Below are 111,588 nucleotides of genomic sequence, written 5' to 3'. Positions count from 1 at the left end.
TCGCGCCAGTTTTTGATATCCAGCTTCTGTTGCGCCACGTACAGCGAGCCACAATAAATGTACTCGCGACGCTTGCGTCGCTGTTTATCCAGATAACGGGCGAAGTCGTCCATTAGCTTGAACTTCTGGTTCAAGTCTTCATCGCCGTTCTGCCCCGAAGGGAGCAGTAAGGTCGCGATGCTGACCTTGTCGAAATCGGCTTGCAGGTAGCGCCCGTAGCGGTCGGCCGTCTCGAAACCGAGACCGCTGATGACAGCCTTCGGTTGCAGCCGCGAATACAAAGCCACGCCACCTTGGGCGGGGACTTCGGCATCGCAGGCATAAAGGAAGTATCCATCCAGTTGGAAGGCTGGATCGTCCAGTTCAAAGGCGGAGGCGCGGGTGTCCTGCAGGCAGATGACGTCGGCATTCTGTGCTTGCAGCCAACTGAGCAAACCACGCTCGACTGCAGCCTGAATACCATTGACGTTCACACTGATGATCCGCATAAATGGCCCCAAAAATCGCGTGCGTGTATGATACACGGCGTCAAGCTAATTAGCTAAATCCGTGGTATTTGGGGTTTTTTCATGCAAGCGTATCAGCGCGATTTCATCCGTTTTGCCATCGATCGCGGCGTTTTGCGCTTCGGTGAGTTCACCCTGAAGTCCGGGCGCACCAGTCCTTACTTCTTCAATGCCGGCCTGTTCAACTCGGGTTCGGCCCTGGCGCAGCTGGGTCGTTTCTACGCCGCCGCCATTGCCGAGAGCGGCATTCCCTTCGACGTGCTGTTTGGCCCGGCCTACAAGGGCATTCCGTTGGCGGCGACCACCGCCGTGGCCCTGGCCGAGCATCACAACCGTGACCTGCCATGGTGCTTCAACCGCAAGGAAGCCAAGGCTCATGGCGAAGGCGGCAGCCTGGTTGGCGCACCGCTGACCGGCAACGTACTGATCATCGACGACGTGATCACCGCCGGTACCGCGATCCGTGAGGTGATGCAAATCATCGCTTCTCAGGACGGCGCAAAGGCCGCCGGCGTGCTGATCGCCCTGAACCGTCAAGAGCGCGGCAACGGCGAGCTGTCGGCGATCCAGGAAGTCGAGCGTGACTTCGGCATCCCGGTGATCAGCATCGTTTCGCTGAACCAGGTGCTGGAGTTCCTGGCGGATGATCCACAGCTCAAGCAGCATCTGCCAGCCGTGGAAGCTTACCGCGCCCAATTCGGTGTTTGATCTGACACTGGCGTTACCTGTTTAATCGCCATCGCTGGCAAGCCAGCTCCTACAGAATCGGTGATATCTCTGTAGGAGCTGGCTTGCCAGCGATTGAAGCACCGCGGTTAATCAGGTGAACATCTGTGCAAAAAAAGACCCCGCTCAGCCAGGCTGAGCGGGGTCTTTTTGTTTGTGCGATCGCTTAGTGACGCTTGCGATTGCTGATCAGGGTCCCCACGCCGGTATCGGTGAAGATTTCCAGCAGGATCGCGTTCGGCACGCGACCGTCGATGATCAGCGAGCTACCCACTCCGCCCTGGACCGCTTCCAGTGCACAACGGATCTTCGGCAGCATGCCGCCGTAGATGGTGCCGTCGGCGATCAGTTCGTCGACCTGCGCGGTGCTCAGGCCGGTCAGGACCTTGCCAGACTTGTCCATCAGGCCGGCGATGTTGGTCAGTAGCATCAGCTTCTCGGCTTTCAGCGCTTCGGCGACTTTACCGGCCACCAGGTCAGCGTTGATGTTGTACGACTCGCCGTTGGCGCCGACACCGATGGGCGCGATCACCGGAATGAAATCACCCTTGACCAGCAAGTTCAGCAGGTCGGTGTTGATCCCGACTACTTCGCCCACATGGCCGATGTCGATGATTTCCGGGGTGGTCATCTCCGGGGTCTGGCGAGTAACGGTGAGTTTCTTCGCACGAATCAGCTCGGCGTCTTTACCGGTCAGGCCGATGGCGCTACCGCCATGACGGTTGATCAGGTTGACGATGTCCTTGTTGACCTGGCCACCCAGGACCATTTCCACTACGTCCATGGTCGCGGCGTCGGTGACGCGCATGCCGTCGACGAAATGGCTTTCGATCGACAGGCGCTTGAGCAGGTCACCGATTTGCGGGCCGCCACCGTGAACCACCACCGGGTTGATGCCTACGGCCTTCATCAGCACGATGTCGCGGGCGAAGCCGGTTTTCAGCTCCTCGCTTTCCATCGCGTTGCCGCCGTATTTGATCACCAGGGTCTTGCCGACATATCGGCGGATGTAAGGCAGCGCTTCGGACAGGACCTTGGCGGTGTTGGCGGCGGCTTCGCGTTCGAGGGTCATTCAGGGCTCCGGGTGAATCAGAACGGTAGTTGGAGATCAGGTGCAACACGCTTCAACTGGACTTTGAATACGTCCTTGATGCGCTGCAATTCAGCCTCGTCATCGGCCTCGAAACGCAGCACCAGCACCGGTGTGGTGTTGGACGCGCGTACCAGGCCCCAGCCTTTGGCGTAGTCGACTCGCACGCCGTCAATGGTGGTCAGGTCGGCGCCTGCGCCCCACTGCGCGTCGTGCAGTGCATCAATGATGCTGAATTTGCTCTCTTCGGTCACATGGATATTGATTTCCGGCGTAGAAATATCATTCGGGAAGGTCGCAAACAGCTCTTCGGCCGAGGATTTTTCCTTGCTGAGAATTTCCAGCAACCGCGCGGCGCTGTAGATGCCGTCGTCGAAACCGAACCAGCGCTCCTTGAAGAAGATGTGCCCGCTCATTTCGCCGGCCAACAGGGCGCCGGATTGTTTCATTTTCTTTTTGATCAACGAGTGACCGGTCTTCCACATTAGCGACCGGCCGCCGTACTCCTTGATCAGCGGAATCAGGCGGCGGGTGCATTTGACGTCGAAGATGATCTCGGCGCCGGGGTTGCGCGCCACCACGTCACGCGCGAACAGCATCAGCAGGCGGTCCGGGTAGACGATGCTGCCGGTGTTGGTCACCACGCCCACTCTGTCGCCATCGCCGTCGAAGGCCAGGCCGATGTCAGCGTTGGTTTCCTTGACCTTGGCGATCAGGTCCACGAGGTTTTCAGGCTTGCCCGGGTCCGGATGGTGGTTCGGGAAGTTGCCATCCACTTCGCAGAATAGCGGGATGACTTCGCAGTTCAGCGCTTCGATCAGTTGCGGGGCGATCACGCCGGCCGCGCCGTTGCCGCAGTCGACAACCACTTTCAGGCGACGGGCCAGCTTGATGTCCTGGACGATTTCAGTGGTGTAGCGGTCGAGGATCTCGACCTGGGTGATGCTGCCTTGGCCACTGCTCAGGTCGTTGGTCTTGAGGCGGTCGTGCAGGGCCTGGATCTGTTCATTGGCCAGGGTGTCACCGGCAATGACGATCTTGAAGCCGTTGTAGTTAGACGGGTTGTGGCTGCCGGTGAGCATCACGCCGGATTTGCCGGCGAGTACGTTGGCGGCGTAGTAGAGCGCTGGCGTCGGGACCAGGCCGACATCACTGACGTGGCAGCCGCTGTCGGCGATGCCTTTGATCAACTGCGCGACCAGTTCCGGGCCGGACAAGCGGCCATCACGACCAACGGACACGTTCGGTTCGCCCTGGGCCAGGCTTTGGGAGCCGACGGCGCGGCCGATCCAGTAAGCGGTTTCAGCGTTCAGGAATTCCGGGACTGTGCCGCGGATGTCATAGGCGCGGAAAATGCTGTCAGGGAACTTGGGTGCGATTTTGGCCGGGGTGTTCATCTGTGGGAATGCTCCATCTCGAAAGTGGCTGGACAGGCCGCCGATTCATTCGGCGACAGGCTCAAACTGAAGGGTATGACGGCGTTTTCCACAGAGAGTTCGTGGTGTGAAAGGGCCATGACGCCCCCGATGGCAAGGGTTTGACCGGGCAATGCCTTGATTTCCGGAGCTAAACCTTGCAGATGACAATTTGAATTTTGTGGTGAGGGAACAGACCCTTCACCACAATGTATCCCTATTGAATCAACGAGTACCGGTATGACCGAAACCGCCAGTGCCACGCTCGGTTTCAACAAACGCTTCAACCATCTCGAAGTGAGCCTGCACCACCGGCACCAGCACCAGTTGCGCCAGGCGCTCGCCGACCGGCATGGTGAATTCGGTCTGGCCACGGTTCCAGCAGGAGACCATCAGTGGGCCCTGGTAGTCGGAGTCGATCAACCCCACCAGATTGCCCAGCACGATGCCGTGCTTATGGCCCATCCCGGAGCGCGGCAGAATCAGCGCCGCCAGGTTCGGATCACCGATATAGACCGACAGGCCGGTGGGAATCAGCACGGTTTCACCCGGCTTGATCACGGTGTCCTGTTCCAGCATGGCGCGCAGGTCGAGGCCGGCGGAGCCCGGTGTGGCGTATTGAGGCAGCGGGAATTCGGTACCGATGCGGGGGTCGAGGATCTTGGCTTGCAAAGCGTGCATGTAAATTAAACCTGGTTCAGACGTTCGGCGATAAAAGTGATCAGCTGGCGAGCAATCTTGCTCTTGCTGGTCTGGGCGAAGAGCGTGGCGTGAAGCTCACGGTCGATGACGCTGCAGGCGTTTTCTTCGCTGTTGAAGCCAATGCTCGGGTTGGCGACGTCGTTGGCGACGATCAAATCGAGGTTCTTGTCTTTCAACTTGCGCGCAGCGTAGTCGAGCAAGTGTTCGGTCTCGGCGGCGAAACCGACACTGAACGGACGGTCGGGACGGGTGGCGATGGTGGCCAGGATGTCCGGGTTTCGCACCATCTGCAGCAACAAGCCGTCACCATTCGTAGGATCTTTCTTGAGTTTCTGTGCGGCAACGACCTCCGGGCGGTAGTCCGCGACGGCTGCCGAGGCGATGAACAGGTCACAAGGAATCGCCGCTTCGCAGGCGGCCAGCATGTCTCGGGCGCTGACCACGTCGATGCGGGTGACGCGATCCGGGGTCGGCAGGTGCACGGGGCCGGTGATCAAGGTCACGCGGGCACCGGCTTCCACGGCGGCTTCGGCCAGGGCAAAGCCCATTTTCCCGGAGCTATGGTTAGTGATGTAGCGCACCGGGTCGATGTTTTCCTGGGTCGGACCGGCGGTGATCAACACGTGTTTGCCGGTCAGAGCCTGACGCTGGAAGCAGTCGGCGGCGCATTGGGCGAGGTCAGTGGCTTCGAGCATGCGGCCCATGCCGACGTCGCCACAGGCCTGGCTGCCGGAGGCCGGGCCGAAGGTCTTCAGGCCGCGACTTTCAAGGAGTTGCAGGTTGGCTTGGGTTGCCGGGTCGCGCCACATGGCCTGGTTCATGGCCGGGGCAACGGCGACTACGGCGTCAGTGGCCAGCACCAGGGTCGTCAGCAGGTCGTTGGCGATACCTTGGGCCAGGCGAGCGATCAGGTCGGCGGTGGCCGGGGCGATCAGCACCAGGTCGGCCCATTTGGCCAGTTCGATGTGGCCCATGGCCGCTTCGGCCGCCGGGTCCAGCAGGTCCAGGTGGACCGGGTGCCCGGACAGGGCCTGCATGGTCAGTGGGGTGATGAACTCCGCGCCGCCTCGGGTCATGACCACGCGCACTTCGGCGCCCTGATCGATCAGGCGGCGAACCAGGTCGGCGCTCTTGTAGGCAGCGATACCGCCGCCGACGCCCAGAACAATGCGTTTCCGATACAGCCGCTGCATAGGCCTGCCTTTCAATTCGTTGGTGACATACGTGGCGAAACCCCCTCCCCAGGGTGAATTCGCCCGCAAAAAAGATGGGCTACGATATCACAGCGACCGCTACGGAACAGCGGTGCCCACAGACAGGGAGGTGCTATGAGTATTCGCGATTGGCCGGCGGCGGAGCGGCCACGGGAGAGGTTGCTTGAACAGGGCTCGGGAAGCCTGTCGGATGCCGAATTGCTGGCGATTTTCCTACGAACAGGGGTGGTGGGCAAAAGCGCCGTCGATCTGGCGAGGCATCTGCTGAACCAGTTTGGCAGCTTGCGATTGTTGCTCGAGGCTGATCAGGAAACGTTCAGCAAGCAGTTGGGGCTCGGGCCGGCGAAATTTGCACAGTTGCAGGCTGCTCAAGAAATGAGCAGGCGGCATTTGGCTGAGCGGGCGCGCCAAAAGTCGGCACTGGAAAATCCTCAGGCTGTTCGTGAGTACCTGAAGTCGATGCTGCGCCATGAGCCACATGAGGTGTTTGGTTGTCTGTTTCTCGACTCCAAGCATCAGGTGCTGGCGTTTGAGGCGCTGTTTCGCGGTTCCATCGACAACACCAGTGTTCATCCACGAGAGGTGGTCAAGCGTGCCTTGGCAAACAACGCTGCGGCTTTGATCCTCTGTCACAACCACCCGTCGGGAAACACCGACCCCAGTCAAGCCGACCGGGTGCTGACCAAGCGCCTGCAGAAGGCGTTGGAGTTGATCGATGTGAGGATACTCGACCATTTCATCATCGGGGACGGCGATCCGTTGTCGATGGCTGAGTATGGGTGGATGTAGGCAGGATGCGAGAAGCACGCTTTCCATGCGGGAGCGAGTTTGCTCGCGATGGAGTCGGCACATTCAGCATTGATGTTGCCTGAAAGTCCGCTATCGCGAGCAAGCTCGCTCCCACAGGTTTTGTGTAGCGGTTGGTTTATTTGATATTGACCTTGGAATAGTCCTGCCGCCCGAACGGGCTGACCGAGTAGCCTTCGACATCCTTGCGCGTCAACGCGAAGGCGGTCGGGTGGGCCAGCGGCAGCCACAATGCCTGCTGCTGGATCTGAGACTGTGCCTGTTCGTAGAGCTTGGTACGCACGCCTTGCTCGCCGGTGGTTTTGCCGGCGCTGATCAGCTTGTCCAGATCCTGGTTGCAGTAACGGGCGAAGTTGGTCCCGGACTTGACCGCGGCGCAGGAAAACTGCGGCGTGAGGAAGTTGTCCGGGTCACCGTTGTCGCCAGCCCAGCCCATGAACAGTAAGTCGTGCTCACCAGCCTTGGCGCGGCGGATCAGCTCGCCCCATTCGATCACGCGGATTTCGGCCTGAATGCCGATTTCCGCAAGGTCAGACTGCAGCAGTTGAGCGCCGAGGCTCGGGTTGGGGTTGAGCAGGCTGCCGGAAGGGCGGGTCCAGATGGTGGTCTGGAAGCCTTCCTTGAGCCCGGCCTTGGCCATCAGCGCCTTGGCCTTCGCGATGTCATGCGGATAACCCGGAAGGTTTTTCGCGTAGCTCCAGGTGTTCGGCGGATACGGACCGTTGGCTGCTTCGGCGGTGTCTTCGAACACGGCTTTGATGTAATTGGCCTTGTCGAAGGCGAGGTTGATGGCTTGGCGCACTTCTGGCTTGTCCAGCGGCGGATGCTGGCTGTTGATGCCGACGAATGCGGTCATGAATGCGTCAGTCTTTTCGACTTTCAGGGTTGGCTCTTTCAGTGCTTCCTGTACGTCCAGGGGCTTGGGCGACAGGGCGATCTGGCATTCATTGCGACGCAATTTCTGCAAGCGTACGTTGGCGTCTGGCGTGATGGCGAAGATCAGCGGATCTACGGAGGGTTTGCCGCCGAAGTAGTCGGGGTTTGCCTTGTAGCGAACCGAGGCATCCTTCTGGAAGCGGGTGAACACGAACGGCCCCGTACCGATCGGCTGGCTGTTGAGCTTCTCGGGTGTACCGGCCTTCATCAGCTTATCGGCGTATTCGGCCGAATAGATCGAGGCGAAGCCCATGCTAAGGGTCGCCAGGAAGGTCGAATCCGGGTGGTCGAGTGTGAAGCGCACGGTCTGCGGATCGAGAGCGTCGATTTTCTTGATCAATGCCGGTAACTGCATCGATTGCGCATGCGGGAAGCCGCTTTGGGCGACCTTGTGCCACGCATTGGCCGGGTCGAGCATGCGGTCGAAGCTGAAAATCACGTCTTCGGCGCTCAAGTCTCGCGTTGGGGTGAAGTACTCGGTGCGATGGAATTTCACCTGCGGGTGCAACTTGAAGACGTAGGTCAGGCCGTCGGGGCTGACTTCCCAACTGTCGGCGAGGCTGGCGACCACTTTGCCACTGGCCGTGTCGAAGTCCACCAGGCGATTCATCAGCACATCGGCCGAAGCGTTGGTGGTGGTCAGCGAGTTGTACTGCACCACATCGAACCCTTCAGGGCTGGCCTCGGTGCAGACGCTCAGGGCGGCAGCAAAGGCCTGTGGACTCAGCAGAAGCGGGGCGAGCAACAGCGGTAGGGCAGCGAGGCGCATGGTCGGTTCCTTTACAGATCGAAGGCCCATCTGCAAGTGCAGTCTGGAAAAGGCTTACCCTAGTGGGCTCTTTTGCAAATGACTATCCCCTTTTTCATTTTGAGGGGACTATAGGCGACTGATTTTGCTGTGCAGCGGTTGATCAAAACCCCGGATTGGCCCGACGGTCGATTCTCTGCGACGAGCGGTCGGCATCGGCGATAGCCTTTGTCCAAGGCGCTCGGAGCCAGAAAAACGGGCTTTTTGTGAATTCAACGCACACCGAATGTTGTTGCTCTCCAGTCTTTCTGGTATAAAGCAGCGCTCTTTTCTAGGGGCCCGGTTCCTTCACTGTAGGTGTAGCCGGTAAGACCCTTAAAGAAACGCGGCGCCTGGCGCCAAATGACTGAGAGATTAAGCGGCCAACCCATGCCGGGTTGGGCATGTGGTTTTAGAGGGCTGAGGCATGTCTAGAGTCTGTCAAGTTACCGGTAAGGGTCCGGTGACTGGGAATAACATTTCCCACGCAAACAACAAAACCCGTCGTCGTTTCCTGCCGAACCTGCAGCATCACCGCTTCTGGGTTGAAGAAGAGAAACGTTTTGTGCGTCTGCGCGTATCTGCCAAAGGCATGCGCATCATCGACAAGCGTGGCATCAGTGTCGTGCTGGCCGAACTTCGTCGCGATGGCAAGGTTTAAGGGAGCTAATCATGCGTGAATTGATTCGTTTGATTTCGAGCGCCGGTACTGGTCACTTCTACACTACCGACAAGAACAAGCGTACTACTCCGGACAAAATCGAGATCAAGAAATATGATCCGGTTGTTCGCAAGCACGTGATCTACAAAGAAGGCAAAATCAAGTAATTGATTTTTCTCTCTTACGAAAAAGGCCCGTATCGCGAGATACGGGCCTTTTTTTTGCCTGTCGCTTAGGCTTTGTCTGTCAGGGCCCCTTCGCGAGCAACTCTTCAAGCCTTCTGTTCAAACGCCACATAAATCTTGCGGCATGGCTCCAGCACCTCCCAGGTGCCTTTGAATCCGGCGGGGATCACGAAGCGGTCGCCTGCGCGCAGGGTCTTGGCATTGCCGTCGCTGTCACGCAGCACCGAAACCCCTTGCTGGATCTCGCAGTATTCGTGCTCGGTGAAGTTCACTGTCCACTGCCCGACTGCACCTTCCCACACGCCAGCGTTCAACTGGCCACAAGGGCTGTTGTAGTGGTTGTAAACCGCTTGCTCCGGGTCGCCCTTGAGTACTTTGGCTGCATCTGGACGGTAGCGTTCGGCGGCGGTAGTGGCCTGGCTGAAGTCGACGACGTTCTGGATGTTCATTGTTGTTATCTCCCTTGATTGCGGCGCGAGTGGTAGAAAAGGTCAAAGTCTATGTTTATTAAAATGAACATCGCAAGGCCGTTTGCCGGCGTTATGTCAAATATATTGAAACATTAGGGGTGGCTGGTTTAGGGTGACGGTTGCCTTGGGCCGAAAAGCAGGCTGGCCGGGCAGAATTCCTGACAGCGCCCGCGAAGAACGCGGGTGTCGTATTCAATAAGAGGAGGACACTCGCATGACCACCCTGACCCGTGCCGACTGGGAACAACGTGCCCGCGACCTGAAAATCGAAGGCCGCGCCTACATCAATGGCGAATACACCGACGCCGTTTCCGGCGAGACCTTCGAGTGCATCAGCCCGGTCGATGGCCGTCTGCTGGGCAAGATTGCCAGCTGTGACGCCGCCGATGCCCAGCGCGCAGTGGAAAACGCCCGCGCCACCTTCAATTCCGGTGTCTGGTCGCGCTTGGCGCCGACCAAGCGCAAAGCCACCATGATTCGTTTCGCCGGCCTGCTCAAGCAGCATGCCGAAGAGCTGGCCCTGCTTGAAACCCTGGACATGGGCAAGCCGATCAGCGATTCCCTGTACATCGACGTTCCCGGCGCGGCGCAAGCCCTGAGCTGGAGCGGCGAGGCCATCGACAAGATCTACGACGAAGTCGCTGCAACCCCGCACGATCAATTGGGTCTGGTGACCCGTGAGCCGGTTGGCGTGGTCGGCGCCATCGTGCCGTGGAACTTCCCGCTGATGATGGCGTGCTGGAAACTCGGTCCTGCGCTGTCCACCGGTAACTCGGTGATCCTCAAGCCGTCCGAAAAATCGCCGCTGACGGCGATTCGCATCGCTGAACTGGCTGTCGAAGCCGGCATCCCGAAAGGTGTGCTGAACGTGCTGCCAGGTTACGGTCACACCGTCGGCAAGGCCTTGGCCCTGCACAATGACGTCGACACCCTGGTGTTCACCGGTTCGACCAAGATCGCCAAGCAGCTGTTGATCTACTCCGGCGAGTCGAACATGAAGCGCGTCTGGCTCGAAGCCGGCGGCAAGAGCCCGAACATCGTGTTCGCCGATGCGCCGAACCTGCAGGACGCTGCCGAAGCGGCTGCCGGCGCCATTGCGTTCAACCAGGGCGAAGTCTGCACCGCCGGTTCGCGCCTGCTGGTGGAACGTTCGATCAAGGACAAATTCCTGCCACTGGTGATCGAGGCACTGAAAACCTGGAAGCCGGGCAACCCGCTGGACCCGGCGACCAACGTCGGCGCGCTGGTCGATACCCAGCAGATGAACACCGTGCTGTCCTACATCGAGTCCGGTCATGCCGACGGCGCCAAGCTGGTGGCCGGTGGCAAGCGTACGCTCCAGGAAACTGGCGGCACTTACGTTGAGCCGACGATTTTCGACGGTGTGAGCAACGCGATGAAAATCGCCCAGGAAGAAATCTTCGGTCCGGTACTGTCGGTCATCGCATTCGACAGCGCCGAAGAAGCCATCGCGATCGCCAACGACACGCCGTACGGCCTGGCCGCGGCTGTGTGGACTGCCGACATCTCCAAGGCTCACCTCACCGCTCGCGCACTGCGTGCCGGTAGCGTGTGGGTCAACCAGTACGATGGGGGCGACATGACCGCTCCGTTCGGTGGCTTTAAGCAGTCCGGCAACGGTCGCGACAAGTCGCTGCATGCGTTCGACAAATACACCGAGCTGAAGGCGACCTGGATCAAGTTGTAAATCAGTGAGGGAGGCCTGTTGAGTAACAGGTCTCCCGGACGATGCAGATCCCTTGTGGGAGCGAGCCTGCTCGCGATAGCGGTGTAACAGTCGACATCAGTGTTGAATGTTGCTCCGTCATCGCGAGCAGGCTCGCTCCCACAATGTTTTGTGTTGCACATAAAAATATCCACAGGAGCGTGGAACATGCGTTGGGCGACTTACTTCGCCGTTTTGGCATCTGTCTTGAGTGTCGGCCTGGCTCTGGGTGTCAGTATGCCGCTGGTGTCATTTCGCTTGGAGAGTTGGGGCTACGGCTCGTTTGCCATTGGCGTGATGGCCGCGATGCCGGCCATCGGCGTCCTGTTGGGGGCGAAAATTTCCAGCCATCTGGCGGCGCGACTCGGCACGGCCAATCTGATGCGCCTGTGCCTGTGGGCCGGGGCGGTTTCGATCGGTTTGCTGGCGCTGTTGCCGAGCTATCCGATCTGGTTGGTCTTGCGGCTGATGATTGGGGTGATCCTGACCCTTGTATTCATTATCGGTGAAAGCTGGATCAATCAACTGGTGATCGAGGAGTGGCGCGGGCGGTTGGTGGCGCTGTATGGCAGCAGCTACGCATTGAGTCAGCTGGCCGGGCCTGTATTGCTGGGCTTCCTTGGCACCGAGCACGACTATGGCTTTTGGGTCGGTGTCGGTTTGCTGATGGCTGCTCCGTTTTTGTTGCTGGGCCGCAGTGGGGCGCCGAGCAGCGAGGCCAGCAGTGTGACCCTGCGTGATTTGCTTGAGTTCTGTCGTGGCCTGCCCGCGATTGCCTGGGCGGTGTCGCTGTTCGCCGCGTTCGAGGCCATGATTCTGACGCTGTTGCCGGTCTATTGCCTGCGCCAGGGCTTCACCACGGAAATCGCCCTGGCGATGGTCAGTACGGTGGTGGTCGGTGATGCGGTGCTGCAATTGCCGATTGGTGCGTTGGCCGATCGCTTGTCCCGCCGAGCGTTGTTTACCGGCTGCGCAGCAGTCTTGCTGCTGTCGAGCCTGGCGATTCCAATGCTGATCGACACGCTTCTGATCTGGCCGCTGTGGGTGTTGTTCGGCGCCAGCGCTGGCGGGTTGTTTACCTTGTCACTGATCCTGATTGGTGAGCGTTATCGCGACGACGCACTGGTACGCGCCAATGCGCATATTGCACAGCTGTGGGGGATTGGTTGTCTGGTCGGGCCGCTGCTGGCGGGCGCCGGCAGCCAGTGGATCAGCGGCCATGCGTTGCCGTTGCTGATGGCGGTGGGGGCTTTGGGCGTGTTGATCGTGGTGTCGCGGCAAGGGGCGTTTGGTGCGCCACAGCCGGCTTAGCGACGAGCGCGGAGTCTGTGGCGAGGGGGCTTGCCCCCGTTCGGCTGCGAAGCAGTCGTAAAAGCAAACAACCCTGTAAGTCAGACAAAATGCGATTGCAGGGTTTGGCACTGCTGCGCAGCGCAACGGGGGCAAGCCCCCTCGCCACAAAAGCCCTGTTGGCCCGAGATTACAACATCTTCTCCAGCCCAACCGTATTGCTCAGCCAGGCATTGAAGCGCCGCCACCAACTCCCTGGCTCCTTGGTCAGGGTGTGCATTTTTCCGTCGTCTTCAGTGGTCCAGACGATCTGGTCGTTTTCCAACTCCACCTGGTAGCTCAGGGCTGGCGCCATACCCTGCAGCGCCAATTCGCGGACCCGTGCGGCCAATTCCGGGCTGTCCACCAGCACGCCGACTTCGGTGTTCCACAGTACCGAGCGCGGATCGAAATTGAATGAGCCGATAAAGGATTTCTGCTGGTCGAAGATCATCGCCTTGCTGTGCAAGCTGGAGTCGGAGCCGCGATAGGAGCTGCTGGAAAACAGATGCGGCCCGCTACCGCTGCCGCCTCCTTCACCCGGCTGGCGGCGCAGTTCGTAAAGCTTCACACCATGCTCCAGCAGCGCTCTGCGATAGGGCGCGTAACCACCGTGTACCGCGGGAACGTCCGTGGCTTCCAGTGCATTGGTCAGCAGTTTCACCGATACGCCGGCATCGGCGCGCCCGGTCAGGTACACCAGCCCCGGTTGGCCGGGCACGAAGTAGGCCGAGATCATGATCAGCTCTTTGCTGACGTTATTGAGTTCAGGTGCGAGTTGGGTGGTCAGCAGCAACTGCGGATCGGGTTCGCCCTTGGACAATACCTTGCTCGGCGCATCCCACAATGCCTGGTTCCAGGCCCAGATCAGCTCGCGGCGCCAGATGTCCAGGCGCGGGTGCGTGGTGAAGGTCATCAGGTGCTTGTAGAGCGCGTGATTCTGTTTACGCGTTTGCGCCAGGGACTCTTCCAGTCGGGCCCGAGTATTTTCCAGGTCCTGGGGTGTGGGTTTGCTCGACAGGAACTCGTCGATCGGCTTGCTCAGGGCGCTGTTCCAGTACTGGTCAAAACTGTGCCCGAGTTGCTCGGCAACCGGGCCGACACCGAGCAGGTCGATGTCAGTGAAGTTCATGTTGGGTTCGGCATCGTAATACTCGTCCCCCAGATTACGCCCGCCGACGATGGCCATGCTGTTGTCCGCCAGCCACAGCTTGTTGTGCATGCGCCGATGTTGCTGCGACAGATTGAACAGCCGGCCCATGGTGCGTGTCACGCCGGTGCTGCGGCCAAGATTCAGTGGGTTGAACACGCGAATCTGGATCTGCGGGTGCGCGGCGAGGGTGGCAATGACCCGATCCAGGCCATCGCTGGCGGTATCGTCGAGCAGAACCCGCACCCGCACGCCCCGATCGGCGGCCTTGAGCAATTCCTCGATCAACATGCGTGTGCTGATGCCGTCGTGCACGATGTAGTACTGCAAATCGAGGCTGCTTTGGGCATTGCGGATCAGTTCGGCACGGGCGGTGAAGGCCTCGGTGCTGTCCGATAGCAGGCGAAAGCCCGATTGTCCTTTGTAAGGTGCGGCTTGCGCCTGGACCGAACGGCCGAATGCGGAGTCTGAGGCCGGCAGCGCCTGGCTCGGTTCGCGCTGAACGTCGAAGCTGGAGCATCCATCCAGGAACGCGGTGAGTAGCAGAATAATAAACAGGGGCTGTCTCACTCTCACGTGGGATCGTTCCGTTTGGCGGCGCAGATAGGCATATGGACGCTGATTCCCGAATAAAAGTCAGTCGCTGAACTGATCGGTTTCCGCCAGCAGTTTGATCGCTGCCGCGCCGACCTTGCGCACCGCTTCTTCGATCTGCGGTGTTGGTTTGGCAGCGTAGTTCATGCGCAGGCAATTGCGGTATTTGCCCGAGGCGGAAAAGATGCTGCCCACGGCAATCTGTACGCCCTGTTCGTGCAATGCACGATTCAGTTTCAGGGTGTCGAAGCCGTCCGGCAGTTCGACCCACAGCATGAAGCTGCCTTGCGGGCGACTGGCGCGGGTGCCGGCCGGGAAGTAGCGGGTTACCCAGTCGATCATCATGTCGCGATTGCGCTGGTATTGCGTGCGCATCCGCCGCAAATGCGGTTCGAAGTGCCCGCCCTTGAGGAACTCGGCGATGGCGATCTGCGGTTGTGGCGCGGTGGAGCCGGTGCTGATGTATTTCATGTGCAGCACCCGTTCCAGATAACGGCCGGGCGCGACCCAGCCAATACGCAGGCCTGGCGCCAGGGTCTTGGAAAACGAACTGCACAACAGGACGCGACCGTCCTCGTCGAAGGACTTGATCGTGCGTGGGCGCGGATAGGTATAGGCCAGTTCGCCATACACATCGTCCTCGATGATCGCCACGTCAAACCGCTGTGCCAGCGTCAACAACGCGCGTTTGCGCGACTCCGGCATGATGTAGCCCAGCGGGTTGTTGCAGTTGGGGGTCAACTGTATGACCTTGATCGGCCATTGCTCCAGGGCCAGCTCCAACGCTTCGAGGCTGATACCGGTCAGCGGATCGGTGGGGATTTCCAGGGCTTTCATGCCCAGGCCCTTGAGGGTCTGCATGGCGCCGTGGAAGCTCGGCGAGTCCACCGCCACAATGTCCCCCGGCTCGCAAATAGCGCGAACGCTGGTGGACAGCGCTTCATGGCATCCAGTGGTGACAACCAGATCGCTGGCACTCAGCTGGCAGCCGGAATCGAGCATCAGGCGAGCGATTTGTTCGCGCAGCTCGAGGTTGCCGTGGATGTTGTCGTAATACAGACCGGGCATGTCCTGCCGCCGGCTGATTCGCGCCAGATCGCGCAGCAGCGGCTTCATGGTCGGGCTGGTGATGTCCGGCATGCCGCGGCCCAGTTGCACCACATCTTTGCGCGGCACGGCGCGAATCAGTTCCAGCACTTGATCCCATTGAGAGATGTCCACCGGGCGTTGGGCCGGGCGACCGACCGCCGGCAAGTCCGGCAATTCACGACTGGCGGGAACAAAGTACCCGGATTTTGGCCGTGGCGTGGCCAGCCCACTGTCTTCCAGCACTCGATAGGCCTGTTGCACCGTGCTCAGGCTGACACCGTGCTCGACGCTCAGCGCCCGTACCGAGGGCAGCCGGTCACCGGGGCGATAGAAGCCCTGTTCGATACGTGTGCCGAGCAACTCGGCGAGGTTGACGTAAAGGGTCATTGTGCAGCCTCGATAGGGATGATTCGGTTAACCAGTACAGATCGGGCGAAAAATCGGGATTCAGTGGCGGAATCGGTAAATCTGTATGGATTTAATACAGATGCTTTGAATCTGTAATGCTTTTGCGCGCCCACGCATCATGGAACCTCTGGCTACCCAAGTAAACAGGAGCATCCAAGATGAACGGTTTGAGCGATGTGCGGCTGACATTACACAGTCAGGAACTGACGGCAGGGCAAACGGACAGTGCACGCAATGTGCCAATGGGCAACGCGTCGTCCGGTCTGAGTCGCTGGGATCTGTTCTGGCGTCGGCTGCATACGCGCAAGGCGTTGCTGGCGCTGACGACTGATCAGCTCAAGGATATCGGGCTGACGCGGGAGCTGGCGCTGGAGGAGGGGTTGAAGCCTTTCTGGCGGACCTGAGTTTTGCAGTGTTCTTTAGCGACATTCGCTGGCAAGCCAGCTCCTACGGTGATTGGTGGCGTTCACAAAATGTGTGTTCACCGCTGAACCCTGTAGGAGCTGGCTTGCCAGCGAAGGCGTCAGTTCTGGTGCCGCCAATCCTTCAGACCAACTCTTTTAGCCGATGCCACAACATCCCCAACGCCAGCAACGGCGAGCGCAAATGCTTGCCGCCGGGGAAGGTGATGTGCGGCACCCTGGCAAACAGATCGAAGCCGCCACTGTGCTGGCCGCTGATGGCTTCGGCCAGTAGCTTGCCCGCCAGGTGCGTGGCATTCACGCCATGACCGGAATAGGCCTGGGCGTAATACACGTTCGGCTGGTCCTTGAGTCGTCCGATCTGCGGCAGGCGATTAGCGCCGATGCCGATCATGCCGCCCCATTGGTAATCGATCTTCACTGCGCTTAGCTGCGGGAAAACCTCGAGCATTTTCGGACGCATGTACGCGGCGATGTCTTTCGGGTCGCGGCCCGAGTAATGGCAGGCGCCGCCAAACAGCAGGCGCCGGTCCGCCGAGAGCCGGTAGTAGTCCAGCGCCACTCGCTGGTCACAGACCGCCATGTTCTGCGGCAGCAAGGCGTGGGCCTGTTCTTCGCTCAGTGGTTCGGTGGCGATGATGTAGCTGCCGGCGGGCAGGACTTTGCCGCTGAGTTCCGGGTTGAGGTTATTGAGGTAGGCATTGCAACCCAGTACCAGGGTTTTGGCGCGCACCGAACCCCCGGCGGTATGGACCTTGACCTCGCGACCATAGTCGATGCGGGTCACGGCCGAGTGCTCGAACAACTGGATCCCCAGTCGTTGTGCTGCGGCTGCTTCGCCCAAGGCCAGGTTCAGTGGATGCAGGTGCCCCGAGCCCATGTCGATCAGGCCGCCGACGTAACGCGTGGAGCCGACCACGGTGTGCATCTCGTTGGCTTGCAGCAAGCGAGTCTCGTAGCGGTAACCGAGGCTGCGCAGCTCATCGGCGTCTTCGGCGAAACCTTCAAGGTCACGGGGTTTGTTGGCGAGGTCGCAATAACCCCAGGTCAGGTCGCAGCGGATCTGGAAGCGCTCGACCCGTTGCCGGACGATTTCCACGGCTTCCAGGCCCATGAGCTTCATCTGTCGTACACCTTCGACGCCGATGATGTTGGCAAATTGATCGAGGCCGTGGCCAACGCCGCGAATCAGCTGCCCGCCATTGCGTCCACTGGCGCCCCAGCCGATTTTATGGGCTTCAAGCAACACCACGCGCAGGCCGCGTTCGGCCAGCTCAAGCGCCGTGTTCAACCCCGAAAAACCGCCACCCACCACACAGACATCGGCCAGTACTTCGCCCTTGAGCGCGGGGTGCTCGGGCTGCGGCAGGCTGCTGGCGGCGTAGTAGGAAGCGGTGTGGTCCGCAGCAGGCTGTTGAGCACGGGCAATCATGTGCGTGATCCTGGTTCTGATGTTTAGAAAATTTGACGGAGCATAAGCCGGACCTTCCCGGACGGGCAACATTGGTCGGCTGGTGCTGTCTGGATCAGGGCTTTTGCGTCAGAATCCCGTTCTATTTCGCTATCGGTTACCGCTGCAATGAGCTGCAACAGCCAGACAATCCGCACATTGCGACAGCAGATTCCCTCGTTCGAGTGCGTCCCCGGCTGCCATGACTGCTGCGGGCCGGTGACCACCTCGCCCGAAGAAATGTCGCGCCTGCCGCGCAAGACCCGCGCCGAGCAGGATGCCGCCATGGAAGAGCTCAACTGTGTGCATCTGGGGCCGAACGGTTGCACGGTGTATGACGAGCGGCCGCTGATCTGCCGGTTGTTCGGCACCACCAAGACCTTGCCGTGCCCCAACGGGCGCGGGCCGGTGGAACTGATTCATCCGCGGGTGGAGAAGCAGGTGTTCGAGTATATGGCTTCGAACCGGCAGGTGTTGGTTTAAGCGCCACGAATCTCAGGAGTACCGAGTTGCCTCAATCGCGAGCAAGCTCGCACACAGGTTTCGGTGGTGGCCACACATCTTGAGAACAACCTCGATCATTGTGGGAGCGAGCTTGCTCGCGATGGGGCCTGAACAGGCACCGCAAAATCTCAATCCGGAATCGGCAACGTCAGGCTCTCTTTCACCTCTTCCATCACGATGTAGCTCTTGGACTCGCGCACATGCGGCAGCTTGAGCAGGATGTCGCCCAGCAATTTGCGGTACGAGGCCATCTCGGAAATCCGCGCCTTCACCAGGTAGTCGAAGTCCCCTGACACCAGGTGACACTCCAGCACATGAGGCAATTTCAGCACCGCACGTCGGAACTCTTCGAAAGTATCGCCGGATTTGTAGTCCAGGCTGATCTCCACGAACACCAGCAGACTACCCTTCAGGTGCTGCGGATTGAGCCTGGCGTTGTAGCCCATGATGATCCCCTCGCGCTCCAGACGCCGGACCCGCTCAGTACAGGGCGTGGTCGAGAGCCCGACCTTTTCTCCAAGCTCCGTAAAGGAAATCCGCCCGTCCGCTTGCAGGATCCGCAGGATGTTGCGGTCGATCTTGTCCAGCTCACGTTTGGTCTGAGTGTTGGTACGCATAGGGGATGCGCCTCCGTGAAAAGGGTTTTTGCCGAGAATTGTCGCCAAATATAGGCGCTTATATAGTGAAAAGCACTGGCAAATCTTTTTTACACTGCGCGCATCTAAAGCTCTGAATAACAAACGTCAGCGGTTAGCCGCGATGAGGGATATGAAAATGCGCGTCATGGTCTTGGGTAGCGGCGTCATCGGTACCACCAGTGCTTATTATCTGGCCCGTGCCGGGTTTGAAGTGGTGGTTGTGGACCGGCAGCCGGCTGCTGCCATGGAGACCAGTTTCGCCAACGCAGGCCAGGTCTCGCCGGGTTATGCCTCGCCGTGGGCCGCGCCGGGTGTGCCGCTCAAGGCCATCAAGTGGCTGCTGCAGCGCCATGCGCCACTGGCAATCAAGGCCACTGCCGACATCGACCAGTACCTGTGGATGACACAGATGCTGCGCAACTGCACCGCCAGCCGTTACGCGGTGAACAAGGAGCGCATGGTCCGTCTGTCCGAGTACAGCCGCGACTGCCTCGATGAACTGCGCGCCGAAACCGGCATCGCCTACGAAGGCCGCAGCCTCGGTACCACCCAACTGTTCCGCACCCAGGCTCAACTGGACGGTGCCGCGAAAGACATCGCCGTGCTGAAAGAGTCCGGCGTACCGTTCGAACTGCTCGACCGCGACGGCATTGCCCGCGTTGAACCGGCGCTGGCCAGCGTCACGGACATCCTCGCCGGTGCCCTGCGCCTGCCGAACGACCAGACTGGCGACTGCCAGATGTTCACCACCAAGCTCGCCGAAATGGCCGCAAACCTGGGTGTGCAATTCCGTTTCGGCCAGGACATTCAGCGCCTCGACTTCGCCGGTGACCGCATCAACGGCGTATGGATCGACGGCAAGCTGGAAACCGCCGACCGCTACGTGCTGGCGCTGGGCAGCTACTCGCCGCAACTGCTCAAGCCGCTGGGCATCAAGGCGCCGGTGTATCCGCTCAAGGGTTACTCCCTGACCGTGCCGATCACCAACCCGGCGATGGCCCCGACCTCGACCATTCTCGACGAGACCTACAAGGTCGCGATCACCCGTTTCGACAACCGCATCCGCGTTGGCGGCATGGCTGAAATCGCCGGTTTTGACCTGTCGCTGAACCCGCGCCGTCGCGAAACCCTGGAGATGATCGTCAACGATCTTTATCCTCAGGGCGGCGACCTGGCCCAAGCCAGCTTCTGGACCGGCCTGCGCCCGACCACGCCGGATGGCACGCCGATTGTCGGTGCCACTCCGTTCAAGAATCTGTTCCTGAACACCGGTCACGGCACGCTCGGCTGGACCATGGCGTGCGGCTCCGGTCGCTTGCTGGCTGACCTGATGGCGAAGAAAAAGCCGCAGATCAGTGCCGAAGGCCTCGATATTTCCCGTTACGGCAACAAAACCCAGGAGTCTGCAAAGCATGTCAGTCCAGCGCCAGCTCACCAATGAGCGCATGAGTCAGATCGTCACCCATAACGGCACGGTTTACCTGGCCGGACAGGTAGGCGATGACATGAACGCCGGGATTGAACAGCAGACCCGTGAAACCCTAGCCAACATCGAGCGTTTGCTCGATCTGGCGGGCACCGACAAGCACCATCTGCTGTCGGTGACGATTTACCTGAAAGACATCGACGCGCATTTCGAAGATATGAACGCGGTGTGGGACAAGTGGCTGCCGAAAGGCGTCGCTCCGGCCCGCGCCACGGTTGAATCGAAATTGTGCGAACCGGAAATCCTGGTTGAGCTGTCGGTTGTAGCCGCTCTGCCATAAGCCTGTCAGAAAAATCCCTCTCCCGGTGCTGTTGGTGGTTCACGCCGTCAGCCAGCGCCGGTTTTTCTTCCCGATAACCCGACCAGAAGTCTGCCGCCATGCGCCCAGCCCGTGCCCTTATCGACCTTCAAGCCCTGCGCAACAACTACCGAGTCGCCCGTGAGCTCACGGGGGCCAAAGCCCTCGCGGTGATCAAGGCCGATGCCTATGGCCATGGCGCGGTGCATTGTGCCCAGGCGCTGGAAGCCGAGGCGGACGGGTTTGCCGTGGCCTGTATCGAAGAGGCGCTTGAGCTGCGAGCGTCGGGCATCCGTGCGCCGATCCTGCTGCTGGAAGGCTTTTTTGAAGCCGACGAGTTGGCGCTGATCGTCGAGCATGATTTCTGGTGCGTGGTGCACTCGCTGTGGCAACTCGAAGCCATCGAGAAAGCCTCGCTGAGCAAACCAATCACCGTGTGGCTGAAACTCGATTCGGGCATGCACCGCGTGGGGCTGCATCCGGCGGATTATCAGGCGGCCTATAAACGGCTGCTGGCCTGCGGCAAGGTCGCGAAAGTGGTGCTGATGAGCCACTTTGCGCGTGCCGATGAACTGCACGAACAGGCAAGCAGCGAACAGGTGGCGGTATTTGAAGCGGCGCGCAAGGGTTTGTCTGCCGAGGTCAGCCTGCGTAACTCGCCGGCGGTGCTGGGCTGGCCGCAGATTCCGAGCGACTGGGTGCGTCCGGGCATCATGCTCTATGGCGCGACGCCCTTCGAAGAAGCCAATGAAGTGGCCTCGCGCCTGCAACCGGTCATGACCCTGGAATCGAAAGTGATCAGTGTGCGCGAGTTGCCGGCTGGCGAACCCGTCGGTTACGGCGCCAAATTCATCACCCCTAAACCGATGCGCATTGGCGTGGTGGCCATGGGTTACGCCGACGGCTACCCGCGTTTGGCACCGACCGGCACGCCAGTACTGGTTGCCGGGCAGCGCAGCCAGCTGATCGGCCGTGTGTCGATGGACATGCTCTGCATCGACCTGACCGATGTGCCGCAGGCCGGTCTCGGTTCGACCGTCGAGTTGTGGGGCAAAAACATCCTCGCCAGTGATGTGGCCATGGCCGCGGGCACGATTCCTTATCAGATTTTCTGCAACCTTCGTCGGGTACCACTGCTCTATTCCGGGGCTTAGTGCGCAAGGCTCCAGACCGGAAGTCGCCTCGCTGAGCAGGATTCAGGGCAAGGTGTTGTAAATACTGAACGCTGTCGCCATGATAACGCTCACTATTCCAACAATCCTGAATCCTGGAGGCGCAAGCTTTGGACGTCGGTGAACGACTGCAATCCATCCGTAGACTAAAAGGCCTTTCCCAGCGTGAGCTCGCCAAACGGGCGGGTGTCACCAACAGCACCATTTCGATGATCGAAAAGAACAGCGTGAGCCCTTCGATCAGTTCGCTGCGCAAGGTGTTGGGCGGGATTCCCATGTCCATGGTCGAGTTCTTTTCCGAAGAAATCCTGCAGGAAAAACCGACCCAGATCGTCTACAAGGCCAACGAGCTGATCGATATTTCCGATGGCGCCGTGACCATGAAACTGGTCGGTCGGGCGCACCCGAGCCGGGCTATCGCATTCCTCAATGAAATCTATCCACCTGGCGCCGACACCGGTGACGAGATGCTCACCCATGAGGGCGAGGAAACCGGCATCTTGGTCGAAGGAAAACTGGAACTGGTGGTCGGTCTCGAAACTTTTGTCCTCGAAGCTGGCGATAGCTACTACTTTGAAAGTACCAAGCCACACCGTTTCCGGAATCCGTTCGATGCGCCTGCGCGACTAATCAGCGCAGCCACGCCGGCGAATTTCTAAGAAAAGAGGCGTCCTGCCAGCATCGCAGAGGCGCCCGGGCTGTTTTTCTGTCGCGGCCTAAGACCCCTCCGACTTTGGGGTTGTTTCAGTGCGACGGGCTTACCGCTATACTTGCGCCCGCCTGCGAACCGTGGCCGTAGGCGTGACTAGCCACCATTGAGGGTGAACGCGTGAACCTAATTATGAAAATGCTGGCTGCACCAGCAACCGTATTGGCCCTATGGGCTGTCAGTGTCAGCGCTCAGGCTGCGACCAACGACGATATCGCCAAACGCCTTGAGCCAGTCGGCCAGGTTTGTGTTCAGGGTAAAGAGTGCAAGGGCATGGAAGTGGCCGCTTCCGCCGGCGGCGGTGGTGGTGCGAAAACTCCGGATGAAGTGATTGCAAAACATTGCAACGCTTGCCACGGTTCAGGCCTTTTGGGCGCACCGAAAATCGGTGATGCCGCTGCCTGGAAAGAACGTGCCGATCACCAGGGCGGCCTCGACGGCATCCTGGCCAAAGCCATTACCGGTATCAATTCGATGCCACCTAAAGGCACCTGCGCCGATTGCTCTGATGCCGAGCTCAAAGGCGCCATCCAGAAGATGTCCGGCCTGAAATAAGCCTGAGTCTTCCTGCTGAAAAGCCGCTTCCGAGCGGCTTTTTTGTGCCCGCCGTCTCAATGAACACCGCCGCCCACCTGTAGGAGCGAGCTTGCGCCTCGGGGTGTCAGGTTCTATGCGTTATTGTTGACGACCATCGTCGGAACGCCGCCCGGAGCCAGCTCGCTCCTACAGGACTGTTCATTGCAGCAAAGACCCGGCAAGCTCGGTCCAGGCCCAAGTCATGGAACGTGAGGGAGGAAGCGATGGTGCAGTTGTGTTCTATCGAGCAGGCGGTCGATGACGTCCTGGCACGGTTGCCGGACCACATTCACATGGGGCTGCCCTTGGGGCTGGGTAAACCCAACCCCTTCGTCAATGCGCTCTACCGGCGTATTGCGCAGATGCCCGAGCGGCGCCTGACAATCTACACCGCGCTGTGCCTGGGCCGTCCGCCCTTGGGCGACGGTTTGCAAAAGTGCTTTCTCGAACCCTTTATCGAACGGGTTTTCGGTGATTATCCAGAGCTGGAGTTTCTCGCCGACCTGCGTTGCGATACGCTGCCGGGCAACATCCATATCCAGCAGTTCTTCATGCAGCCTGGCAGCCTGCTCAACAGTGCCACGGCGCAGCAAGATTACGTCAGCAGCAACTACAGCCATGCGGCCCGGGACATCAACGCCGCCGGGTTGAACCTGGTGGCGCAAATGGTCGCCAGCCATGCCGAACATCCCGACCGCTTGAGCCTCAGCTGCAACCCGGACATCACCCTCGACCTGCTGCCGATGATCGCCAGGCGCCGCGCTGCCGGAGAAACCATTCTGATGGTCGGCCAGGTGCACAACGATCTGCCGTACATGCCCGGCGATGCGGAGTTGGGCATCGACACCTTCGACCTGCTGATCGACCAGAAGGACAACACCACGCTGTTCTCCACTCCGAACATGCCGGTGGGTTGTCAGGACCATTTCATCGGCCTGCATGCCAGCACTCTGGTGCGTGACGGCGGCACGTTGCAGATCGGCATCGGTTCCATGGGCGATGCGCTCACGGCGGCGCTGCTGGCGCGACAAGCCGATAGCGACGCTTACAAGGCGTTGCTGGCAGACGTAAACCTCAGCCACTGGGCACAACTGATCGAGCGCGAAGGCGGCATCGAGCCCTTCGCCAAAGGCCTGTATGGCTGCAGCGAAATGTTCGTCAACGGCTTGTTGGTACTGGCGGATGCCGGGATCGTGCGGCGCAAGGTTTACCCGGACGTGACGACCCAACAGCAGGCCAATGCCGGAACCCTCGATGAAGCCGCGCAAACCGACGGCATCTCGGTGCATGGCGGCTTCTTTCTCGGGCCGCGCAGCTACTATGAGCGCCTGCGCGAGCTGCCGCAAAGCAGGCGGCGCGAATTCAACATGACCCGCATCAGCTACATCAACGAGCTTTATGGCCAGGAAGAACTCAAGCGCTTGCAGCGTCTTGATGCGCGGTTCATCAACACCGCGTTCACCGTAACCTTGCTCGGTGCCGCTGTGGCTGATCAATTGGAAGATGGGCGTGTGCTCAGCGGTGTCGGCGGACAGTACAACTTCGTGGCTCAGGGGCATGCGCTGCAAGGCGCGCGCTCGGTGTTGCTGCTGCGCAGCTGGCGCGAGTCCGGAGGTGATGTCAGCTCGAACATCGTCTGGAATTACGGACACTGCACAATCCCCCGACACCTGCGAGACATCGTAGTCACCGAATACGGCATTGCCGATCTTCGCGGTAAAACCGATGCGGCGGTGATCGAAGCATTGCTCAATATCAGCGACTCGCGTTTTCAACAGGGACTGATCGAGCAGGCGCAGAAAGTCGGAAAATTGCCGAAGGATTTCCGTCTCGATCCGCGCTTTGCCGAGAACAGCCCGCAGCGGTTGCAGGGGATTGAGTCGCGACATCCGCAGCTGTTTCCAGAGTATCCACTGGGTTGTGATTTCACCGAGGTCGAACGAGATGTGCTGCGGGCGCTGAACTGGCTCAAGAGCAAGTTCAAACTGAGCGAGGTGCTGGAGCTGGGCAAGGCTGCGCTGGATGCGCCGGAGCCTGCGGCGTTTCCTGAGCATCTGGAACGCATGCAGTTGAGCAAGCCGGAAGGGCTGAAGGAAGACTTGTATCAACGTCTGCTGCTCACCGGCCTAAAGGCGACTGCGCAGTAACTACCCCCCAAAAACAACTGAGGGAGCGAGCTTGCTCGCGATAGCGGCGTATCAGCCAATGAAGATGTCGGCTGACACTCTGCAATCGCGAGCAAGCTCGCTCCCTCAGGGGGATGTGCGTTGTGGCGGCTTTATTCGACGAAGGTCACGACACCATCGGCCAGCGACTTCACGCGAGCCAGGGATTCAACGCGATAACCCTGCGCATCCAGTTCCGCACGGCCACCCTGGAACGACTTCTCGATCACGATGCCCAGGCCAGCCACGGTGGCGCCGGCCTGTTTGATGATCGAGATCAGCGCCTGGGACGCCTTACCGTTGGCCAGGAAATCATCGATGATCAGCACGCGGTCGCTGCTGGTCAGATGGCGCGGGGAGATCGCCACGGTGCTTTCGGTCTGCTTGGTGAACGAGTAAACGGTCGCCGACAGCAGGTTTTCGGTGAGGGTCAGGGACTGGTGCTTGCGGGCGAAAATCACCGGCACGCCGAGGTTCAGGCCAGTCATGATCGCAGGTGCAATGCCCGAGGCTTCGATGGTGACGATCTTGGTGATGCCCGAGTCCTTGAACAGCGTGGCGAACTCGTCGCCGATCAGCTTCATCAGGGCCGGGTCGATCTGGTGGTTCAGGAAGGCGTCGACCTTCAGGACCTGGTCGGAAAGCACGATGCCTTGTTCGCGGATTTTCTGGTGCAGGGCTTCCATGAAGCTGTCCTCTATTGGCGCCTTGTGCGCCCTAAGGTTTTAAAAAAGTGGTCAATTCTAGCGCTTTAACATCGCGCGTATATCTGCCAATGCGTTGTTTCCGCGCACGGCTTTGACTTCGGTCGGGGTGTCGTCGTTGCCTTCCCAGGCCAGATCGTCCGGTGGCAGCTCATCGAGGAAGCGGCTCGGTGCGCAATCGATAATCTCGCCGTACTGCTTGCGCTTGGCGGCGAAGGTGAAGGCCAGGGTCTGGCGTGCGCGGGTAATGCCCACGTAGGCCAGGCGACGCTCTTCTTCGATGGTGTCGGCTTCGATGCTGGAGCGGTGCGGGAGGATTTCCTCTTCCATGCCCATGATGAACACGTAGGGGAATTCCAGTCCCTTGGACGCATGCAAGGTCATCATCTGCACGCCTTCGGCGCCATCTTCCTCTTCCTGCTGACGCTCAAGCATGTCGCGCAGGACGAGTTTGCCGATGGCGTCCTCGACGGTCATCTCGCCTTCTTCGTCTTTCTCCAGGGTGTTCTTCAGCGCCTCGATCAGGAACCAGACGTTACCCATGCGGTAGTCGGCGGCCTTGTCGCTGGAGCTGTTGGTGCGCAGCCAGTTCTCGTAGTCGATGTCCATGACCATGCTGCGCAGGGCCGAGATCGGGTCTTCGCCGGCGCACTGCTCGCGCACCCTGTCCATGAAACGCTTGAAGCGCGACAGACGATCGGTGAAGCGGTTGTCCAGATGCTCGCCCAGGCCGATTTCGTCGGTGGCGGCGTACATCGAGATCTTGCGCTCGGTCGCATAGTTGCCGAGCTTCTCCAGCGTGGTCGAGCCGATCTCGCGGCGCGGTACGTTGATCACCCGCAGGAAGGCGTTGTCGTCGTCCGGGTTCACGATCAGGCGGAAGTAGGCCATCAGGTCTTTCACTTCCTGACGGCCGAAAAAGCTGTTGCCGCCGGACAGGCGATACGGCACCTGGTGATGCTGCAACTTCAGCTCGATCAGCTTGGCCTGGTAGTTACCGCGATAGAGGATCGCGAAATCGCTGTATGGGCGGTCGGTACGCAGGTGCAGGCTGAGGATTTCCATGGCCACGCGCTCGGCTTCGGCGTCTTCGTTGCGGCAGCGGATCACGCGGATCTCGTCGCCGTGGCCCATTTCACTCCACAGCTGCTTTTCGAATTCGTGGGGGTTGTTCGAGATCAGCACGTTGGCGCAGCGCAGGATGCGGCTGGTGGAGCGGTAGTTCTGCTCCAGCATCACCACTTTCAAGGACGGGTAGTCCTCCTTGAGCAGCATCAGGTTTTCCGGACGCGCGCCACGCCAGGCGTAGATCGATTGGTCATCGTCGCCCACCACGGTGAACTGGTTGCGTTTACCGATGAGCATTTTCACCAGCAGGTATTGGCTGGCGTTGGTGTCCTGGTATTCGTCGACCAGCAGGTAACGCACCTTGTTCTGCCACTTTTCCAGGATGTCGGCGTGCTCTTCGAACAGCTTTACCGGCAGGAGGATCAGGTCGTCGAAGTCCACCGCGTTGAACGCCTTGAGCGTGCGCTGGTAGTGGGTGTAGACGATGGCGGCGGTTTGTTCCTTGGGGTTGCGCGCGTTTTCCAGCGCCTGGGCCGGCAGGATCAGGTCGTTTTTCCAGGCGCCGATCATGTTCTTGATCTCGTCGACACCGTCGTCGCCCGAGTATTCCTTCTGCATGATGTCGGTCATCAGGGCTTTGACGTCGGTCTCGTCGAAGATCGAGAAGCCCGGTTTGTAGCCCAGCCGCACGTGTTCCTTGCGGATGATGTTAAGGCCCAGGTTGTGGAAGGTGCAGACCGTCAGCCCGCGACCTTCACCGGCACGCAGCAGGGTGCCGACCCGTTCCTTCATTTCGCGGGCGGCCTTGTTGGTAAAGGTCATGGCGACGATGTACTGGGCGCGAATGCCACAGTTCTGGATCAGGTGCGCGATTTTGCGCGTGATCACGCTGGTCTTGCCGGAGCCTGCACCGGCGAGCACCAATAGAGGGCCGCCGACGTAGTTCACGGCTTCTTGCTGCCGGGGATTGAGTCGGGACATACGTAAATTCAGGAGTCAGTCACGAAATGGGCCGGCATTTTAACAGGCTCAGCGAATTGTGCTGCTCTGTCCGACTTGTGACGTACCACGCTATCTGTAATTGCCGGTTTTGTTACTTTCACGCAGGATGCGCAACGAATTTGCGGCTAATGTTCGTAATTCCAGATACAAAGGGCCCGTTTTGATAACTGATGTCATTGTCATTAGTTATCGGGGCGGCATAATGCCCGTCGCCTACATCTTTGCAGAGTCTAGGGAGCTAGCTTGTCTACGCCTGTCGAACCCTTGCGTTTGCTGCTACTGGCCGAAGAGCCAGCGTGGGCAGCGTTGTTGCGCGAGTGTCTGGCTCCTATGGGGAGCTCGGCTGTGCTCATCAGCGCGCCGAGTTGGGAGTCGGTCAGCAGCCTGTTCGATGACAACCGCAACGCGGTGTTATTGACCATCGCGCAACTTCAACCGGCGCCGGGCCGTTGTAGCCTGCCGACGGTGTTGCTGCTCGACCATGAGCCACTGACCCCGCCCGACGGTGTGAGCGACTGGCTGGTGCGCGACCATCTCGACCCCGGCATGTTGCGCCGTTGCCTGCGGCATGTGCGCGAACGTGGCGTTTTGGAAAACACTCTGCAACGCCTGGCTGAACAAGACCCTCTGACCGGCATCGCCAATCGCCAGGGCTTCCAGACGCTTTTGACAGCTCGGTTGGCGGAAAACGACGGTCGTGGCCTGGCCCTCGGTCATCTCGACCTCGACAATTTCCGTTACGCCAACGACGCCCTCGGCCATCAGGCCGGTGACCGCCTGATCCTGCAAGTGGTGGCGCGGCTCAAGAGCCAGCTCGAGGCCGGCGATCAACTGGCACGCCTGGGCAGCGATGAATTCGCCCTGTTGATCGACACCCGCCGCGCTCCCCAGCGTGCCGAGTGGATGGCCGAGCGCATCAGCGAAGCGCTGGCCGAGCCTTATTGGGTCGATGGCGAAAGCCTGCTGATCGGCTCTAGCCTGGGCATTGCCCACGCCCGGGCCCAGGCCGGTGCGGACCCGCTGATGTGGCACGCGCATATCGCCATGCAGCAGGCCAAAAGCACCCAGGGCTGCACCTTTCACATTTTCAACGAACGCATCAACCGCAATGCCCGCAGCATCGCCGACCTCGAAACCGAGCTGCGCCGGGCGTTGCGTCGCGATGAGCTGGAGTTGCACTACCAGCCACGGCTGAACCTCGAAGACGGTCAGATCGTCGGCCTCGAAGCTTTGGTGCGGTGGCGGCATGCCGAGCGTGGCTTGTTGCCACCGAGCGAATTCGTGCCGCTGGCTGAGCAGAGCGGTCTGATCGTGCCGCTGGGCTACTGGGTGATTTCCAGGGCCTTGCGCGACATGCAGGCCCTGCTTGAGCTGGGTTTGCCGTCGTTGCACATGGCGATCAACCTGTCATTCCGGCAATTCCAGGACAGCCAGTTGCTGTCGACCCTGAGCCGACTGATTGCCGAGCGCGGCGTCGAGGCGCAGTGGCTGGAGTTCGAGCTGACCGAAACAGCGGTCATGCGCCGCAGCGATCTGGTCAAGCAGACCATGGACGCCCTCGGTCGTCTCGGTGTGCGCTTCTCCCTCGACGACTTCGGTACCGGCTTCTCGTCTTTCGTGCACCTCAACAGCCTGCCGATCACCTTGCTGAAGATCGACAAGAGCTTTGTCGGCGGCATGGAGCTACGGGAGGAAAACCGCAAACTGGTCCACGCGATGATCAACCTGGCGCACAACCTCAACCTTGAGGTGGTCGCCGAAGGTGTGGAAACGCCGGAGCAACTGGATCTGTTGCGCGGGTTTGGATGCGATCAGGTGCAGGGATATTTGATCAGCAAGCCATTGCCGCTGGCCGAGCTGGTGGAGTATCTGACGTTTGGCTCCGGCGAGCAGCCGGCACTGGAAATCGTCAGCTAAGGCGCCACAAATCCCCTGTAGGAGCCGGCTTTTGTGGCGAGGGGGCTGCCCCCGTTGGGTCGCAAAGCGGCCCCTTATCCTGCAACCGAGCTCTGTCAGGTACATCGCATTTTCTGGTTTTGCGGTTGCTGCGCAACCGAACGGGGGCAAGCCCCCTCGCCACAGGGCAAGCTCCTACAGGGATTTCATTGGGGTTGAATGGCTTCGAATCGTTCCGCTTGCGGCTCGCGCCGAATCATCCGCTTCATCTTCCACTCAAACCCCAGCGTCAGGCTCACCGCCGCGCATGCCAGCCCCAGTGCCAGACCCCACCAGACGCCCGTCGCTCCCCAGTTCAGGTGGAACGCCATCCACCAGGCGGCCGGTGCGCCAATCAGCCAATAGCAACCCAGGCCGACGAGGAACGTGGTCTTTGCATCCTTGAGTCCGCGAATGCAGCCCATGGCGATGGTTTGCACGCCATCGAACAGCTCGAACCATGCCGCCACCGCCAGCAGGCTCACGGCAAGATTGATGACATCGCGAAACGCCGGGTCGTTGTGGTCGAGAAACAGGCCGACCAACTGGTTTGGCAACAGCCAGAAGACCATGGCGAAACAGAGCATCGCCGCCGCCCCGAACGCAATGCCAACCCGCCCGGCAAGCCGCGCATCCAGCAGTTGCCCGGCGCCGTAATGCTGACCGATGCGCATAGTGATCGCATAGGAAATCCCCGCCGGGACCATGAACGCCACGGAAACGATTTGCAGGGCAATCTGATGCGCCCCCAACTGTGTGCTGCCCATGGTGCCCATGCACAGCGCGGCGAAGGCAAACAGCCCGACTTCCACCGCATAGGTACCGCCAATTGGCAGGCCAAGGCGCCACAACTCCTTCAGGTACTGCCGGTTCAGCCGCGACAGGCCCTGACGCAGCGGATAGGCCTCATAAGCCGGATGCCGCCGAATGTGCCACGCCAGTGCAAGTGCCATGAGGTTGGCGACAATCGCCGTGACCAGCCCGATGCCCATCAACCCCAGTTTCGGCAGGCCGAACATTCCGGTAATCAGTGCATAGTTGAGCAGGAAGTTGGCCACGGTGCCGCCCAGGCTGATGATCATCACCGGCGTCGCCCGGCCAATGGCGCTGGTGAACCCGCGCAGGGCCATGAAGCTCAGGTAGCCGGGCAGGGCGAACGGCAGGAAGATCAAAAACTGCCCGGCCATCTGGACGTTGCTTTCGGTCTGGCCGAACAGCAAAAGCACCGGTTTGAGGTTCCACAGCAGCAACCCCGCGACCAGCGCCATCAGCCACGCCAGCCACAACCCTGCCTGGGTCAGCCGGGTAGCCCCGACGATATCGCCGGCACCCTGACGGATCGCCACCAGGGTGCCGACCGCCGCGATCACGCCGATGCAGAAAATCGACACGAACGAATAAGTCGCCGCGCCGAGCCCGCCACCGGCCAGCGCCTCGGGACTCAGGCGCGCCATCATCAGAGTGTCGGTGAGGACCATCAGCATGTGCGCCAACTGCGAGGCAATCAACGGCCCCGCCAGCCGCAGGATGGCCCAGAGTTCAGTACGTGCTGGATGCTGCATGGTCATCACGCTCGATTATCAATGGGAACAGCAAAACACCGATTCTCGGCGCTCTGCGCGGTTTGCACAAAGGGATAAAAAGGATGGATGGCATGATTCAAACTCATGCTGGAGAGTTTCTGCTAGGGTGGGCGAACCCCGCAGTAGGAGCTTTCCCAATGTCCCGTCGTCTTCCTCCCTTGTATGCCCTGCGCGCATTCGAAGCGGCGGCGCGGCACAGCTCGTTTACCCGCGCTGCCGAAGAGCTGTCGATTACCCAAAGTGCGGTGAGCCGGCATATTCGTACGCTCGAAGAGCATTTTGCCTGCCGCTTGTTTCATCGCAGTGGCCGCAACCTGCAACTGACCGAGTCGGCGCGCTTGCTGCTGCCGGGTATTCGCGAAGGTTTTACCGCCCTGGAGCGTGCCTGCAATACCTTGCGCGCCGAAGACGACATTCTGCGCATGAAAGCCCCGTCGACCCTGACCATGCGCTGGTTGCTGGCGCGCCTCAGCCGCTTCCGCCACTTGCAGCCGGGCAACGAAGTGCAATTGACCAGTGCGTGGATGGACGTCGACTCGGTGGATTTCAACGACGAACCGTTCGACTGCGCCGTGCTGTTGGGCAATGGACATTTCCCACCGGACTGGGAGGCGAGTTACCTCTTCCCCGAGGAATTGATCCCGGTCGGCGCGCCCACCCTGCGGGGCGACCAGCCCTGGGATGTCGAACGCCTGAGCAACACCGAGTTGCTGCACCCGACGCCGGACAGGCGTGACTGGCGTAACTGGCTGGAGCGCATGGGCCTGGCCGAACAGGTCTCGCTCAAGGGCGGACAGGTATTCGATACCCTGGAGCTGGGCATGATCGCCGCCGCCCGGGGCTATGGCGTGTCCATGGGCGATCTGCTGATGGTGGCCGAGGACGTGGCCCAGGGCCGCTTGAGTTTGCCCTGGCCGACCGCCGTTGCCAGTGGCGAGTGTTATTACCTGGTATGGCCGAAAACCCGGCCTGGCGGCGAGCGTATGCGCCGGCTCAGCGACTTTCTGCAAAACGAAGTCCGGTCCATGGAATTGCCGGATGTCGTGCATCTGAGCTGAAACGATTTCCTCGGTTTCTAGCCGGGCAAGCCCGCTCCCACAGGATTGGCGTCGATATGCCATTGCGTGAACGACACAGGGTCAGTGGGAGCGGGCTTGCCCGCGAGGGATGCGACTCGGTTTCAGCACTTATTGAGTCGCCGGCCGATACTGCAACGCCTCCGCCAGATGCACGCGGCTGATCGCATCAACTTGCTCCAGATCCGCTAGGGTCCGTGCCACCTTGAGCAAACGGTGCGCCGAGCGTAGTGAAAGGGTCAGTCGTTCACAGGCGGATTCCAGCCAGTGTTCATCGGCTGTGGATAACTTGCAGTGCCGACGAAGTCCCGGCAAATCCAGAAAGGCATTGGCACAACCCTGACGCTTCTGCTGGCGCTCTCGCGCCTCGGCGACAAGCGCCGCAGCACTGGCACTGTCCTCTCCTGGCTTGACCATGGGATTCAACGCCGTGGCTTCCCGAGCGACGGTCAGATGCAGGTCGATGCGGTCGAGCAGCGGCCCCGAGAGTTTGTTGCGGTAACGCTGCACCATGTCCGGCGTGCAAGAGCAGCGGCCAGTGGGTTCGCCAAGATATCCACAGGGACACGGATTCATTGCCGCCACCAGTTGAAAACGCGCCGGAAAGCGCACGCGATCTTTCGCCCGCGAGATGACGATATGTCCGGATTCCATCGGTTCCCTCAGGACTTCCAATACTCTGCGTTCAAACTCGGGAAGCTCATCAAGAAACAAGACGCCGTGGTGGGCGAGGGTAATTTCACCCGGTTGCGGTTTCGAGCCGCCACCCACTAAAGCGGGGCCCGAGGCGGAGTGATGGGGCTGGCGAAACGGGCGCTGTGGCCAGTGACGTAAGGGCACACAACTGGCAACCGATTGAATCGCCGCCACTTCCAGCGCTTCGCTTTCGGTCAGCGGCGGCAGCAGCCCTGGCAAGCGACTCGCCAGCAACGTTTTTCCGGTCCCCGGGGGGCCACTGAGCAGCAGGTTGTGAGCGCCTGCAGCCGCAATCAGCAGCGCACGCTTGGCCGCCAGCTGCCCTTGCACTTCATTCAGATCGGGATACGGTTTGCTGGCGCAGAGCAGTCCATCGGAAGCATAAGGCTCGATCGGTGTATGCCCGTTGAAGTGCGCGACGGCCTCCAGCAAATGGTCAACAGCAATCACTTTCAGTCCCGACGCCAGGCACGCTTCCTCAGCGTTCGCCCGTGGCACCATCAGCCAGCGCCCGGCCTTGCGCGCCGCCAACGCCGCCGGCAATACCCCTCGAACTGCCCGTACCGCACCTGACAGGGCCAACTCCCCCAAACACTCCACGTCATCCAGTGTCAGCGTCGGCACCTGCACGCTGGCCGAGAGAATCCCCAAGGCAATCGCCAGATCGAACCGCCCGCCATCCTTGGGCAAATCCGCCGGCGCCAGATTCAGCGTGATCCGTCGCGCCGGAAATTGCAGCCCCGAATTGATGATCGCGCTGCGCACCCGATCCTTGCTTTCCTTCACCGCCGCCTCGGGCAGGCCGACCATGGTCAAGGATGGCAAACCATTGGCCAGGTGGACTTCAACGGTGACGGCGGGTGCCTCGACGCCCACCTGGGCGCGGCTGTGGACGATGGAGAGGGACATGGGCGTTCCTTGAGCTGACGTTGGACCGCTTCCTACGGTTGTGTGAAGGGTAGTCGGGCAGCGAAGTATTGGTGGTGCAGAGTGAGTAAGGAATGTTCGCAGGATGTTGCGAGAGTGCGACGGGCAAAGTATTAGCCTCTGTGGCGAGGGAGCAAGCTCTCTCGTCACAGCTATTGCAATGCTCGAATGGATTAAAAATTGTCGACTAGTTGTAATGACTTATTTGGAAGATGTCGCGTTGTCAAATAAACTGCTGTTGCCCGTCAGCACCTTACTTACGAAATTTTCGATATCCAGCTTGTTTTTGCCTTCTGCAATATGCGTGAAATAGTTGAAGTCCAAATCAATCCACTCCTGCAGTTTTGTTTCATAGTTGTCGGGATACTGTGCTTGCTCCACTAAGGGAAGTCCCTTGTAATGATCAAGGACGCTTTGGAAGAATTTGGTGAGTTTTCCGGTGTTGTTATATTCATATTCTGCTTCGGCCACCACTTTCTGTCGCCATGCAAATTCTTGCTTGGCTGATTCTTCCAATGCTGCCCGCCTTTCATTGACGGTAAAGGTGCCGCTATCATCGTAAGTAATTAAAGCAAGCTGATCCCTGGGCATCCCCGAAAACGGGTTCTTTCCGAGCCCGTTTGTATACTTTGTCGCACTTTTGGCGCGCGCTAATAATTCGGCATTATCTGTGTCGGGAACTTCAGAGTCGTGTTTTGATTTGTTGGCAGTATAATGACCGCTGTCCAACTCGTTGAATGTGTTTTTAGCCATCCCACTCAGTTCCGTTCTAGTTAGGCGTGCATCCCGGGCCTGTGCACGTACTGAGGCTTCGCTCAATTGGCTAGCTAGCGTGGAAACGGTACTACTATCTAGTACGTTGCCAATTGGACCTTGGGGTGTGTTTTGGCTCACGCCTTGGTTTTTGCCGGGAGTCTCTGTCAATTTTTTTGTTTCAGCTGACGTTTGGCTGCTGCAAACTGCAAAATTGTTTAGTGAATTAACCATTTTTTTGCCACTCCCTGTTCGATGACTAAAACATGATAGGTTGCCTAATGACTGTTGATGCTTTAGCAAGATCTTACAAGCCCCTTAAGACCCGCTACATGCTTTACTTCATTGTGATTACTACTGACCAAGCATAGGTGGACGGATTTGTTTTAGTTACCTTTATGGTGCAGGTCGCCCCGCCACTAGGCGTGGCCGTATTATTCCATTTTGGAATTTTGCTTGCGCCAAAGCCAGGGGTGCTTCGTTGTCCGTTATGGGGGTATACGTAGAAGTCTGTGTTCCAAGGTTCTTGAATGTGACTGTAACAGGCGGCCCAGCAACCGCTGAACTTATGTGAAATGCAGTCAATGCGAAAGCGACAATTAAAGACTTGGATATTTTCATGGGTGTTGCTCCTTGTGGTGTTGGTAACAGTATTCCATTTTAAAAGTTGTGATCATTACAAACTATTATCTAAGCTATGTAACATGGACTTAAATTTTTCAAGCGGATTGGCGAACCGGAGCCTGCGGAAATGCCGGTAGGCCTGAAGGTGGTCACGGTGCGTCGGGTGCTGCTCGAGTCGCCATACCCGTTGCTGACTAATTAACTGGGAGTGAGCTTAGGAACCGGAGCTTTGCGGCGCAATCGGACGGGGAATGAGACCTTCGTAGGAAGTTGCCGGGATTCTTGCGGGCTTGAATACCGTAGCCTGCGGCAATTCCTACAGGTAAATCTGAAGGTCGTTTCGACTTTATCGCGAGCAGTCTCGCCCCCAAGTAGATCTTCGATCTCCACCGGGTAATCGCCTGGAAGCGTTGAATGTGTCGACACCTACGGTGAACGACATCGTGCTCCAGCGTCGGGCTGTCAGTGCTGATATGACTCTGAGGTTATCTATCTATCTGGACACTACCCCGGAATTCTGGCTGAACCCCCACGCCAAAGCGTGGGGTTTTTATTCAAAATGCGTGAAGCATCTTCGCAGCTCTTTTCCACCAAGGCGAACTGATAGCAGGCCTTGAAGTCTCCTGATCAGGCAGCATCTGCGGCACATCCTGCAGCCGAATCCACGGCTGGTTGTTCCAGTGCAGCAAGCTCAACGACATTTCCGGCCAATTGAGCAGGCTCAGTTGTGGGCGCTCGATTGTGGTGGGGTGTTGGGCGTCTCGCAGGGCGGGGACGACATCGTGGGTGAGCCATTCACGCAATGCTCGGTATTCGGGGCAGTAGTGGTAGACGAGCATGGCGTAGACGCCGGATTCGCTGATTAGCAGGGTGTTTTCGATATGTCCGTGGATGAGGGTTTTGGCTATTTGGTATTGGTCGGGGTCGAGTTTTCGGACTTGGCGGTCGTTGAGGTAGATGCGTAGAAGTCGCCCTAGGTCGCGGGCGCTGAACCAGGGTTGGTTTTGTATTAGGAGGGCGTGGAGGTGGAGTTTGTGGCGGGTGAAGACGTGAGGGATTAGATAGCTTTCTTCCATTTTGCAACTCCGGATGCGTATGAAGGAAGCTGCCTCTGTTCGTCGCCAAACGAAAGGGTGGCAGCTGCGCGCGGGTTGGCGAACCGGTGCATCCGGACAAACCGGCAGACCTGAAGGTCTCCCACGCACAGCCGCCATAATTCGAGATGGGATAATTCCCTGAATCGAATGTGGTCGCGGTGTGTCGGATGCTATCCAGGTCGCCAAACCCGGTGCTGAATATTCAGCTGGGGATGAGCATAGAGATCGGATACTTCGCGACGCAATCGGACGGCGGTGTGATGTTTGTAGGACGTAGCCGGGATTTTTGCGGGGCTTGGGATCAAAAGATCGCAGCCTTCGGCAGCTCCTACAGGGGGCTGTGTTTCAAAGCGGGATTGATGGGTTACTCGGTTGGCGGATTCAGCTTCGCTTCCATTTCCGCGACCTTCGTTTCAAGAGCCTCCAGCCGCGCCCGCGTGCGCGCCAGTACAACCATCTGGCTATCGAACTCTTCCCGACTGACCAGATCCAGTTTGCTGAAGCCGCTTTGTAGCAACATTTTGAACTGGCTTTCGATTTCGGCTTTCGGCAGAGGCGTATCGCCGCTGAAGAGGCGAGAGGCGGTGCCGGTCAAGGCGTCGAGGAAGTCTTTTGGCGCGAGCATGGGCAATGTCCTGGAAACAATGACGGGCAGTGTATCACGCAGTGTCTATAGTCATTTGCGCGGGCAAGTGGTGCACGGTTTTCGCGCATGGGGACGGACGGCGTCGCACCGTTGTTGTGCGTAACGTGCCGGGTGTTGTCGAGAAGTATCCACCATCCGCCGGTAAAGGCTTGAAAACAGTCAATTTTGTGGAGATGGCAAGCTTTCTGCTTAGTTGCTGGTGACCCATGCACTGATGCAGTCGCTGTGACGAATGCAGTGCGCCAGGCGAAACGCGGGGAGTGTTTCGCAAGGAGCGGTTAGCTGGCGTCGGACGGGCAGGTAGGGCCGACGATGCGTTACAAAGCCAGGCACTGCGCTTAGACTTGAGACGGGTTTGTTTTCCTGGGGCAAGTCCACCAATTCGGGAGAGAGTTTTCATGAAGCTAGTCACTGCCATCATCAAGCCGTTCAAACTGGACGACGTACGCGAGTCGCTGTCCGAGATCGGCGTGCAGGGCATTACCGTCACTGAAGTCAAAGGCTTTGGCCGGCAGAAGGGTCACACCGAGCTGTATCGCGGCGCGGAATACGTGGTCGATTTCCTGCCCAAGGTGAAGATCGACGTCGCCATCGACGACAAGGATCTGGACCGGGTAATCGAGGCCATCACCAAGGCTGCCAACACCGGCAAGATCGGTGACGGCAAGATCTTCGTGGTCAATCTGGAACAGGCGATTCGCATCCGTACCGGCGAAACCGATACCGACGCTATCTAAGCCGCCACAAACCCAACGCCCCAGGAGAAAACAATATGACTCTGCGTAAATTCGCAGGGCTAGGAGCCCTGTTGTCCATCGTAATGCCCAGCCTTGCTTTGGCGGCAGACGAAGTGGCGGCCCCAGTCCTCAACTCCGGCGACACCGCCTGGATGTTGACCTCGACAGCCTTGGTGCTGTTCATGACCATTCCCGGCCTCGCGCTGTTCTACGGCGGCATGGTTCGGTCGAAAAACATTCTTTCCGTGATGATGCAGTGCTTCGCCATTACCGGTCTGATCAGCGTCCTGTGGGTCATTTATGGCTACAGCATCGCGTTCGACACCACGGGCATGGAGCAGGGCGTCGTTAACTTCAACTCGTTCTTCGGCGGCATGGGCAAGGCATTCCTCGCCGGCATCACGCCAGCCAGCCTGACCGGTCCTGCGGCGCTGTTCCCTGAAGCGGTGTTCGTCACCTTCCAGATGACCTTCGCCATCATCACTCCAGCTTTGATCGTCGGCGCCTTCGCCGAGCGGATGAAGTTCTCCGCGATGCTGGTCTTCATGGGCATCTGGTTCACCCTGGTTTACGCACCGATTGCGCACATGGTCTGGTCCGGTAACGGCGGCCTGATGTGGGACTGGGGCGTTCTGGACTTCGCTGGCGGCACCGTGGTGCACATCAACGCCGGTGTGGCCGGTCTGGTTGCTTGCCTGGTGCTGGGCAAGCGCAAAGGCTTCCCGACCACGCCGATGGCGCCGCACAACCTTGGTTACACCCTGATGGGCGCGGCCATGTTGTGGGTTGGCTGGTTCGGCTTCAACGCCGGTTCCGCCGCTGCGGCCAACGGCACCGCTGGTATGGCGATGCTGGTGACTCAAATCGCTACCGCCGCTGCGGCGCTGGGCTGGATGTTTGCCGAGTGGGTCACCCACGGCAAACCTAGTGCACTGGGTATCGCTTCGGGCGTGGTTGCCGGTCTGGTGGCAATCACCCCGGCTGCCGGTACCGTTGGCCCGATGGGCGCGCTGGTAATCGGTCTGGCGGCTGGCGTGGTTTGCTTCTTCTGCGCCACCACCCTGAAACGCAAGCTCGGCTATGACGACTCCCTGGACGCCTTCGGCGTACACGGTATCGGCGGTATTCTCGGCGCAATCCTGACCGGTGTGTTCGCCGCGCCGTCCCTGGGTGGCTTCGGCACCGTGACCGACATCGCCGCACAAGTATGGATTCAGTGCAAAGGCGTGGGCTTCACGGTGATCTACACCGCGATCGCCACCTACATCATCCTCAAGGTGCTGGATATGGTCATGGGGCTGCGCATCAACGAAGAAGAAGAGGCGGTCGGCATCGATCTGGCGCTTCACAACGAACGCGGCTACAACTTGTAAGCACGCGCATAAAAAATTGCCCGGCTTGCCGGGCGTTTTTTTGTCTGAAATTTGTCATTGAAGGCTGAGCTGAAAGGTTTTTTCCTACAGGTTTTGCGATGTTTGCGTCGGGTGATTTTGTGCGGTCGAAGGCTGACAGGATTCGAGGAGTATTAGGGCCTTTGTTTTTTCCCAGAGCGCGCTAGAATGCGCCCCGAACGTGCGGAGAACTGTATGTGGCAACAGACTTTGATTACCTTGCGGGCGAGACCCCGGGGCTTTCATCTGGTAACGGACGAGTTACTCGCCGGCCTGCCTGAACTCAAGGCGTGTCGGGTCGGTCTGTTGCATTTGTGGCTGCAGCATACCTCGGCGTCGTTGACCATCAACGAGAACGCCGATCCGGCGGTACGTCGCGACTTCGAACGATTTTTCAATCGTCTGATCCCACAAGGAACAGACGGCTATGAGCATAACGACGAAGGCCTGGACGACCTCCCGGCGCACTTCAAAGCCAGCGTGCTTGGCTGTCAGCTCAGTTTGCCGATTTCGGCAGGCCGGTTGGCGTTGGGGACCTGGCAAGGCGTTTACCTGGGCGAGCACCGTGATCACGGCGGTGCCCGTAAAGTCCTCGCCACCGTGCACGGTGAAGAGGCATAACCGCTGGTCAGCAGCGGCTGTTGATTTTTTTCCGGCAGTCTTCGACAGAGGGCAAAGCTGGGCTATAACTAATCTGCTTTTCGCAAGTCATGAGGTAGAACATGAGCGACGATGATCTGGAAAACGACGACCTCGAAGTAGGCGACGACGACGAAACCGAAGAAGGTCTGGAAGCAGCGGCGGAAGACGTCGCTGAAGACGATGGCGGTGATGCGCCGGTTCCGACCGCCAAAGGCAAGGCCAAGGCAGCGGTATCGGTCGATGAGCTGCCGAGTGTCGAAGCCAAGAACAAGGAACGCGATGCTCTCGCGCGGGCCATGGAGGAGTTTTTGGCCAAGGGTGGCAAGGTGCAGGAAGTGGAGGCCAATGTGGTCGCCGATCCTCCCAAGAAGCCTGACAACAAGTACGGCAGCCGGCCTATCTGAGCCTGCTACCCGCTTGCTGAAAAAGCCCGCCGTCGCTGCGGGCTTTTTCATGCCTGAAACAAAGTTCCAGGGCGATGCGCAATCCATTGTAGGAGCCGGCTTGCCGGCGAAGGGGCCCTTGAGCCTTGTGCGGCATTTGAGGCGGCTATCGCTGGCAAGCCAGCTCCTACAGGGTTTGTGGTGATTTTTTGGTTTCGGGTCAGGCCGCGCCAGCGCTCCATCGCGCCAACAACGCCGGCAATTCGGTCAGGCTGCGAATCTGCGCATCGGGAAACCGCTCGGCTTCCCAGGTTTTGCCCGCCGGGTTGAACCAGATCGCCCGCATTCCTGCCTGCTGCGCCCCGGCAATGTCATCACCCGGATGATCGCCGATGTGCACCGCGGTTTCCGCGGTTGCACCGCCGCGTTGCAATGCCTCCTGGAACAATCGCGCATCAGGTTTGGCGATACCGATGTCTTCGGCGCACAGCGCAAACTTGAAGTAATCCGCCAGACCCAGCCGACGCACATCGGCGTTGCCGTTGGTGACTACGCCGAGGGTGTAGTGGTAGGCCAATACTTCCAGGGTCGGTTGCACCTCCGGAAAGATTTCCAGCTGATGTCGGGCATGCAGAAACACTTCGAAGCTCTGATCGGCGAGGTCGGATGCTTCCTTGTGGGGGTAACCGGCCTCTTCAAGCGCCTGGAACAATACGCGGCGCCGCAGGGCGCTGATGCGATGTTTGAGGTTTGGCTCGATGCTCAAGATGCGTTCGCGTATGGCCCACAAATGCTCCACCGGCACCGCGCCCAGATTGGGTGCGTGCTTGGTCAGCCATTCACGCAAAACGGCTTCGGCGCTGACGATGACGGGGGCGGTGTCCCACAGGGTGTCGTCGAGGTCGAAGGTGATTAACTGAATGCTCATGAATCGTCGCCTTTCATGCGTTTGGCCCGTGGGTGGGCGCTGTCGTAGACCGTTGCCAGGTGCTGGAAGTCCAGGTGGGTATAGATCTGTGTGGTCTTGATGTCCGAGTGCCCGAGCAGCTCCTGCACCGCGCGCAGATCCTGGGAGGATTCCAGCAAATGGCTGGCGAAGGAGTGCCGCAGCATGTGCGGGTGCAGGTTCTGTCCCAGTTCTCGCTCGCCGGCAGCCTTGACCCGCACCTGGATTGCTCGCGGGCCGAGGCGTCGGCCTTGCTGGCTGACAAACACCGCATCGTCTGCCGGATTGGCCATTGCCCGCAGCGGCAACCATTGTTCCAGCGCTTCGCGGGCTTTTTTTCCCACCGGCAGCAGGCGGGTCTTGCTGCCTTTGCCGAGCACCTGGACCATGCCGTCTGCCAGGTCGAGTTGATCGAGATTGAGTCCTGTCAGCTCCGACAGCCGCAAGCCGGAGGAATAGAACAACTCCAGAATTGCTTGGTCCCGACGTGCCAGAAAGTCATCTTCAACCCCGCCTTCAAGCAGTTGCAGGGCGCGATCAGTGTCGAGGGTTTTCGGCAGGCGGCGTTCGCCTTTGGGTGGCGCGAGGCCGTTGGCCGGATCGTGGTCGCACAGGCCTTCGCGGTTCAGGTAGTGATACAGCCCGCGAACGGCCGATAACAGTCTCGCCAGGCTGCGGGACGATTGGCCTTGGGCGTGCAGACGGGCAACCAGGCTACGCAGGCGCTGGATGTCCAGCGCCGCCCAACTGCCGATATTTTGTTTGACGCACCAGTCCAGCACTTTATCGAGGTCGCGGCGGTAGGCCGACAGCGTGTGCGGCGACACCTGTCGCTCACTGCGCAGGTGTTCGCAGTAAGCGTCCAGTTGCCGTTCCATGTTCAGCGTACCGAGCGCAGGGAGTTGTTGACCCGTGGCAGCACGCGACCCATGACTTCGGCGATGTAGCTCAAGAATAAGGTACCCACCGAGCTTTTGTAGTGCTGCGGATCGCGGCTGGCGATGGCCAGGATGCCGTGGATGCCTTGGTGGCTGATGGCGACGACCGCGGTGGAGCCGATCTGCTTGCGCTGTTCTTCGCCGAACAGGAAGTCCAGTTCGTGCTCGCGCAGGCTGCCGCTGACGCTTTTGTCTTCCGAGAGCAAGCCGCCGATGGCCACTTGTGCTTCTTCGTGAGTGGCCCAGCGGCCGACCGGCATGGCGTTGTCACCGAGCAGGATGAGGCTGACGAAGGGCACCTGAAATTCCTGGCGCAGGCTGTCTTCGACACTCATCACCACTTCTTCCAGGCTGGCGGCATCCATCAGCGCCAGGATCAGGCGACGGGTCTTTTCGAACAACCTGTCGTTGTCCCGGGCCACGTCCATCAACTGCGAGAGGCGATGGCGCATCTCGATGTTGCGGTCGCGCAGGATGGTCATCTGGCGCTCCACCAACGACACGGTATCGCCGCGCCGATGAGGAATGCGCAGGGACGGGAGCAGTTCTTCGTGCTCGACGAAGAAGTCCGGATGAGCCTCCAGGTACGCGGCAACAGCCGCCGCCTCCAGGCTTTCGGACGGTGATTCGTCAGCTTGTCGTGCGGGTACCTGAGGCTTGTCGGTCATGGGTTTCGCTCACTCAAAGACGCACTTGTCCTTCATATACACGCACTGCCGGGCCGGTCATCATCACCGGTTGGCCAGGGCCTGCCCATTCGATGGACAGGCGCCCGCCAGGCAGGTCGATCAATAGCGGCGAATCCATCCACCCCTGGCTGATCGCGGCCACTGCCGCAGCACAGGCGCCGGTTCCGCAAGCCTGGGTTTCCCCGGCTCCACGCTCCCAGACGCGCAACTGCGCGCGGCTCCGGTCGATGACCTGGAGAAAACCGACATTGACCCGTGCCGGGAAGCGCGGGTGATGTTCGATTTTTGGGCCCAGCTCATGCACCGGCGCGTTGTTGATATCGCTGACCCGCACCACGGCATGGGGGTTGCCCATGGACACGGCGGCCAGATCGACCGGGGTGCCGTCGACGTCGACCTGATAACGGGTGGCCTGCTCCGGCGCCTGGAACGGAATATCCGCTGGCACCAGGCGCGGGGCGCCCATGTTGACGCTGATCTGTCCGTCGTTACGCACATCCAGCTCGATGATGCCGCTTTTGGTTTCGACGCGGATCAATCGTTTTGCGGTCAGGCGTTTGTCGAGCACGAAACGGGCGAAGCAGCGCGCACCGTTGCCGCACTGTTCCACTTCGGAACCGTCGGAGTTGAAGATCCGATAGCGGAAATCCACGTCCGGGTTACTCGGTGCTTCGACGATCAGTAACTGGTCGAAACCGATGCCGGTGTGCCGGTCGCCCCATTGCTTTGCATGCTTGGGCAGAATATGCGCGTGCTGGCTGACCAGGTCGAGGACCATGAAGTCATTGCCCAGGCCGTGCATCTTGGTAAAACGCAGCAGCATGGTTTTACTCCGGCAGCAGGCTTTCGCCAGCAAACAACTCGGCTACCGTTTCACGGCGACGCACTTCAAATGCCTGATCACCGTCCACCAACACTTCGGCGGTACGACCGCGGGTGTTGTAGTTGGAACTCATGACAAACCCGTAGGCACCGGCCGAATGCACGGCCAGCAGGTCGCCTTCTTCCAGGGCCAGCTGACGATCCTTGGCCAGGAAGTCGCCGGTCTCGCAGATCGGGCCGACGATGTCGTAGGCGCGGGCAGCAGAGGTGCGCGGGCGCACGGCGGTGACGTCCATCCAGGCCTGGTACAGCGCCGGGCGGATCAGGTCGTTCATGGCCGCATCGACGATGGCGAAGTCTTTGTGCTCGGTGTGCTTGAGGTACTCGACCTGGGTCAGCAGCACGCCAGCGTTGGCGACGATGAAGCGGCCCGGCTCGAACACCAGCGCCAGGTCACGACCGTCGAGACGCTCACGCACGGCCTTGATGTAGTCGGCAGCCAGTGGCGGCTCCTCGTCCTTGTATCGCACACCCAGGCCACCACCGAGATCGATGTGGCGCAGGTAGATGCCGCAATCGCCGAGGCGGTCGACCAGACCCAGCAGGCGGTCGAGAGCGTCGATGAACGGCGGCAGGGTGGTCAGTTGCGAGCCGATGTGGCAATCGACGCCGACCACTTCCAGGTTCGGCAGTTGCGCGGCACGCACGTACACGTCTTCGGCGTCGGCGATGGCGATGCCGAACTTGTTCTCTTTGAGACCAGTGGAAATGTACGGGTGGGTGCCGGCATCGACGTCCGGGTTCACGCGCAGCGAAATCGGTGCGCGAACGCCCAGTTCGGCGGCGACCACTTGCAGGCGTTCCAGCTCGTCGGTGGATTCGACGTTGAAGCAGTGCACGCCGACTTCCAGGGCGCGACGCATGTCATCACGGGTCTTGCCGACGCCGGAGAACACGATTTTGTCAGCGCTGCCGCCAGCGGCCAGGACACGTTCCAGTTCGCCACGGGAGACGATGTCGAAACCGGCGCCCAGGCGCGCCAGAACGTTCAGGACACCCAGGTTGGAGTTGGCCTTGACCGCGAAGCACACCAGGTGCGGCGTGCCGGCCAGCGCATCGGCGTAAGCCAGGTATTGGGCTTCGATGTGCGCGCGCGAGTAAACGTAGGTCGGTGTGCCAAAGCGCTCGGCGATGGCAGACAGGGCAACACCTTCCGCGAACAGTTCACCGTCACGGTAGTTAAAAGCGTCCATGAGGTTCCCTTATTGGTAGACGTCGTGCTTGTGTGCTTTTGAGGCAGGCTGCTGCTGCGAAGACTTGGCCTGCTCGGCAGGGTCCTGGTCTTCATCGGGCAGGTACAGCGGGCCTTTTTGACCGCAGGCCGACACAAGGCAGGCAACCGCGAGGAGCGCAGCAAGGGAAGAGATCAGGCGCTTCATGGCGAAATCCTTGAAAATGCATTAATTGCGCCGGAGTATACCGGCCACCCGGCAGCTTGCCTATGCAACGGACCGCCCGTCTGGCGGGCCTTGGCCCGATGCCGATCGGTATCACGCAATCCCTGTGGGAGCCTGCTCGCGAAAGCGGTGTGTCAGTCAGCCATAATCTTGAATGTACTGGCGTCTTCGCGAGCAGGTTCGCTCCCACAGGTGTGGGTTCCTGGTCGTTATTCTTTGCATTCAGCAGGGCTCGGTCGTATCTTGCGGCGCTTGAGCCTGATCAGACACTTTTTGAGGTTGCCGTAATGAGTTTGTCCGAAGCGCGTTTCCATGACCTGGTCGATGCCACCCAGCAAACCCTGGAGGACATCTTTGACGACAGCGACCTGGATATCGACCTCGAAAGCTCGGCCGGTGTGCTGACCGTCAAGTTCGAGAACGGCAGCCAGTTGATCTTCAGTCGCCAGGAGCCGTTGCGCCAGCTGTGGCTGGCGGCGGTGTCCGGCGGTTTCCACTTCGACTACGACGAAGAAAGTGAGCGCTGGATGTGCGACAAGAGCGAAGAGCAACTGGGTGAAATGCTTGAGCGAATCGTCCAGCAACAGGCCGGTGTCGAATTCGATTTCGAAGGTCTGTAAGTCCGTGACTCAACCCGCTCCGGTCCGTCCGCCCAAGCCGCTTTACAGCAATGTCAGCCCGGCGGTGCTGTCGCCGTGCAGCGGGGTTTGCCGACTGGACGAGCACAAGGTCTGCCTGGGCTGCTTTCGTCATGTCGAAGATATCCGCGAATGGCGCTCGGCCGATGATCAACGTCGGCGCGTCATTTGCGAGCAGGCTGCCCACCGCAAATCCCTGGCATAAGGGCTTTTGTGGCGAGGGAGCTTGCTCCCGTTCGGCTGCGCAGCAGCCGCAAGCTTTTTTAGGGGCGCTTCGCACCCCAGCGGGAGCAAGCTCCCTCGCCACAGAGGTAAAGCGACCTCAAATGGCGTGACTTGTTTATTTTTTGAGCTGTGATAGTGTCCGGAAATGCCTCAACCCACCGAGGCTTATGAAAACCCCGCCTTTTTCTGGCGGGGTTTTGCTTTTTTCGTGCAGAAGAAAGGAGTCTGCCCAGATCATGACCGCACCTTCCATCACTCTTACCCGTCTGGACGTCCAGCGTCTGGAGCGTCTGATCGACAGCCTGGACGACACGCTGCCAGGCGTTATTGCGCTGCAAACCGAACTGGATCGCGCCGATACTCTGGTCGGCCACGATGAAGTGCCGGCGGATGTCGTGACGATGAATTCCCGTGTGCATTGCCGCGAAGAAGGCAGTGGCAAGGACTACCACCTGACCCTGGTGTACCCCAAGGACGCGAACGCCGACGAAGGCAAGGTTTCGATCCTGGCGCCGGTGGGCAGCGCGCTGCTCGGCCTGAAGGTTGGCCAGCACATCGACTGGCCGGCTCCGGGCGGCAAGACCCTGAAGCTGACGTTGCTGGAAGTCGAATCGCAGCCGGCCAATGGCGGCGACTTCCCCGAGTGACTTCCCCCTCAGACCTGATCGAGCGCCTTGTTCAGTGCGTGCTCCAGGTCAGCCTTGTAGCGCAGGTACAGATGGGTGGAACTCTGCCCTTCGCCGAGCAGGCCTGACAGGTCGAGGTCGGTGATGTAGCAGCGGTAGCGTTCGGTCTCCCGGCGCTGTCCGACGATTTCCCGGGCGACCACGCTGAACAGCTGGTCGCCATGTTCCAGCTCGGAAAACTCCCGTTGATTGCAATACAGCGTCACCTGCACCTGCACCTGCACCTGGCCCGGTGCGGCTTTGCCGACGATCGCCTGCACGTCGTAGAACGGTTTGTTCACTGGCGTCTGCGGTACCGGCCGGGCTTCGATGCGGCGCGCCCGGCCAGGGCCTGACGGCAGCAACTGGCTATACAGAGTGTCGAGGTTCTGGGGGGTGGCTGCATCCATTGGCAGCAGGGCATCGCGACGGTACTGGATCGATTGCAGGAAGCGCTGCAGCGGCACCAGCAGGCTTTGCTCATCGTGCCAGGGCAGGCGCTGTTGCCACAGGGCATTGAACTCATCGAGCACGTACAGATCAGCCTGATCTTCGTTGGCCCGATAGAACACTTGAATGCAGTCCGGCTGGCCCGTCGGCAGGAACAGCGCAAGGTCGTGGTCTTCCAATGCCTTCGGATCCAGGTGCAGAGGGCTGTAGCTGGCCATTTCCTCGCCCAGGTAATCGATCAGCGCCGGCAGAGTGGCCAGCGCGACGTGCTGGACCTGGCCCGGCACCAACTCCAGCACGTGGTAGTGCTGCTGGACCTGGATCAAGTAACGATGATTGAGTCGGCTCAGCAACAGGTTCTGCGCGGTTTCGAGGATATCGTCGACCCGTTGGGCAATGAACTGCGCGCGGTTATGGCAGAAGCAACGCACCCGCAGCTTCGGCTGTTGCGGCCCGGCCGGCAGATTGTTGAGGTAGTCACGGATGCAGTCGAGCAGAGCGTGTGGGCCGTCGAAGCGACTGACCAGCACTTCGTTCCAGCTGTTGAGCGTGACCTGGTCCAGGGTCAGCACCAGATTTTCCCGGACACCGGCGTAGCTCAGGGAATCGGTGCGCTCGGTAGTCATCAGGATGTTCAGGTCGCGATGGTGCTTGAGCGGATCGATGCCGACATTCACCAGAATCAGCACTTCGCTCGGCACGCTGGCGCGCAGCAGAGGTTCTTCGGCAACGGTGGGCAAGGGCAGGGCGATGGTCTGTTGCAGACTGCCGAGCAGGTTGAACAGTTCGAATTCGCTCAAATCGCTGGTACCGGGGTGCAAGGCCAGGCGGGTGCTGCTGTCGATCACGCCATTGCGGTGGCACCAGGTCAGCAGTTCCAGCAAGTGGCGGCTGCGTTTGATCGGCGCGAAATGTTCCCACTCCAGCGCCGTCAGGCTGCCGTTGTACAAGCCCCACTGGCCTTGCCCCGGGTCTTTCCTGTTCAGCGCGTGCACCAGCGTGAGGGTGTCTTCCGCCAGGTCCAGGGCGATGCCGGGGTTGATGAATTCGATTTTGCCGGCCTTGCGCTCGAACGCGGCGTACAGCCGGCGGCCGAGGACACTCAGGTCGCGCTTGTTGATGCGGCTGACGGTTTGTTCGTGGCGGGCAAACTGGGTGAGGAAGCGGTAGCTGTAGTTCAGCTCGTTGACCAGCGCTCGCCGCTCGGCGCTGACCTGGCGGACTTTCCACTGGCTGCGGCTGTCGAGCAGGGTCAGTTGACGCTGGTCCCAGTGCCATTCGTGGGCCAGGCGCTCAAGCAGTGCGCGTTGCCAGCTCTGGGTGCGGCTGCTGCCGGTCAGTTTGCGATTGACCTTTAGGTACAGCGCGCGGCGCACCAGTTCCAGACGTTCCGGTTCGTTGCGGGCGATCAGGTATTCCTCGATGCGCCGGTACACCACGACGTACGGGTCCAGCTCGTCGAGGTCGAGCCGGTTGGCAAACACCGCTTGCTTGAAGCGCAGGCTCAGGCAATGGACCCTGGGGTGTTCACTGGCGTACACCTCGGTCAGCAACAGCTTGAGTACCGACTTGTAGGGCGATTCGATGCCCTTGAACAACTGCCAGAGCCCGGCACCGATGAATTCGCCGGGCGGGATGTAGGCGAGGTTACCGAGGTCGAGGGTTTCATCGGCACGGATGAAGCGTTTGGAGATCAAAGTGTGGGTGTAGCGGTCGTAGCTCGATTCTTCGTAGACCGGCACCAGCCACCAGATCGGTGTCCGCCCCGCGAGCCAGATCGCGGTGCGGTAGAACTCGTCCAGCAACAGGTAGTGCTGGGTGGTGCCGCAATCCTCCGAGCTCAGCTGGGTATCGCGTTCGCCACGGACGAAACGGCTCGGGTCGATCAGGAAGAAATGCGCCTCGGCACCCTGGCTGGCAGCCCAGGTTTCCAGCAATTGGCATTTTTTTCGCAGTTCGGCGAGCTCGTTCTCGGTCAGGTCCGGCCCATGGCAGACCCACACATCCATGTCGCTCTGGTCGGCCTGGGCCAGGGTGCCGAGGCTGCCCATCAGGAACAGTCCGTGAATCGGCCGGGGCGGGTTGCTGCCGTGGCGCGGTTTGTAGGAAAACGAACGGGTCAGGCGCTGGGCTTCAGCGAGGACATTGGCATCCGGCTCGAAATTCGACAGCCCGGCCGGTGTGCTGCCGGAAACATAGCCGGGCAACAACGGATGATTAACGTGGAAAAACAGCGGCAGCAAGGTCAGGACCCCTTGCTGACGAGTCGACAACCCTTCCATGGCGCGAGCCATGCGTCCTTCGTTGAGTTTCAGAAAGCGTGCGCGCAGCTGGCTGAGAACCTTGCGGTCGATTCCTTCGTCCAGATCAGGGCGGATTTCATGGGTGCGCGTCATGTCAGCTCAAACCGGCTCGCAGGGCTCGGAAACGGTGGGTCTCAGGTTGAGGGGCAGTTTAGCGCCTTGGTCTCGGGACTTTTAAGCTGATTTTGAATTTCTGGCGTCAGATTTTTATCGCGCGGCGAAAGCGGGCAACGAAGTGCGCCCGCGGAAATCCTTCAACAGGGGTTTCCGTGGGCAATACGGGGGGAATTCAGGCTGTTTCTTCGGCTCTCAGAATGGTGAGCACGGTTTGCACATTTTGCGCGGCGTCACGACCGAGACTGGTCAGGTAGCCGCCATCAGGCTGGTCGATCAGTTCCTTTTCAAATAGGCGTTTGGCAGCGGCAATGGCTTTCGGGGCAGCGGTCTGATGAATTTTCAAACCTTCCTGGGAACTGTCCAGGTTGAAGAGTGCGAGGATTTCCAGTTCTGCAACCAACTCAGGGGTAAGCGACATAAGGACTCCGGACTTTCTAGGAATTGGACGACAGCGCCCCTAAGGTGAACCCGCTTGTCCGGCATGTCCAGTGCTCGCGAGAGGGTTTTTTCCTCTGTAGGAGCGAGCTTGCTCGCGAAGGTCTTCAATGATGACACTGGAAACCTGACGCCCCGCGGCGCTCTCGGGTTTTTCGCGAGCGAGCTCGCTCCTACAGGGAGCGGGTAGGGCTTACTGCTTTTCCGGCGGCAGCTCAGGCAATGCGCGCAGCGCGGCTTCGTACCATTCGGTGTTGAACGCGCGGTCTTCTTCGAGAATCGCGTCGATTTCTACCGCTAAAACGTGAGCCATCAGGTTGAGGATCTCTTCCCGCTCATAACCCACCAGCGTCAGCTTGTTGAACGTCGCCTTGGCTGCTGGCGGGTTGTCGCTTTCGATCTGGTTTTCGATGGCTTGGATCAGGGTGCTTTCGGCGAATTCTTCTTCGTCGTTGTCGATATCGCTCGGCTCGCTCATGGCTGGCTCCTCAGGGAAAGGTGGCCAGTTTAACCGCATTCAGCGGCGTGATGCTGCTGGCAGGAATCCCGGCGATATTCTATAAACACGCACTGCCCACCCCGCACGGCCTGGAGGCTTTGTGATGATCAAGCTTTATGGATTCTCCGTCAGTAACTACTACAACATGGTCAAACTGGCGCTGCTGGAAAAAGGACTGCCCTTCGAAGAAGTACCGTTTTACGCCGGCACCAGCCCCGAGGCGCTGGCCATCAGTCCGCGTGGAAAGGTCCCCGTCCTGCAGGTAGAACAGGGCTTCATCAACGAGACCAGTGTGATCCTCGAATACATCGAGCAAAGTCAGGCAGGCACGCCGCTGCTGCCGAGCGATCCGTTCGAGCGTGCGCAGGTGCTGGCGTTGGCCAGGGAAATCGAGCTGTATATCGAATTACCGGGACGAGCCTGCTACGCCGAAGCGTTTTTCGGCATGACTGTGTCGGAAGCGATCAAGGAAAAAACCAAAGCCGAACTGTTGCTGGGGATGAAAGCGCTGGGCCGGCACGGAAAATTCAGCCCTTACGTGGCTGGTGACAGCTTGAGCGTGGCGGATCTTTACTTCCTGTACAGCGTGCCATTGGCTTGTGGGGTCGCCAAGAAGTTGTTTGGCATCGATTTGTTGGCTGAGTTTCCGGCGGCCAAGGCGCTGTTGCAGCGGCTGGAGCAGAATCCGAACGTTCAGCGAATTGCGGCGGACAAGGAAGCGGCGATGCCGGCGTTTATGGCAATGGTGGCGGGCAAGAAATAAGTTTTGTAGTGCTCTGAAGTCAGTCATCGCGGGCAAGCCCGCTCCCACAGGGTTCTGCAATGGATCACAAGTCCAGGGCAGATAGAGATGCCTGTGGGAGCGAGCTTGCTAGCGAGGCTTTTAGCTTTTAGCGGCTGGCGAGCAACGCCTGGCCGCGAGCCACGGCAGCCTTCACCTGCACCGGCGCGGTGCCGCCGATGTGGTTGCGGGCATTGACCGAGCCTTCGAGGGTCAGCACGGCAAACACGTCCTGGTCGATCTGGTCGCTGAACTTGCGCAGTTCTTCCAGGCTCATTTCCGCCAGGTCCTTGCCGCTGTCCACGCCATATTTCACGGCATGGCCAACGATTTCGTGGCAATCACGGAATGGAAGGCCGCGACGCACCAGGTAGTCGGCCAGGTCGGTGGCGGTGGAGAAGCCGCGCAGGGCCGCTTCGCGCATCATCGCGTGCTTGGGCTTGATTGCCGGAACCATGTCGGCGAAGGCCCGCAGCGAGTCGCGCAGGGTGTCGGCGGCGTCGAACAGTGGTTCCTTGTCTTCCTGGTTGTCCTTGTTGTAGGCCAGAGGCTGGCCTTTCATCAGGGTCAGCAGGCCCATCAGCGCGCCGAATACACGGCCGGTCTTGCCGCGCACGAGCTCCGGTACATCCGGGTTTTTCTTTTGCGGCATGATCGAGCTGCCGGTGCAGAAACGGTCCGGCAGATCGATGAACTGGAACTGCGCGCTGGTCCACAGCACCAGCTCTTCGGAGAAGCGCGACAGGTGCATCATCGCGATGCTGGCGGCCGAGCAGAATTCGATGGCGAAATCACGATCGGAGACGTTATCCAGCGAATTGCCGCCAACGGCGTCAAAACCCAGCAATTGGGCGGTGTATTCGCGATCGATCGGGTAGGTGGTGCCGGCCAGTGCGGCGCTGCCCAGCGGCATGCGGTTAGTGCGCTTGCGGCAGTCGACCAGGCGTTCGTAGTCGCGGCTGAGCATTTCGAACCAGGCCAGCATGTGATGCCCGAACGTCACCGGCTGTGCAGTCTGCAAGTGGGTGAATCCCGGCATGATGCTGGCGGCTTCACGCTCGGCTTGCTCCAGCAGGCCTCTTTGCAAGCGAGTGATTTCGGCCAGGATCAGGTCGATTTCGTCACGCAGCCACAGACGGATGTCGGTGGCGACCTGATCGTTACGGCTGCGGCCAGTGTGCAGTTTTTTACCGGTCACGCCGATGCGGTCGGTCAGGCGCGCCTCGATGTTCATGTGAACGTCTTCGAGGTCAATGCGCCAGTCGAACTGGCCGGCCTCGATTTCACTCTGGATGGTCTTCAGGCCATCAATGATGCTGTCGCGCTCGGCATCGGTCAGCACGCCGACCTTGGCCAGCATGGTTGCGTGGGCGATCGAGCCCATGATGTCGTGGCGATACAGGCGCTGGTCGAAGGTGACGGAGGCGGTGAAGCGGGCGACGAAGGCGTCGACGGGTTCACTGAAGCGGCCGCCCCAGGACTGATTGGTCTTGTCAGTGCTCATGAATTCGCTCGTATCGGCTTGAAGAAAGAAGGCGTGGAACGCTGGCACGGATAATAACAGGGTTGCCAATCCTGTCGCTGACACTGGTCGACACGTTTTTTTCCGAGGGATGAGCCTTGGCCCGGGTAAGGCCCGTGCATTTTTGCCGAACGATATTTTCCAATTGAGCTATATCGTCCCGGCAACCGTCTACAGTTGGACAGTAGGATCAGCGCACTTCTCGGTGCAGCCGCTGACTATAAGAAGAGTGGGGTGTTCATATTGCGTATCAGCAAACCCTGTGGCGATGTGTCGCCAATGCGGGCCTGGGCCGCCAATCGCCCGGCAGATGAAAATTTAGCCGCCGGACCAGCGGCACTTTTTGACGCTCGCGCTAGTCTTAGCGTGGATCGCGGTGACGGACGTCACTTCACCTGTCTACGCTATCCTTGTGCGAGACTCACGCAGGAATCCAGCGCAATATGAATGTCCTGATCGTTGATGACGAACCCTTGGCCCGCGAGCGCCTGAGCCGAATGGTTGGCGAACTCGAGGGGTACAGTGTCCTGGAGCCTAGTGCCACGAATGGCGAAGAGGCGTTAGCACTGATCGACAGCCACAAGCCGGATATCGTGCTGCTTGATATCCGCATGCCCGGCCTCGATGGCCTGCAAGTGGCTGCGCGGTTATGTGAACGCGAAACTCCGCCCGCCGTGGTGTTCTGCGCCGGGCCCGATGAATTTGCCGTGGAAGCCTTACAGGCCAGCGCCGTAGGCTATCTGGTGAAACCTGTGAGAACTGAACAATTACATGACGCATTAAAGAGAGCTGAGCGCCCCAATCGTGCCCAGCTCGCGGCCCTGACCCGTCCTGCTGCCGACAGCGGCAGCGGCCCGCGCAGCCATATCAGCGCCCGGACCCGTAAAGGGATCGAGCTGATTCCGCTGGATCAGGTGGTTTATTTCATAGCCGACCACAAATACGTGACCTTGCGCCACGAAGCCGGTGAAGTGCTGCTCGATGAGCCGCTAAAGGCCCTCGAAGACGAATTCGGTGACCGTTTCGTGCGGATCCATCGCAATGCACTGGTCGCCCGCGAGCGTATCGAGCGACTGCAGCGCACACCCCTGGGGCATTTTCAGTTGTTCCTCAAGGGGCTCAACGGTGATGCGCTGATCGTCAGTCGGCGTCATGTGGCTGGCGTGCGCAAGATGATGCAACAGCTTTAAACAGCTGTCCGCAGGCGAATTTCACACCCGATTGCCGGACATCCGGGGCCAGGGAGGCCGACTAGTATCTGATACAAGTCAAAGTGGATTTGGCTGAGCTGTTATTATCCGCCGTATCTATTCAGTACGGATTGATCCATGTCCTCTCGCGAAATCCGCATCGCCACCCGCAAAAGTGCACTCGCCCTGTGGCAGGCCGAATACGTCAAAGCCCGTCTTGAAGCCGCTCATCCGGGCCTGCTGGTGACGCTCGTCCCCATGGTCAGCCGTGGTGACAAGCTGCTTGACTCACCGCTGTCGAAAATCGGCGGCAAGGGCCTGTTCGTCAAGGAGCTCGAAACCGCGCTGTTGGAAAATGAAGCCGACATCGCCGTGCACTCCATGAAGGACGTGCCGATGGACTTCCCCGAAGGCCTCGGCCTGTTCTGTATTTGCGAGCGCGAAGACCCGCGCGATGCCTTCGTTTCCAACACCTACGCCAGCCTGGATGAGTTGCCCCAGGGCAGCATCGTCGGCACCTCCAGTCTGCGCCGCCAGGCTCAATTGCTGACCCGTCGCCCGGACCTGGAAATCCGCTTCCTACGCGGCAACGTCAATACCCGCTTGGCCAAGCTCGATGCTGGTGAGTACGACGCGATCATCCTCGCCGCTGCCGGCCTGATCCGTCTGGGCTTTGAGGATCGCATCACTTCGGCCATCAGTGTCGATGACAGCCTTCCGGCCGGTGGTCAGGGCGCGGTGGGTATCGAATGCCGCAGCGCCGACAGTGAAATCCATGCGCTGCTGGCGCCCCTGCATCACCAGGACACCGCCACCCGCGTGACTGCCGAGCGTGCCCTCAACAAACACCTCAATGGTGGTTGCCAGGTGCCGATTGCCTGCTACGCGGTACTGGAGGGCGAACAGGTCTGGTTGCGCGGGCTGGTGGGCGATCCAGCGGGTGGCCTGCTGCTTAGCGCACAGGCCCGGGCCTCTCGCGGCGATGCCGAGGCGCTGGGCGTACGAGTGGCCGAAGACCTTCTCAGCCAGGGTGCCGACGCCATTCTCAAAGCGGTGTATGGCGAGGCTGGCCACGAGTGACCGGTTGGCGCTTGCTGCTGACGCGTCCCGCCGAAGAAGCGGCGGCGCTAAGCAGTCTTTTGGCCGAGCAGGGGATATTCAGTAACAGTCTGCCGCTTTTGGACATCATGCCCATTGCGGCCACTGACACAATGCGCCAGATGATTCTGGAGCTGAATCAGTTCTGCGCCGTTATCGTGGTCAGCAAGCCAGCAGCCCGGGTCGGCGTCGAACTGCTCGAACGGTATTGGCCAACACCACCCGGTGTGAAGTGGTTCAGCGTCGGCGCGGCGACTGCGCAGATCCTCAAGGATCACGGGTTGGATGTGAGCTTCCCGGCAGAAGGCGATGACAGTGAAGCCTTGCTCGAACTTTCCCGATTGCGCGAGGCCATCGCACGCCCCGATGCGCGAGTGTTGATCTTGCGTGGGGAGGGCGGACGTGAGTTGCTGGCTGAGCGTTTGCGTGAGCTTGGTGCTAGTGTCGAATATCTGGAGTTGTACCGCCGGGCATTGCCGATTTACCCACCAGCAGCGCTGCAGCAGCGGATCCAGGCGGAACGCCTGAACGGGCTGGTGGTCAGCAGTGGACAAGGTTTCGAGCACCTGTATCAATTGGCTGGCGATGCCTGGCCGCAGTTGGCGCGGTTGCCGTTGTTTGTACCGAGCCCCAGGGTTGCCGAGCTGGCGCGTGCCGCCGGGGCCGAAACAGTTGTGGATTGTCGCGGCGCGAGTGCCGCGGCCTTGCTGACGGCGTTACGGGAGCATCCCGTACCCGATTTCTAATGCAAAGGATGGATACGTGAGCGAAACAGCCTTGCCTAAAGATGACTCGCGACCGGTGCTTGATGCACCTGTTGATGCACCTGTTGATCAAATGCCGCCGCCACCAGCTGCCGAGCAGCGTCGAGGCAATGGTCTGGCAATCCTCGCGCTGCTGCTGGGTGCGGCCGGTGTCGCGGTGGGCGGTTGGGGTGTCTGGCAGGTGCGTCACCTGCAGGCCAACAATCAGCAGCAACTGAGTCAGGTTCAGGCGTTGAACGACCAGGCGCAGAGCCTCAAGCTCAATGAGGAACGCCTGAGCGCACGCCTGGCGCAATTGCCTGCTGCCGATGAACTGGAAGCTCGCAGTCGTCTGGTGATCCAGCTCCAAGGAGATCAGCAGCGATTGAACCAGCGTCTGGAAACCGTCCTCGGCGCCAGCCGCAAGGACTGGCGTCTGGCCGAGGCCGAGCACCTGCTGCGTCTGGCCAGCCTGCGACTGTCTGCCTTGCAGGACATCAGCAGCGCTCAGGCATTGGTCCAGGGTGCCGACGAAATTCTGCGTGAGCAGAACGATCCGGGCTCCTTTGCCGCTCGCGAACAAGTGGCCAAGACCCTGATCGCCTTACGCAGTACCGAACAACCGGATCGCACCGGGCTGTTTCTGCGTCTGGGCGCGCTGCGCGATCAGGTGACCAGCCTCACCGAGCTGGCACCGGAGTACAAGGACCGTGGCGATTCGTTGCTGGGCCTGACCGCCGATGGCGACGGTGCCAGTCGCTGGGCGCAATGGTGGGATCAGATTTCGCGCTACATCCGTATCGATTTCAATGCCGACAAAAACGTTCGCCCATTGCTGGCCGGCCAGAGCCTGAGTCAGGTCCGCCTGGCCCTGAGCCTGGCACTGGAGCAGGCACAATGGGCCGCACTCAACGGCCAGGCTGCGGTTTACTCCCAGGTGCTGGACGAAGCTCAGGACATCCTCAAGGGCAACTTCAACTCGGATAACGCGCAAAGCAAAGTCATGCTTGAGCAGGTGGCCGAGCTGAGCAAGCAACCCGTCACCGTCGTCACTCCGGATATGACTGGAACACTGAGCGCGGTGCAGGGGTATCTGGAACGGCGCAACGTCAACGCCGAGGACTCGGTCAAGCCACTGGCCAAGCCTGCCGCGAACACCGCGCCGGAGGCCATGCCATGAGACGCCTCTATGTGATCGTGTTCCTCGTTGTCGCCGCTGCCGCTGCGCTGGGGCTGGCGATTGCCGAGCATTCCGGTTACGTGCTTGTTGCCTACAAGACCTTCCGCTATGAGTCGAGCCTATGGGCTACTTTGGCGCTGGGGGCTGTGCTATGGCTGGTGATCTGGGGCATCAAGTCGCTGGTCGAGCTGGTGATGGCTTCCAGTGGCGTGGTCAACCCGTGGTCACGGCGTAACCGCAGTCGTCGGGTGCAGGTGGCGATCGAACACGGTCAGCTGGACCTGGCCGAGGGTCGCTGGGCCAGCGCGCAACGTCATTTGCATCGGGCTGCCGAAGCCGAACGCCAGCCGCTGCTTTATTACCTCGGCGCGGCCCGTGCCGCGAACGAACTAGGCAATTACGAAGAAAGCGACAACCTTCTAGAGCGCGCCCTGGAGCGTCAGCCTCAGGCCGAGTTGGCGATCGCCCTGAACCACGCCCAGTTGCAGACTGACCGCGGTGATACCGAAGGTGCCCTTGCTACCCTGCAAGCCATGCGTGAGCGCCACCCTCATAACGCACAGACCCTGCGTCAGTTGCAGCGCCTGCTTCAGCAGCGTGGTGACTGGTCGGCACTGATTCGCCTGTTGCCGGAGCTGCGCAAGGACAAAATCCTGCCAGCAGCCGAACTCGCCGAGCTTGAGCGTCGGGCCTGGGGGGCGAACCTGTCTCTGGCGGCGCAACGGGAAGACGACGGTGCGGTGGGGCAGCAATCGCTCGAACGAGCCTGGCAGCAACTGACTTCGGCACAACGCCATGAGCCGCAACTGGTGCTCGCGTATGCCGAACAACTGCGGCAGTTGGGTGCTCATGTCGAGGCCGAAGAAGTGCTGCGCACCGCTCTAAAGCGCGGTTACGACAGCCATCTGGCACGTCTCTACGGACTGGTTCGCGGCAATGATCCGATCCGCCAGTTGCAGACCGCTGAAGGCTGGCTCAAGGACCATCCGGCCGATCCGGGCCTGTTGCTGACACTGGGTCGTCTGTGCCTGCAAAACAGCTTGTGGGGCAAGGCGCGGGACTACCTGGAAAGTAGCCTGCGTGTACAACGCAATCCGGAAGCCTGTGCGGAGCTGGCACGCTTGCTGGCGCAAATGGGCGATACCGAGCGCAGCAACCAGCTGTTTCAGGAAGGCCTGGGGTTGCTGGATGAGCGCTTGCTCGCGGCCCCTCTGCCTGTACCTGTCCGCGCTTGACCCGTTCACTGGCGCCAGGCTCGGGCGTCTGATCGACGAAGTGCGGCGAGGGAGCAATCGCCCTCGCCGCAGTACGATAATGGGTTGAAGTGCAGTCGCCAAAACGTGTCGCAGGCAAAGTCCTACAAAGGACTGCATTTTATCCTCCCGCTTGCGTCGGGATTTCCCTATACCTGCGCTGAAGTCTCTGTGGGCACTTGCCTTGAAAGGCCGTCGCGCTTTCCTCTACCGTAACGGTCTGTCACTACTTTTACGGAAAAGCCATGTCATTGGCCTGCTCACGCTCCTTGTTTTTCATGGCTTTCATTGCGGGTGCCCTGGCGATGGGCGTTTCCTTCTACCTTGAATATGCGGTCGGCCTGCGGCCTTGCGGCTTGTGTCTTGCGCAACGGTTTTGCCTGGCGCTCCTGACCGCTGTCTGCCTGATGGCTTCGGTCCATGGCCCCGGTCGCGTCGGAAACGTTCTGTATTGGCTGCTCAGTCTTGGTTGCAGCCTGGCCGGCACTGTCACGGCGTGGTGGCAGGTTCTGCTGCAAAATCTTCCGATGGAGCACGCAGCGGCATGCTCGACCCATCTGGCGGATCTGTTCGCCAGTTCTCCGTGGCTATCCGTCCTGCAGCAAGTGTTCAAGGGCGCTGCCGATTGTGTGGAAATTTCCTGGACGCTGTTCGATCTGAGTCTCACGGAGTGGAGTCTGCTGTTCTTCGTCGCGATGATGGTTCTGGCCGTTTACCAATCGTTGCGACTGGTCTGGATCAGCTATCAGCGACCACTCAGCGGCGAGTCGTCGCACCGGGCCTTTGCGGGCGATTAAACACTTGTATGAACTTTATCGCGTGCGTACCTTGAAGCCAGTGTCGCGCGGGCATAATCTGGCCCGCACGTGTCATTGGAATTATGTTGCTCGATGACGCTCTGCCTGACCGCCCACCGATGTTACAAGAGGCGAGCGGGCATAGAGCAGCTGACCCACAAGGGAAGAGAGATCACCATGCTCGAAAGTTGTCAGAATGCTCAGGAACGCTGGGGTGGAGTGCACCTGCTGATTGATCGCTGGTTGCAGGAACGACACGAACTGATCGGGGCCTATGACGCTCTTGGCGCAAAGCCTGAGGCGTTGGGTGAGAACCGTAAGCCTTTGCAGGAGTTCTGCGGCGTGCTGGTCGATTATGTATCGGCCGGGCATTTCGAGATCTACGAGCAACTGACGGGGGAGGCCAAGGCCTTCAACGACAAGCGTGGGCTGGAGCTCGCCGAGACCATCTATCCGCGCATCGATGTCATCACTGAAAAGTTGCTTGCGTTCAATGACCTTTGCGACGAAGGCAAATGCGTTGCGGAGAAGTTCAAGGAGCTGGGTGGCCTGTTGCACGAACGCTTCGAACTGGAAGATTGTCTGATCGAGGTGCTGCACACCGCTCACAAGGAAGCCGATCCTGTTCAGGCATGAGTCGCTTCCCGCAAGACCTCAAACGGCGTGCCACGGCACGCCGTTTTTCATTTCCGCTGTCAGCTGGTTGCACCACGCAATTCAACGTCGAACACCAGTGGAGTGAACGGTGCGATCACGTCACCGGCACCGTCGGCGCCATAGGCCTGGGCCGATGGAATCACCAGTCGCCATTTCGCCCCGACCGGCATGTTTTGCAATGCGCTGCGCCATCCGGCGATCACGCTGTCCAGGCTGAACCATTGTGGCTGACTGTTCTGATCGAACACCGTGCCGTCGGGCAAGCGACCGATGTACAGCACCTGCACCTTGCCGTTCGGTCCGGCCTTGGCGCCAGCGCCTGGTGTCAACTCGGTCAGCAGCACGCCATCAGCCAATTCGCGTACGCCGGGTCTGGCTTTCTCTGCGGCGAGAAAACGCTGTTCTTTTTCCAGTGCCACTTCGCTTTGCGGCTCGGCTGACTGCATGGCGATCCGCGCTTCATGCTCGGTCAAGATCTGCTCGATCTGCTCGTCCTTCAGCGCCAGCGGTTTGCCCTGATAGGCCTGCTGCAATCCTTCGATCAGTGCCTGGAGTTGCAGGTCGGGAGCCTCCTGGCGCAAGCGTTCGCCAAGGCTTGCACCCAGGCTGTAAGCGAGATCGTGGGCTTCATTTTCCGGTGTTGCTCCGGCGGCTTGAGCCGCCGAAAAAAACACGCTCAGCGATAAAAAAAGGTAGCGCGACATGGGCACTCTCCGACCTGAATTGCGGGCGATTATGCCAGTGAGAAAGCGCGCAACGGTGAACTGCTTTTGCGCCGACGTAGAAGTTTTTCAGTCCTTTGCAACGCAACGCTTTCGATAGTGTCAACATGCCCTAGCGGCGGTTGCAGCAGAGGTCTAGTATGAGCCGCACTCACTTCAGCCAGGAGGTAAACCATGTCGGCCACCAAGAAGCCAGTAAGCACTCCGTTGCACCTGCTCCAACAACTCTCGGGCAGCCTGCTCGAGCATCTGGAAACCGCTTGTTCCGAAGCCTTGGCTGATGCTGAAAAACTGCTCGCCAAACTGGAAAAGCAGCGCGGAAAAGCGCAAGAAAAACTGCACAAGTCCCGCACCAAATTGCAGGACGCTGCGGCGGCCGGAAAAGCCAAGGCACAAGCCAAGGCCAAGGACGCAGTGGCCGATCTTGAGGAGCTGCTCGACGCCCTCAAGGATCGTCAGTCGGAAACCCGTGGCTACATTCTGCAACTCAAGCGCGATGCCCAGGAAAGCCTGAAACTGGCCCAGGGTGTCGGTCGTGTACAAGAGGCTGTCGGCAAGGCGTTGTCCCTGCGTGCGGCCAAGCCAGCTGCGGCACCTGCGAAGAAAGCCGCTGCTAAACCGGCTGCTGCAAAAGCTCCAGCCGCTGCCAAACCAGTGGCGAAAACTGCCGCAGCCAAACCTGCTGCAAAACCGGCTGCTGCCAGCGCCGCAAAACCCGCCGCTAAAACCACGGCTGCCAAACCCGCCGCTGCACGATCTGCTGCTGCAAAACCGGCTGCTGCCAAACCAGCAGTGGCTAAAACCGCCGCCGCTAAACCGGCTGCAAAACCAGCAGCCAAACCAGCTGCAAAACCGGCCGCTAAACCCGCTGCCCGGACTGCTGCGGCGAAACCTGCCACCAAGCCGGCTGCCAAACCCGTCGCTGCAAAACCAGCAGCCAAGTCGGCTGCCAAGCCCGCCGCTGCAAAACCAGCTGCCAAACCTGCAGTAAAAGCGGCTGCTAAACCAGCCGCCAAACCAGTTGCAGCAAAACCAGCAGTCGCCGCCAAGCCGGCCGCTGCCAAGCCAGTTGCCGCCAAACCTGCTGCTGCAAAACCCGCTGCAAAACCAGCGGCCAAACCGGCAGTGAAAAAGCCGGTTGCCGCCAAGCCAGCCGCCGCACCGATTGCCAAGCCAGCCAACCCGGCTCCGGTAGCAACGTCTGCTTTGGCAGCAGCCACCTCGACAGCCACGCCAGCGCCAACGCCGGCCGCCGCATCGATCGCAGCAACCACCCCAACCAGCGCTTCCTAAGTGCCGGTTACCGCGACGCGCAGCTGATGCAGCGCGTCGCGGTGCAGGTGGGCGGCACCCGCCGCCGCACCTTCCAGCCAGGCCGATAGATCGGTCTCCGCATCTTGCGGCCAACTCTGCGCCGCTCTCTCGAGCCGCAACAACAGATGCCGCTCGGCTTCCAGCTCCAGTGCCTTCACTTGTTCACGCAGGTTGTGCAAATCTGCGTCTGCCGTGGCAGCGGCCTTCCAGTGTGTGCGCAAGGCGCGTAACGGCCACACGACATCGGTGTCCCAAGAGACGGCCACACTGCGCAGTTGCTGCAAGCGCTGCTCATCGCAGGCCACGCCTCGTTGTCCCAACCAGGTAGCACACAGCAGCAGACACACGTTGACACCCGCTGACTGCAATTGCAGGCATGCCTGCTCAACGCCCGGTCGGGCATAAGTGCTCAGGGAAAAGCTCCACAGGTCAGAGGACATAGTGCTACTCGCGCCAGTTGCGAGCGAAGCTGGTAGACTCCGCCGCCATTATGATTCGACTTCAGAACCTGACTTTACAGCGTGGCCCGCAACGTCTGCTAGAAGACGCCGAGCTGACCCTGCACGCCGGCCACAAAGCCGGCCTCATCGGTGCCAACGGCGCCGGCAAATCGAGCCTGTTCGCCTTGCTTCGGGGTGAGTTGCACCCGGACTCGGGTGATTGCTTCCTGCCGGCCGACTGGCGTATCGCCCACATGCGCCAGGAGGTCGATACCCTCGAACGCCTGGCGGTCGACTACGTGCTCGATGGCGACCTGCGCCTGCGCCAGGTGCAACGCGACCTGGCGGCAGCCGAAGCGGCCCATGACGGTGCCGCACAGGCCCGCCTGCACTCGGAACTCGACAGCGCCGACGGGTACACCGCCGACGCCCGGGCCCGCAAGTTGCTGGCTGGCCTTGGGTTCACCAACGAACAGATGGATCGTCAGGTCGGGGATTTCTCCGGTGGCTGGCGGATGCGTCTGAACCTGGCTCAGGCCTTGATGTGCCCATCGGACCTGTTGCTGCTCGACGAACCGACCAACCACCTGGATCTCGACGCCATCATCTGGCTTGAGGAATGGCTCAAGAGCTATCCCGGCACCTTGATGCTGATTTCCCACGACCGCGACTTCCTCGATGCCGTGGTCGATCACGTGGCTCACGTCGACCAGCGCAAGATCACCCTGTACCGCGGTGGCTACAGCGCCTTCGAGCGCGCCCGTGCCGAACGCCTGGCCCAGCAACAGCAGGCCTACGAGAAGCAGCAGGCGCAACGTGCGCACATGGAAAGCTACATCGCCCGCTTCAAGGCCCAGGCCACCAAGGCCCGCCAGGCCCAGAGCCGGATCAAGGCCCTGGAGCGGATGGAAGAGCTGACCGCGGCCCATGTCGATTCGCCGTTCGATTTTGTCTTCCGTGAATCGCAGAAAATTTCCAGCCCGCTGATCGACCTGTCCGATGCCCGATTGGGCTACGGCGACAAAACCGTGCTGGAGAAGGTCAAGCTGCAACTGACCCCAGGCGCGCGAATCGGTCTGCTTGGACCTAACGGCGCGGGTAAATCGACCCTGATCAAGAACCTTGCCGGTGAGCTCTCGCCATTGGCCGGTCGCTTGACCCGTGGCGAGAACACCGTGGTCGGTTACTTCGCCCAACACCAACTCGACTCTCTGGATTCCAAGGCCAGCCCGTTGTTGCACTTGCAGCGCCTGGCGCCGACCGAGCGCGAACAGACCCTGCGCGACTTCCTCGGCGGTTTCGACTTCCGTGGTGCGCGGATCGACGAGCCGGTGCTGAATTTCTCCGGTGGTGAAAAGGCGCGCCTGGCGTTGGCCTTGATCGCCTGGGACCGACCGAACCTGTTGCTGCTCGACGAACCGACCAACCACCTGGATCTGGAAATGCGCCTGGCGCTGACCATGGCTCTGCAGGAGTTCAGTGGTGCGGTACTGGTGGTCTCTCACGACCGTCATCTGCTTAAAAGCACCACCGACAATTTCTACCTGGTCGCCGATGGCAAAGTCGAAGAGTTCGATGGCGACCTGGAAGACTACACCCGGTGGCTGGTGGATTATCGTCAGCGCAATGCGCCGGTCAGCAACACGCCCGTCAATCCGGACAAGACCGACAAGAAAGCCCAGCGTCAGGCCGCTGCTGCGTTGCGTCAGCAACTGGCACCGCACAAGCGCGAAGCTGACAAGCTTGAAAACGAGTTGGGCAAGCTCCACGAAAAACTGGCGAAGATCGATGCCAGCCTCGGCGACAGCGATATCTACGAGCCGGCCCGCAAGAACGAATTGCGTGATCTGCTGGCTGAACAGGCCAAGCTGAAGGTGCGTGAGGCGGAGCTGGAAGAAGCGTGGATGGAAGCCCTGGAGTTGCTGGAGAGCATGCAGGCGGAGCTGGAGGCGCTGTCCTGATGGATGCCTTCAAGCTGCCGCTGCCGGTGGAGTGGGCGGAGCCGATCTGGCTTGGCGTGCAAATCCTGCTGATCCTGCTCGCCGGCTATTTCACCCAGCGCTTCGTCGCCAAAGGCCTGACCCGCCTCGGTGAGCGTTACCCGTTCCCGCCGCAGTTGATGTTGCCGCTGCGCGGTGGATTGCGCTGGCTGATCATGGGCAGCGCGCTGATTTTCGTCCTGGAACGACTCGGTGTATCGGCCACAGTGCTCTGGACCGCATTGTCCGGTTTCGTCGCGGTTGCGGCGGTGGCGTTTTTCGCCATGTGGAGCGTGCTGTCGAACCTGCTGTGCGCGATCCTGATCTTTACCGTCGGCCCGTTCCGCCTTGGTGACGTGGTCGAACTGGTGGATACCACCGACAAGCCCGGCGTCAAAGGCCGGGTGGTGGCGATCAATCTTCTTTACACCACGCTGATCGAGGCTGAAGAACTCGGCACCGGCAGCGCCATGGTGCAAGTGCCCAACAGTCTGTTCTTCCAGCGTTCGGTGCGGCGCTGGCGCGGGACGGAAGTGTTTCCTTCCAGCGGGTTTGAAAAGTAAGCCTGCTGTTGCCTGATACACCGCTTTCTCGCGAAGAGGCCCTCAAGCCGCAAACGCTGGTCGGCTGTCGACACATCCTGCAAAAAATCGGTAGTCATCCATCCAAAGCCGCATTAGCTTAGACGTCTGTCACGAGTCTGAGTCGAGGTGTGTAATGGAGCTTCAAACATGGCTGGCGTTTTTTGCCGCCTGCTGGGTGATCAGTCTGTCCCCCGGTGCCGGCGCCATTGCGTCTATGTCCAGCGGCCTGCAATACGGCTTCTGGCGCGGCTACTGGAACGCCCTTGGCCTGCAACTGGGCCTGGCTGTGCAGATCGCCATTGTCGGTGCCGGTGTTGGCGCCATTCTCACGGCTTCGGCCACGGCCTTTTACGCAATCAAATGGTTTGGCGTGGCGTATCTGGTTTACCTCGCGATCAAGCAATGGCGTGCGTTGCCCAGCGATATGAGCGATGACGCGGCGGTGCGCCAGATCGGCAAGCCGATGGCCCTGGTATTCCGTGGTTTCCTGGTGAACATCAGCAACCCCAAGGCGCTGGTGTTCATGCTGGCGGTGTTGCCGCAGTTCATCGATCCCCATGCACCGCTGCTGATTCAGTATCTGGTGATCGGCGTGACCATGATTTGCGTCGACCTGATCGTCATGGCCGGCTACACCGGTCTGGCGTCCAAAGTGCTGCGTCTGCTGCGCACACCGAAACAGCAAAAACGCATGAACCGGACCTTTGCCGGGCTGTTCATTGGGGCGGCGGCGTTTATGGCAACGCTGCGCAGAGCCGCAGTCTGAATCGGCAGAAATCCGAAAAGGCGACCCAAGCGGTCGCCTTTTTTGTCGGTGTATCAGTACGTTGGAAAGCCTGCAATTTCGCAGGAAGCCCCAACAAAGCTTGAGCGAAACCGGTTGGGCGTTAACAATATGTAACTTCGTTTTTCAAATTGAGATTCATTCATGACTGCCCCCTCCCGTTTTCTGGCCTGGCTGGTGCTGCCGCTGTTCGCGGTGTGCAGCTTTCAGTCACTGGCCGCACCCGTCGAAGGTGCGCCGCAGGCGCTGCACTTGCTCGATTACATCGGCGTGGACTACCCGGACACGGTGCAGGCGGGCAGCATCATGGATCAGGCCGGATTTCGCGCGCAGCAAGAGTCGGTCAAGACGCTGGGAAGTTTGATGGCGGGCCTGCCGGCCAAGCCGGAAAAAGCGGCGCTGGAGCAAAGCCTGGTCACGCTGGAAAATTCAATCAGCGCCCGTCAGGACGGTGCCGACGTCACTCGCCAGGCCCGGCAACTGGGTGCGAAGCTGGCCGTGGCCTATGAAGTCAGCCAGGCCCCGGTCATTACCCCAGACCCGTCGCGTGGGGCGCCGCTGTACGCTCAGCATTGCTCAGTGTGCCATGGCGACACGGGGGCCGGAGACGGCCCGGCGGGTGTCGGCATGACGCCACCACCGTCCAACCTGCGCGATACCACGCGGCTGGATCGACTGAGCCTCTACGCGCTCTACAGCACCTTGGGCCAGGGCATTGAAGGGACTGACATGCCGGCCTTTGCCGACCAACTGGATGATCGCCAGCGTTGGGACCTGGCCACCTACATCGCCAGCCTCAGTGTCGACCCGGCGACAGCCCGTGCCGAGAAAACCTACAACATTGCCGACCTGGCCCGTCAGACCCCGGCCGAAGTACAGGCTGTAGAAGGTCCGCAAGCCGCCGCGACGTTTCGTGCCCAGCGAGCGCAACCACCGCAGGCCAAGCGTGGCCCGGCACAATTGCTCGACTACACCGCAGCCACGCTGGACAAGAGCGTCGCGGCGTATCGTGCCGGCGAGCATGATCAGGCTTATGACTTATCGGTAGCGGCGTATCTGGAAGGCTTCGAGCTGGTCGAAAGCTCGCTGGACAACATTGACGCCAACGTCCGTAAAGATACTGAAAAATCCCTGATGGCCTACCGTCAGTCGTTGCAGGATGGCCTGTCGGTGACAGACGTCGAACAGCGTCTGGACGCGGCCAAGGCCAAGTTGAAGGCATCGGCCGACCTGCTGGGCAACGACGGTTTGAGCTGGTCGCTGAGTTACATTTCCGGCTTGCTGATTCTGCTGCGCGAAGGTCTGGAAGCGATTCTGGTGCTGGCAGCGATCCTGGCTTTCCTGCGTAACACGGGTCAACAGGCGGCGGTGCGCAGCGTCAATGTCGGTTGGGGCCTGGCATTTCTGGCGGGGCTGGGTACCTGGGCGCTGGCAGCCTATGTGATCGATGTCAGCGGTTCGCAGCGAGAATTACTGGAAGGCGCGACAGCGTTGTTTGCCAGCGTCATGGTGTTGTGGCTGGGCGTGTGGATGCATGATCGTCGTCACGCGGCGGCCTGGCAGGATTACATCAAGGCCAGCCTGGTGGGCGGCGGCGGGCGTTTCGGCTTCGCGACCCTGGCGTTTTTCTCGGTGTATCGCGAACTGTTCGAAGTGATTCTGTTCTACGAAACCCTGTGGCTGCAGGCGGGGCCCGCTGGGCATAACGCGGTGCTGGCCGGTGGTGCGACCGCTGTGGTGCTGCTGATCGGCCTGGCCTGGGTGATTTTGCGTGGTTCGGCAAAGCTGCCGTTGGCGCTGTTCTTCAGCATCAACGCTGGTCTTTTGTGCGCCTTGTCGGTGGTGTTTGCCGGACATGGAGTGAAAGCGCTGCAGGAAGCCGGGATCTTCGGCACGCGGCCTGTGCCGTTCTTTGAATTTGACTGGCTGGGGATCCACGCCGATGCGTATTCGCTGGGTGCCCAGGCTGTGGCGATCCTTGCGATTGTCGTGCTTTATGGGCGTAGTCGGATGGCTGAGAGTCGGCGGGTGCAGGTTTCTTAAACAGCATTCGCTTCGCTCATATTCGCGGGCAAGCCCGCTCCCACATGGACGATGTGTATCCTGTGGGAGCGTGGCTTGCCCGCGATGCTTTTCAATTGAGGAAAAATCATGCGTGTGTGGATCGACGCCGATGCCTGCCCCCGGCCGGCCAAGGAACTGGTGGTGAAGTTCGCCCTCAAGCGCCAGTTCGAAGTGGTGCTGGTGGCCGGGCAGCCGCAGATCAAGCCAGGTTTGGCGCTGGTCAAGCTGATCGTAGTGCCGAGCGGTCCGGATGCGGCCGATGATTACCTGGTGGAACACGCGGTGCCCGGTGAGCTGGTGATCTGCAGCGATGTGCCGTTGGCCGACCGTCTGGTGAAGAAGGGTGTGGCTGCGCTCGATCCGCGGGGCAAGGAGTTTGATGCGCAGAACATGGGGGAGCGGCTGGCGGTGCGCAACCTGTTCACCGATCTGCGCGAGCAGGGGCAAATGGGCGGAGGGCCAGCGCCGTTTGGCGACCGTGAGAAGCAGGCGTTTGCCAATGCGCTGGATCGGATACTCACACGGCTGGCCCGCAATTCTTAAGACCAGTGACGAACCCTGTGGGAGCGAGCTTGCTCGCGATGGCGGTGGATCTATCAACATTGATGTTGAATGTCCGGGCCCTATCGCGAGTAAGCTCGCTCCCACATTTTTGAACCGTGTCAGGCATCGTTTTCGTGGGTCAGCTCCAGTACCCGGTCGACCAGCTTGTTGATCCCGGATGCCGCTTCACTGATCGATTGAGCCAGCATGTAAGCCGGGGTGCTCACCAGTTTGCGCGCCTTGTCTTCGACGATGTCACTGACCGCGCAATCGGTATGGGTCGCGCCCATCTTGTTCATCGCGGCAGCGGTGTCAGTGTCATTGCCGATGGTGCAGGTGACGCCGGGACCATAGATCTTCGCCGCCAGAGCCGGTGAAATGCACATCAACCCTACCGGTTTGCCGGCCTCGGCAAAGGCTTCGGTCAGTGCCAGGACATCCGGTTGAACGGTGCAGCCGGCGCCTTCGATGGCGAAGTTGGACAGGTTCTTGGCCGAGCCGAAGCCGCCGGGCACGATCAGCGCATCGAACTCATCGACGTTTGCGTCACGGATATCCTTGATGTTGCCCCGGGCAATCCGCGCCGACTCCACCAGCACGTTGCGCGATTCGGGCATTTCTTCGCCGGTCAGGTGATTGATCACATGCAACTGCGCGATGTTCGGTGCGAAACACTGTACCTGGGCTCCGCGCTGGTCCAGGCGCAGCAGGGTGATGACGCTCTCGTGGAGCTCGGCGCCGTCGTACACGCCACAACCGGAAAGGATCACTGCAACTTTTTTGCTCATGGGCTTTTCTCCAGATTCATGGCGTTAAATGTCCACTAATTTGGCACGCGTTGCCATAGGGTTAATTCACGGCAACACCTAGCATCTGTCCTCTAGATTCCGATCAGGGCGCGTCATGGACTTCATTCTGTATGCGGTGCCGTTTTTCTTTGTCCTGATCGCCATCGAGTTGTTGGCCGACCGTTGGCGCGGGGTGAGCAACTACCGGGTGGCGGACGCGATCAACAGCATCAGCACCGGCGTGCTGTCGACCACCACGGGCCTGTTGACCAAGGGTGTGGGTCTGCTGACCTACGGCTTTGCCCTCAAGCATCTGGCGCTATTCGAGTTGTCGGCCGACAGCGTCTGGACCTGGGTGTTTGCCTTCGTCTTCTACGATTTCTGCTACTACTGGCTGCATCGCATGGGCCACGAGCGCAACATCCTCTGGGCCGCGCATTCGGTGCATCACCAGAGCGAGGACTACAACCTGTCCACGGCGTTGCGCCAGACCAGTACCGGATTCCTCCTGAGCTGGATCTTCTATCTGCCGATGGCTGTGTCTGGCGTGCCGCTGCTGGTGTTCGTCAGTGTCGCGGCGTTGAACCTGCTGTATCAGTTCTGGGTGCACACCCGACACATTCCCAAGCTTGGCTGGTTCGAATGGTTCTTTGTCACGCCATCCAATCATCGGGCTCACCATGCACAGAACGCTCTCTACATGGATCGCAACTACGGCGGTGTGTTCATTATTTGGGACCGTCTGTTCGGCTCGTTCCAGGAAGAAGACGACAACGAGCCGGTGATCTTCGGCGTGACCACACCGTTGGCGAGCTGGAATCCTGTGTGGGCGAATGTGCAGTTCTATGCGCAATTGTGGGCAGATGCACGGCGTGCCGAAAGCACCTGGGACAAACTTCGGATCTGGTTCATGCGCACCGGTTGGCGCCCAGCGGATGTGGCCGCCAAATACCCGATGAACAAGCCGGACCTGAGGCTTTTCCGCAAATTCGAGGTGCCGCTGGACGGACGCCAGCAGCTCTACGTGCTGTTGCAGTTCTGTTTCTACATCGCACTGGGCAGTTACTTGATGAATCTTGAGCCGAAGCTGCCAGTCGCCGCCCTGGTGTTGGGCTGGGGCTCAGTGGCGTTCGGTCTGTTTGTGCTGGGCGTGGCCCTGGAAAATCGCCCGTGGGCGTTGAAGCTGGAGCTGCTGCGGCTGGCATTGAATCTGCCATTGGTATGGCTGGCCCCGCTGGTGGGGCTATGGCCGGCCAGCGCGCTGGGCTGGGTCGGCCTGCTCACGTACAGCCTGTTGAGCGGCATCGGTCTCTACTGTTGTAGAAATCCCATCACTCGGTTGGCGTCGTAGGACCTTCGATTTTGGTTCGTTCGGCCTTCATGGCTTGCTCGTCGGCGTAGATCTGTTTGGCCAGGCGGGCGTTCTTGAAACGTCGACGCAGCCACAGCACCAGGCCCAGGACCAGCAGGGCGCCGAGCACCCAGAGTTCGTACTTCTTCACACTGCCGAGCATGCCTTCGAGCACTGCGCCGAAATGGTACGCGGCCGCCGCCAATGCGGCGGCCCAGATCGCCGCACCAATCCCGTTGAGCAGCAGGTAACGGCCCGGCGGATAGCCCGACAGCCCGATAGCCACCGGCATGACCGTGCGCAAACCGTAGACGAAGCGGAAGCTCAGCACCCAGATGTCCGGATGCTTGCGAATGTGTTCCAGCGCCCGGTCACCCATCATTTGCCAGCGCGGCTTGCGCGCCAGCAGCTTGCGGCCGTGCTTGCGCCCCAGGAAGTACCACAGTTGGTCGCCGGCGTAGCTGCCGAAGAAGGCCACGACCACCACCAGGTTGATGTCCATGTATCCACGGAACGCGAGGAAACCCGCGAGTACCAGGATGGTTTCGCCTTCGAAGAACGTGCCTAGAAAAAGGGCAAAGTAGCCGAAGTCATGCAGAAATTGTTGGAGCATTGTCTGGGTGCTGGCGAAATGAACGCGCAGCCTAACCCTTCGGGCACATTCAGGAAAGTGTCCAAATGTGTCTCGACGTGAACATTTCCTACAACGACAATGGAATGCGGCTACCTGTCGCAGCGTGCACATAACTGTAATACGTTCGTCATAATGGCCGCTTATAACTGTCACGCTCGCCCGTAAGCGCGGGCTCAGGAGTCTGCCGTGAGCTTTACCCCCGCCAACCGTTTGTTCCCCGCAACCCGCCTGCGCCGCAACCGTCGTGACGACTTCTCGCGTCGCCTGGTCCGTGAAAACGTCCTGACCGTCGATGACCTGATCCTGCCGGTGTTCGTGCTGGACGGTGAAAACCGTCGTGAAGCGGTAGCTTCGATGCCAGGAGTCGAACGCCTGACCATCGACCTGTTGCTGGAAGAAGCGGCCAAGTGGGTCGAACTGGGGATACCGGCGCTGGCGCTGTTCCCGGTGACACCCGCGGAACTCAAGTCCCTGGACGCCGCCGAAGCGTGGAACCCGCAAGGCATTGCCCAACGCGCGACCCGTGCGCTGCGTGCGCGATTCCCTGAGCTGGGCGTGATCACCGACGTCGCCCTGGACCCGTTCACCACCCACGGTCAGGACGGCATCCTTGATGAAGAAGGCTATGTGCAGAACGACATCACCGTCGACGCACTGGTCAGGCAAGCCCTGTCCCATGCCGAAGCCGGCGCTCAGGTCGTGGCCCCATCGGACATGATGGACGGTCGCATCCAGGCGATCCGCGAAGCCCTCGAAGTGGCCGGTCACGTCAACGTGCGAATCATGGCCTACTCGGCCAAGTACGCCAGTGCCTATTACGGCCCGTTCCGCGATGCGGTCGGTTCGGCGCTGAACCTGGGCAAGGCCAACAAGGCCTCCTATCAGATGGACCCGGCCAACAGCAACGAAGCCCTGCACGAAGTGGCGGCGGACTTGTCAGAAGGTGCAGACATGGTCATGGTCAAGCCAGGCATGCCGTACCTGGACATCCTGTGTCGGGTAAAAGAAGAATTCAAAGTGCCGACCTTTGTCTATCAAGTCAGCGGCGAATACGCCATGCACATGGCGGCAATCCAGAATGGCTGGTTGAGTGAAGGGGTTATCCTCGAATCCCTGACCGCTTTTAAACGTGCAGGCGCTGATGGCATCCTGACGTACTTTGCCGTTCGTGCCGCTCAATTGTTACGAGAGCAGAAATAGCCCTCCCAGGAACATGTGATGAATACCGAAGGACTCACTGAAGTTGCCGTACAAGACGCTCAACCCGTGGTGGAGCAAATCGCCGAGACCCCGCCGGAGCTGGAGCCTGCTCCGCCAGTGGTGGTAGCCGAAGCCGCTGTGGCGGCACCGGCGATTGCCATACCAGGCCTGGATGACAGCAGCCTGTACATCCACCGCGAGCTGTCGCAACTGCAGTTCAACATCCGCGTGCTGGAACAGGCGCTGGACGAGTCCTATCCATTGCTGGAGCGGCTGAAGTTTCTGCTGATCTTCTCCAGCAACCTGGACGAGTTCTTCGAGATTCGCGTCGCCGGCCTGAAGAAGCAGATCACCTTCGCCCGTGAACAGGCGGGCGCCGATGGTCTGCAACCGCATCAGGCGTTGGCGCGCATCAGCGAGCTGGTGCACGGTCACGTCGACCGTCAGTACGCGATCCTCAACGACATTCTGTTACCGGAACTGGAGAAACATCAGGTCCGTTTCATCCGTCGCCGCCATTGGACGACCAAGCTGAAAACCTGGGTCCGTCGCTATTTCCGCGACGAGATCGCACCGATCATTACCCCGATCGGCCTCGACCCGACTCACCCGTTCCCGTTGCTGGTGAACAAGAGCCTGAACTTCATCGTCGAGCTCGAAGGTATCGATGCCTTCGGCCGCGACTCCGGTCTGGCGATCATTCCGGCACCGCGCTTGCTGCCGCGCATCATCAAGGTTCCGGAAGAGGTCGGTGGCTCTGGCGACAACTACGTATTCCTGTCGTCGATGATCCACGCTCACGCCGATGACCTGTTCCAGGGCATGAAGGTCAAGGGCTGCTACCAGTTCCGCCTGACCCGAAACGCCGACCTGGCACTGGACTCTGAAGACGTCGAAGACCTGGCCCGCGCCCTGCGCGGTGAACTGTTCTCCCGTCGCTACGGTGACGCAGTACGCCTCGAAGTGGCCGACACTTGCCCGAAACACCTGTCCGACTACCTGCTCAAGCAGTTCAACCTGAGCGAGAGCGAGCTGTATCAGGTCAACGGTCCGGTGAACCTGACGCGGCTGTTCAGCATCACCGGCCTGGACAGCCAGCGCGAGCTGCAATACCTGCCGTTCACCCCGCAGATCCCGAAACTGCTGCAGAACAGCGAGAACATTTTCAGCGTGATCAGCAAGCAGGACATCCTGCTGTTGCACCCGTTCGAATCGTTCACCCCGGTGGTCGACCTGCTGCGCCAGGCCGCCAAGGACCCGCATGTGTTGGCGGTGCGCCAGACCCTGTATCGCTCCGGCGCCAACTCGGAAATCGTCGATGCGCTGGTGGATGCGGCACGTAACGGTAAGGAAGTTACCGCGGTGATTGAGCTGCGTGCGCGGTTCGACGAGGAGTCCAACCTGCAATTGGCCAGCCGCCTGCAAGCGGCCGGTGCGGTGGTGATCTATGGCGTGGTCGGCTTCAAGACCCACGCCAAGATGATGCTGATCCTGCGTCGCGAGGCCGGTGAAATCGTCCGTTACGCGCACCTCGGCACCGGTAACTACCACGCCGGTAACGCCCGCCTGTATACCGACTACAGCCTGCTGACTTCCGACGACGCCTTGTGCGAAGACGTCGGCAAACTGTTCAGCCAGTTGATCGGCATGGGCAAGACGCTGCGCATGAAGAAGTTGCTGCACGCGCCGTTCACCCTGAAAAAGGGCATGCTCGACATGATTGCCCGCGAAACCCAGTTCGCCCTCGACGGCAAGCCGGCGCACATCATCGCCAAGTTCAACTCGCTGACCGATCCGAAGATCATCCGCGCGCTGTACAAGGCCAGCCAGTCAGGTGTGCGCATCGACCTGGTGGTGCGTGGCATGTGCTGCCTGCGACCGGGCATCGCCGGGGTGTCCCACAACATCCACGTGCGCTCGATCATCGGCCGCTTCCTGGAACACACCCGGGTCTTCTACTTCCTCAATGGCGGCGACGAGCAGATGTTCCTGTCCAGTGCCGACTGGATGGAACGCAACCTCGACAAGCGCGTCGAGACTTGCTTCCCGGTGGAGGGCAAGAAGCTGATCATGCGGGTCAAGAAAGAGCTGGAGTTGTATCTGACCGATAACACCCACAGCTGGAGCCTGCAGTCGGACGGGCGTTACATCCGTAACACACCGACCGGCAACCAGAACCCACGCAGCGCTCAGGCTACTTTGCTGGAGCGGTTGGGTAGCCCGATTCTGGCTGTGCGGTAACGCGGATCAGGCAGACAAAAAGGGCGATCCAGTTGGATCGCCCTTTTTGCTTTTCTGTAGGAGCGAGCTTGCTCGCGATGGACGTGAACGATGACGCATGCTGCCTGGATAACGCGTTGCCCTCAGGTTTTTCGCGAGCAAGCTCGCTCCTACAGAGGCTCTAGCGAGCGGTCAACACGATGTCGACCCGTGTCAGCCATTGCGCTTCAATTTCAAAGTCGGCCTGGGTCAGCTGGTTTTCATCCAGCCAGTTTTCCGGGAACACCACTTCCAGGCTGTTGCCATTGGCGTTCAGTTCCACCTGGGGCATTTGCTGGGTGCCGCGGATGTGGTGGAACAGGATCGCAAAGCGCAGCAGCACGCACAGGCGAATCAGCTTGGTGCCGTCATCTCCGAAATCGGCGAACTTGTCCTTGGGGATGTTGCGCCTGTGGCCGCGCACCAGCAGCGCGAGCATCAATTGGTCTTCGCGGGAAAATCCGGCGAGGTCGGAATGCTCGATCAGGTAGGCGCCGTGCTTGTGGTATTGGTAGTGAGCGATGTCCAGGCCAACCTCATGGACCTTGGCCGCCCAGCCGAGCAGTTCGCGCCAGACGCCGTCTTCCAGATCCCAGTCCTCGGCCACCTGGTCGAACGCATGCAACGCCTTGCGCTCGACCCGAGCCGCCTGCTCCTGATCGACGTGGTAGCGCTCCATCAGCGACGTGAGGGTGCGCTCGCGCACGTCTTCGTGATGATGGCGGCCCAGCAGGTCATAGAGCACGCCCTCGCGCAGGGCGCCTTCGCAGTGATCCATGCGTTGCAGTTCGAGGGAGTCGAAGATTGCTTCGAGGATCGCCAGACCAGCGGGGAAAATGGCTCGGCGATCCGGCTTGATACCTTCGAAATCGATTTTCTCGACGTCGCCCAGCTTGATCAGTTTGCGCTTGAGCCAGGCCAGGCCTTCGGCGTTGACCTCGCCGGTGCCGTGGCCGCCAGCCTTCAGCGCCAGACCGATGGCGCGGATGGTGCCCGAGGAGCCGATGGCTTCATCCCAGGTCAGGCGGTGCAGGGCGTGCTCGATACTCATGATCTCCAGCCGCGCTGCGGTGTACGCCTGGGCGTAGCGGGCCGGGGTGATCTTGCCGTCCTTGAAATAGCGCTGGGTATAGCTGACGCAACCCATCTGCAGGCTTTCGCGCAGCAGCGGTTCGAAGCGCTGGCCAATGATGAATTCGGTACTGCCGCCGCCGATGTCGGCCACCAGGCGCTTGCCCGGGGTGTCGGCGAGGGTGTGGGACACGCCGAGGTAGATCAGGCGCGCTTCTTCACGGCCGGAAATGACTTCCACCGGGTGGCCGAGAATCTCTTCGGCGCGACGGATGAATTCGGCGCGGTTGCGGGCCTCACGCAAGGCGTTGGTGCCGACGATGCGAACGGCACCGGAGGGCATGCCGCTGATCAGTTGAGCGAAGCGCTTGAGGCAGTCGAGCCCGCGCTGCATCGATTCTTCGTTGAGGTGGCGTTCTTCGTCGATGCCAGCGGCCAGCTGGACCTTCTCCCCGAGGCGCTCGAGAATACGGATCTCACCGTTCTGGGCCTTGGCCACGACCATGTGAAAGCTGTTGGAGCCCAGGTCGATTGCGGCGATCAGGGACAGATTCTTGGCTTGGGATTGCGGCATGGTCGGGGGTCTCGGTCGATAACCTCGACATCGTGCCACGATCAAAGGCTGCCGCCAACGCGTAGTGTTGAAAGCCTTGATCCAACACAGCTCCTGTGGCGAGGGGGGTTACCCCCGTTGGGCCGCGAAACGGCCCCAAAGCCATTCAGCGCGGCGAGTCATTGATACTCGGTCGAAAGGTTTAAGGGCTACTTCGTAGCCCAACGGGGGTAAACCCCCTCGCCACAATGACTCAATTTCCCGCCTCAACCGTCCCGATGAAATTTGCCAGCTCTGCTGTCTGCGGCTTGGCAAACAAGACTTTCGGGTCGCCCACTTCATGCACCTTGCCAAGATGCATGAACACCAACTTATCCCCAACCTCCCGGGCGAAGCGCATTTCGTGGGTGACCATGATCAGCGTCATGCCTTCCTTCGCCAGTTGCCGGACCACACTCAGCACTTCGTTGACCAGTTCCGGGTCCAGCGCCGAGGTGATTTCGTCGCACAGCAACACTTTCGGCGACATCGCCAGGGCACGGGCAATCGCCACCCGCTGTTGCTGACCGCCGGACAGTCGATCCGGAAAGGCATCGAACTTTTCCCCCAGTCCGACCCGTTCCAGCATCTGTCGCGCCAGTTCGGCGGCCTTGGCTTTGGGCACCTTCTGCACCACTTGCGGCGCGAGCATGACGTTCTCACCCACGGTCAGGTGCGGGAACAGGTTGAACTGCTGGAACACCATGCCGACTTTCTGCCGCAGGCTGCGCAGATCGGCGCGGGCGGCGTCGAGGTATTCGCCGTCGACTTCGATCACGCCGTCGTTGATCGATTCCAGGCCGTTGAGGGTGCGCAGCAAGGTTGATTTGCCCGAGCCACTGCGGCCAATGATCGCCACCACCTGGCCTTCCTCGATGCTCAGGTCGATGCCTTTGAGCACATGATGGTCGCCGTAGTATTTATGCAGGGCGGAAATTCTAAGCAGAGGCATGCAGTCTCCTTTCCAGGTATTGCGCACTGAGCGACAAGGGGTAGCAGAGCAGGAAGTAGCCGAGGGCGACGAGGCCGTAGACCATGAAAGGTTCGAAGGTGGCGTTGGCGAGCATGCCGCCAGTCTTGGTCAGCTCGGTGAAGCCGATGATCGAGGTGACGGCAGTGCCTTTGACCACTTGCACCGAGAAGCCCACGGTTGGCGCCACGGCGATGCGCAGGGCTTGCGGCAGGATCACATAGCGCAGCTGCTCCAGCGGGTTCAGCGCCAGGCTCGACGAAGCCTCCCATTGGCCGTTGGGAATCGACTCGACGCAACCGCGCCAGATTTCCGCCAGGTAGGCGCTGGTGAACAGCGTCAGCGCGATCGCCGCCGCCATCCACGGCGAAATCTCCAGCCCGGCCAGTGCCACGCCGAAAAACACCAGAAACAGCTGCATCAACAGCGGCGTGCCCTGGAACAGTTCGATGTAGGTACGGGCGACACTGCGCGGCAGGGATTTATCCGAGATGCGCATGACCATGATCAGCAAGCCGATCAGCCCGCCGCCAATGAACGCCACCAGCGACAGCGCTAGCGTCCATTGCAGGCCGGTGAGCAGGTTGCGCACGATGTCCCAGAAGGTGAAATCGCTCATTGGCTACTCCTTGCGATGAACCGCTGGCCGATCCAGTTCAGCAATTGGCGGATCAGCAGTGCCATGCACAGGTACAGCAGCGTGGTCAGGGCGTAGGTTTCAAAGGCGCGGAAGTTGCGCGATTGAATGAAGTTGGCGGCGAAACTCAGCTCCTCGGTGGCGATCTGCGAACACACCGCCGAGCCGAGCATGACGATGATGATCTGGCTGCTCAGGGCCGGCCAGACTTTGCCAAGTGCCGGCAGCAGCACCACGTGGCGGAACGCTTCGAAGCGCGTCATCGCCAGTGCCGCCGCGGCCTCCAGCTGACCCCGGGGGATCGCCTGGATGCCGGCGCGGATGATCTCGGTGGAATAGGCGCCGAGGTTGATCACCATCGCCAGCACCGCCGCCTGCCATTCGGAAATCTGCACGCCCAAGGACGGCAAGCCGAAGAAGATGAAAAACAACTGCACCAGAAAGGGCGTGTTGCGGATCAACTCGACGTAGACCGCGAAAATCCCCGCCAAAGGCCGGATGTTCCACGCCCGCACCAGCGCCCCGACGATGCCCAGCCCCACGCCGAGCACAGCGCCGATGGCTGTCAGCTCAAGGGTGAACAGCGCACCACGCAGCAACAGGTCGGTGTTGTTCACCACCGGCAGGAAATCGAACTGATAAGCCATAAAACGTCTCCAGCGTGCCGAATCAGAGATCGGCCGGCAGCGGCTCTTTCAGCCAGGTCAGGGCGTTCTTTTCCAGCGCCCCGTCGCTCTTGGCGGTCACGAGGATCTGGTTGACCTTGTCCAGCAACGCCGGCTCGTTCTTGTTGACGCCCACGTAGACCGGCGAATCCTTGAGCTTCACTTTCAGCGCCGGCACGCGTTTCGGGCTCTTTTCGCTGATCGCGACCATCACCACGTTACCGCTGGCGATCAGGTCGACTTGCCCGGCCAGGTACGCGGCGATGGTCGAGTTGTTGTCTTCGAAGCGCTTGATGGTCACGCCTTCGGGGGCGACCTTGGTCAGCTCGATGTCTTCGATCGCGCCGCGGGTGACGCTGATGGTCTTGCCCTTGAGGTCGTCCAGAGTCTTGATTTCGGCATCTGGCGGACCGAACACGGCGAGGTAGAACGGTGCGTAGGCGCGGGAAAAGTCGATGACCTTCTCACGCTCCGGGTTCTTGCCGAGGCTGGAAATTACCAGGTCGACCTTGCCGGTGGTGAGAAACGGGATGCGGTTGGTGCTATTGACCGGGGTCAGTTCGAGTTTGACCTGGAGCTGGTCGGCCAGCAGTTTTGCGGTGTCGATGTCGAGGCCACGGGGCTTCATGTCCGGCCCGACCGAGCCGAAGGGCGGGAAGTCCTGGGGCACGGCAACCTTGAGGACGCCGCGCTTGACCACATCCTCCAGGCCGTCGGCGTGGGCGGGTGCCTGGCTCAGCATCAGGCTGGCAAACAGGGCGGCGAGGAGGGCGCTGTAACGCTGGGTCATGGCAAATCTCCGGATCGGCGAGAAGTGATTTCTGCGGATCGACAGAGCATGGGCCATGCCAACTTAGGGTTCTGGGGGCGCCAGAGCGCGGTTTTGCTGGCGTCGCACGGTCTTACTGGTCTGAACAGTCAGGTTGCGTTTCGCACCCCGATGGCGCAGCCGTGAAAATCACCGAACCCCCATGGGGCACGACTTGCCGGGCGTCGCGAATAGCTTTACAACTGAGGCACATTGGCCTGGTTCGTCTGGAAAACCATGAACTCGATCTCCCGCGCCGTACCCGAGGTGGCGCTGCAAGCCATCCGCAAACTGATCACCGAGCAGGGCTTCGGACCGGGGGATGCCTTGCCCTCGCAACGGGACCTGGCGGTACAACTGGGCGTAAGCCGGGCTTCTTTGCGTGAAGCGTTGTCGTCCCTGAGCGCGCTGGGCATCATCAGCATCCAGCCGGGCAAAGGCGTGTTCGTGCAGGCGCCGGTGGAGCTGCCGCGAGGCGAGGCCGCGCCGGGCTGGCCATTCGCGGCGCAGGCTTCGCCGCTGGATATCTTCCAGTTGCGTTATGCGCTGGAGGGCTTTGCGGCCGGGTTGGCTGCGGTGACCTTGAGTACCGATGAGCTCGATGCGCTGGAAGACAATGTCGCCGCCATGCGTAACGAACTGAAGTGCGGCGACTTCGAAGCAGCGGCGCGGCTGGACTTTGAATTCCACCGGCGCATCCTGCTGTCCAGCGGCAATCAGGCGATGCTGAGTATCCTGACGGCCAGAGCCGACATCTTCCTGGAGAGCCAGAAGCTACCGTTCATCCGGGCTGAACGGGCCATGGAAACCTGGCAGGAACACCGCAAGATCCTTCGTGCCCTGGCTCGCCGAGCCTCTGGCGCCGCGCAAAAGGCCATGCAAGAGCACGTACGCAATGCCGCCTTGCGTACCGGAATTGCGTTCATCGCTCCCGTCACTTCATGACCTGAGCTATACCCAAACTCATGAATCACCATAGCGAGACTCAATCATCTGCACCTTCCTGAACGAGGGAAGGGCAGCTATGATGGGCCACGTTTTTTTGCTTACAACCTGGAGAATTCCATGAGCAGCGATCTTATCAAACACGTTAGCGACGCTAGCTTCGAGGCTGACGTACTCAAGGCCGAAGGCGCTGTACTGGTCGACTACTGGGCAGAATGGTGCGGCCCTTGCAAAATGATCGCTCCGGTTCTGGACGAAATTGCCGAGACTTACAAAGGCAAGCTGACCGTTGCCAAGCTGAACATCGACGAGAACCAGGAAACCCCGGCCAAACATGGCGTGCGCGGTATCCCGACTCTGATGCTGTTCAAGAACGGCAACGTTGAAGCGACCAAGGTCGGCGCCCTGTCGAAGTCGCAACTGGCTGCTTTCCTCGACGCCAACATCTAAGCGTCGCTGCAAAGTGTCCTGAAAAAGCCCCGCAAATAGCGGGGCTTTTTGCGTATTCAGGGCTAGACGCTCCCAAACTCAGGTGGTACATTCGGCCCCGCACTGGTTTCTCCATTGCCCCCTGCTAGCCGTCGCCGACGCACTCCTTTTCGAATAAGTACGCGATCCTGTCGCCTTCTCCGCGGCGCGGCCTCATTAAGCCAAAAGCTTAATTTCCCCCCTCCATAAATGATTACGTCATTCCTATATGAATCTGACTGAACTCAAGCAAAAGCCGATTACCGAACTGCTCGAATTGGCCGAACAGATGGGCATAGAAAATATGGCCCGTTCGCGCAAGCAGGACGTGATTTTCTCCCTGCTCAAGAAGCACGCGAAAAGCGGTGAGGAAATCTCCGGTGATGGCGTGCTGGAGATTCTCCAGGACGGCTTCGGCTTCCTGCGCTCCGCTGACGCTTCCTATCTCGCTGGTCCAGACGATATCTACGTCTCGCCGAGCCAGATCCGCCGTTTCAACTTGCGCACCGGTGACACCATCGTTGGCAAGATCCGCCCTCCAAAGGAAGGCGAGCGTTATTTCGCGCTGCTCAAGGTCGACACCATCAACTTCGACCGTCCGGAAAACGCGAAAAACAAGATTCTCTTCGAGAACCTGACCCCGCTGTTCCCGACCGTGCGCATGAAGATGGAAGCCGGCAACGGTTCCACCGAAGACTTGACCGGTCGTGTCATCGACCTGTGCGCCCCGATCGGCAAAGGCCAGCGCGGCCTGATCGTTGCACCGCCGAAAGCGGGCAAGACGATCATGCTGCAGAACATTGCCGCGAACATCGCGCGTAACAACCCTGAAGTTCATCTGATCGTGCTGCTGATCGACGAACGTCCGGAAGAAGTAACCGAAATGCAGCGCACCGTGCGCGGCGAAGTGGTTGCCTCGACGTTCGACGAGCCGCCAACCCGCCACGTGCAGGTTGCCGAAATGGTGATCGAGAAGGCCAAGCGCCTGGTCGAGCACAAGAAAGACGTGGTGATCCTGCTCGACTCCATCACCCGTCTGGCCCGTGCCTACAACACCGTGATCCCGAGCTCCGGCAAAGTGCTCACTGGTGGTGTCGATGCCCACGCCCTGGAGAAACCGAAGCGTTTCTTCGGCGCCGCGCGGAACATCGAAGAAGGCGGCTCGCTGACCATCATCGCCACCGCGCTGGTTGAAACCGGTTCGAAGATGGACGAAGTGATCTACGAGGAATTCAAAGGCACCGGCAACATGGAGCTGCCTCTGGATCGTCGCATCGCTGAAAAGCGCGTGTTCCCGGCCATCAACATCAACCGTTCCGGTACCCGCCGCGAAGAGTTGCTGACTGCCGACGACGAGCTGCAGCGCATGTGGATTCTGCGCAAGCTGCTGCATCCGATGGATGAAGTCGCTGCCATCGAGTTCCTGGTCGACAAGCTGAAAACGACCAAGACCAACGATGAGTTCTTCCTGTCGATGAAACGCAAGTAAGTCGAACAGGCACAAAAAGCCGGGGAAACCCGGCTTTTTGCTATCTGATTTTTGCTCAGGCGGCAGTTCGTGGTTCTGAACCGAAAGGTTCGGCGCTAAACTGCCTGCCCCGAACGCCACGGCCAACACGAGGCTTACGCATGCAGTATCGCGACTTGCGCGACTTTATCAGCGGCCTGGAACAGCGCGGTGAACTTAAGCGCATCCAGGTTCCGGTGTCCCCAGTACTCGAAATGACCGAGGTCTGCGACCGTACCTTGCGCGCCAAGGGCCCGGCCTTGCTTTTCGAAAAGCCCACCGGCTATGACATCCCCGTGCTCGGCAACCTGTTCGGCACCCCCGAGCGGGTGGCGTTGGGCATGGGCGCCGAGGCGGTCAGCGAACTGCGCGAAATCGGCAAGCTGCTGGCGTTCCTCAAGGAACCCGAGCCGCCGAAAGGCCTGAAAGACGCCTGGTCCAAGCTGCCGATCTTCCGCAAGATCATCTCGATGGCGCCCAAGGTGGTCAAAGACGCGATCTGCCAGGAAGTGGTCATCGAAGGTGACGACGTTGACCTCGCGAAACTGCCAGTGCAGACCTGCTGGCCAGGCGACGTTGCGCCGCTGATCACCTGGGGCCTGACCGTCACCAAGGGACCGAACAAGGACCGACAGAATCTCGGTATCTACCGTCAGCAGGTGATTGGCCGCAATAAAGTCATCATGCGTTGGTTGAGCCACCGTGGCGGTGCACTGGATTACCGCGAGTGGTGCGAAAAGCATCCGGGCCAACCGTTCCCTGTTGCCGTCGCGCTGGGCGCCGACCCGGCAACCATTCTCGGTGCCGTGACCCCGGTTCCCGACAGTCTTTCCGAATACGCCTTCGCCGGCCTGTTGCGCGGTAATCGCACTGAGCTGGTGAAGTGCCGCGGCAACGACCTGCAAGTGCCGGCCACTGCCGAAATCATCCTCGAAGGCGTGATTCATCCCGGCGAGATGGCCGACGAAGGTCCGTACGGTGACCACACCGGTTACTACAACGAAGTCGATAGCTTCCCGGTGTTCACCGTCGAGCGCATCACCCATCGGATCAAGCCGATCTACCACAGCACCTACACCGGCCGGCCGCCGGATGAACCGGCGATCCTCGGCGTGGCGCTGAACGAAGTGTTCGTGCCGATCCTGCAGAAGCAGTTCCCGGAGATCACCGATTTCTATCTGCCGCCTGAAGGTTGCTCGTACCGCATGGCCGTCGTGACCATGAAAAAGTCGTACCCGGGTCATGCCAAGCGGGTAATGCTCGGTGTCTGGTCGTTTTTGCGACAGTTTATGTATACCAAGTTCGTTATCGTCACCGACGACGATATCAACGCCCGGGATTGGAACGACGTGATCTGGGCCATCACCACGCGTATGGACCCCAAGCGCGACACGGTGATGATCGAAAACACGCCGATCGACTACCTGGACTTTGCGTCGCCGGTGTCCGGCCTGGGTTCGAAAATGGGCCTCGATGCCACGCATAAATGGCCGGGCGAAACCACCCGTGAATGGGGTCGTGTCATCGTCAAGGACGATGCCGTGACCCAACGGATCGATGCCATCTGGAATCAGTTAGGAATAGATTGATGCGTGTAACCTTGCAGCCCTCCGGAGCAGTGCTTGAGATATTGCCCGGCGAGCGGATTCTCGATGGCGCGCGACGACTGGGCTACGAATGCCCGCAAAGTTGCCGCAACGGCAATTGCCACGTGTGCGCGGCGCTGCTGGTGGAAGGGCGGGTCGAGCAGGCCGGCGATGTGCGTGACCATGGCGAGTTCTACACTTGCATAGCGGAGCCGCTGGAAGACTGCATCGTGCTGTGGGATGGCGTGCTCGCGCTGGGAGAACTGCCGGTGCGCAGCGTGTCGTGTCAGGTCATTGAGTGCAAGGACGTGGGCGGCGACACCTGGCGCGTGCGTCTGCGCGCTCCGGCTGGCAAACCGCCGCGCTACCACGCCGGTCAGTACCTGATGATCGAGCGCGAGAACGGCGAAAAGTCCGCCTTCTCCCTGGCCTCTGCGCCACATGCCGGGCGCGACCTGGAAATCCATGTTCTGGCGCGCGAATCCAGTGCGTTGAGCCTGATCGAACAGCTCCAGCGCAACAGCATGGTGCGGGTCCAGTTGCCGTTTGGCGATACCCATCTGGAAGAGTTGCCGGACGGTCCTCTCGTATTGATTGCCGCCGGTACTGGCATGGGTCAGGTCCACGGCCTGATCGAACATTGCCGGGCCTCGGGTTTCAAGCATCCGGTGCATCTGTATTGGGGGGTGCGTCGTCCTGAAGATTTTTATCAGGTCGAGCATTGGGGCGAATGGCTGAAGCTGCCCAACCTGTTCCTGCACAAGGTCGTCAGCGATCAATGCGGCTGGGAAGGGCGCTGCGGCATGTTGCATGAAGCGGTCTGTGAAGACTTTCCTGATCTCAAGTCCCTGCACGTATACGCCAGCGGCTCTCCGGCCATGGTCTACGGCACACTGGATGCGCTGGTGGACGCGGGGATGGACGCGCACCAGATGCGCGCCGACGTTTTTGCGTATGCGCCGCGCTCTTGAGCCGCGCTCTTGAGCCGCGCTCTTGAGCCTGGATACTGGTGCTGTCCGCCACACTGTAGGAGCGAGCTTGCTCGCGATGGACTCAAAAGCGCCGCGGGCAGCCTGACTCCCCGCGTAATCGTTAACGACCATCGCGAGCAAGCTCGCTCCTACAGGTTATAACCCCCTATATAGCCTATCGGTATTTATAAGCTTTTATAAATTTCGGTAGGTTATATCTCTGTCAGGCAATTAATTAAGAACGATGCCATGGCATTCAAATTGCCTTAAAACTTATGTGCCTTATTGTTACAGCTGTGCGTTCTATTAAGTAATTCTTCACCCGCGGGGAGCTGAACGCTATTCGCCATGAGCGCCATCGAATCTGCTTTTTTGAATCTGGCATACCCTCCGCGGCTCGATCTGGGGCCGCAGCTTACTCACGAACAATTGCTCAGCTCTATGCAGTCGACCATGGCCCGTCACAAGGGCGGGCCGGTATGGTTGTTTGCTTATGGTTCGCTGATCTGGCGCCCTGAATGCACGGCGGTTGAACGGGTTCGTGGCCGGGTGCATGGCTACCATCGCGGGTTGTACCTGTGGTCCCACGAACATCGCGGCACCCCGGAAATGCCCGGCCTGGTGTTTGGCCTGGATCGCGGCGGCTCTTGCAGTGGTTTCGCCTATCGCCTGCCCGAAGAGCAACTCGAAGCCTCGCTGTACGCACTTTGGCAGCGTGAGATGCCATTTCCTTCGTACCGCCCGCACTGGCTCAACTGCCGGCTCGAAGATGGCAGTCAGGTTCAGGCCTTGGGCTTTGTGCTGGAGCGACACCTGCCCAGTTATGCCGGCAACCTGCCGGACCATGTGCTGAGCCACGTGTTCGAAAACGCTTGCGGGCGCTACGGCACTACTCGCGATTATGTCGAGCAGACCGCGCACGCCCTGCGCAGCCACGCCATGCCAGACCGGAATCTGGAGGCGCGGCTCAAGCGTTGTAAATCAAAGGCCGATCAAGCGAGCGCTTCGCGGCCCTGACTGGCGACTTGTTTGTGCCGTAGCGTCGGGGCCAGGAAGGCCATCGCCAGCAGGCAGGCGCCGACCAGCAGCACGAAACCGCCGTCCCAGCCGAAATGGTCCACGGTGTAGCCCATCGCTGCGCTAGCTGCGACCGAGCCACCCAGGTAGCCGAACAGTCCGGTAAAGCCCGCCGCCGTACCGGCAGCTTTCTTCGGTGCCAGCTCCAGTGCTTGCAGGCCGATCAGCATCACCGGACCGTAGATCAGGAAGCCAATGGAAAGCAGCGCGATCATGTCGACCATCGGGTTGCCGGCCGGGTTGAGCCAGTAAACCAGCGTCGCGACCGTCACCAGTGCCATGAACACCATGCCGGTCAGGCCGCGATTGCCACGGAAGATCTTGTCCGACATCCATCCGCACAGCAGCGTGCCCGGAATACCAGCCCACTCATAAAAGAAATACGCCCACGAGGTTTTATCCACAGTGAAGCCCTTGGCTTCCTTGAGGTAGGTCGGCGCCCAGTCCAGCACGCCGTAGCGCAGCAGATAGACAAACACGTTGGCCAGGGCGATGTACCAGAGCATTTTGTTGCGCAGCACGTATTTGACGAAGATTTCCTTGGCGCTGAATTCCTCTTCGTGGCTGGCGTCGTAGCCTTCCGGGTAGTCGTTCTTGTACTGCTCGATCGGTGGCAGGCCAACTGATTGCGGGGTGTCTCGCATGGTCACAAAAGCGAACACCGCAACCGCCAGCGCCACCGCAGCGGGCACATAGAACGCGGCGTGCCAGTCATTGAACAGGCCCATGCCGATCAGGAACAGCGGGCCGATCAGGCCGCCGCCGACGTTGTGCGCCACGTTCCACACGGACACCACGCCGCCACGTTCCTTCTGCGACCACCAGTGCACCATGGTCCGGCCACTCGGCGGCCAACCCATGCCCTGCGCCCAGCCGTTGATGAACAGCAGAATGAACATCATGGTCACGCTGGACGTCGCCCATGGCGCGAAACCGAATATGAACATCACCCCAGCCGACACCAGCAGGCCGAACGGCAGGAAGAAACGTGGGTTAGAGCGGTCGGACACCAGACCCATGAGGAACTTCGACAGGCCGTAGGCAATCGCGATGGCAGACATCGCCAGACCCAGCTGGCCACGGGAGTAGCCCTCATCGATCAGGTACGGCATGGCCAGGGAGAAGTTCTTGCGCAGCAGGTAGTAACCGGCATAGCCAATGAAGATGCCGGCGAAAATCTGCCAGCGCAGGCGCCGGTAGGTGCTGTCTATTTTTTCTTCAGGCAATGGAGCCTGATGTGCGGCAGGACGAAAGAAAGCAAACATTCAAGAGCTCCAGATTTCTTGTTTTGACTGCGGATACGAATGTTACAGTTTCGTTACCGAAAATAGCACCGGTTCTCATCGGCAAAACAGCGGAAATGTTGGATATCGCGCGTTCCTTTATGAACATGTCGCTTAGGTGCAAGTGAAGGGCGTTGTAGGAAGCGTTCCCCGTTTCGCATCGGGGACTTTGAAGTACCGAAAACAGGGTGTGTTTTTGGGAAAGGTCCTTCGTTCAAAGCGGAAGCCATGACGTTCTGCGGGACGACTGCGTCCCGTAACCTTTGTGCTGTTGCCAGGTCTGGCATTGCAGGCGAAAGGAGAGGGATATGCGGTGGTGGTTGTGTGGATTTTTGTTGCTGGCCTCTGCGGATGTCAGGGCTGGGGAAGTATTCCTGATACCCGAGAATAATCCCAAGCCGGTTTATCCAGTTGCGCTTTACCGCGCCGGTGTTATCGGCATGGTACGTGTCAGCCTGACCGTGCAGGCCGATGGTTCGGTCAGCAAGGCCGTCATTTTGGAAAATGCGCATCCCGAACTCGGTGAGGCTTCATTGGCAGCCGTCAATCAATGGCGGTTCAAGCCATGGAAGATTACCGAGGATCAGCCTGCGCAAGTCATCGTGATCGCGCCCATGGATTTCAGGCTGGACTGGGAACATCCCTTTCATGTCAACAAGGAGTTAGAGCGGCTGAAATGCAGTGCTATCGCACGGGCATCGTTGAACATCGCCACTTCCTCGTGGGTGGACCTGCCGGCTTTCAGCCGGACCCGCAGTTACCTGACCCACTCGCTTTCACCGACTCAATTGCCGGAGGAGAAACGTCTTGCTCTGATTGCCAAGCTCAATGCCAGCGTTCATTCGATCGTGCAGCGCTGTAATGTGCATCCGGCTAGCCGGTACGTGCATTTTTTGCCGGAGGAGATAAGGGTGTTGCTTTGACGGTAAAAAACAGCGCGGCTGGATGGCCGCGCTTTTTTTGCAGATAGAGCTTCAGCGAACCTGCACCACCACTTTCCCGACGGCTTTACGCTGGCCAAGATCATTGATCGCCTGCGCCGCATTGCCCAGCGGATAGACCTGCGACACCAGCGGCTTCAACTTGCCTTCGGCAAACCATCCAAACAGTTGCTGGAAGTTCGCCGCGTTGTCTTGCGGCTGGCGTTGGGCGAAGGAGCCCCAGAACACGCCGAGCACGGCCGCGCCTTTGAGCAGCGCCAGGTTCACTGGCAATTCGGGGATGCGTCCGCTGGCGAAGCCGACCACCAACAGGCGACCGCTCCAGGCAATGGCGCGGATGGCCTGGTCGAACAGGTCGCCACCCACTGGATCGTAGATCACGTCAGCGCCCTGGCCATCGGTCAGGCGTTTGATTTCGTCTTTGAGGTTGGTTTCGCTGTAGTTGATCAGCTCATCGGCACCGGCGGCCTTGGCCACGGCGAGTTTTTCCGCGCTGCTGGCAGCGGCAATCACACGGGCGCCCATGGCTTTGCCGATTTCCACGGCGGCCAGGCCGACACCGCCGGAGGCGCCGAGGACCAGCAGGGTTTCGCCCGGTTGCAGATTGCCGCGCTGCTTGAGAGCGTGCATCGAGGTGCCGTAGGTCATGCTGAAGGCGGCGGCGGTGTTGAAGTCCATCGATGGCGGGATCGGCAGCGCGTTGTAGCCTGGCACGGCGACCTGTTCGGCAAAGCTGCCCCAACCGGTCAGGGCCATGACCCGGTCACCGACTTTCAAGTGGCTGACCTTTTCGCCCACGGCGCTGACCACGCCCGCCGCTTCACCACCCGGCGAAAACGGGAAGGGCGGCTTGAACTGGTACTTGCCCTCGATGATCAGCGTGTCGGGGAAGTTGACCCCGGCGGCGTGCACGTCCAGCAGGATTTCATTCTTCTTCGCAACAGGGCTGGCGACCTCTTCCAGCACCAGCGATTCGGCAGGGCCGAAGGCTTTGCACAGCACGGCTTTCATCAGGGCTATTCCTTTGGGAGTGATGGCCGATAAGTGTAGGTGTGTGAGTTGATGGGTCAACGAGCATGTCTGGCCCTGATAGTCAGCCATAAGCTTGTGCTGGCGTGGTGGGTCGCTATGCTAGGCCGCAAACCGGATAAGGAGCGAATTGTGAAAGCGTGGATCATGTTGTTGCTGGCCCTGTCTCTGCCTGTGGCAGCGGTGGCCGAAGAAGCCAAAGAAGGTGAAGCTGCGCCAAAGGTCAACTACATCACCTTGAGCCCGCCGTTCGTGGGTAACTACGGGCTGGATGGCACGCCCAAGCTCAAGGTTTACAAGGCGGATGTGGCTTTGCGGGTGACCGGTGACGAGGCGACCAAGGCGGTAAAGGCCAATGAACCTTTGATCCGCAATCAATTGGTCGCGCTGTTCGCCCAGCAGACTACCGAGACGATGAACAACGTCGAAGCCAAGGAAAAGCTGCGTCAGGAAGCCCTGAAGCAGACCCAGCAGGTGATGAACGACGAAACCGGCAAACCGGTGGTTGAAGATCTGTTGTTCAACAACCTGATCATCCAGTAAGACTTCTGTTGCTTGAGCTGGCGTCATCGCGAGCAAGCTCGCACACAGTGGATTTGTGTTGAAGCACAATCACATGTCCACCGCAGAACCCTGTGTGCGAGCTTGTGCGCGATGAGGCCAGTCCAGGCAATAAATGACTCAAGGCTTTAAAGCAACCACCGCCGCCCACTGCTCCGCCGTCACCGGCATCACCGAAAGCCGCGAACCTTTCTGCACCAGCGGCAACTCGGCCAGCGCCGTCTGTTGCTTCAGGTAATCCAGCTTCAGCACTCGGGCAAACGTCTCGACATGGGCGACATCGATCGCACTCCAGGCGTTTTTGTCCGGGGTCGCCTTCGGGTCGAAATAATGGCTCTCTGGCTCCAGTGCCGTCGGATCCGGATACGCGGCTTCGATAATTTTGCCGATTCCGGCGATGCCAGGCTCAGGGCAGCTGGAGTGATAGAAAAAGAATTCGTCCCCCACCGCCATGGCTCGCAGGAAATTGCGTGCCTGATAGTTGCGAACCCCGTCCCAGCGCGCTTTGCCGAGCTTTTCCAGCCCTTTGATCGAGAGTTCGTCGGGCTCGGATTTCATCAGCCAATAGGCCATGTCTTTTGCTCCTTGCGTGGTGATTGAGCAGCTTGTCGGCGATTTTATGACAAACCGACAGTCGGTTGACGTCAGCGTTTGCGCAGCGGTTCACGTTGTCGCAAAATGCCGGCCTTTAAAGATTGACGCTGCTGCACGGCCTACAAACGGAAACCGCTGCTGTCATCGTGTTGATATGCCTTTGGGGGGCAATCGATGAAACGCAAACCGGACTTACTATGGATTTTGGTCATTTTGTTTGGCCTTGGCGTCGTGACCACTGGCTATGCCCAAAGCCTGTGGGCCAACAAGACCGATGCACCGGTCGAACTCGCCGAATTGCAGCAACAGTCGACAGCCTTCAAGCGCTGATCCTGTTGCCTGGGCGCCACTGATCGAAGTGGCGCCTAGCCTGCGTAATACCAGGCCTTGTCCGTGACCGTTCCTTGCAGCGGCACATCCCAGCTCGCCTGAGCCAATCGCCCCACTTTCTGACATTCATGGGCAAGCCCCAACAGCATCGGCTTGCGCCAGTCATTGCGGCGCGCCAGATAAGCCAGGCTCCGATCATAGAAACCGCCGCCCATCCCCAGGCGTCCGCCGACATCGTCAAACCCCACCAACGGTAACAGCACCAGGTCCAGCGCCCAGATCTTGCGTTGCCGGGCGAGGTTGGCCCGTGGCTCGAGAATACGGAAGCGATTGGGTTTGAGTTTTTCCCCGGGACGGATGCGCTGGAACACCATTTTGGTTCGCGGCCAGGCGCTCAGGACCGGCAGATAGGTGGCCTTGCCCCGGCGCTGTGCGGCACGCAGCAACAGGCGCGGATCGATTTCGCCGTCGGTCGGCAAATAGAGCGAGATGTGTTTGGCGCGGCGGAACAGCGGTTGCTGGGCCAGTTGCTTGTACAGCCCACGAGCGGCCTGGCGTTGCTGACTGGGGGTCAGTGCGCGGCGGGCTTTGCGCAGCATGCGTCGAAGTTGCGGGCGGGGGAGCAGCGCAGGTTCGGTCATGGATTCGGGCTTCAGCAATGCGGATACGTGAAGCGTACCCGTAAAAACGCCAATGCCGGTATCAAAACCGGCATTGGACTGGAATCAGGCTCCCCGAATGTGTCGCTGTCGACTTAGCCCTTGAACCCGAAAGTTCAAGGTGGAAGATGCAGTAGGCTTTAAGGCTTTCCGTCTAGCGGACATGCACACCAGCCCAACGTGCAACCTCCAGGGTATAGCAAATCGGCTCAGGGACATCGCCAACTGGCAAACACCCCAGGGAGTGAGGGGAGTATACCGCAAGCAACGGCGCGAATCAGCCTTTGGTGACGTCCGGATCGGTGGCCAGCACCAGATCGACGCGATCGAGCAGGTCGCGAACCTGTTCGCGGGTCGAGCCGCTGGCCTGGATATCGGGGCGCTCTTCCTTGTGTAGCAGATCGTGGGTGATGTTCAGCGCAGCCATCACGGCGATACGGTCGGCGCCGATGACTTTGCCGCTGCTGCGAATCTCGCGCATCTTGCCGTCCAGATAACGGGCGGCGCTGACCAGATTGCTGCGCTCTTCCTGAGGGCAGATGATCGAATACTCTTTGTCGAGGATCTGCACGGTGACGCTATTGCTTGAACTCATGAGTCTTGCTCCAGGGCCTTGAGGCGCGAAATCATCGATTCGACCTTACGCCGGGCGATTTCGTTTTTTTCAATGAGGTGCGCGCGTTCCTCGCGCCAGGTCTTTTCCTGAGCTAGTAAGAGTGCGTTTTGACTCTTAAGTTGCTCGACTCGGGTAATCAGCAACTCGAGTCTGGCCATCAGCGCTTGCAGGTCGGTGTCTTCCATTGTCTTCACTGTCTGATGGGTGTCGGATTGTAGGAGCGAGCTTGCTCCGGGCGGCGCTCCGACGATCAGCCTGAGAACGCCGCGGGGCGTCAGGTACCCAGCGTTATCGTTGGCGAGCATCGCGAGCAAGCTCGCTCCTACAGGGGTAGTCGATGTAGGATACAAGGCCTTCATTCTAGACATAGCGCCGTCTGGCGCCTAGCTGCCCATGACCATTCAGAATTCCCCGTACCAAGGCTTCGCCACCCTGCTGACTTCCAGCGGTCACAACGTCTCGCCTGCCGAACTGCACGGCCTGCTGCTCGGCCGTAGCTGCGCCGGCGCCGGTTTCGACGCCGAAGGCTGGCTGATCGACGCCGCCGAGCTGCTCGAAAGCGAGCCGCAGGACAACGTTCGCAACGCCCTGATCGGCCTGCAAGAGATGGTAAAAGGCGAGCTCACCGGCGATGACGTGACTGTCGTTATGCTGTTGCCGACCGACGACGCCCCGCTCACCGAACGTGCCGCCGCACTGGGCCAGTGGTGCCAGGGTTTCCTCAGCGGTTTCGGCCTGAACTGCCGTGACAGCAGCGCCCTGAGCACCGAGGCCACCGAAGTCCTGCAGGACCTGGCGGCGATTTCCCAGGTGCAAGACGCTCTGGAAGAGTCCGACGATGGTGAAAACGACTACATGGAAGTCATGGAGTACGTGCGCATCGCACCGCTGCTGCTGTTCTCCGAGACCAAACAGCCGCAAGCGCCGGCTGCCAAACCGTCGCTGCACTAATCGTTTGCCAGGGAACCCCATCTGCCCATGATCCACATCCCGAAATCGGAATACAGCCGGCGCCGCAAGGCCTTGATGGCGCAGATGGAACCCAACAGCATCGCCATCCTGCCGGCCGCCGCGGTGGCCATTCGTAACCGCGACGTCGAGCACGTATACCGCCAGGACAGCGACTTCCAGTACCTCAGCGGTTTTCCCGAGCCCCAGGCTGTACTGGTGTTGATGCCGGGGCGCGTGCATGGCGAATACATCCTGTTCTGCCGCGAACGCAACGCCGAGCGCGAACTGTGGGATGGCCTGCGTGCCGGACAGGAAGGCGCGATTCGCGACTTCGGCGCCGACGACGCCTTTCCCATCACCGATATCGACGACATCCTGCCGGGCCTGATCGAAGGACGTGACAGGGTGTATTCGGCCATGGGCAGCAACCCCGAGTTCGACCGCCACCTGATGGAGTGGATCAACGTGATCCGCTCCAAGGCCAACCTCGGTGCCCAGCCGCCGAACGAGTTCGTTGCCCTGGATCATCTGCTGCACGACATGCGCCTGTATAAATCGGCGGCAGAGGTGAAAGTGATGCGCGAGGCTGCACGGATTTCCGCCCAGGCGCACGTACGGGCAATGCAGGCCTGTCGAGCCGGGTTGCACGAATTCAGCCTGGAAGCCGAGTTCGATTACGAGTTCCGCAAGGGCGGGGCGAAGATGCCGGCCTACGGGTCGATCGTCGCGGCGGGGCGCAACAGCTGCATCCTGCATTACCAGCAGAATGACGCGGTGCTCAAGGACGGTGATCTGGTGCTGATCGACGCCGGTTGCGAGATCGACTGCTATGCCAGCGACATCACCCGGACCTTTCCGGTCAGCGGCAAGTATTCAGCGGAACAGAAAGCGATTTACGAATTGGTGCTGGCTTCCCAGGAAGCCGCCTTTGCCGAAATCGCCCCGAACAAGCACTGGAATCAGGCGCACGAAGCGACAGTCCGGGTCATCACGGCCGGGCTGGTCAAACTGGGGCTGCTCCAGGGCAACGTCGACGAACTGATCGCCGGCGAAGCCTACAAAGCGTTTTACATGCACCGCGCCGGTCACTGGCTAGGCATGGATGTGCATGACGTCGGCGAGTACAAGGTCGGCGGCGAGTGGCGTGTGCTGGAAGTCGGCATGGCGCTGACCGTGGAGCCGGGGATCTATATCGCCCCGGACAACCAGAACGTGGCGAAGAAGTGGCGCGGCATTGGCGTGCGCATCGAGGACGACGTAGTGGTCACCAAAACCGGCTGTGAAATATTGACTGGCGGCGTGCCGAAAACCGTCGCCGAGATCGAGGCCCTGATGGCCGCTGCGCGGACACAAGCGGCATGAGTCGAGTCAACCTGGCAATTATCGGTGGCGGGCTGGTCGGTGCAAGCCTGGCGCTTGCGCTGCAGGCCGGGGCCAAGGCTCGAGGCTGGAAGATCGTGCTGATCGAGCCGTTCGCCCCGGGGGATACGTATCAACCGAGCTACGATGCCCGATCTTCGGCGTTGTCCTTCGGCTCGCGGCAGATTTATCAACGGTTGGGCGTTTGGCAGGAAGTCTCTCGCCGCGCCGAGCCGATCAAGCAGATTCATGTTTCCGACCGCGGGCGTTTCTCGACGGCCCGGTTGTCAGCGATGGAAGAGGGTGTTCCTGCGCTGGGTTATGTCGTGGAAAACGCCTGGCTCGGCCAATGCCTGTGGCAAGGCCTGGACAAGGACGTGATCAGTTGGCGTTGCCCGGCGGAAGTCACCCGCATGGAGCCGCTGACCGATGGTTATCGCCTGACCCTCAATGATGAAACCACCCTGGAATGCGACCTCGCGGTGCTCGCCGATGGTGGCCGCTCCGGCCTGCGCGAGCAACTGGGGATCGGCATCCGCAAGCGCCCCTACAACCAGAGCGCGTTGATCGCCAACATCACCCCGAGCGAAGCCCACAATGGCATGGCCTTCGAGCGCTTCACCGACGAAGGCCCGATGGCGTTGCTGCCGCTGCCAGAAAACCGCTGCGCGCTGGTCTGGACCCGCCTGGGTATGGACGCGCAGCGCCTGGCGGCCCTGGATGAGCGCAGCTTCCTCAGCGAATTGCAGGGTGTGTTCGGTTATCGCCTCGGCACCTTGAAACAGGTGGGCGCGCGACATCTGTATCCGCTGACACTGGTAGAGGCTGAAGAACAAGTGCGTCCGCATCTGGCGGTGCTCGGCAACGCGGCGCACAGCCTGCATCCGATTGCCGGTCAGGGGTTCAACCTGTCCCTGCGCGATGCCCAAGCCCTGGCCGATGCCTTGCTCGCCAGCGAAAAACCCTTGGGCGATTTCGCCACGTTGCAAGCCTACCGCGAGCGCCAGCGTCTCGATCAGAACCTCACCGTGGGCTTCTCCGATCAGGTCACGCGCCTGTTCGGCAGCACCCAGCCGCTGGTGTCCCTGGGGCGCAACATCGGCTTGCTCGGTCTCGACCTGTTGCCACCGGCCAAGCGCTGGTTCGCCCGGCAGGCGATGGGGCTGGGGACGCGACCGGATGCGTAACTGGTTGATCCGCCGCTATGGAAAGGCCCGCCTGATGCGCTTTTTCATGACGTTTTACCCGCCGTACATGGGTGCAGGCGTGCGGGTGCAGCACATCAGCGATGACTTTCGAGACGTGCGGGTCTCCATGGGGCTGGGCTGGTACAACCGCAACTACGTGGGCACCCAGTTTGGTGGCAGCCTGTACTCGATGGTCGATCCGTTCTTCATGCTGATGCTGATGGAAAACCTCGGGCGCAAGTACATCGTCTGGGACAAGGCCGCCGACATCGATTTCATCGCGCCGGGCAAGGGGCCGGTATTCGCCCGCTTCACCATCGACGAAACCTTGCTCGACGAGATCCGCCGGCAGACGGCGAATGGCGAAAAATACCTGCCGCAATTGCAGGTCGACATTCATGACGGCGCCGGCCACCTGGTGGCGCGGGTCGGGAAAACCCTTTACGTGCGGCTCAAGCCGCAAGAGAGACAGGCTTAAAGCATGGAAATGCGCGCAGATCTGCTGATTGTCGGGGCCGGAATGGTCGGCAGCGCCCTGGCGCTGGCGTTGCAGGACAGCGGGCTGGAAGTCCTGCTGCTGGACGGCAGCCCCATGAGCGTCAAACCCTTCAACACCGAGGCTGCGTTTGAACCCCGGGTGAGCGCCTTGTCGGCCGCCAGCCAGCGGATTCTCGAGCGCCTCGGCGTCTGGGATGGCATCGCCGGGCGTCGCAGCAGTCCCTACACCGACATGCAGGTCTGGGATGGCAGCGGCACCGGGCAAATCCATTTTTCGGCGGCCAGCGTGCATGCCGAGGTGCTGGGGCATATCGTCGAAAACCGCGTGGTCCAGGATGCCTTGCTTGAGCGCCTGCACGACTGTGACCTGGGGTTGCTGGCCAATGCACGACTGGAGCAGATGCGCCGCTCCGGCGATGACTGGCTGCTGACCCTGGCCGATGGCCGCACCCTGCGCGCTCCACTGGTGATCGCGGCGGATGGCGCCAACTCGGCTGTGCGACGCCTGGCCGGTGTGGCAACCCGGGAATGGGATTATCTGCACCATGCCATCGTCACCAGCGTGCGTTGCGCCAAACCGCATCAAATGACGGCCTGGCAGCGCTTCACCGACAACGGTCCGCTGGCGTTTCTGCCCCTTGAACGCGATGGCCAACAGGATTGGTGTTCGATCGTCTGGTCGACCACACCCGGCGAAGCCGAACGTCTGATGGGGATGGATGACCAGGGTTTCTGCAAGGAGCTGGAGCGTGCCTTCGAGGGGCGACTCGGTGAAGTGCTGAGCGCCGACCCGCGCCTGTGTGTACCCCTGCGCCAGCGCCATGCCAAGCGTTATGTTGCTGAAGGCCTGGCGTTGATCGGCGACGCGGCCCACACCATTCACCCGTTGGCCGGGCAGGGTGTGAATCTCGGATTCCTTGATGCCGCCGTGCTGGCCGAAGTGTTGCTGCAAGCGGTAACCCGTGGCGAACGCCTGGCGGATGTGAAAGTCCTCAGCCGTTACGAACGTCGGCGCATGCCCCACAACCTGGCGCTGATGGCGGCGATGGAAGGCTTCGAACGGTTGTTCCAGGCTGATCCTTTGCCAGTGCGCTGGTTGCGTAATACCGGGTTGAAAATGGTCGAGAAGATGCCCGAGGCCAAGGCGTTATTCGTGCGTGAAGCGCTGGGGTTGACCGGGGATTTGCCGGCGCTGGCCAAGCCCTGAGGCGGGCAAGCCCCCTCGCCACAATGTTCAGCTGAATCTGCGCAACATCTAGTAACTCCTCCACGGCCAGCTTCGATTGAGAAGGCAAATGTGAGTCCTTATCATTTGGCCTCATTTTTCAATCGAGGGACCGCTCCCATGTTGGCACCGAAGCGTCTACTGACCGCACTGGCCTTGACCCTGATCGGCAGCACCGCCGCCCAGGCCGCTGACGAAGTGGTGGTCTACTCCTCGCGAATCGACGAGCTGATCAAGCCGGTGTTCGATGCCTACACCGCCAAGACCGGCGTAAAGGTGAAGTTCATCACCGACAAGGAAGCGCCACTGATGCAGCGGCTCAAGGCCGAGGGCGCGAATACGCCGGCCGACCTGCTGCTCACCGTCGATGCCGGCAACCTCTGGCAAGCCGAGCAGATGGGTATCCTCCAGCCATTCACCTCGAAAATCATCGACGCCAACATTCCGCTGCAATACCGTGCGGCCTCCCATGCCTGGACCGGCCTGAGCCTGCGGGCGCGGACCATTGCCTACTCCACTGACCGGGTGAAACCGGGTGAACTGACCACGTACGAAGCGCTGGCCGACAAGCAATGGGAAGGCCGCCTGTGCCTGCGCACGGCGAAGAAGGTCTATAACCAGTCCCTGACCGCGACCATGATCGAAGTGCATGGCGCCGACAAGACCGAGGAAATCCTCAAGGGCTGGGTCAAGAACCTGTCCACCGACGTGTTCTCCGATGACACCGCCGTACTCGAAGCGATCAACGCCGGCCAGTGCGATGTCGGTATCGTCAATACCTACTACTACGGTCGCCTGCACAAGCAGAAGCCGGACCTGCCGGTGAAGTTGTTCTGGCCGAACCAGGTCGATCGCGGCGTGCATATCAACCTGTCGGGCATCGGCCTGACCAAGAATGCACCGCACCCGGAAGCAGCCAAGGCCCTGGTGGAGTGGATGACCACGCCTGAAGCGCAGAAAATCTTTGCCGACGTGAACCAGGAGTTCCCGGCGAACCCTGCGGTTCAGCCATCCGAAGAAGTGGCGGCCTGGGGCAAGTTCATTGCCGACACCTTGCCGGTGGAAATTGCCGGCAAGCGTCAGGCGGAAGCGATTCGCCTGATGGACAAGGCTGGCTGGAACTGAGTCGCCCTATATACTGCGCCCCGCCTATGCGGGGCGTTTGTTTTTGCGTTGCGCGCCTCTGACGATGTAGGAGCGAGCTTGCTCGCGATGAACGTCAGGGCACCGCGGACCGTCAGGTTCCCCGCGTTATCGTTGACGTTCATCGCGAGCAGGCTCGCTCCTACAGTGTCGATCTCATCCATTAGATAGTAGAGAACCAAGCCTGTGGCCCATCCCGCCCAACGCCGCTGGTATCCAGTCGTCTTCGCCATCGCTGCGCTGGTCCTGTTGCCCCTGAGCGTACTGCTGCTTTCCTGGCAAACCATCGATGTTCAAATCTGGTCCCACCTGTGGGACACGCAGATGCCGCGCCTGCTGGGCAACACGCTGACGCTGGTGCTCGGTGTCGGTGCGGGTGTCACCCTGCTGGGCGTCAGCCTTGCCTGGCTGACCAGCCTCTGTGAATTTCCCGGTCGGCGCTGGCTCGATTGGGCGCTGATGCTGCCCTTCGCGATACCGGCCTACGTACTGGCGTTTGTGTTTGTCGGCCTGCTGGATTTCGCCGGGCCCGTGCAAACCCTGCTGCGCGAGTGGTTCGGCAGTGGTTTGCGGCTGCCGCGCGTGCGCTCCACGGGCGGCGTGATTGTGGTGCTGGTGCTGGTTTTCTATCCCTATGTGTATCTGCTGGCCCGCACGGCCTTCCTCGCCCAGGGCAAAGGCCTGATGGAAGCGGCGCGGGTCCTTGGCCAATCGCCGTGGCAGGCGTTCTGGCGGGTGGCATTGCCCATGGCGCGGCCGGCCATCGGTGCGGGTGTGGCGTTGGCGCTGATGGAAACCCTGGCGGATTTCGGCGCAGTGTCGGTGTTCAACTTCGATACGTTCACCACGGCCATCTACAAGACCTGGTACGGTTTTTTCAGCTTGTCTTCCGCCGCGCAACTGGCCAGCCTGTTGCTGCTGGTAGTGATGCTCGTGCTGTACGGCGAGCGGCGTGCCCGCGGGGCCAACCGGGCGAGCAACGAGCGACCACGGGTCAAGGCGCTGTATCACCTGCGGGGCTTCAAGGCATTGGCGGCCACGACGTGGTGCGGGCTGGTGTTTGCCTGCGCTTTCGTTATCCCGATGCTGCAATTGGCGGTGTGGTTCTGGCAGCGTGGGCGCTTCGATCTCGACGAGCGCTACACCGGGTTGATCGTCCATACCTTGTATCTGGGGGCGATGGCGGCGTTGATCACCGTCAGTGTTGCCTTGTTACTGGCGTTTGCCCGGCGACTGGCGCCCACCCGGGTCATTCGTTCCGGGATCAGTCTGGCCAACCTGGGCTACGCCTTGCCGGGTTCGGTGCTGGCGGTGTCGATCATGCTGGCGTTCAGTTATCTGGATCGCGAACTGGTGATCCCACTCTCGAGCTGGCTCGGCGGCGCGGGCAAGCCTCTGCTGCTGGGCAGTCTGTCTGCGTTGTTGCTGGCCTATCTGGTGCGCTTCATCGCCGTGGCCTACGGGCCACTGGAAAGCAGTCTGGCGCGTATACGGCCATCTTTGCCCGAAGCGGCACGTAGCCTGGGCGTCAGTGGGCCACGACTGTTTTTCAAAGTGTATCTACCGTTGTTGTTGCCCGGCACCTTGAGCGCTGCGCTGCTGGTGTTCGTCGACGTGCTCAAGGAAATGCCCGCAACCCTGCTGATGCGCCCGTTTGGCTGGGACACGCTGGCGGTGCGAATCTTTGAAATGACCAGCGAAGGAGAATGGGCGAGGGCATCTTTACCGGCGTTGACGCTGGTGCTGGTCGGGCTGTTACCGGTCATCGGATTGATCCGGCGCTCGGCACATCGAAACGGCTAGGTGTCAGTCCTACACCTTGCGGCTACAATGCGCGGCATTCGGTGCGGCCCGTCTGACAGACCAGGTAGCTGAAATCGGCTAAAGGCCCTTTGTTTCAGGCATTCAGTCCGTGCAGCACTTGTCCGCACCTTCGCCACGCCCGGAAGGAGAAACCCATGGGACAGCGTACGCCTCTGTATGACCTTCATCTCGCACTCGGCGCGAAGATGGTCGATTTTGGCGGTTGGGACATGCCTCTGCATTATGGATCGCAGGTCGAGGAACACCATCAGGTGCGCCGCGATTGCGGTGTTTTCGATGTATCCCACATGACCGTAATCGACGTCGGCGGCCCCCAGGCCAAAGCCTGGCTCCGGCATTTGCTGGCCAATGATGTCGAACGCCTGCACAGCCCCGGCCGTGCGTTGTACAGCACCATGCTCAACGAGCAGGGCGGCATCGTCGACGACATGATCGTCTACCGTCTCGATGAGGGTTATCGCCTGGTGGTCAATGCCTCCACCCGCGATCAGGACATCGCCTGGATGCAAGCCCATCTCGACGGTTTCGACGTGCAACTTCGCGAACGTTCCGAGTTGGCGATGCTGGCCATCCAGGGCCCCCACGCTCGGCAAAAAATTGCCGAGCTGGTCAACCAGTCCCGCGGCAACCTGATCCAGCTCCTCAAGCCCTTCGAAGGCCTGTCCGATGGTGACTGGTTTATCGCGCGCACCGGTTATACCGGTGAAGACGGCCTGGAAATCATTCTGCCCGCCGATCAGGCACCAGGCTTTTTCAACGATCTGGTCGGTGCCGGGATCTCCCCCATCGGCCTTGGCGCGCGGGATACCTTGCGGGTCGAAGCCGGCATGAACCTTTACGGTCAGGACATCCAGCAAGATGTTTCACCGCTGGCGTCCAATATGGCCTGGACCATCGCCTGGGAACCCGTCACCCGGCAGTTCATCGGGCGCAAGGCCCTGGAAGCCGAACAGGCTGCCGGCGTGCAGCACAAACTGGTCGGTCTGGTCCTTGAGGAGCGCGGTGTTTTGCGCGCTCACCAGGTGGTTCGTATCGCTGATGTTGGCGAAGGGGAGATCACCAGTGGTAGTTTCTCTCCTACGCTAAGCAAGTCGATTGCACTGGCGCGCGTGCCGATGGCAACTGCTGACCGCGCTGAAGTGGAAATCCGTGGCAAGTGGTACCCGGTCCGGGTGGTCAAACCGACCTTCGTACGCCACGGCAAAACCTTGATCTAATCTTTTCCAGCGGTTAACGACTGCTGACAATTTCCTGAGGACACAGAAAATGAGCAATATCCCTGCCGACCTGCGTTTTGCCGAAAGTCACGAATGGGCACGTCTGGAAGCCGATGGCACCGTCACCGTGGGCATCAGCGATCACGCGCAGGAAGCGCTGGGTGACGTGGTGTTTGTCGAGCTGACTGAAGTCGGCAACGTGTTTGCTGCCGGTGACCAGTCGGGTGTCGTTGAATCGGTTAAAGCCGCTTCCGACATTTATGCACCAATCAGCGGTGAAGTGATCGCCGTCAATGAAGCGCTGAGCGGTGAGCCTGAGCTGCTCAATTCCGATCCGTACGGCGCGTGGATCTTCAAGCTCAAGCCAAGCAACACCGCCGAGCTGGAAAAACTGCTGGATGCCGCCGGTTACAAGGCTGCCATCGGCGAATAATGCTCGCCTGCGTAGGAGCCGGCTTGCCGGCGATGGCGATTTTGAAGGCGCCATCGCCGGCAAGCCGGCTCCTACAAGGGTGGATTAAGCCTGAGTACCGCTTTCACCGCCGCTACCGAACGCTCGACATCCGCTTTGCTCATCGCCGTGAACATCGGCAGCGAGACAATCAGCCGACCGACCCGCTCGGCAACCGGGAACATGCCTTTCTTGAATCCGCGCTCGCGGTAGAGGCTCAACAGGTGAATCGGCGGGTAGTGATAGCCGATCCCGACACCCAACGCCTGCATTTGCTCCATGAAAGTCGCCCGCGCCGGCGTGCCGTCCGCGCGCTCCGGTAATACCAGCTGGAACAGATGCCAGTTGCTGTTTTCGAAATCCGCTGGCGGCAGTTGCGCCCCGTACTGCGCTTCGAAATCCTCGCCAAAACAGGCGAAATAGTGCCGGGCCAGATCACGGCGATGAGCGGTGATGGCGTCGATATGGGCGAATTGCCCCAGGCCAATGGCCGCGGCGACGTCAGTCATGTTGAATTTTCCACCCAGCACGTCGACATCCAGACCATCGAAGCCGGTGCGGGTAACGCCCTGCAGCCGGTATTTCTCTGCCAGGCGTACTTCTTCGGCCGTATTGAGCACCAGGCAACCGCCCTCGGAGGACGTGACGTTTTTGTTCGCCTGGAAACTGAAAGACACGAGATCACCGGTCGAGCCAATGCGTTGGCCATTCCAACTGGAGCCCAGCGCCTGGGCCGCATCTTCGACGATCCGCAGGCCGTGCTTGTTCGCCAGGGCGTACAACCGCGTCATGTCCACCGGCAACCCGGCGAGGTACACCGGGATGATGGCTTTGGTGCGCGGCGTGATCGCTGCTTCCAGCTGGTCCAGATCGATATTGCGGGTCACCAGGTCGATGTCGGCAAACACCGGGGTGGCGCCGACTTCCAGGATGACGTTGGCGGTGGCCACCCAGGAAATCGGCGTGGTGATCACTTCATCGCCCGGCCCGACCCCGGCAATTCGCAAGGCGATTTCCATGGTGCAGGTGCCGGAATTGAAAGTGCGCACCGGGCGCCCGCCAAAATATTCCGAAAGTTGTGCTTCGAAGGCCTGGACCTTGGGGCCGCTGGTGATCCAGCCCGAACGCAATACGTCGCCGACGGCGGCGATCGTGGCTTCATCGATGGTGGGTTTGGAAAACGGCAGGAAAGGCAGTTGGCTCATGGATACAGTCACCCGATCAGCGGACATTAGGTAGGCGCCGGACATGATGATCCGGATTGGTCGACCGCGCCACGTCATCCACGGGGAGATCGACTGCTATGCTGGTTTGACCGTGTTGCATCGACGCTGAGCGCCAGTCAAGAGAGAGCCCGTCATGTCCCAGTTGCCGTCCCTGAGCCAGTTACGCGACCCCAATGCCTTTCTGCGCCGCCACCTTGGACCCGATGCCGCCGAGCAACAGGCAATGCTCGACAGCCTCGGCCTGGGCAGCCGGGTCGAATTGATCGAGCAAACCGTGCCGCCGGGCATCCGCCTCAACCGGGCGCTGGACCTGCCCCCGGCACTCGATGAAGAGGCCGCGCTGGCCAAGCTGCGCGGTTATGCCGAGCAGAACCAGGTCTGGACCAGCCTGATCGGCATGGGCTACCACGGTACCCTCACACCGGCGGTCATTGTGCGTAACGTGCTGGAAAATCCCGGCTGGTACACCGCGTACACACCCTATCAACCGGAGATCGCCCAAGGGCGGCTCGAAGCGCTGCTGAACTTCCAGCAAATGACCATCGATCTGACCGGTCTGGAACTGGCCAACGCCTCGCTGCTCGATGAGGCCACTGCCGCGGCGGAAGCCATGGCCCTGGCCAAGCGGGTCGCCAAGTCCAAAAGCAATCTGTTCTTTGTCGACGAAAACTGCCACCCGCAAACCATTTCCGTGGTGCAGACCCGCGCCGAAGGTTTCGGCTTCGAGTTGATTGTCGACGCTGTGGATAACTTGAAGCAGCACCAGGTGTTCGGCGCGCTGCTGCAATACCCTGACACCCACGGTGAAATCCACGACTTGCGGCCGCTGATTGCTCACCTGCACGCGCAACAGGCCCTGGCCTGTGTCGCCACGGATTTGCTGAGCCTGTTGTTGCTGACCCCGCCGGGTGAACTGGGCGCCGATGTGGTGTTCGGCTCCTCCCAGCGATTTGGCGTACCCATGGGCTATGGCGGGCCGCACGCGGCATTTTTTGCCAGCCGCGATGAATACAAGCGAGCGATTCCCGGGCGGATCATCGGGGTCTCGAAAGATGCGCGGGGCAACACCGCCCTGCGCATGGCCCTGCAAACCCGCGAGCAACACATCCGCCGGGAGAAGGCCAACTCCAACATCTGCACGGCCCAGGTACTGCTGGCCAACATCGCCAGTTTCTATGCGGTCTACCACGGCCCGGAAGGGCTCAAGCGGATTGCCCAGCGGGTTCACCGGCTGACCTGCATCCTTGCCGCCGGGCTTGAACGCAAAGGCATCACCCGGGTCAACCGGCACTTCTTCGACACACTGACGCTGGAGGTTGGCGGAACCCAGACGGCGATCATCGAAAGTGCCCGGGCCGCGCAGATCAACCTGCGCATTCTCGGGCGCGGGCAGTTGGGCTTGAGCCTCGACGAGGCCTGTGACGAAGCCACCGTGGTGAAACTGTTCGACGTGTTCCTGGGGGCCGATCACGGCCTGCGCATTGAGGACCTGGATGCCGAAGTCTTGCCTGGCGGAATTCCCGAAGGGTTGGCGCGAACCTCGCCTTATCTGCGCCATCCGGTGTTCAGCGCCCATCACAGCGAAACCGAAATGCTGCGCTACCTCAAGCAACTGGAAAACAAGGACCTGGCGCTCAATCAATCGATGATCCCCCTGGGCTCCTGCACCATGAAGCTCAACGCCACCAGCGAGATGATCCCGATCACCTGGCCGCAGTTCGCCAACCTGCACCCGTTCGTACCCAAGGAACAGGCTGCCGGGTATGGGCTGATGATCGAAGAGCTGGAGCGCTGGCTGTGCGCGATCACCGGTTTCGACGCGATCTGCATGCAGCCAAACTCCGGCGCGCAGGGCGAATACGCCGGACTGCTGGCGATCCGCAAATACCATGAGAGCCGGCAACAGGGCGGCCGCGATATCTGCCTGATTCCTTCCTCGGCTCACGGTACCAATCCGGCGTCGGCGCAAATGGCCGGGATGCGCGTGGTGATCGTCGAGTGTGACGAGGCGGGTAACGTCGATCTGGACGACCTCAAGGAAAAAGCCGCGCAGGCCGCCGATAAACTCGCCTGCCTGATGGCGACCTATCCATCGACCCATGGCGTGTATGAGGAGGGCATCAGCGAAATCTGCGAAGTGATCCACCAGCACGGCGGCCAGGTGTACATGGATGGCGCCAACCTCAACGCTCAGGTTGGGTTGGCGCGGCCTGCGGATATTGGCGCCGATGTCTCGCACATGAACCTGCACAAGACCTTCTGCATTCCCCATGGTGGCGGTGGGCCGGGCATGGGGCCGATTGGTGTTCGGGCGCATCTGGCGCCGTTCGTGGCCAACCATCCGGTGGTGCCGATTGACGGACCGCACCCGCAAAATGGCGCCGTCAGCGCGGCGCCATGGGGCAGCGCGAGCATTTTGCCGATCAGTTGGATGTACATCGCGATGATGGGGCCGCAATTGGCGGATGCCAGCGAAGTGGCGATCCTCGCCGCGAATTACCTGGCGCGGCATTTGTCTGGTGCTTTCCCGGTGCTGTACACCGGGCGCAACGAACGGGTGGCGCACGAATGCATCCTCGACCTGCGACCACTCAAGACGTTGACCGGCATCACCGAAGAGGACGTCGCCAAGCGCCTGATGGACTACGGCTTCCATGCCCCGACCATGTCGTTCCCGGTGCCGGGGACGCTGATGGTCGAACCGACCGAAAGCGAATCGAAGGCCGAACTGGACCGGTTCATCGGGGCGATGCTGAGCATCCGCGCGGAAATCAACGAGGTGCAGAACGGTAACTGGCCGGCGGAAGAAAACCCGTTGAAAGGTGCGCCGCATACGTTGGCCGATATCACCGGCGTGTGGGAGCGGCCGTACAGCATCGTGCAAGCGGTCACGCCGGACGCGCACACCAAGGCGCACAAATACTGGCCGACGGTGAACCGGGTGGACAATGTGTATGGGGACCGGAACCTGTTTTGTGCGTGTGTGCCGGTCGATGACTACCGCTGACATTTCAGGCTGCACTTAACCCCTGAGGGAGTGAGCTTGCTCGCGATAGCGGTGGGTCAGTGAAATCTTCAGTGACTGTCACATCACTATCGCGAGCAAGCTCCCACAGGGGGGGCTCGGTGAACATGAGGTTTGTGTTCTCTAGGCAAAAAAATGCCGCTCAATTGAGCGGCATTTTTCATTCGCAACGCTTATTCCGAAGCCACGGCATTCTTCGCCAGGATCGCATTCGCCAGTTCCATGTCCGTGGCTTGCAGGCCCGGGTTTTCGGCGCGGACTTTCTGCATGGCCGCTTCCAGGTACGGACCGCGGATCCCACCGTCGCTGGCGACGAAGCTGCTGGCATCGTCCTGTGCCGCGACGACCAGCTTGTGATCCTTGGACGTCAGATAGCTCGAACCGGTGGTTGCGCCGGATGTAAGAACGTTACGCCAAAAAGTATCGGCCATCGCCGAACCGACAGGCAGGGACAACAGCGCGACGGTAGCGACAGCAAGTTTGAAACGCATGACAGGGTGACTCCACTGGGTTGACTACGCGGTTGGATTACCAACCCCCAATCGAGTTCCGTGGTTGCCTATTCTGTCGTTTCGACCAGCAGGATCGCGCCTTGCTGGCCGACCACCCGTACGCGGCTGCCAATGGCAGCGTCCGGCCCGCGGGCCATCCACACGCCGTCGGCCACCTTGATTTTGCCGCGCCCGTCGACAATCGCTTCATGTACCACGAAGGTTTTGCCGATCAGTTCCTGGCCGCGCAGATTCAGGTGTGGCTGGTCGCTCGGGCGCGTCGCCGTGCGCTGACGCCGCCACCAGTACAACGCGGTGGCGATTGACAGCAGGCCGAACAACAGAAACTGCCATTCCCAGGACAGGCCCGGCAGGAGGAAGGTCAAGACGCCCACGGCTGCCGCTGCCATGCCGATCCACAACAGGTAGCCGCCAGCGCCGAACACTTCAAGAATCAACAGCACCGTGCCCAGCGCCAACCAGTCCCAGAACGAAAGATGCTGAAAAAATGCCCACATGGCGCGCCTCAGGCTTTCTTGTTATCGAAAGTGGCCTTGACGATTTCGCCAATGCCGCCCACCGCACCGATCATCGAACTGGCCTCCAGCGGCATCAGGATCACTTTGCTGTTGTTGGCCGAAGCCAGCTTGCCCAGTGCATCGATGTACTTCTGCGCGACGAAGTAGTTGACCGCTTGCACGTTGCCGCTGGCGATGGCTTCGGACACCACTTTGGTCGCCTGGGCTTCTGCTTCGGCTTGCCGTTCGCGGGCTTCGGCCTCCAGGAAGGCGGCCTGGCGGCTGCCTTCGGCTTCGAGGATCTGCGCCTGCTTCTTGCCTTCGGCGGTCAGGATCGCTGCAGCGCGCAGGCCTTCGGCTTCCAGAATTTGCGCACGCTTGATCCGCTCCGCTTTCATCTGCCCCGACATCGCTGCCATCAGGTCGGCGGGCGGGCTGATGTCCTTGATCTCGATCCGGGTGATCTTGATGCCCCACGGCGCGGTCGCTTCATCGACGGTGCGCAGCAGTTTTTCGTTGATTCCGTCTCGCTGGCTGAGCATGGCGTCGAGTTCCATCGAGCCAAGCACCGTACGGATGTTGGTTTGCAGCAGGTTGCGGATGGCGTGTTCGAGGTTGTTCACCTCGTAGGCAGCCTGGGCCGTGTTGACGACCTGGAAGAAACACACGGCGTCGATTTGCACCGTGGCGTTGTCGGCGGTGATGACTTCCTGCGGTGGAATATCCAGCACGCTTTCCATCACATTCATCTTGCGTCCGATGCGGTCCATGACCGGGACGATGACATTCAGCCCCGGCTTGAGCGTGTTGGTGTAGCGCCCGAAACGCTCGACGGTCCATTCAAAGCCCTGGGGCACCACCTTGAAGCCCATGAACAGAATGGCGACCACCAGGCCGACAAAAAGCAAAAGCACACTACCGATCTGCATAACGATTCCTTGTTGATGTGTGGATCTGTGGAGTTGCAATGGCTGGAGTGTAGCGGTGCCGATGCCTGATAAGAACAGCAGGGCTCAGTTCTGCTCGCTCTGGGGTGTCACTCGCAGAACCTCCTCGATGGTCGTCAGCCCGGCGGCGACCTTTTGCGCCCCTGACAGCCGCAGGCTGCGCATGCCTTCCTTGAACGCCTGCCGCCGCACGGCCAGCAAATCGGTGTCGGGACTGATCAACGCCTTGATGCCATCGCTGAGCTGCATGATTTCGTAGACCCCGGCGCGACCGTGATAGCCCGTGTCGCGGCATTCCGGGCAACCGACGGCCCGCTGGGCATTGCCCGGCAAGGGTGCCTGCCAGGGTCGGGTCAGGGTTTGCCAGTCGTCTTCGCCCAGCGACAGTGGTGCCTTGCAGTGCGGGCACAGGGTTCGCACCAGCCGCTGGGCCATGACGCCAAGCACTGTGGCCTTGATCAGGTAGTGCGGCACGCCGAGCTCCAGCAGGCGGCTGATGGCGCTGGGCGCGTCGTTGGTGTGCAGGGTTGATAGCACCAAGTGACCGGTGAGCGCAGCCTGGATCGCCATCTCCGCGGTTTCGAGGTCACGGATCTCGCCGATCATGATGATGTCCGGGTCTTGCCGCATCAGCGCGCGCACGCCGGCGGCGAAGGTCAGGTCGATGTTGTGTTGGACCTGCATCTGGTTGAAGGCCGGCTCAACCATTTCGATCGGGTCTTCGATGGTGCAGAGGTTGACCTCCGGCGTCGCCAGTTTTTTCAGGGTGGTGTAGAGGCTAGTGGTCTTGCCCGAACCCGTCGGCCCGGTGACGAGGATGATGCCGTGGGGCTGGCGGGTCATGTCCTGCCAGCGGCGCAGGTCGTCGACGGAAAACCCGAGCTGGTCGAAGTCCTTGAGCAGCACTTCCGGGTCGAAGATCCGCATGACCATTTTTTCGCCGAAGGCGGTGGGCAGTGTCGACAAACGCAGCTCGACTTCACCGCCTTCTGGCGTCTTGGTTTTCACCCGGCCGTCCTGGGGTTTGCGTTTCTCCGCGACATTCATGCGCCCCAGGGTTTTCAGGCGACTGACGATAGCCATGGTGACCTGGGGCGGGAATTGATAGACGTTGTGCAGCACGCCGTCGATGCGAAAGCGCACCGTGCCTTGCTCGCGCCGGGGTTCGATGTGGATGTCGCTGGCGCGTTGCTGGAATGCGTACTGGAACAGCCAGTCGACGATGTTGACGATGTGTGCATCGTTGGCGTCCGGCTCCTGGTCGCTGGCGCCGAGGTTGAGCAGCTGTTCGAAATTGCCGAGGGTACTGACGTGCGGGTCGGCGCTGTTCGCCCCGGTGACCGATTTGGCCAGACGGAAAAACTCGACGCTCAAGCGCTGGATGTCTACCGGGTTGGCCACCACACGCTTGATCGGCAATTTGAGCACGTGGGTCAAATCAGCCTCCCAGCCACTGACATAAGGCTGGGCACTGGCCACGGTGACCGCATCGCGATCGATCGCTACCGCTAGGATCCTGTGGCGCTGGGCGAAGGCATAGGACATCAGCGGGGTCACGGCCGCGACGTTGATTTTCAACGGATCGATGCGCAGGTAAGGCTGTCCGGCCTGCCGGGACAGCCACAGGGTCAGGCTTTCGAGGTCCAGCGGTTTGCCGGGGCGGCTGAGATCCTCCAGCTGTTGGCTGGCGATGAACTCCAGCGGATGTGTCTGGCCATGGGTGGCGTTACGGCGGCGGGCATTGAGTGCGTGTTCGGCCGAATCCTGGCTGACAAAGCCCTGGGCGACCAGTTCGCGCAGCACATCATTGAGATCCAGCCAGCGGTCCTGAGAGGCGAGTTGTACGGACATGCGGGCTCCTTTTGAACGACAGTCGCAAAGGATAGCCATGGTCCGGTTGATTGCTGGGCCACTACCTGACGAAGCCGTTTCGGCGTTTTTCAGCCCGCCGCTTGAGCCGCTTCGGTCCATGCGGACTCTGCTTCTTGCAGCTCCACCGAGCAGACGCTGATCAGGTTGCGAAGTTTTTCCGCAATCACTTGCGCACGGTGCCAGCTCAAACCGTCGATGACGATCTCGATGCTCAGCCAGTCGTCCTGGCGCTGCGCGTTGACCTGTTCCGGCGTGAGCAATTGCAAGGCGAACAAATTGAGGGCGCGACACAGCAGGTCCGGCTCTGCTTCGGCCAGCATTTGATAGCGAACCCGGCAATGGGCGTTGCTGACGTTCCAGACATCGGCGCGGGCGGGAGGGGTGTTCACGGCTTCGAGATACGGCATGGTCAGGCTCCAGAATGACTGGAGAAATGTTTACATCCTGTACCGGGTATTTCTTCTCTATGACTGGCTTAATTGCTGATATGTAGAATCAATCAATTCACTAATTACCAGGTTGAGGGTTTTTTTATGCAAAGCGAGCTGGACAGCTATGACCGCAAGATCCTCGCCTTGCTGCAAGAGGACGCTTCGCTCTCCAGCGCGCAGATCGCCGAGCAGGTGGGCCTTTCCCAGTCGCCGTGCTGGCGGCGGATTCAGCGGATGAAAGAGGAGGGCATCATTCGCGGCCAGGTGACCTTGCTCGACCGCAAGAAAATCGGCCTGAACACGCAGATCTTCGCGGAGGTGAAACTCAATGCCCACGGGCGCTCGAACTTCACCGAATTCACCGAGGCGATTCGCGGTTTTCCGGAAGTGCTGGAGTGTTACGTGCTGATGGGGGCGGTGGATTTTTTGCTGCGGATTGTCACGGCGGACATCGAGGCTTACGAGCGTTTCTTCTTTGAGAAGCTGTCGATGGTGCCGGGGATTCAGGAGGTCAATTCGATCGTGGCGTTGTCGGAGATCAAGTCGACCACCAGTTTGCCGGTAATGCGCTGATGATGCTTGAGGGCCTTTGTGGCGAGGGGGCTTAGCCCCGTTGGACTGCATAGCAGGCCCATTTTTTGGGGTCGCTGCGCAACCCAACGGGGGCAAGCCCCCTCGCCACAAGGTATTACAGACGCAGCAACATTTTCCAGGCGCGGTTCTGATACACCGCAATCGCCTGCTGCTTGCGCGCATCCAGGACTTCATCGGTGATCGATTCGTTGGCCAGTTGCGCCAGCTTGTTCAGCTCGCCGTACAGGCGATCCATTTCCGGGATCTCCAGCACGTTGCGCGCGTGGTGCAGCCAGACCTGAATGCGTTCGATGCGCGGCAGTTGCTCGGCCAGATCTTCCGGTTGTTGCTGGTAACGCTGCAGTTGCAACGATGTGGCTTCTTCGCCCAACAGGCGCGGCAACCAGCTGCCCAGTTGTGCAGCGCCCTGGCGATTGCCACGGGTGTTGCGGTCGGCGGCCCAGGTGCGGGCCAGCAACCAGCGCGAGGTGGTCAGGGAGAACAGGCCCCAGCGCGGGTCTTCCAGTTCTTCGAGGAACTGCTCGGGCGCGGCTTTGCGCACGTCTTCATCGTCCAGACCGGCCTGGACCAGCGGACGCCAGTCTTCCAGCAAGGCATCGAGGGCGACACGCAGGTCGTGGGTCGACTGACGCGGAGCGGCCTGGCCGAGGCTGCTGATCAGCGCGCGCATTTCCGCGAGGCATTCGACCCAGTCCTGCAGCAGGCGCCAGTGACCGTTGAAGCGATACTGCTCGGCAAGGCGCTGGCTGCTGCCCAGCAAATGCCAGCTCAAG

Annotated in this window: 109 protein-coding genes, 1 other RNA gene and 4 pseudogenes (2 of these 114 running past the window's edge); 62 read left to right on the top strand and 52 right to left on the bottom strand. The window is 60.3% G+C overall.

Annotated elements, in window-relative coordinates:
- A protein-coding gene (locus B0D71_RS17845; RefSeq protein WP_003176915.1) for an exodeoxyribonuclease III crosses the window boundary here: on the bottom strand, positions 1–488 show its 5' portion. 292 nt of this gene lie to the left of the window's left edge; 488 of the gene's 780 nt are visible here — the first part of the coding sequence; its start codon is at positions 486–488; its stop codon lies beyond the left edge, outside the window.
- An 81-nt stretch (positions 489–569) separates the two neighbouring features.
- On the opposite strand from B0D71_RS17845, the gene pyrE reads away from it, so the two are divergent.
- Entirely contained in the window at positions 570–1,214 is a 645-nt protein-coding gene (gene pyrE, locus B0D71_RS17840; protein ID WP_077044796.1) for an orotate phosphoribosyltransferase, read from the top strand.
- A gap of 184 nt (positions 1,215–1,398) precedes the next feature.
- Here the strand turns inward: pyrE and argB are convergent, their stop codons facing one another.
- The 4 genes and pseudogenes from argB to coaBC all read right to left on the bottom strand — a co-directional run bounded on the left by argB (position 1,399) and on the right by coaBC (position 5,632).
- Positions 1,399–2,304, bottom strand: a complete 906-nt coding sequence (argB, locus tag B0D71_RS17835; RefSeq protein ID WP_007996521.1) for an acetylglutamate kinase — start codon at positions 2,302–2,304, stop codon at positions 1,399–1,401.
- A gap of 17 nt (positions 2,305–2,321) precedes the next feature.
- Positions 2,322–3,698 (bottom strand): annotated as a pseudogene (locus tag B0D71_RS17830) (phosphomannomutase/phosphoglucomutase); the annotation flags it as partial.
- Between the two features lie 264 nt (positions 3,699–3,962).
- Complete coding sequence (gene dut, locus B0D71_RS17825; RefSeq protein WP_103395940.1) at positions 3,963–4,418, bottom strand: dUTP diphosphatase; 456 nt, start codon at positions 4,416–4,418, stop codon at positions 3,963–3,965.
- Positions 4,419–4,423: 5 nt separating this feature from the next.
- Positions 4,424–5,632 carry a bifunctional phosphopantothenoylcysteine decarboxylase/phosphopantothenate--cysteine ligase CoaBC gene (gene coaBC, locus B0D71_RS17820; RefSeq protein WP_103395939.1) on the bottom strand — a complete coding sequence of 403 codons (1,209 nt, stop codon included), beginning with the start codon at positions 5,630–5,632 and terminating at the stop codon, positions 4,424–4,426.
- 135 nt (positions 5,633–5,767) lie between these two features.
- Between coaBC and radC the strand changes: the two genes are divergently transcribed.
- Positions 5,768–6,442: a RadC family protein gene (radC, locus tag B0D71_RS17815; RefSeq protein WP_103395938.1), complete on the top strand. Its 675-nt coding sequence runs from the start codon at positions 5,768–5,770 to the stop codon at positions 6,440–6,442.
- Between the two features lie 136 nt (positions 6,443–6,578).
- Here the strand turns inward: radC and B0D71_RS17805 are convergent, their stop codons facing one another.
- Positions 6,579–8,165, bottom strand: a complete 1,587-nt coding sequence (locus B0D71_RS17805; RefSeq protein WP_103395937.1) for an ABC transporter substrate-binding protein — start codon at positions 8,163–8,165, stop codon at positions 6,579–6,581.
- A 445-nt stretch (positions 8,166–8,610) separates the two neighbouring features.
- On the opposite strand from B0D71_RS17805, the gene rpmB reads away from it, so the two are divergent.
- On the top strand, positions 8,611–8,844 hold the full coding sequence (rpmB, locus tag B0D71_RS17800; RefSeq protein WP_003177273.1) for a 50S ribosomal protein L28: 234 nt from the start codon (positions 8,611–8,613) through the stop codon (positions 8,842–8,844).
- A gap of 11 nt (positions 8,845–8,855) precedes the next feature.
- Complete coding sequence (rpmG, locus tag B0D71_RS17795; RefSeq protein WP_003177274.1) at positions 8,856–9,011, top strand: 50S ribosomal protein L33; 156 nt, start codon at positions 8,856–8,858, stop codon at positions 9,009–9,011.
- Positions 9,012–9,115: 104 nt separating this feature from the next.
- On the opposite strand, the gene B0D71_RS17790 is transcribed toward rpmG, so the two are convergent.
- Positions 9,116–9,478 carry a cupin domain-containing protein gene (locus tag B0D71_RS17790; protein ID WP_103395936.1) on the bottom strand — a complete coding sequence of 121 codons (363 nt, stop codon included), beginning with the start codon at positions 9,476–9,478 and terminating at the stop codon, positions 9,116–9,118.
- A 235-nt stretch (positions 9,479–9,713) separates the two neighbouring features.
- Here B0D71_RS17790 and B0D71_RS17785 point away from each other — a divergent pair, with 235 nt between their 5' ends.
- Together B0D71_RS17785 and B0D71_RS17775 are read left to right on the top strand one after the other, a co-directional pair.
- Positions 9,714–11,207 (top strand): aldehyde dehydrogenase, encoded by a 1,494-nt coding sequence (locus tag B0D71_RS17785; RefSeq protein WP_103395935.1) that lies wholly within the window; start codon positions 9,714–9,716, stop codon positions 11,205–11,207.
- Between the two features lie 186 nt (positions 11,208–11,393).
- Positions 11,394–12,536, top strand: a complete 1,143-nt coding sequence (locus tag B0D71_RS17775) for an MFS transporter (protein WP_103395934.1) — start codon at positions 11,394–11,396, stop codon at positions 12,534–12,536.
- 169 nt (positions 12,537–12,705) lie between these two features.
- Here B0D71_RS17775 and B0D71_RS17770 read toward each other — a convergent pair whose 3' ends face one another.
- Both B0D71_RS17770 and B0D71_RS17765 read right to left on the bottom strand, forming a co-directional pair.
- Positions 12,706–14,280 carry a phospholipase D family protein gene (locus B0D71_RS17770; protein ID WP_103395933.1) on the bottom strand — a complete coding sequence of 525 codons (1,575 nt, stop codon included), beginning with the start codon at positions 14,278–14,280 and terminating at the stop codon, positions 12,706–12,708.
- Positions 14,281–14,340: 60 nt separating this feature from the next.
- Entirely contained in the window at positions 14,341–15,774 is a 1,434-nt protein-coding gene (locus B0D71_RS17765; RefSeq protein ID WP_103395932.1) for an aminotransferase-like domain-containing protein, read from the bottom strand.
- A 179-nt stretch (positions 15,775–15,953) separates the two neighbouring features.
- Here B0D71_RS17765 and B0D71_RS17760 point away from each other — a divergent pair, with 179 nt between their 5' ends.
- Positions 15,954–16,199, top strand: coding sequence for a DUF1127 domain-containing protein (locus B0D71_RS17760; protein WP_103395931.1), 246 nt, complete (start codon positions 15,954–15,956; stop codon positions 16,197–16,199).
- Between the two features lie 142 nt (positions 16,200–16,341).
- Here the strand turns inward: B0D71_RS17760 and B0D71_RS17755 are convergent, their stop codons facing one another.
- Positions 16,342–17,649, bottom strand: coding sequence for an NAD(P)/FAD-dependent oxidoreductase (locus tag B0D71_RS17755; protein WP_103395930.1), 1,308 nt, complete (start codon positions 17,647–17,649; stop codon positions 16,342–16,344).
- A gap of 147 nt (positions 17,650–17,796) precedes the next feature.
- On the opposite strand from B0D71_RS17755, the gene B0D71_RS17750 reads away from it, so the two are divergent.
- Positions 17,797–18,150, top strand: a complete 354-nt coding sequence (locus tag B0D71_RS17750) for a YkgJ family cysteine cluster protein (protein ID WP_057398678.1) — start codon at positions 17,797–17,799, stop codon at positions 18,148–18,150.
- A 149-nt stretch (positions 18,151–18,299) separates the two neighbouring features.
- Here B0D71_RS17750 and B0D71_RS17745 read toward each other — a convergent pair whose 3' ends face one another.
- Positions 18,300–18,788: an Lrp/AsnC ligand binding domain-containing protein gene (locus B0D71_RS17745; protein WP_007975155.1), complete on the bottom strand. Its 489-nt coding sequence runs from the start codon at positions 18,786–18,788 to the stop codon at positions 18,300–18,302.
- 157 nt (positions 18,789–18,945) lie between these two features.
- Here B0D71_RS17745 and dadA point away from each other — a divergent pair, with 157 nt between their 5' ends.
- From dadA to B0D71_RS17715, 6 genes are all read left to right on the top strand, one after another.
- Positions 18,946–20,250 carry a D-amino acid dehydrogenase gene (dadA, locus tag B0D71_RS17740; RefSeq protein ID WP_103396141.1) on the top strand — a complete coding sequence of 435 codons (1,305 nt, stop codon included), beginning with the start codon at positions 18,946–18,948 and terminating at the stop codon, positions 20,248–20,250.
- Complete coding sequence (locus B0D71_RS17735; RefSeq protein WP_103395929.1) at positions 20,222–20,575, top strand: RidA family protein; 354 nt, start codon at positions 20,222–20,224, stop codon at positions 20,573–20,575. Before dadA ends, B0D71_RS17735 begins: the two co-directional genes overlap by 29 nt.
- A gap of 98 nt (positions 20,576–20,673) precedes the next feature.
- On the top strand, positions 20,674–21,747 hold the full coding sequence (alr, locus tag B0D71_RS17730; protein ID WP_103395928.1) for an alanine racemase: 1,074 nt from the start codon (positions 20,674–20,676) through the stop codon (positions 21,745–21,747).
- 128 nt (positions 21,748–21,875) lie between these two features.
- A complete protein-coding gene (locus B0D71_RS17725) occupies positions 21,876–22,424 on the top strand; it encodes a cupin domain-containing protein (protein ID WP_007975150.1) in 549 nt (182 codons plus the stop codon).
- A 182-nt stretch (positions 22,425–22,606) separates the two neighbouring features.
- Positions 22,607–23,029 (top strand): c-type cytochrome, encoded by a 423-nt coding sequence (locus tag B0D71_RS17720; RefSeq protein WP_033047925.1) that lies wholly within the window; start codon positions 22,607–22,609, stop codon positions 23,027–23,029.
- Positions 23,030–23,274: 245 nt separating this feature from the next.
- Positions 23,275–25,197, top strand: a complete 1,923-nt coding sequence (locus B0D71_RS17715) for an acetyl-CoA hydrolase/transferase C-terminal domain-containing protein (RefSeq protein ID WP_103395927.1) — start codon at positions 23,275–23,277, stop codon at positions 25,195–25,197.
- Positions 25,198–25,328: 131 nt separating this feature from the next.
- Here B0D71_RS17715 and B0D71_RS17710 read toward each other — a convergent pair whose 3' ends face one another.
- Positions 25,329–25,901 (bottom strand): xanthine phosphoribosyltransferase, encoded by a 573-nt coding sequence (locus B0D71_RS17710; RefSeq protein WP_103395926.1) that lies wholly within the window; start codon positions 25,899–25,901, stop codon positions 25,329–25,331.
- A gap of 57 nt (positions 25,902–25,958) precedes the next feature.
- On the bottom strand, positions 25,959–27,968 hold the full coding sequence (gene rep / locus B0D71_RS17705) for a DNA helicase Rep (RefSeq protein WP_103395925.1): 2,010 nt from the start codon (positions 27,966–27,968) through the stop codon (positions 25,959–25,961).
- A gap of 264 nt (positions 27,969–28,232) precedes the next feature.
- Here rep and B0D71_RS17700 point away from each other — a divergent pair, with 264 nt between their 5' ends.
- On the top strand, positions 28,233–29,906 hold the full coding sequence (locus B0D71_RS17700; protein WP_103395924.1) for a putative bifunctional diguanylate cyclase/phosphodiesterase: 1,674 nt from the start codon (positions 28,233–28,235) through the stop codon (positions 29,904–29,906).
- 185 nt (positions 29,907–30,091) lie between these two features.
- On the opposite strand, the gene B0D71_RS17695 is transcribed toward B0D71_RS17700, so the two are convergent.
- The gene (locus tag B0D71_RS17695) at positions 30,092–31,486 is read right to left on the bottom strand and encodes a NorM family multidrug efflux MATE transporter (RefSeq protein WP_103396140.1); all 1,395 of its coding nucleotides are present in this window, start codon (positions 31,484–31,486) and stop codon (positions 30,092–30,094) included.
- A 158-nt stretch (positions 31,487–31,644) separates the two neighbouring features.
- Between B0D71_RS17695 and B0D71_RS17690 the strand changes: the two genes are divergently transcribed.
- Positions 31,645–32,565: a LysR substrate-binding domain-containing protein gene (locus B0D71_RS17690; protein ID WP_103395923.1), complete on the top strand. Its 921-nt coding sequence runs from the start codon at positions 31,645–31,647 to the stop codon at positions 32,563–32,565.
- A 129-nt stretch (positions 32,566–32,694) separates the two neighbouring features.
- Here the strand turns inward: B0D71_RS17690 and B0D71_RS17685 are convergent, their stop codons facing one another.
- From B0D71_RS17685 to B0D71_RS32180, 3 genes and pseudogenes are all read right to left on the bottom strand, one after another.
- Positions 32,695–34,188 carry a YifB family Mg chelatase-like AAA ATPase gene (locus B0D71_RS17685; protein ID WP_103395922.1) on the bottom strand — a complete coding sequence of 498 codons (1,494 nt, stop codon included), beginning with the start codon at positions 34,186–34,188 and terminating at the stop codon, positions 32,695–32,697.
- Between the two features lie 219 nt (positions 34,189–34,407).
- Positions 34,408–35,193, bottom strand: coding sequence for a hypothetical protein (locus B0D71_RS17680; protein WP_240635712.1), 786 nt, complete (start codon positions 35,191–35,193; stop codon positions 34,408–34,410).
- Between the two features lie 103 nt (positions 35,194–35,296).
- Positions 35,297–35,580, bottom strand: a pseudogene (locus B0D71_RS32180) (hypothetical protein).
- A 410-nt stretch (positions 35,581–35,990) separates the two neighbouring features.
- Here B0D71_RS32180 and B0D71_RS17670 point away from each other — a divergent pair.
- Positions 35,991–36,110 (top strand): annotated as a pseudogene (locus B0D71_RS17670) (helix-turn-helix domain-containing protein); the annotation flags it as partial.
- Between the two features lie 27 nt (positions 36,111–36,137).
- Here B0D71_RS17670 and B0D71_RS17665 read toward each other — a convergent pair.
- On the bottom strand, positions 36,138–36,659 hold the full coding sequence (locus B0D71_RS17665; RefSeq protein WP_103395920.1) for a BRO-N domain-containing protein: 522 nt from the start codon (positions 36,657–36,659) through the stop codon (positions 36,138–36,140).
- Positions 36,660–37,044: 385 nt separating this feature from the next.
- Positions 37,045–37,305 (bottom strand): accessory factor UbiK family protein, encoded by a 261-nt coding sequence (locus B0D71_RS17660; protein WP_007980822.1) that lies wholly within the window; start codon positions 37,303–37,305, stop codon positions 37,045–37,047.
- Positions 37,306–37,724: 419 nt separating this feature from the next.
- Between B0D71_RS17660 and glnK the strand changes: the two genes are divergently transcribed.
- The 4 genes from glnK to sutA all read left to right on the top strand — a co-directional run bounded on the left by glnK (position 37,725) and on the right by sutA (position 40,500).
- A complete protein-coding gene (glnK, locus tag B0D71_RS17655; protein WP_002555808.1) occupies positions 37,725–38,063 on the top strand; it encodes a P-II family nitrogen regulator in 339 nt (112 codons plus the stop codon).
- A gap of 35 nt (positions 38,064–38,098) precedes the next feature.
- On the top strand, positions 38,099–39,436 hold the full coding sequence (locus B0D71_RS17650; protein WP_103395919.1) for an ammonium transporter: 1,338 nt from the start codon (positions 38,099–38,101) through the stop codon (positions 39,434–39,436).
- Positions 39,437–39,649: 213 nt separating this feature from the next.
- Entirely contained in the window at positions 39,650–40,075 is a 426-nt protein-coding gene (locus tag B0D71_RS17645) for a secondary thiamine-phosphate synthase enzyme YjbQ (RefSeq protein ID WP_008015517.1), read from the top strand.
- 101 nt (positions 40,076–40,176) lie between these two features.
- Entirely contained in the window at positions 40,177–40,500 is a 324-nt protein-coding gene (gene sutA, locus B0D71_RS17640; protein WP_008050867.1) for a transcriptional regulator SutA, read from the top strand.
- A gap of 199 nt (positions 40,501–40,699) precedes the next feature.
- Here the strand turns inward: sutA and B0D71_RS17635 are convergent, their stop codons facing one another.
- From B0D71_RS17635 to lptM, 6 genes are read right to left on the bottom strand one after another with little or no spacing between them, the layout of a single operon-like run.
- Positions 40,700–41,407, bottom strand: coding sequence for an HAD family hydrolase (locus B0D71_RS17635; protein ID WP_103395918.1), 708 nt, complete (start codon positions 41,405–41,407; stop codon positions 40,700–40,702).
- On the bottom strand, positions 41,404–42,303 hold the full coding sequence (gene xerC / locus B0D71_RS17630) for a tyrosine recombinase XerC (RefSeq protein WP_103395917.1): 900 nt from the start codon (positions 42,301–42,303) through the stop codon (positions 41,404–41,406). The genes B0D71_RS17635 and xerC overlap by 4 nt, the downstream gene beginning before the upstream one ends.
- A 2-nt stretch (positions 42,304–42,305) precedes the next feature.
- Complete coding sequence (locus tag B0D71_RS17625) at positions 42,306–43,031, bottom strand: DUF484 family protein (RefSeq protein WP_103395916.1); 726 nt, start codon at positions 43,029–43,031, stop codon at positions 42,306–42,308.
- A gap of 13 nt (positions 43,032–43,044) precedes the next feature.
- Positions 43,045–43,875, bottom strand: coding sequence for a diaminopimelate epimerase (gene dapF / locus B0D71_RS17620; protein WP_103395915.1), 831 nt, complete (start codon positions 43,873–43,875; stop codon positions 43,045–43,047).
- A gap of 4 nt (positions 43,876–43,879) precedes the next feature.
- Positions 43,880–45,127 (bottom strand): diaminopimelate decarboxylase, encoded by a 1,248-nt coding sequence (gene lysA / locus B0D71_RS17615; protein WP_103395914.1) that lies wholly within the window; start codon positions 45,125–45,127, stop codon positions 43,880–43,882.
- Between the two features lie 9 nt (positions 45,128–45,136).
- On the bottom strand, positions 45,137–45,313 hold the full coding sequence (gene lptM / locus B0D71_RS17610; protein WP_007992225.1) for an LPS translocon maturation chaperone LptM: 177 nt from the start codon (positions 45,311–45,313) through the stop codon (positions 45,137–45,139).
- Positions 45,314–45,618: 305 nt separating this feature from the next.
- Here lptM and cyaY point away from each other — a divergent pair, with 305 nt between their 5' ends.
- The 3 genes from cyaY to rnk all read left to right on the top strand — a co-directional run bounded on the left by cyaY (position 45,619) and on the right by rnk (position 46,841).
- Positions 45,619–45,951 carry an iron donor protein CyaY gene (gene cyaY, locus B0D71_RS17600; RefSeq protein WP_103395912.1) on the top strand — a complete coding sequence of 111 codons (333 nt, stop codon included), beginning with the start codon at positions 45,619–45,621 and terminating at the stop codon, positions 45,949–45,951.
- A gap of 4 nt (positions 45,952–45,955) precedes the next feature.
- Positions 45,956–46,174, top strand: a complete 219-nt coding sequence (locus B0D71_RS17595) for a DUF1289 domain-containing protein (protein ID WP_103395911.1) — start codon at positions 45,956–45,958, stop codon at positions 46,172–46,174.
- Between the two features lie 256 nt (positions 46,175–46,430).
- Positions 46,431–46,841, top strand: coding sequence for a nucleoside diphosphate kinase regulator (gene rnk, locus B0D71_RS17585; RefSeq protein ID WP_103395910.1), 411 nt, complete (start codon positions 46,431–46,433; stop codon positions 46,839–46,841).
- Between the two features lie 8 nt (positions 46,842–46,849).
- Here the strand turns inward: rnk and B0D71_RS17580 are convergent, their stop codons facing one another.
- The 3 genes from B0D71_RS17580 to B0D71_RS17570 form a co-directional block, all read right to left on the bottom strand.
- Positions 46,850–49,705, bottom strand: coding sequence for a class I adenylate cyclase (locus tag B0D71_RS17580; protein WP_103395909.1), 2,856 nt, complete (start codon positions 49,703–49,705; stop codon positions 46,850–46,852).
- A 196-nt stretch (positions 49,706–49,901) separates the two neighbouring features.
- A complete protein-coding gene (locus tag B0D71_RS17575; RefSeq protein WP_103395908.1) occupies positions 49,902–50,147 on the bottom strand; it encodes a TIGR02647 family protein in 246 nt (81 codons plus the stop codon).
- Between the two features lie 210 nt (positions 50,148–50,357).
- A complete protein-coding gene (locus B0D71_RS17570) occupies positions 50,358–50,642 on the bottom strand; it encodes a hypothetical protein (protein ID WP_103395907.1) in 285 nt (94 codons plus the stop codon).
- Positions 50,643–50,766: 124 nt separating this feature from the next.
- Between B0D71_RS17570 and B0D71_RS17565 the strand changes: the two genes are divergently transcribed.
- Positions 50,767–51,426, top strand: a complete 660-nt coding sequence (locus tag B0D71_RS17565) for a glutathione S-transferase family protein (RefSeq protein WP_103395906.1) — start codon at positions 50,767–50,769, stop codon at positions 51,424–51,426.
- Positions 51,427–51,553: 127 nt separating this feature from the next.
- On the opposite strand, the gene argH is transcribed toward B0D71_RS17565, so the two are convergent.
- Positions 51,554–52,948 carry an argininosuccinate lyase gene (gene argH, locus B0D71_RS17560; protein ID WP_103395905.1) on the bottom strand — a complete coding sequence of 465 codons (1,395 nt, stop codon included), beginning with the start codon at positions 52,946–52,948 and terminating at the stop codon, positions 51,554–51,556.
- Positions 52,949–53,290: 342 nt separating this feature from the next.
- Between argH and B0D71_RS32400 the strand changes: the two are divergent.
- From B0D71_RS32400 to rsd, 8 genes and pseudogenes are all read left to right on the top strand, one after another.
- Positions 53,291–53,413: pseudogene (locus B0D71_RS32400) on the top strand (sensor histidine kinase); the annotation flags it as partial.
- Positions 53,410–54,156, top strand: a complete 747-nt coding sequence (locus B0D71_RS17555) for a LytR/AlgR family response regulator transcription factor (RefSeq protein WP_103395904.1) — start codon at positions 53,410–53,412, stop codon at positions 54,154–54,156. The pseudogene B0D71_RS32400 and the gene B0D71_RS17555, both read left to right, overlap by 4 nt.
- A 138-nt stretch (positions 54,157–54,294) precedes the next feature.
- On the top strand, positions 54,295–55,236 hold the full coding sequence (gene hemC / locus B0D71_RS17550) for a hydroxymethylbilane synthase (protein WP_103395903.1): 942 nt from the start codon (positions 54,295–54,297) through the stop codon (positions 55,234–55,236).
- Positions 55,233–56,000, top strand: coding sequence for a uroporphyrinogen-III synthase (locus B0D71_RS17545; RefSeq protein WP_103395902.1), 768 nt, complete (start codon positions 55,233–55,235; stop codon positions 55,998–56,000). The genes hemC and B0D71_RS17545 overlap by 4 nt, the downstream gene beginning before the upstream one ends.
- A 16-nt stretch (positions 56,001–56,016) precedes the next feature.
- The gene (locus B0D71_RS17540; RefSeq protein WP_103395901.1) at positions 56,017–57,177 is read left to right on the top strand and encodes a uroporphyrinogen-III C-methyltransferase; all 1,161 of its coding nucleotides are present in this window, start codon (positions 56,017–56,019) and stop codon (positions 57,175–57,177) included.
- Complete coding sequence (locus B0D71_RS17535) at positions 57,174–58,412, top strand: heme biosynthesis protein HemY (protein WP_103395900.1); 1,239 nt, start codon at positions 57,174–57,176, stop codon at positions 58,410–58,412. Before B0D71_RS17540 ends, B0D71_RS17535 begins: the two co-directional genes overlap by 4 nt.
- 263 nt (positions 58,413–58,675) lie before the next feature.
- Positions 58,676–59,227, top strand: coding sequence for a disulfide bond formation protein B (locus B0D71_RS17530; protein WP_103395899.1), 552 nt, complete (start codon positions 58,676–58,678; stop codon positions 59,225–59,227).
- 177 nt (positions 59,228–59,404) lie between these two features.
- Positions 59,405–59,863, top strand: coding sequence for a sigma D regulator (gene rsd, locus B0D71_RS17525; protein ID WP_103395898.1), 459 nt, complete (start codon positions 59,405–59,407; stop codon positions 59,861–59,863).
- A 59-nt stretch (positions 59,864–59,922) separates the two neighbouring features.
- Here rsd and B0D71_RS17520 read toward each other — a convergent pair whose 3' ends face one another.
- A complete protein-coding gene (locus B0D71_RS17520; RefSeq protein ID WP_103395897.1) occupies positions 59,923–60,588 on the bottom strand; it encodes an FKBP-type peptidyl-prolyl cis-trans isomerase in 666 nt (221 codons plus the stop codon).
- A 192-nt stretch (positions 60,589–60,780) separates the two neighbouring features.
- On the opposite strand from B0D71_RS17520, the gene B0D71_RS17515 reads away from it, so the two are divergent.
- The gene (locus B0D71_RS17515; protein ID WP_103395896.1) at positions 60,781–61,899 is read left to right on the top strand and encodes an AlgP family protein; all 1,119 of its coding nucleotides are present in this window, start codon (positions 60,781–60,783) and stop codon (positions 61,897–61,899) included.
- On the opposite strand, the gene B0D71_RS17510 is transcribed toward B0D71_RS17515, so the two are convergent.
- On the bottom strand, positions 61,896–62,360 hold the full coding sequence (locus B0D71_RS17510; protein ID WP_103395895.1) for a TIGR02444 family protein: 465 nt from the start codon (positions 62,358–62,360) through the stop codon (positions 61,896–61,898). The two genes, B0D71_RS17515 and B0D71_RS17510, sit on opposite strands and share 4 nt — an antisense overlap.
- A 50-nt stretch (positions 62,361–62,410) precedes the next feature.
- Between B0D71_RS17510 and B0D71_RS17505 the strand changes: the two genes are divergently transcribed.
- The 5 genes from B0D71_RS17505 to B0D71_RS17485 all read left to right on the top strand — a co-directional run bounded on the left by B0D71_RS17505 (position 62,411) and on the right by B0D71_RS17485 (position 68,314).
- Positions 62,411–64,321, top strand: coding sequence for an ATP-binding cassette domain-containing protein (locus B0D71_RS17505; protein ID WP_103395894.1), 1,911 nt, complete (start codon positions 62,411–62,413; stop codon positions 64,319–64,321).
- Entirely contained in the window at positions 64,321–64,902 is a 582-nt protein-coding gene (locus B0D71_RS17500; RefSeq protein ID WP_103395893.1) for a mechanosensitive ion channel family protein, read from the top strand. The genes B0D71_RS17505 and B0D71_RS17500 overlap by 1 nt, the downstream gene beginning before the upstream one ends.
- A gap of 154 nt (positions 64,903–65,056) precedes the next feature.
- Positions 65,057–65,689, top strand: a complete 633-nt coding sequence (gene rhtB / locus B0D71_RS17495; RefSeq protein WP_103395892.1) for a homoserine/homoserine lactone efflux protein — start codon at positions 65,057–65,059, stop codon at positions 65,687–65,689.
- A 162-nt stretch (positions 65,690–65,851) separates the two neighbouring features.
- Positions 65,852–67,750 carry a cytochrome c/FTR1 family iron permease gene (locus B0D71_RS17490; protein ID WP_103395891.1) on the top strand — a complete coding sequence of 633 codons (1,899 nt, stop codon included), beginning with the start codon at positions 65,852–65,854 and terminating at the stop codon, positions 67,748–67,750.
- A gap of 108 nt (positions 67,751–67,858) precedes the next feature.
- The gene (locus B0D71_RS17485) at positions 67,859–68,314 is read left to right on the top strand and encodes a YaiI/YqxD family protein (protein WP_103395890.1); all 456 of its coding nucleotides are present in this window, start codon (positions 67,859–67,861) and stop codon (positions 68,312–68,314) included.
- 119 nt (positions 68,315–68,433) lie between these two features.
- Here the strand turns inward: B0D71_RS17485 and elbB are convergent, their stop codons facing one another.
- Positions 68,434–69,102, bottom strand: coding sequence for an isoprenoid biosynthesis glyoxalase ElbB (gene elbB, locus B0D71_RS17475; protein ID WP_103395889.1), 669 nt, complete (start codon positions 69,100–69,102; stop codon positions 68,434–68,436).
- Between the two features lie 115 nt (positions 69,103–69,217).
- Between elbB and B0D71_RS17470 the strand changes: the two genes are divergently transcribed.
- Complete coding sequence (locus B0D71_RS17470) at positions 69,218–70,453, top strand: sterol desaturase family protein (RefSeq protein ID WP_103395888.1); 1,236 nt, start codon at positions 69,218–69,220, stop codon at positions 70,451–70,453.
- Here the strand turns inward: B0D71_RS17470 and B0D71_RS17465 are convergent.
- Positions 70,434–71,066 (bottom strand): DedA family protein, encoded by a 633-nt coding sequence (locus B0D71_RS17465; protein ID WP_103395887.1) that lies wholly within the window; start codon positions 71,064–71,066, stop codon positions 70,434–70,436. The genes B0D71_RS17470 and B0D71_RS17465 overlap by 20 nt on opposite strands.
- Before the next feature lie 207 nt (positions 71,067–71,273).
- On the opposite strand from B0D71_RS17465, the gene hemB reads away from it, so the two are divergent.
- Entirely contained in the window at positions 71,274–72,287 is a 1,014-nt protein-coding gene (gene hemB / locus B0D71_RS17460) for a porphobilinogen synthase (protein WP_085723753.1), read from the top strand.
- Between the two features lie 18 nt (positions 72,288–72,305).
- Positions 72,306–74,528, top strand: coding sequence for a polyphosphate kinase 1 (gene ppk1, locus B0D71_RS17455; RefSeq protein WP_103395886.1), 2,223 nt, complete (start codon positions 72,306–72,308; stop codon positions 74,526–74,528).
- Between the two features lie 160 nt (positions 74,529–74,688).
- On the opposite strand, the gene ppx is transcribed toward ppk1, so the two are convergent.
- The 5 genes from ppx to B0D71_RS17430 form a co-directional block, all read right to left on the bottom strand.
- Positions 74,689–76,191 carry an exopolyphosphatase gene (ppx, locus tag B0D71_RS17450; protein WP_103395885.1) on the bottom strand — a complete coding sequence of 501 codons (1,503 nt, stop codon included), beginning with the start codon at positions 76,189–76,191 and terminating at the stop codon, positions 74,689–74,691.
- A 232-nt stretch (positions 76,192–76,423) separates the two neighbouring features.
- Complete coding sequence (locus tag B0D71_RS17445) at positions 76,424–77,161, bottom strand: amino acid ABC transporter ATP-binding protein (protein WP_103395884.1); 738 nt, start codon at positions 77,159–77,161, stop codon at positions 76,424–76,426.
- Positions 77,148–77,798: an amino acid ABC transporter permease gene (locus B0D71_RS17440; protein WP_103395883.1), complete on the bottom strand. Its 651-nt coding sequence runs from the start codon at positions 77,796–77,798 to the stop codon at positions 77,148–77,150. Before B0D71_RS17440 ends, B0D71_RS17445 begins: the two co-directional genes overlap by 14 nt.
- Entirely contained in the window at positions 77,795–78,463 is a 669-nt protein-coding gene (locus B0D71_RS17435; RefSeq protein ID WP_103395882.1) for an amino acid ABC transporter permease, read from the bottom strand. Before B0D71_RS17435 ends, B0D71_RS17440 begins: the two co-directional genes overlap by 4 nt.
- A 22-nt stretch (positions 78,464–78,485) precedes the next feature.
- Positions 78,486–79,271, bottom strand: coding sequence for a transporter substrate-binding domain-containing protein (locus B0D71_RS17430; protein ID WP_103395881.1), 786 nt, complete (start codon positions 79,269–79,271; stop codon positions 78,486–78,488).
- Positions 79,272–79,526: 255 nt separating this feature from the next.
- Between B0D71_RS17430 and B0D71_RS17425 the strand changes: the two genes are divergently transcribed.
- The 6 genes from B0D71_RS17425 (at position 79,527) to B0D71_RS17400 (ending at position 85,783) form a co-directional block, all read left to right on the top strand.
- Positions 79,527–80,234 (top strand): FadR/GntR family transcriptional regulator, encoded by a 708-nt coding sequence (locus B0D71_RS17425; RefSeq protein WP_103395880.1) that lies wholly within the window; start codon positions 79,527–79,529, stop codon positions 80,232–80,234.
- Positions 80,235–80,354: 120 nt separating this feature from the next.
- Entirely contained in the window at positions 80,355–80,684 is a 330-nt protein-coding gene (trxA, locus tag B0D71_RS17420) for a thioredoxin TrxA (protein ID WP_003206727.1), read from the top strand.
- Positions 80,685–80,931: 247 nt separating this feature from the next.
- A complete protein-coding gene (rho, locus tag B0D71_RS17415; RefSeq protein ID WP_003206716.1) occupies positions 80,932–82,191 on the top strand; it encodes a transcription termination factor Rho in 1,260 nt (419 codons plus the stop codon).
- Positions 82,192–82,331: 140 nt separating this feature from the next.
- Positions 82,332–83,798 carry a 4-hydroxy-3-polyprenylbenzoate decarboxylase gene (gene ubiD / locus B0D71_RS17410; RefSeq protein ID WP_103395879.1) on the top strand — a complete coding sequence of 489 codons (1,467 nt, stop codon included), beginning with the start codon at positions 82,332–82,334 and terminating at the stop codon, positions 83,796–83,798.
- Positions 83,798–84,766 (top strand): CDP-6-deoxy-delta-3,4-glucoseen reductase, encoded by a 969-nt coding sequence (locus B0D71_RS17405; RefSeq protein ID WP_103395878.1) that lies wholly within the window; start codon positions 83,798–83,800, stop codon positions 84,764–84,766. The genes ubiD and B0D71_RS17405 overlap by 1 nt, the downstream gene beginning before the upstream one ends.
- 348 nt (positions 84,767–85,114) lie before the next feature.
- Positions 85,115–85,783, top strand: coding sequence for a gamma-glutamylcyclotransferase (locus B0D71_RS17400; protein ID WP_007978886.1), 669 nt, complete (start codon positions 85,115–85,117; stop codon positions 85,781–85,783).
- On the opposite strand, the gene glpT is transcribed toward B0D71_RS17400, so the two are convergent.
- Positions 85,759–87,108 (bottom strand): glycerol-3-phosphate transporter, encoded by a 1,350-nt coding sequence (gene glpT, locus B0D71_RS17395; protein WP_103395877.1) that lies wholly within the window; start codon positions 87,106–87,108, stop codon positions 85,759–85,761. The two genes, B0D71_RS17400 and glpT, sit on opposite strands and share 25 nt — an antisense overlap.
- Positions 87,109–87,434: 326 nt before the next feature.
- Between glpT and B0D71_RS17390 the strand changes: the two genes are divergently transcribed.
- Positions 87,435–88,049 (top strand): energy transducer TonB, encoded by a 615-nt coding sequence (locus tag B0D71_RS17390; RefSeq protein ID WP_103395876.1) that lies wholly within the window; start codon positions 87,435–87,437, stop codon positions 88,047–88,049.
- A 51-nt stretch (positions 88,050–88,100) separates the two neighbouring features.
- On the opposite strand, the gene B0D71_RS17385 is transcribed toward B0D71_RS17390, so the two are convergent.
- On the bottom strand, positions 88,101–89,078 hold the full coding sequence (locus B0D71_RS17385; RefSeq protein ID WP_103395875.1) for an NADPH:quinone oxidoreductase family protein: 978 nt from the start codon (positions 89,076–89,078) through the stop codon (positions 88,101–88,103).
- Between the two features lie 150 nt (positions 89,079–89,228).
- Here B0D71_RS17385 and B0D71_RS17380 point away from each other — a divergent pair, with 150 nt between their 5' ends.
- A complete protein-coding gene (locus tag B0D71_RS17380) occupies positions 89,229–89,639 on the top strand; it encodes a flagellar basal body-associated protein FliL (protein WP_103395874.1) in 411 nt (136 codons plus the stop codon).
- Between the two features lie 138 nt (positions 89,640–89,777).
- Here the strand turns inward: B0D71_RS17380 and B0D71_RS17375 are convergent, their stop codons facing one another.
- On the bottom strand, positions 89,778–90,230 hold the full coding sequence (locus B0D71_RS17375) for an EVE domain-containing protein (RefSeq protein WP_103395873.1): 453 nt from the start codon (positions 90,228–90,230) through the stop codon (positions 89,778–89,780).
- A gap of 195 nt (positions 90,231–90,425) precedes the next feature.
- Between B0D71_RS17375 and B0D71_RS31490 the strand changes: the two genes are divergently transcribed.
- Positions 90,426–90,581 carry a hypothetical protein gene (locus tag B0D71_RS31490; protein WP_165798728.1) on the top strand — a complete coding sequence of 52 codons (156 nt, stop codon included), beginning with the start codon at positions 90,426–90,428 and terminating at the stop codon, positions 90,579–90,581.
- A gap of 35 nt (positions 90,582–90,616) precedes the next feature.
- Here the strand turns inward: B0D71_RS31490 and B0D71_RS17370 are convergent, their stop codons facing one another.
- The 4 genes from B0D71_RS17370 to B0D71_RS17355 all read right to left on the bottom strand — a co-directional run bounded on the left by B0D71_RS17370 (position 90,617) and on the right by B0D71_RS17355 (position 92,041).
- On the bottom strand, positions 90,617–91,222 hold the full coding sequence (locus B0D71_RS17370) for a 5-formyltetrahydrofolate cyclo-ligase (protein ID WP_103395872.1): 606 nt from the start codon (positions 91,220–91,222) through the stop codon (positions 90,617–90,619).
- Positions 91,223–91,308: 86 nt separating this feature from the next.
- Positions 91,309–91,487: non-coding RNA, 6S RNA (gene ssrS / locus B0D71_RS17365), on the bottom strand.
- Positions 91,488–91,517: 30 nt separating this feature from the next.
- Positions 91,518–91,835: a cell division protein ZapA gene (locus B0D71_RS17360; protein WP_008055229.1), complete on the bottom strand. Its 318-nt coding sequence runs from the start codon at positions 91,833–91,835 to the stop codon at positions 91,518–91,520.
- On the bottom strand, positions 91,832–92,041 hold the full coding sequence (locus tag B0D71_RS17355; RefSeq protein ID WP_007940359.1) for a TIGR02449 family protein: 210 nt from the start codon (positions 92,039–92,041) through the stop codon (positions 91,832–91,834). The genes B0D71_RS17360 and B0D71_RS17355 overlap by 4 nt, the downstream gene beginning before the upstream one ends.
- A gap of 208 nt (positions 92,042–92,249) precedes the next feature.
- Here B0D71_RS17355 and B0D71_RS17345 point away from each other — a divergent pair, with 208 nt between their 5' ends.
- From B0D71_RS17345 to gcvH, 9 genes are all read left to right on the top strand, one after another.
- Positions 92,250–92,807, top strand: a complete 558-nt coding sequence (locus tag B0D71_RS17345; RefSeq protein WP_103395870.1) for a YecA/YgfB family protein — start codon at positions 92,250–92,252, stop codon at positions 92,805–92,807.
- Between the two features lie 27 nt (positions 92,808–92,834).
- A complete protein-coding gene (pepP, locus tag B0D71_RS17340) occupies positions 92,835–94,169 on the top strand; it encodes a Xaa-Pro aminopeptidase (protein WP_103395869.1) in 1,335 nt (444 codons plus the stop codon).
- Positions 94,166–95,353: a 2-octaprenyl-6-methoxyphenyl hydroxylase gene (gene ubiH / locus B0D71_RS17335; protein ID WP_103395868.1), complete on the top strand. Its 1,188-nt coding sequence runs from the start codon at positions 94,166–94,168 to the stop codon at positions 95,351–95,353. Before pepP ends, ubiH begins: the two co-directional genes overlap by 4 nt.
- The gene (locus tag B0D71_RS17330) at positions 95,346–95,831 is read left to right on the top strand and encodes a DUF4442 domain-containing protein (protein WP_103395867.1); all 486 of its coding nucleotides are present in this window, start codon (positions 95,346–95,348) and stop codon (positions 95,829–95,831) included. Before ubiH ends, B0D71_RS17330 begins: the two co-directional genes overlap by 8 nt.
- A 9-nt stretch (positions 95,832–95,840) precedes the next feature.
- Positions 95,841–97,058: a 2-octaprenyl-3-methyl-6-methoxy-1,4-benzoquinol hydroxylase gene (locus tag B0D71_RS17325; RefSeq protein ID WP_205886005.1), complete on the top strand. Its 1,218-nt coding sequence runs from the start codon at positions 95,841–95,843 to the stop codon at positions 97,056–97,058.
- A 138-nt stretch (positions 97,059–97,196) separates the two neighbouring features.
- Complete coding sequence (locus tag B0D71_RS17320; RefSeq protein ID WP_103395865.1) at positions 97,197–98,201, top strand: extracellular solute-binding protein; 1,005 nt, start codon at positions 97,197–97,199, stop codon at positions 98,199–98,201.
- A gap of 204 nt (positions 98,202–98,405) precedes the next feature.
- On the top strand, positions 98,406–100,022 hold the full coding sequence (locus B0D71_RS17310) for an ABC transporter permease (protein ID WP_103395863.1): 1,617 nt from the start codon (positions 98,406–98,408) through the stop codon (positions 100,020–100,022).
- Between the two features lie 155 nt (positions 100,023–100,177).
- Positions 100,178–101,260, top strand: coding sequence for a glycine cleavage system aminomethyltransferase GcvT (gene gcvT / locus B0D71_RS17305; RefSeq protein ID WP_103395862.1), 1,083 nt, complete (start codon positions 100,178–100,180; stop codon positions 101,258–101,260).
- 49 nt (positions 101,261–101,309) lie between these two features.
- Positions 101,310–101,693 carry a glycine cleavage system protein GcvH gene (gene gcvH, locus B0D71_RS17300; protein ID WP_103395861.1) on the top strand — a complete coding sequence of 128 codons (384 nt, stop codon included), beginning with the start codon at positions 101,310–101,312 and terminating at the stop codon, positions 101,691–101,693.
- Positions 101,694–101,764: 71 nt separating this feature from the next.
- Here the strand turns inward: gcvH and B0D71_RS17295 are convergent, their stop codons facing one another.
- Positions 101,765–102,916, bottom strand: coding sequence for a DegT/DnrJ/EryC1/StrS family aminotransferase (locus B0D71_RS17295; protein ID WP_103395860.1), 1,152 nt, complete (start codon positions 102,914–102,916; stop codon positions 101,765–101,767).
- Positions 102,917–103,070: 154 nt separating this feature from the next.
- On the opposite strand from B0D71_RS17295, the gene gcvP reads away from it, so the two are divergent.
- Positions 103,071–105,944, top strand: a complete 2,874-nt coding sequence (gene gcvP, locus B0D71_RS17290) for an aminomethyl-transferring glycine dehydrogenase (RefSeq protein ID WP_103395859.1) — start codon at positions 103,071–103,073, stop codon at positions 105,942–105,944.
- 191 nt (positions 105,945–106,135) lie between these two features.
- Here the strand turns inward: gcvP and B0D71_RS17285 are convergent, their stop codons facing one another.
- From B0D71_RS17285 to B0D71_RS17265, 5 genes are all read right to left on the bottom strand, one after another.
- Positions 106,136–106,453, bottom strand: coding sequence for a DUF2388 domain-containing protein (locus tag B0D71_RS17285; protein ID WP_103395858.1), 318 nt, complete (start codon positions 106,451–106,453; stop codon positions 106,136–106,138).
- A gap of 68 nt (positions 106,454–106,521) precedes the next feature.
- Positions 106,522–106,971, bottom strand: a complete 450-nt coding sequence (locus B0D71_RS17280; RefSeq protein WP_103395857.1) for an NfeD family protein — start codon at positions 106,969–106,971, stop codon at positions 106,522–106,524.
- Between the two features lie 8 nt (positions 106,972–106,979).
- Complete coding sequence (locus tag B0D71_RS17275; RefSeq protein WP_103395856.1) at positions 106,980–107,900, bottom strand: SPFH domain-containing protein; 921 nt, start codon at positions 107,898–107,900, stop codon at positions 106,980–106,982.
- A gap of 84 nt (positions 107,901–107,984) precedes the next feature.
- Complete coding sequence (gene tfpB / locus B0D71_RS17270; protein ID WP_103395855.1) at positions 107,985–109,769, bottom strand: type IV pilus assembly ATPase TfpB; 1,785 nt, start codon at positions 109,767–109,769, stop codon at positions 107,985–107,987.
- A gap of 89 nt (positions 109,770–109,858) precedes the next feature.
- On the bottom strand, positions 109,859–110,197 hold the full coding sequence (locus tag B0D71_RS17265) for a hypothetical protein (RefSeq protein ID WP_103395854.1): 339 nt from the start codon (positions 110,195–110,197) through the stop codon (positions 109,859–109,861).
- Positions 110,198–110,323: 126 nt separating this feature from the next.
- Between B0D71_RS17265 and B0D71_RS17260 the strand changes: the two genes are divergently transcribed.
- Complete coding sequence (locus tag B0D71_RS17260; protein ID WP_103395853.1) at positions 110,324–110,794, top strand: Lrp/AsnC family transcriptional regulator; 471 nt, start codon at positions 110,324–110,326, stop codon at positions 110,792–110,794.
- A 115-nt stretch (positions 110,795–110,909) separates the two neighbouring features.
- On the opposite strand, the gene B0D71_RS17255 is transcribed toward B0D71_RS17260, so the two are convergent.
- Positions 110,910–111,588, bottom strand: partial view of a CYTH domain-containing protein gene (locus B0D71_RS17255; RefSeq protein WP_103395852.1) — the end only. Its footprint extends 689 nt past the window's final position; 679 of the gene's 1,368 nt are visible here — the last part of the coding sequence; the start codon falls outside the window, past its right edge — the gene reads right to left on this strand; the stop codon is at positions 110,910–110,912.

This window comes from Pseudomonas laurylsulfativorans (assembly GCF_002906155.1).
Classification (GTDB): domain Bacteria; phylum Pseudomonadota; class Gammaproteobacteria; order Pseudomonadales; family Pseudomonadaceae; genus Aquipseudomonas; species Aquipseudomonas laurylsulfativorans.
The sequence above is the reverse complement of the archived record's forward strand: the minus strand, read 5'-3'. Positions and strand labels throughout refer to the sequence as shown.

Coding starts and splice junctions, on each gene's coding strand:
- pyrE (WP_077044796.1), top strand. CDS start 570: ATGCAAGCGTATCAGCGCGATTTCATCCGTTTTGCCATCGATCGCGGC.
- argB (WP_007996521.1), bottom strand. CDS start 2,304: ATGACCCTCGAACGCGAAGCCGCCGCCAACACCGCCAAGGTCCTGTCC.
- dut (WP_103395940.1), bottom strand. CDS start 4,418: ATGCACGCTTTGCAAGCCAAGATCCTCGACCCCCGCATCGGTACCGAA.
- coaBC (WP_103395939.1), bottom strand. CDS start 5,632: ATGCAGCGGCTGTATCGGAAACGCATTGTTCTGGGCGTCGGCGGCGGT.
- radC (WP_103395938.1), top strand. CDS start 5,768: ATGAGTATTCGCGATTGGCCGGCGGCGGAGCGGCCACGGGAGAGGTTG.
- B0D71_RS17805 (WP_103395937.1), bottom strand. CDS start 8,165: ATGCGCCTCGCTGCCCTACCGCTGTTGCTCGCCCCGCTTCTGCTGAGT.
- rpmB (WP_003177273.1), top strand. CDS start 8,611: ATGTCTAGAGTCTGTCAAGTTACCGGTAAGGGTCCGGTGACTGGGAAT.
- rpmG (WP_003177274.1), top strand. CDS start 8,856: ATGCGTGAATTGATTCGTTTGATTTCGAGCGCCGGTACTGGTCACTTC.
- B0D71_RS17790 (WP_103395936.1), bottom strand. CDS start 9,478: ATGAACATCCAGAACGTCGTCGACTTCAGCCAGGCCACTACCGCCGCC.
- B0D71_RS17785 (WP_103395935.1), top strand. CDS start 9,714: ATGACCACCCTGACCCGTGCCGACTGGGAACAACGTGCCCGCGACCTG.
- B0D71_RS17775 (WP_103395934.1), top strand. CDS start 11,394: ATGCGTTGGGCGACTTACTTCGCCGTTTTGGCATCTGTCTTGAGTGTC.
- B0D71_RS17765 (WP_103395932.1), bottom strand. CDS start 15,774: ATGACCCTTTACGTCAACCTCGCCGAGTTGCTCGGCACACGTATCGAA.
- B0D71_RS17760 (WP_103395931.1), top strand. CDS start 15,954: ATGAACGGTTTGAGCGATGTGCGGCTGACATTACACAGTCAGGAACTG.
- B0D71_RS17755 (WP_103395930.1), bottom strand. CDS start 17,649: ATGATTGCCCGTGCTCAACAGCCTGCTGCGGACCACACCGCTTCCTAC.
- B0D71_RS17750 (WP_057398678.1), top strand. CDS start 17,797: ATGAGCTGCAACAGCCAGACAATCCGCACATTGCGACAGCAGATTCCC.
- B0D71_RS17745 (WP_007975155.1), bottom strand. CDS start 18,788: ATGCGTACCAACACTCAGACCAAACGTGAGCTGGACAAGATCGACCGC.
- dadA (WP_103396141.1), top strand. CDS start 18,946: ATGCGCGTCATGGTCTTGGGTAGCGGCGTCATCGGTACCACCAGTGCT.
- B0D71_RS17735 (WP_103395929.1), top strand. CDS start 20,222: ATGTCAGTCCAGCGCCAGCTCACCAATGAGCGCATGAGTCAGATCGTC.
- alr (WP_103395928.1), top strand. CDS start 20,674: ATGCGCCCAGCCCGTGCCCTTATCGACCTTCAAGCCCTGCGCAACAAC.
- B0D71_RS17720 (WP_033047925.1), top strand. CDS start 22,607: ATGAAAATGCTGGCTGCACCAGCAACCGTATTGGCCCTATGGGCTGTC.
- B0D71_RS17715 (WP_103395927.1), top strand. CDS start 23,275: ATGGTGCAGTTGTGTTCTATCGAGCAGGCGGTCGATGACGTCCTGGCA.
- B0D71_RS17710 (WP_103395926.1), bottom strand. CDS start 25,901: ATGGAAGCCCTGCACCAGAAAATCCGCGAACAAGGCATCGTGCTTTCC.
- rep (WP_103395925.1), bottom strand. CDS start 27,968: ATGTCCCGACTCAATCCCCGGCAGCAAGAAGCCGTGAACTACGTCGGC.
- B0D71_RS17695 (WP_103396140.1), bottom strand. CDS start 31,486: ATGCAGCATCCAGCACGTACTGAACTCTGGGCCATCCTGCGGCTGGCG.
- B0D71_RS17690 (WP_103395923.1), top strand. CDS start 31,645: ATGTCCCGTCGTCTTCCTCCCTTGTATGCCCTGCGCGCATTCGAAGCG.
- B0D71_RS17685 (WP_103395922.1), bottom strand. CDS start 34,188: ATGTCCCTCTCCATCGTCCACAGCCGCGCCCAGGTGGGCGTCGAGGCA.
- B0D71_RS17680 (WP_240635712.1), bottom strand. CDS start 35,193: ATGGTTAATTCACTAAACAATTTTGCAGTTTGCAGCAGCCAAACGTCA.
- B0D71_RS17665 (WP_103395920.1), bottom strand. CDS start 36,659: ATGGAAGAAAGCTATCTAATCCCTCACGTCTTCACCCGCCACAAACTC.
- B0D71_RS17660 (WP_007980822.1), bottom strand. CDS start 37,305: ATGCTCGCGCCAAAAGACTTCCTCGACGCCTTGACCGGCACCGCCTCT.
- glnK (WP_002555808.1), top strand. CDS start 37,725: ATGAAGCTAGTCACTGCCATCATCAAGCCGTTCAAACTGGACGACGTA.
- B0D71_RS17650 (WP_103395919.1), top strand. CDS start 38,099: ATGACTCTGCGTAAATTCGCAGGGCTAGGAGCCCTGTTGTCCATCGTA.
- B0D71_RS17645 (WP_008015517.1), top strand. CDS start 39,650: ATGTGGCAACAGACTTTGATTACCTTGCGGGCGAGACCCCGGGGCTTT.
- sutA (WP_008050867.1), top strand. CDS start 40,177: ATGAGCGACGATGATCTGGAAAACGACGACCTCGAAGTAGGCGACGAC.
- B0D71_RS17635 (WP_103395918.1), bottom strand. CDS start 41,407: ATGAGCATTCAGTTAATCACCTTCGACCTCGACGACACCCTGTGGGAC.
- xerC (WP_103395917.1), bottom strand. CDS start 42,303: ATGGAACGGCAACTGGACGCTTACTGCGAACACCTGCGCAGTGAGCGA.
- B0D71_RS17625 (WP_103395916.1), bottom strand. CDS start 43,031: ATGACCGACAAGCCTCAGGTACCCGCACGACAAGCTGACGAATCACCG.
- dapF (WP_103395915.1), bottom strand. CDS start 43,875: ATGCTGCTGCGTTTTACCAAGATGCACGGCCTGGGCAATGACTTCATG.
- lysA (WP_103395914.1), bottom strand. CDS start 45,127: ATGGACGCTTTTAACTACCGTGACGGTGAACTGTTCGCGGAAGGTGTT.
- lptM (WP_007992225.1), bottom strand. CDS start 45,313: ATGAAGCGCCTGATCTCTTCCCTTGCTGCGCTCCTCGCGGTTGCCTGC.
- cyaY (WP_103395912.1), top strand. CDS start 45,619: ATGAGTTTGTCCGAAGCGCGTTTCCATGACCTGGTCGATGCCACCCAG.
- rnk (WP_103395910.1), top strand. CDS start 46,431: ATGACCGCACCTTCCATCACTCTTACCCGTCTGGACGTCCAGCGTCTG.
- B0D71_RS17580 (WP_103395909.1), bottom strand. CDS start 49,705: ATGACGCGCACCCATGAAATCCGCCCTGATCTGGACGAAGGAATCGAC.
- B0D71_RS17575 (WP_103395908.1), bottom strand. CDS start 50,147: ATGTCGCTTACCCCTGAGTTGGTTGCAGAACTGGAAATCCTCGCACTC.
- B0D71_RS17570 (WP_103395907.1), bottom strand. CDS start 50,642: ATGAGCGAGCCGAGCGATATCGACAACGACGAAGAAGAATTCGCCGAA.
- B0D71_RS17565 (WP_103395906.1), top strand. CDS start 50,767: ATGATCAAGCTTTATGGATTCTCCGTCAGTAACTACTACAACATGGTC.
- argH (WP_103395905.1), bottom strand. CDS start 52,948: ATGAGCACTGACAAGACCAATCAGTCCTGGGGCGGCCGCTTCAGTGAA.
- B0D71_RS17555 (WP_103395904.1), top strand. CDS start 53,410: ATGAATGTCCTGATCGTTGATGACGAACCCTTGGCCCGCGAGCGCCTG.
- hemC (WP_103395903.1), top strand. CDS start 54,295: ATGTCCTCTCGCGAAATCCGCATCGCCACCCGCAAAAGTGCACTCGCC.
- B0D71_RS17535 (WP_103395900.1), top strand. CDS start 57,174: ATGAGACGCCTCTATGTGATCGTGTTCCTCGTTGTCGCCGCTGCCGCT.
- B0D71_RS17530 (WP_103395899.1), top strand. CDS start 58,676: ATGTCATTGGCCTGCTCACGCTCCTTGTTTTTCATGGCTTTCATTGCG.
- rsd (WP_103395898.1), top strand. CDS start 59,405: ATGCTCGAAAGTTGTCAGAATGCTCAGGAACGCTGGGGTGGAGTGCAC.
- B0D71_RS17520 (WP_103395897.1), bottom strand. CDS start 60,588: ATGTCGCGCTACCTTTTTTTATCGCTGAGCGTGTTTTTTTCGGCGGCT.
- B0D71_RS17515 (WP_103395896.1), top strand. CDS start 60,781: ATGTCGGCCACCAAGAAGCCAGTAAGCACTCCGTTGCACCTGCTCCAA.
- B0D71_RS17510 (WP_103395895.1), bottom strand. CDS start 62,360: ATGTCCTCTGACCTGTGGAGCTTTTCCCTGAGCACTTATGCCCGACCG.
- B0D71_RS17505 (WP_103395894.1), top strand. CDS start 62,411: ATGATTCGACTTCAGAACCTGACTTTACAGCGTGGCCCGCAACGTCTG.
- B0D71_RS17500 (WP_103395893.1), top strand. CDS start 64,321: ATGGATGCCTTCAAGCTGCCGCTGCCGGTGGAGTGGGCGGAGCCGATC.
- rhtB (WP_103395892.1), top strand. CDS start 65,057: ATGGAGCTTCAAACATGGCTGGCGTTTTTTGCCGCCTGCTGGGTGATC.
- B0D71_RS17490 (WP_103395891.1), top strand. CDS start 65,852: ATGACTGCCCCCTCCCGTTTTCTGGCCTGGCTGGTGCTGCCGCTGTTC.
- B0D71_RS17485 (WP_103395890.1), top strand. CDS start 67,859: ATGCGTGTGTGGATCGACGCCGATGCCTGCCCCCGGCCGGCCAAGGAA.
- elbB (WP_103395889.1), bottom strand. CDS start 69,102: ATGAGCAAAAAAGTTGCAGTGATCCTTTCCGGTTGTGGCGTGTACGAC.
- B0D71_RS17470 (WP_103395888.1), top strand. CDS start 69,218: ATGGACTTCATTCTGTATGCGGTGCCGTTTTTCTTTGTCCTGATCGCC.
- B0D71_RS17465 (WP_103395887.1), bottom strand. CDS start 71,066: ATGCTCCAACAATTTCTGCATGACTTCGGCTACTTTGCCCTTTTTCTA.
- ppk1 (WP_103395886.1), top strand. CDS start 72,306: ATGAATACCGAAGGACTCACTGAAGTTGCCGTACAAGACGCTCAACCC.
- ppx (WP_103395885.1), bottom strand. CDS start 76,191: ATGCCGCAATCCCAAGCCAAGAATCTGTCCCTGATCGCCGCAATCGAC.
- B0D71_RS17445 (WP_103395884.1), bottom strand. CDS start 77,161: ATGCCTCTGCTTAGAATTTCCGCCCTGCATAAATACTACGGCGACCAT.
- B0D71_RS17440 (WP_103395883.1), bottom strand. CDS start 77,798: ATGAGCGATTTCACCTTCTGGGACATCGTGCGCAACCTGCTCACCGGC.
- B0D71_RS17435 (WP_103395882.1), bottom strand. CDS start 78,463: ATGGCTTATCAGTTCGATTTCCTGCCGGTGGTGAACAACACCGACCTG.
- B0D71_RS17430 (WP_103395881.1), bottom strand. CDS start 79,271: ATGACCCAGCGTTACAGCGCCCTCCTCGCCGCCCTGTTTGCCAGCCTG.
- B0D71_RS17425 (WP_103395880.1), top strand. CDS start 79,527: ATGAACTCGATCTCCCGCGCCGTACCCGAGGTGGCGCTGCAAGCCATC.
- trxA (WP_003206727.1), top strand. CDS start 80,355: ATGAGCAGCGATCTTATCAAACACGTTAGCGACGCTAGCTTCGAGGCT.
- rho (WP_003206716.1), top strand. CDS start 80,932: ATGAATCTGACTGAACTCAAGCAAAAGCCGATTACCGAACTGCTCGAA.
- ubiD (WP_103395879.1), top strand. CDS start 82,332: ATGCAGTATCGCGACTTGCGCGACTTTATCAGCGGCCTGGAACAGCGC.
- B0D71_RS17405 (WP_103395878.1), top strand. CDS start 83,798: ATGCGTGTAACCTTGCAGCCCTCCGGAGCAGTGCTTGAGATATTGCCC.
- B0D71_RS17400 (WP_007978886.1), top strand. CDS start 85,115: ATGAGCGCCATCGAATCTGCTTTTTTGAATCTGGCATACCCTCCGCGG.
- glpT (WP_103395877.1), bottom strand. CDS start 87,108: ATGTTTGCTTTCTTTCGTCCTGCCGCACATCAGGCTCCATTGCCTGAA.
- B0D71_RS17390 (WP_103395876.1), top strand. CDS start 87,435: ATGCGGTGGTGGTTGTGTGGATTTTTGTTGCTGGCCTCTGCGGATGTC.
- B0D71_RS17385 (WP_103395875.1), bottom strand. CDS start 89,078: ATGAAAGCCGTGCTGTGCAAAGCCTTCGGCCCTGCCGAATCGCTGGTG.
- B0D71_RS17375 (WP_103395873.1), bottom strand. CDS start 90,230: ATGGCCTATTGGCTGATGAAATCCGAGCCCGACGAACTCTCGATCAAA.
- B0D71_RS31490 (WP_165798728.1), top strand. CDS start 90,426: ATGAAACGCAAACCGGACTTACTATGGATTTTGGTCATTTTGTTTGGC.
- B0D71_RS17370 (WP_103395872.1), bottom strand. CDS start 91,222: ATGACCGAACCTGCGCTGCTCCCCCGCCCGCAACTTCGACGCATGCTG.
- B0D71_RS17360 (WP_008055229.1), bottom strand. CDS start 91,835: ATGAGTTCAAGCAATAGCGTCACCGTGCAGATCCTCGACAAAGAGTAT.
- B0D71_RS17355 (WP_007940359.1), bottom strand. CDS start 92,041: ATGGAAGACACCGACCTGCAAGCGCTGATGGCCAGACTCGAGTTGCTG.
- B0D71_RS17345 (WP_103395870.1), top strand. CDS start 92,250: ATGACCATTCAGAATTCCCCGTACCAAGGCTTCGCCACCCTGCTGACT.
- pepP (WP_103395869.1), top strand. CDS start 92,835: ATGATCCACATCCCGAAATCGGAATACAGCCGGCGCCGCAAGGCCTTG.
- ubiH (WP_103395868.1), top strand. CDS start 94,166: ATGAGTCGAGTCAACCTGGCAATTATCGGTGGCGGGCTGGTCGGTGCA.
- B0D71_RS17330 (WP_103395867.1), top strand. CDS start 95,346: ATGCGTAACTGGTTGATCCGCCGCTATGGAAAGGCCCGCCTGATGCGC.
- B0D71_RS17325 (WP_205886005.1), top strand. CDS start 95,841: ATGCGCGCAGATCTGCTGATTGTCGGGGCCGGAATGGTCGGCAGCGCC.
- B0D71_RS17320 (WP_103395865.1), top strand. CDS start 97,197: ATGTTGGCACCGAAGCGTCTACTGACCGCACTGGCCTTGACCCTGATC.
- gcvT (WP_103395862.1), top strand. CDS start 100,178: ATGGGACAGCGTACGCCTCTGTATGACCTTCATCTCGCACTCGGCGCG.
- gcvH (WP_103395861.1), top strand. CDS start 101,310: ATGAGCAATATCCCTGCCGACCTGCGTTTTGCCGAAAGTCACGAATGG.
- B0D71_RS17295 (WP_103395860.1), bottom strand. CDS start 102,916: ATGAGCCAACTGCCTTTCCTGCCGTTTTCCAAACCCACCATCGATGAA.
- gcvP (WP_103395859.1), top strand. CDS start 103,071: ATGTCCCAGTTGCCGTCCCTGAGCCAGTTACGCGACCCCAATGCCTTT.
- B0D71_RS17285 (WP_103395858.1), bottom strand. CDS start 106,453: ATGCGTTTCAAACTTGCTGTCGCTACCGTCGCGCTGTTGTCCCTGCCT.
- B0D71_RS17280 (WP_103395857.1), bottom strand. CDS start 106,971: ATGTGGGCATTTTTTCAGCATCTTTCGTTCTGGGACTGGTTGGCGCTG.
- B0D71_RS17275 (WP_103395856.1), bottom strand. CDS start 107,900: ATGCAGATCGGTAGTGTGCTTTTGCTTTTTGTCGGCCTGGTGGTCGCC.
- tfpB (WP_103395855.1), bottom strand. CDS start 109,769: ATGTCCGTACAACTCGCCTCTCAGGACCGCTGGCTGGATCTCAATGAT.
- B0D71_RS17265 (WP_103395854.1), bottom strand. CDS start 110,197: ATGCCGTATCTCGAAGCCGTGAACACCCCTCCCGCCCGCGCCGATGTC.
- B0D71_RS17260 (WP_103395853.1), top strand. CDS start 110,324: ATGCAAAGCGAGCTGGACAGCTATGACCGCAAGATCCTCGCCTTGCTG.